Annotated in this window: 101 protein-coding genes, 1 tRNA gene, 5 pseudogenes and 1 riboswitch (2 of these 108 only partly in view); of the genes and pseudogenes, 54 read left to right on the plus strand and 53 right to left on the minus strand. The window is 69.4% G+C overall.

Annotation, left to right across the window (positions count from 1 at the left end; genetic code table 11):
- Together OVA21_RS17010 and OVA21_RS17015 are read left to right on the plus strand one after the other, a co-directional pair.
- Positions 1–1,778 carry the 3' portion of an MMPL family transporter gene (locus OVA21_RS17010; protein ID WP_069390448.1) on the plus strand. The gene continues 601 nt to the left of window position 1, outside the view, so only the last 1,778 of its 2,379 coding nucleotides appear in the window; its start codon lies off the left edge, out of view; its stop codon occupies positions 1,776–1,778.
- Complete coding sequence (locus OVA21_RS17015; RefSeq protein ID WP_067717435.1) at positions 1,771–2,376, plus strand: TetR/AcrR family transcriptional regulator; 606 nt, start codon at positions 1,771–1,773, stop codon at positions 2,374–2,376. Before OVA21_RS17010 ends, OVA21_RS17015 begins: the two co-directional genes overlap by 8 nt.
- Positions 2,377–2,403: 27 nt before the next feature.
- Here OVA21_RS17015 and OVA21_RS17020 read toward each other — a convergent pair whose 3' ends face one another.
- From OVA21_RS17020 to OVA21_RS17035, 4 genes are read right to left on the minus strand one after another with little or no spacing between them, the layout of a single operon-like run.
- Positions 2,404–3,225, minus strand: coding sequence for an MBL fold metallo-hydrolase (locus OVA21_RS17020; protein WP_067717439.1), 822 nt, complete (start codon positions 3,223–3,225; stop codon positions 2,404–2,406).
- Complete coding sequence (locus OVA21_RS17025) at positions 3,225–4,100, minus strand: ABC transporter ATP-binding protein (RefSeq protein WP_096906534.1); 876 nt, start codon at positions 4,098–4,100, stop codon at positions 3,225–3,227. The genes OVA21_RS17020 and OVA21_RS17025 overlap by 1 nt, the downstream gene beginning before the upstream one ends.
- Positions 4,097–5,125, minus strand: a complete 1,029-nt coding sequence (locus OVA21_RS17030) for a FecCD family ABC transporter permease (protein WP_069389191.1) — start codon at positions 5,123–5,125, stop codon at positions 4,097–4,099. Before OVA21_RS17030 ends, OVA21_RS17025 begins: the two co-directional genes overlap by 4 nt.
- Positions 5,122–6,060 carry an ABC transporter substrate-binding protein gene (locus OVA21_RS17035; RefSeq protein WP_096906536.1) on the minus strand — a complete coding sequence of 313 codons (939 nt, stop codon included), beginning with the start codon at positions 6,058–6,060 and terminating at the stop codon, positions 5,122–5,124. The genes OVA21_RS17030 and OVA21_RS17035 overlap by 4 nt, the downstream gene beginning before the upstream one ends.
- Positions 6,061–6,149: 89 nt before the next feature.
- Positions 6,150–6,288: riboswitch (cobalamin riboswitch) on the minus strand.
- Positions 6,289–6,448: 160 nt separating this feature from the next.
- On the opposite strand from OVA21_RS17035, the gene OVA21_RS17040 reads away from it, so the two are divergent.
- Together OVA21_RS17040 and OVA21_RS17045 are read left to right on the plus strand one after the other, a co-directional pair.
- Positions 6,449–6,865, plus strand: coding sequence for a carboxymuconolactone decarboxylase family protein (locus OVA21_RS17040; RefSeq protein WP_063972530.1), 417 nt, complete (start codon positions 6,449–6,451; stop codon positions 6,863–6,865).
- A gap of 87 nt (positions 6,866–6,952) precedes the next feature.
- A complete protein-coding gene (locus tag OVA21_RS17045) occupies positions 6,953–8,587 on the plus strand; it encodes a long-chain fatty acid--CoA ligase (RefSeq protein WP_007631572.1) in 1,635 nt (544 codons plus the stop codon).
- A 314-nt stretch (positions 8,588–8,901) separates the two neighbouring features.
- On the opposite strand, the gene OVA21_RS17050 is transcribed toward OVA21_RS17045, so the two are convergent.
- The 3 genes from OVA21_RS17050 to OVA21_RS17060 form a co-directional block, all read right to left on the minus strand.
- Positions 8,902–10,269 (minus strand): cytochrome P450, encoded by a 1,368-nt coding sequence (locus OVA21_RS17050; RefSeq protein ID WP_063972481.1) that lies wholly within the window; start codon positions 10,267–10,269, stop codon positions 8,902–8,904.
- A 150-nt stretch (positions 10,270–10,419) separates the two neighbouring features.
- Complete coding sequence (locus OVA21_RS17055) at positions 10,420–12,057, minus strand: acyl-CoA dehydrogenase family protein (protein WP_096906537.1); 1,638 nt, start codon at positions 12,055–12,057, stop codon at positions 10,420–10,422.
- Between the two features lie 44 nt (positions 12,058–12,101).
- A complete protein-coding gene (locus OVA21_RS17060) occupies positions 12,102–12,926 on the minus strand; it encodes an acyl-CoA thioesterase (RefSeq protein ID WP_069390058.1) in 825 nt (274 codons plus the stop codon).
- Positions 12,927–13,176: 250 nt separating this feature from the next.
- Here OVA21_RS17060 and OVA21_RS17065 point away from each other — a divergent pair, with 250 nt between their 5' ends.
- The 3 genes and pseudogenes from OVA21_RS17065 to OVA21_RS17075 form a co-directional block, all read left to right on the plus strand.
- On the plus strand, positions 13,177–13,932 hold the full coding sequence (locus tag OVA21_RS17065) for a hypothetical protein (RefSeq protein WP_268092930.1): 756 nt from the start codon (positions 13,177–13,179) through the stop codon (positions 13,930–13,932).
- A gap of 50 nt (positions 13,933–13,982) precedes the next feature.
- Positions 13,983–15,335 carry an alpha/beta hydrolase domain-containing protein gene (locus OVA21_RS17070; protein ID WP_069390056.1) on the plus strand — a complete coding sequence of 451 codons (1,353 nt, stop codon included), beginning with the start codon at positions 13,983–13,985 and terminating at the stop codon, positions 15,333–15,335.
- A 167-nt stretch (positions 15,336–15,502) separates the two neighbouring features.
- A pseudogene (locus OVA21_RS17075) lies at positions 15,503–15,979 on the plus strand (recombinase family protein); the annotation flags it as partial.
- A gap of 44 nt (positions 15,980–16,023) precedes the next feature.
- On the opposite strand, the gene OVA21_RS17080 reads toward OVA21_RS17075, so the two are convergent.
- Entirely contained in the window at positions 16,024–17,379 is a 1,356-nt protein-coding gene (locus OVA21_RS17080) for an IS256 family transposase (protein WP_069388925.1), read from the minus strand.
- Positions 17,380–17,782: 403 nt separating this feature from the next.
- Here OVA21_RS17080 and OVA21_RS17085 point away from each other — a divergent pair, with 403 nt between their 5' ends.
- From OVA21_RS17085 to OVA21_RS17095, 3 genes are all read left to right on the plus strand, one after another.
- Complete coding sequence (locus OVA21_RS17085; protein ID WP_069390049.1) at positions 17,783–18,109, plus strand: hypothetical protein; 327 nt, start codon at positions 17,783–17,785, stop codon at positions 18,107–18,109.
- 238 nt (positions 18,110–18,347) lie between these two features.
- Positions 18,348–19,502: an ATP-binding protein gene (locus OVA21_RS17090; protein ID WP_069390048.1), complete on the plus strand. Its 1,155-nt coding sequence runs from the start codon at positions 18,348–18,350 to the stop codon at positions 19,500–19,502.
- Positions 19,503–20,034: 532 nt separating this feature from the next.
- Positions 20,035–20,304 carry a hypothetical protein gene (locus tag OVA21_RS17095; RefSeq protein WP_069390047.1) on the plus strand — a complete coding sequence of 90 codons (270 nt, stop codon included), beginning with the start codon at positions 20,035–20,037 and terminating at the stop codon, positions 20,302–20,304.
- 224 nt (positions 20,305–20,528) lie between these two features.
- Here the strand turns inward: OVA21_RS17095 and OVA21_RS17100 are convergent.
- Positions 20,529–21,227, minus strand: a pseudogene (locus OVA21_RS17100) (IS3 family transposase); the annotation flags it as partial.
- Positions 21,228–21,276: 49 nt separating this feature from the next.
- On the opposite strand from OVA21_RS17100, the gene OVA21_RS17105 reads away from it, so the two are divergent.
- Complete coding sequence (locus tag OVA21_RS17105; protein WP_216824170.1) at positions 21,277–22,632, plus strand: IS256 family transposase; 1,356 nt, start codon at positions 21,277–21,279, stop codon at positions 22,630–22,632.
- Between the two features lie 20 nt (positions 22,633–22,652).
- Here the strand turns inward: OVA21_RS17105 and OVA21_RS17110 are convergent, their stop codons facing one another.
- The 9 genes from OVA21_RS17110 to OVA21_RS17150 form a co-directional block, all read right to left on the minus strand.
- A complete protein-coding gene (locus OVA21_RS17110) occupies positions 22,653–22,958 on the minus strand; it encodes a hypothetical protein (protein ID WP_254050569.1) in 306 nt (101 codons plus the stop codon).
- Positions 22,955–23,245 carry a transposase gene (locus tag OVA21_RS17115; protein WP_007631225.1) on the minus strand — a complete coding sequence of 97 codons (291 nt, stop codon included), beginning with the start codon at positions 23,243–23,245 and terminating at the stop codon, positions 22,955–22,957. The genes OVA21_RS17110 and OVA21_RS17115 overlap by 4 nt, the downstream gene beginning before the upstream one ends.
- A gap of 406 nt (positions 23,246–23,651) precedes the next feature.
- Entirely contained in the window at positions 23,652–23,996 is a 345-nt protein-coding gene (locus tag OVA21_RS17120) for a MaoC/PaaZ C-terminal domain-containing protein (RefSeq protein ID WP_227022447.1), read from the minus strand.
- Complete coding sequence (locus OVA21_RS17125; protein WP_227022446.1) at positions 23,993–24,136, minus strand: hypothetical protein; 144 nt, start codon at positions 24,134–24,136, stop codon at positions 23,993–23,995. The genes OVA21_RS17120 and OVA21_RS17125 overlap by 4 nt, the downstream gene beginning before the upstream one ends.
- Positions 24,133–25,296: an acyl-CoA dehydrogenase family protein gene (locus tag OVA21_RS17130; RefSeq protein WP_069388662.1), complete on the minus strand. Its 1,164-nt coding sequence runs from the start codon at positions 25,294–25,296 to the stop codon at positions 24,133–24,135. The genes OVA21_RS17125 and OVA21_RS17130 overlap by 4 nt, the downstream gene beginning before the upstream one ends.
- A gap of 23 nt (positions 25,297–25,319) precedes the next feature.
- Positions 25,320–26,117 (minus strand): enoyl-CoA hydratase/isomerase family protein, encoded by a 798-nt coding sequence (locus OVA21_RS17135; protein WP_096906540.1) that lies wholly within the window; start codon positions 26,115–26,117, stop codon positions 25,320–25,322.
- Positions 26,114–27,787, minus strand: coding sequence for a long-chain-fatty-acid--CoA ligase (locus OVA21_RS17140; protein ID WP_096906541.1), 1,674 nt, complete (start codon positions 27,785–27,787; stop codon positions 26,114–26,116). Before OVA21_RS17140 ends, OVA21_RS17135 begins: the two co-directional genes overlap by 4 nt.
- Before the next feature lie 51 nt (positions 27,788–27,838).
- Positions 27,839–29,044 carry a thiolase family protein gene (locus OVA21_RS17145; protein ID WP_096906542.1) on the minus strand — a complete coding sequence of 402 codons (1,206 nt, stop codon included), beginning with the start codon at positions 29,042–29,044 and terminating at the stop codon, positions 27,839–27,841.
- Positions 29,041–29,955: a CoA transferase gene (locus tag OVA21_RS17150; protein ID WP_096906543.1), complete on the minus strand. Its 915-nt coding sequence runs from the start codon at positions 29,953–29,955 to the stop codon at positions 29,041–29,043. Before OVA21_RS17150 ends, OVA21_RS17145 begins: the two co-directional genes overlap by 4 nt.
- A 98-nt stretch (positions 29,956–30,053) precedes the next feature.
- Here OVA21_RS17150 and OVA21_RS17155 point away from each other — a divergent pair, with 98 nt between their 5' ends.
- Together OVA21_RS17155 and OVA21_RS17160 are read left to right on the plus strand one after the other, a co-directional pair.
- Entirely contained in the window at positions 30,054–30,692 is a 639-nt protein-coding gene (locus OVA21_RS17155; RefSeq protein WP_069388657.1) for a TetR/AcrR family transcriptional regulator, read from the plus strand.
- A 116-nt stretch (positions 30,693–30,808) separates the two neighbouring features.
- Positions 30,809–32,344 (plus strand): class I adenylate-forming enzyme family protein, encoded by a 1,536-nt coding sequence (locus OVA21_RS17160; protein WP_069388656.1) that lies wholly within the window; start codon positions 30,809–30,811, stop codon positions 32,342–32,344.
- Positions 32,345–32,631: 287 nt separating this feature from the next.
- Here OVA21_RS17160 and OVA21_RS17165 read toward each other — a convergent pair whose 3' ends face one another.
- The gene (locus OVA21_RS17165; protein WP_096906545.1) at positions 32,632–33,351 is read right to left on the minus strand and encodes a haloacid dehalogenase type II; all 720 of its coding nucleotides are present in this window, start codon (positions 33,349–33,351) and stop codon (positions 32,632–32,634) included.
- Between the two features lie 83 nt (positions 33,352–33,434).
- Between OVA21_RS17165 and OVA21_RS17170 the strand changes: the two genes are divergently transcribed.
- A complete protein-coding gene (locus tag OVA21_RS17170) occupies positions 33,435–34,172 on the plus strand; it encodes a mycothiol-dependent nitroreductase Rv2466c family protein (protein ID WP_096906546.1) in 738 nt (245 codons plus the stop codon).
- 49 nt (positions 34,173–34,221) lie between these two features.
- Positions 34,222–34,587 (plus strand): DUF1330 domain-containing protein, encoded by a 366-nt coding sequence (locus tag OVA21_RS17175; RefSeq protein ID WP_007633060.1) that lies wholly within the window; start codon positions 34,222–34,224, stop codon positions 34,585–34,587.
- Between the two features lie 75 nt (positions 34,588–34,662).
- Here the strand turns inward: OVA21_RS17175 and OVA21_RS17180 are convergent, their stop codons facing one another.
- The 3 genes from OVA21_RS17180 to OVA21_RS17190 all read right to left on the minus strand — a co-directional run bounded on the left by OVA21_RS17180 (position 34,663) and on the right by OVA21_RS17190 (position 37,946).
- The gene (locus OVA21_RS17180) at positions 34,663–36,066 is read right to left on the minus strand and encodes an MFS transporter (protein ID WP_268092933.1); all 1,404 of its coding nucleotides are present in this window, start codon (positions 36,064–36,066) and stop codon (positions 34,663–34,665) included.
- Entirely contained in the window at positions 36,063–36,542 is a 480-nt protein-coding gene (locus OVA21_RS17185) for a MarR family winged helix-turn-helix transcriptional regulator (protein ID WP_326493475.1), read from the minus strand. Before OVA21_RS17185 ends, OVA21_RS17180 begins: the two co-directional genes overlap by 4 nt.
- Before the next feature lie 78 nt (positions 36,543–36,620).
- Positions 36,621–37,946 (minus strand): lipase family protein, encoded by a 1,326-nt coding sequence (locus tag OVA21_RS17190; protein ID WP_268092934.1) that lies wholly within the window; start codon positions 37,944–37,946, stop codon positions 36,621–36,623.
- A gap of 137 nt (positions 37,947–38,083) precedes the next feature.
- Between OVA21_RS17190 and OVA21_RS19435 the strand changes: the two are divergent.
- A pseudogene (locus tag OVA21_RS19435) lies at positions 38,084–38,499 on the plus strand (IS1634 family transposase); the annotation flags it as partial.
- A gap of 486 nt (positions 38,500–38,985) precedes the next feature.
- Here OVA21_RS19435 and OVA21_RS17200 read toward each other — a convergent pair.
- From OVA21_RS17200 to OVA21_RS17215, 4 genes are all read right to left on the minus strand, one after another.
- Positions 38,986–39,414: a ChaB family protein gene (locus OVA21_RS17200; protein ID WP_268092936.1), complete on the minus strand. Its 429-nt coding sequence runs from the start codon at positions 39,412–39,414 to the stop codon at positions 38,986–38,988.
- Between the two features lie 18 nt (positions 39,415–39,432).
- A complete protein-coding gene (locus OVA21_RS17205; protein ID WP_268092937.1) occupies positions 39,433–39,915 on the minus strand; it encodes a hypothetical protein in 483 nt (160 codons plus the stop codon).
- Positions 39,912–42,323, minus strand: coding sequence for a molybdopterin oxidoreductase family protein (locus tag OVA21_RS17210; protein ID WP_268092938.1), 2,412 nt, complete (start codon positions 42,321–42,323; stop codon positions 39,912–39,914). Before OVA21_RS17210 ends, OVA21_RS17205 begins: the two co-directional genes overlap by 4 nt.
- A gap of 146 nt (positions 42,324–42,469) precedes the next feature.
- On the minus strand, positions 42,470–42,787 hold the full coding sequence (locus tag OVA21_RS17215; RefSeq protein WP_119193348.1) for a YrhK family protein: 318 nt from the start codon (positions 42,785–42,787) through the stop codon (positions 42,470–42,472).
- 141 nt (positions 42,788–42,928) lie between these two features.
- Here OVA21_RS17215 and OVA21_RS17220 point away from each other — a divergent pair, with 141 nt between their 5' ends.
- The 3 genes and pseudogenes from OVA21_RS17220 to OVA21_RS17225 all read left to right on the plus strand — a co-directional run bounded on the left by OVA21_RS17220 (position 42,929) and on the right by OVA21_RS17225 (position 46,078).
- Complete coding sequence (locus OVA21_RS17220; protein ID WP_069389547.1) at positions 42,929–44,338, plus strand: IS1380 family transposase; 1,410 nt, start codon at positions 42,929–42,931, stop codon at positions 44,336–44,338.
- Positions 44,339–44,473: 135 nt separating this feature from the next.
- A pseudogene (locus tag OVA21_RS19440) lies at positions 44,474–44,671 on the plus strand (IS1634 family transposase); the annotation flags it as partial.
- 51 nt (positions 44,672–44,722) lie between these two features.
- The gene (locus tag OVA21_RS17225; protein ID WP_217354165.1) at positions 44,723–46,078 is read left to right on the plus strand and encodes an IS256 family transposase; all 1,356 of its coding nucleotides are present in this window, start codon (positions 44,723–44,725) and stop codon (positions 46,076–46,078) included.
- Between the two features lie 28 nt (positions 46,079–46,106).
- On the opposite strand, the gene OVA21_RS17230 is transcribed toward OVA21_RS17225, so the two are convergent.
- Positions 46,107–46,502 carry a hypothetical protein gene (locus OVA21_RS17230; protein ID WP_143337722.1) on the minus strand — a complete coding sequence of 132 codons (396 nt, stop codon included), beginning with the start codon at positions 46,500–46,502 and terminating at the stop codon, positions 46,107–46,109.
- Positions 46,503–46,843: 341 nt separating this feature from the next.
- Between OVA21_RS17230 and OVA21_RS17235 the strand changes: the two genes are divergently transcribed.
- The 3 genes from OVA21_RS17235 to OVA21_RS17245 all read left to right on the plus strand — a co-directional run bounded on the left by OVA21_RS17235 (position 46,844) and on the right by OVA21_RS17245 (position 49,811).
- Positions 46,844–47,980 (plus strand): tyrosine-type recombinase/integrase, encoded by a 1,137-nt coding sequence (locus tag OVA21_RS17235; RefSeq protein ID WP_268091518.1) that lies wholly within the window; start codon positions 46,844–46,846, stop codon positions 47,978–47,980.
- Complete coding sequence (locus tag OVA21_RS17240) at positions 47,973–48,326, plus strand: helix-turn-helix domain-containing protein (protein ID WP_168547789.1); 354 nt, start codon at positions 47,973–47,975, stop codon at positions 48,324–48,326. The genes OVA21_RS17235 and OVA21_RS17240 overlap by 8 nt, the downstream gene beginning before the upstream one ends.
- Positions 48,327–48,401: 75 nt before the next feature.
- On the plus strand, positions 48,402–49,811 hold the full coding sequence (locus OVA21_RS17245; RefSeq protein ID WP_326493455.1) for a Fis family transcriptional regulator: 1,410 nt from the start codon (positions 48,402–48,404) through the stop codon (positions 49,809–49,811).
- 273 nt (positions 49,812–50,084) lie between these two features.
- On the opposite strand, the gene OVA21_RS17250 is transcribed toward OVA21_RS17245, so the two are convergent.
- Positions 50,085–50,612 (minus strand): hypothetical protein, encoded by a 528-nt coding sequence (locus OVA21_RS17250; RefSeq protein ID WP_268092939.1) that lies wholly within the window; start codon positions 50,610–50,612, stop codon positions 50,085–50,087.
- Positions 50,613–50,784: 172 nt separating this feature from the next.
- Between OVA21_RS17250 and OVA21_RS17255 the strand changes: the two genes are divergently transcribed.
- Positions 50,785–52,239, plus strand: coding sequence for an MFS transporter (locus OVA21_RS17255; RefSeq protein WP_132062326.1), 1,455 nt, complete (start codon positions 50,785–50,787; stop codon positions 52,237–52,239).
- 9 nt (positions 52,240–52,248) lie between these two features.
- Here the strand turns inward: OVA21_RS17255 and OVA21_RS17260 are convergent, their stop codons facing one another.
- From OVA21_RS17260 to OVA21_RS17285, 6 genes and pseudogenes are all read right to left on the minus strand, one after another.
- Positions 52,249–52,488, minus strand: a complete 240-nt coding sequence (locus tag OVA21_RS17260) for a zinc-ribbon domain-containing protein (RefSeq protein ID WP_063973118.1) — start codon at positions 52,486–52,488, stop codon at positions 52,249–52,251.
- A 50-nt stretch (positions 52,489–52,538) separates the two neighbouring features.
- The gene (locus tag OVA21_RS17265; RefSeq protein WP_007626536.1) at positions 52,539–53,426 is read right to left on the minus strand and encodes an alpha/beta fold hydrolase; all 888 of its coding nucleotides are present in this window, start codon (positions 53,424–53,426) and stop codon (positions 52,539–52,541) included.
- Complete coding sequence (locus tag OVA21_RS17270; RefSeq protein WP_268092940.1) at positions 53,413–53,973, minus strand: polyketide cyclase; 561 nt, start codon at positions 53,971–53,973, stop codon at positions 53,413–53,415. The genes OVA21_RS17265 and OVA21_RS17270 overlap by 14 nt, the downstream gene beginning before the upstream one ends.
- A gap of 88 nt (positions 53,974–54,061) precedes the next feature.
- Complete coding sequence (locus OVA21_RS17275) at positions 54,062–56,326, minus strand: catalase (protein WP_007626538.1); 2,265 nt, start codon at positions 56,324–56,326, stop codon at positions 54,062–54,064.
- A 168-nt stretch (positions 56,327–56,494) separates the two neighbouring features.
- Positions 56,495–56,896 carry a hypothetical protein gene (locus tag OVA21_RS17280; RefSeq protein WP_007626539.1) on the minus strand — a complete coding sequence of 134 codons (402 nt, stop codon included), beginning with the start codon at positions 56,894–56,896 and terminating at the stop codon, positions 56,495–56,497.
- A 24-nt stretch (positions 56,897–56,920) separates the two neighbouring features.
- A pseudogene (locus tag OVA21_RS17285) lies at positions 56,921–57,049 on the minus strand (helix-turn-helix domain-containing protein); the annotation flags it as partial.
- A 188-nt stretch (positions 57,050–57,237) separates the two neighbouring features.
- Here OVA21_RS17285 and OVA21_RS17290 point away from each other — a divergent pair.
- The 5 genes from OVA21_RS17290 to OVA21_RS17310 all read left to right on the plus strand — a co-directional run bounded on the left by OVA21_RS17290 (position 57,238) and on the right by OVA21_RS17310 (position 62,217).
- Positions 57,238–58,203 carry a phosphotransferase family protein gene (locus OVA21_RS17290; RefSeq protein ID WP_253701989.1) on the plus strand — a complete coding sequence of 322 codons (966 nt, stop codon included), beginning with the start codon at positions 57,238–57,240 and terminating at the stop codon, positions 58,201–58,203.
- A gap of 52 nt (positions 58,204–58,255) precedes the next feature.
- Positions 58,256–59,362, plus strand: coding sequence for a DUF7064 domain-containing protein (locus OVA21_RS17295; RefSeq protein WP_268092942.1), 1,107 nt, complete (start codon positions 58,256–58,258; stop codon positions 59,360–59,362).
- 41 nt (positions 59,363–59,403) lie between these two features.
- On the plus strand, positions 59,404–60,699 hold the full coding sequence (locus OVA21_RS17300) for an AI-2E family transporter (RefSeq protein ID WP_096906326.1): 1,296 nt from the start codon (positions 59,404–59,406) through the stop codon (positions 60,697–60,699).
- Complete coding sequence (locus OVA21_RS17305) at positions 60,686–61,189, plus strand: hypothetical protein (protein WP_082923862.1); 504 nt, start codon at positions 60,686–60,688, stop codon at positions 61,187–61,189. The genes OVA21_RS17300 and OVA21_RS17305 overlap by 14 nt, the downstream gene beginning before the upstream one ends.
- Positions 61,190–61,290: 101 nt before the next feature.
- On the plus strand, positions 61,291–62,217 hold the full coding sequence (locus OVA21_RS17310) for an alpha/beta fold hydrolase (RefSeq protein WP_268092943.1): 927 nt from the start codon (positions 61,291–61,293) through the stop codon (positions 62,215–62,217).
- 109 nt (positions 62,218–62,326) lie between these two features.
- Here the strand turns inward: OVA21_RS17310 and OVA21_RS17315 are convergent, their stop codons facing one another.
- Positions 62,327–62,809 (minus strand): hypothetical protein, encoded by a 483-nt coding sequence (locus OVA21_RS17315; RefSeq protein ID WP_206473872.1) that lies wholly within the window; start codon positions 62,807–62,809, stop codon positions 62,327–62,329.
- A gap of 230 nt (positions 62,810–63,039) precedes the next feature.
- On the opposite strand from OVA21_RS17315, the gene OVA21_RS17320 reads away from it, so the two are divergent.
- A complete protein-coding gene (locus OVA21_RS17320; protein WP_067715466.1) occupies positions 63,040–63,636 on the plus strand; it encodes a maltokinase N-terminal cap-like domain-containing protein in 597 nt (198 codons plus the stop codon).
- Positions 63,637–63,773: 137 nt separating this feature from the next.
- Here the strand turns inward: OVA21_RS17320 and OVA21_RS17325 are convergent, their stop codons facing one another.
- The 4 genes from OVA21_RS17325 to OVA21_RS17340 form a co-directional block, all read right to left on the minus strand.
- A complete protein-coding gene (locus tag OVA21_RS17325; RefSeq protein WP_067715464.1) occupies positions 63,774–64,325 on the minus strand; it encodes a YceI family protein in 552 nt (183 codons plus the stop codon).
- A gap of 156 nt (positions 64,326–64,481) precedes the next feature.
- Entirely contained in the window at positions 64,482–65,405 is a 924-nt protein-coding gene (locus OVA21_RS17330; RefSeq protein ID WP_268092945.1) for an alpha/beta hydrolase, read from the minus strand.
- Positions 65,402–66,055, minus strand: a complete 654-nt coding sequence (locus tag OVA21_RS17335; RefSeq protein WP_268092946.1) for a TetR/AcrR family transcriptional regulator — start codon at positions 66,053–66,055, stop codon at positions 65,402–65,404. The genes OVA21_RS17330 and OVA21_RS17335 overlap by 4 nt, the downstream gene beginning before the upstream one ends.
- On the minus strand, positions 66,052–67,458 hold the full coding sequence (locus tag OVA21_RS17340; protein WP_268092947.1) for a flavin-containing monooxygenase: 1,407 nt from the start codon (positions 67,456–67,458) through the stop codon (positions 66,052–66,054). The genes OVA21_RS17335 and OVA21_RS17340 overlap by 4 nt, the downstream gene beginning before the upstream one ends.
- A gap of 220 nt (positions 67,459–67,678) precedes the next feature.
- Between OVA21_RS17340 and OVA21_RS17345 the strand changes: the two genes are divergently transcribed.
- The 5 genes from OVA21_RS17345 (at position 67,679) to OVA21_RS17365 (ending at position 71,395) form a co-directional block, all read left to right on the plus strand.
- On the plus strand, positions 67,679–68,434 hold the full coding sequence (locus OVA21_RS17345; RefSeq protein WP_268093184.1) for an SDR family NAD(P)-dependent oxidoreductase: 756 nt from the start codon (positions 67,679–67,681) through the stop codon (positions 68,432–68,434).
- A complete protein-coding gene (locus OVA21_RS17350) occupies positions 68,431–69,327 on the plus strand; it encodes an SDR family NAD(P)-dependent oxidoreductase (protein WP_268092948.1) in 897 nt (298 codons plus the stop codon). The genes OVA21_RS17345 and OVA21_RS17350 overlap by 4 nt, the downstream gene beginning before the upstream one ends.
- A 25-nt stretch (positions 69,328–69,352) precedes the next feature.
- Complete coding sequence (locus OVA21_RS17355; RefSeq protein ID WP_268092949.1) at positions 69,353–70,546, plus strand: LLM class flavin-dependent oxidoreductase; 1,194 nt, start codon at positions 69,353–69,355, stop codon at positions 70,544–70,546.
- An 88-nt stretch (positions 70,547–70,634) separates the two neighbouring features.
- A complete protein-coding gene (locus OVA21_RS17360) occupies positions 70,635–70,970 on the plus strand; it encodes an MTH1187 family thiamine-binding protein (protein WP_163375204.1) in 336 nt (111 codons plus the stop codon).
- Entirely contained in the window at positions 70,967–71,395 is a 429-nt protein-coding gene (locus OVA21_RS17365) for a hypothetical protein (protein ID WP_163375205.1), read from the plus strand. Before OVA21_RS17360 ends, OVA21_RS17365 begins: the two co-directional genes overlap by 4 nt.
- A gap of 43 nt (positions 71,396–71,438) precedes the next feature.
- Here the strand turns inward: OVA21_RS17365 and OVA21_RS17370 are convergent, their stop codons facing one another.
- Positions 71,439–72,485, minus strand: a complete 1,047-nt coding sequence (locus OVA21_RS17370) for an esterase/lipase family protein (RefSeq protein WP_167492357.1) — start codon at positions 72,483–72,485, stop codon at positions 71,439–71,441.
- Between the two features lie 189 nt (positions 72,486–72,674).
- Here OVA21_RS17370 and OVA21_RS17375 point away from each other — a divergent pair, with 189 nt between their 5' ends.
- The 4 genes from OVA21_RS17375 to OVA21_RS17390 are packed head-to-tail and all read left to right on the plus strand — an operon-like array spanning position 72,675 to position 75,914.
- Positions 72,675–73,286: an RNA polymerase sigma factor gene (locus tag OVA21_RS17375; RefSeq protein WP_082923859.1), complete on the plus strand. Its 612-nt coding sequence runs from the start codon at positions 72,675–72,677 to the stop codon at positions 73,284–73,286.
- Entirely contained in the window at positions 73,283–73,978 is a 696-nt protein-coding gene (locus OVA21_RS17380; protein WP_082923858.1) for a methylated-DNA--[protein]-cysteine S-methyltransferase, read from the plus strand. Before OVA21_RS17375 ends, OVA21_RS17380 begins: the two co-directional genes overlap by 4 nt.
- Entirely contained in the window at positions 73,975–74,706 is a 732-nt protein-coding gene (locus OVA21_RS17385) for a LysE family translocator (RefSeq protein ID WP_268092952.1), read from the plus strand. Before OVA21_RS17380 ends, OVA21_RS17385 begins: the two co-directional genes overlap by 4 nt.
- A gap of 26 nt (positions 74,707–74,732) precedes the next feature.
- On the plus strand, positions 74,733–75,914 hold the full coding sequence (locus OVA21_RS17390; protein WP_096906315.1) for an MFS transporter: 1,182 nt from the start codon (positions 74,733–74,735) through the stop codon (positions 75,912–75,914).
- Positions 75,915–75,929: 15 nt separating this feature from the next.
- On the opposite strand, the gene ppc is transcribed toward OVA21_RS17390, so the two are convergent.
- On the minus strand, positions 75,930–78,791 hold the full coding sequence (gene ppc / locus OVA21_RS17395) for a phosphoenolpyruvate carboxylase (RefSeq protein WP_254050542.1): 2,862 nt from the start codon (positions 78,789–78,791) through the stop codon (positions 75,930–75,932).
- Between the two features lie 126 nt (positions 78,792–78,917).
- On the opposite strand from ppc, the gene OVA21_RS17400 reads away from it, so the two are divergent.
- Entirely contained in the window at positions 78,918–79,367 is a 450-nt protein-coding gene (locus tag OVA21_RS17400) for a DUF4870 domain-containing protein (RefSeq protein WP_096906314.1), read from the plus strand.
- Positions 79,368–79,409: 42 nt separating this feature from the next.
- On the opposite strand, the gene OVA21_RS17405 is transcribed toward OVA21_RS17400, so the two are convergent.
- Positions 79,410–81,137 (minus strand): AMP-binding protein, encoded by a 1,728-nt coding sequence (locus tag OVA21_RS17405; RefSeq protein WP_254050541.1) that lies wholly within the window; start codon positions 81,135–81,137, stop codon positions 79,410–79,412.
- A 175-nt stretch (positions 81,138–81,312) separates the two neighbouring features.
- Between OVA21_RS17405 and OVA21_RS17410 the strand changes: the two genes are divergently transcribed.
- Positions 81,313–82,167 (plus strand): tyrosine-protein phosphatase, encoded by an 855-nt coding sequence (locus OVA21_RS17410; RefSeq protein WP_096906313.1) that lies wholly within the window; start codon positions 81,313–81,315, stop codon positions 82,165–82,167.
- 31 nt (positions 82,168–82,198) lie between these two features.
- On the opposite strand, the gene OVA21_RS17415 is transcribed toward OVA21_RS17410, so the two are convergent.
- A complete protein-coding gene (locus OVA21_RS17415) occupies positions 82,199–82,582 on the minus strand; it encodes a hypothetical protein (protein ID WP_096906312.1) in 384 nt (127 codons plus the stop codon).
- A 286-nt stretch (positions 82,583–82,868) separates the two neighbouring features.
- On the opposite strand from OVA21_RS17415, the gene OVA21_RS17420 reads away from it, so the two are divergent.
- Complete coding sequence (locus OVA21_RS17420) at positions 82,869–84,011, plus strand: DNA gyrase subunit A (RefSeq protein ID WP_096906311.1); 1,143 nt, start codon at positions 82,869–82,871, stop codon at positions 84,009–84,011.
- Positions 84,012–84,061: 50 nt separating this feature from the next.
- Here OVA21_RS17420 and OVA21_RS17425 read toward each other — a convergent pair whose 3' ends face one another.
- Together OVA21_RS17425 and OVA21_RS17430 are read right to left on the minus strand one after the other, a co-directional pair.
- Positions 84,062–87,502, minus strand: coding sequence for a UvrD-helicase domain-containing protein (locus OVA21_RS17425; protein WP_096906310.1), 3,441 nt, complete (start codon positions 87,500–87,502; stop codon positions 84,062–84,064).
- Positions 87,499–90,423, minus strand: a complete 2,925-nt coding sequence (locus OVA21_RS17430; RefSeq protein ID WP_254050540.1) for a PD-(D/E)XK nuclease family protein — start codon at positions 90,421–90,423, stop codon at positions 87,499–87,501. Before OVA21_RS17430 ends, OVA21_RS17425 begins: the two co-directional genes overlap by 4 nt.
- A gap of 235 nt (positions 90,424–90,658) precedes the next feature.
- On the opposite strand from OVA21_RS17430, the gene OVA21_RS17435 reads away from it, so the two are divergent.
- Both OVA21_RS17435 and OVA21_RS17440 read left to right on the plus strand, forming a co-directional pair.
- Positions 90,659–91,231, plus strand: coding sequence for a hypothetical protein (locus tag OVA21_RS17435; RefSeq protein ID WP_240341205.1), 573 nt, complete (start codon positions 90,659–90,661; stop codon positions 91,229–91,231).
- Positions 91,232–91,291: 60 nt separating this feature from the next.
- Positions 91,292–91,365: transfer RNA gene (locus OVA21_RS17440), tRNA-Asp, on the plus strand.
- Between the two features lie 57 nt (positions 91,366–91,422).
- On the opposite strand, the gene OVA21_RS17445 is transcribed toward OVA21_RS17440, so the two are convergent.
- The gene (locus OVA21_RS17445; RefSeq protein ID WP_096906308.1) at positions 91,423–92,280 is read right to left on the minus strand and encodes a T3SS (YopN, CesT) and YbjN peptide-binding chaperone 1; all 858 of its coding nucleotides are present in this window, start codon (positions 92,278–92,280) and stop codon (positions 91,423–91,425) included.
- 4 nt (positions 92,281–92,284) lie between these two features.
- On the minus strand, positions 92,285–92,875 hold the full coding sequence (locus OVA21_RS17450) for an HD domain-containing protein (RefSeq protein WP_096906307.1): 591 nt from the start codon (positions 92,873–92,875) through the stop codon (positions 92,285–92,287).
- Positions 92,876–93,085: 210 nt separating this feature from the next.
- On the opposite strand from OVA21_RS17450, the gene OVA21_RS17455 reads away from it, so the two are divergent.
- Genes OVA21_RS17455 through OVA21_RS17465 form a run of 3 tightly spaced genes read left to right on the plus strand, consistent with a single transcriptional unit; the run spans position 93,086 to position 94,603 of the window.
- On the plus strand, positions 93,086–93,394 hold the full coding sequence (locus OVA21_RS17455) for a hypothetical protein (protein ID WP_096906306.1): 309 nt from the start codon (positions 93,086–93,088) through the stop codon (positions 93,392–93,394).
- The gene (locus tag OVA21_RS17460; protein ID WP_254050539.1) at positions 93,391–94,368 is read left to right on the plus strand and encodes a WXG100 family type VII secretion target; all 978 of its coding nucleotides are present in this window, start codon (positions 93,391–93,393) and stop codon (positions 94,366–94,368) included. Before OVA21_RS17455 ends, OVA21_RS17460 begins: the two co-directional genes overlap by 4 nt.
- A gap of 7 nt (positions 94,369–94,375) precedes the next feature.
- Positions 94,376–94,603, plus strand: coding sequence for a hypothetical protein (locus tag OVA21_RS17465; RefSeq protein WP_096906304.1), 228 nt, complete (start codon positions 94,376–94,378; stop codon positions 94,601–94,603).
- Positions 94,604–94,797: 194 nt separating this feature from the next.
- On the opposite strand, the gene OVA21_RS17470 is transcribed toward OVA21_RS17465, so the two are convergent.
- The 4 genes from OVA21_RS17470 to OVA21_RS17485 form a co-directional block, all read right to left on the minus strand.
- The gene (locus OVA21_RS17470; protein WP_096905213.1) at positions 94,798–96,387 is read right to left on the minus strand and encodes an IS1182 family transposase; all 1,590 of its coding nucleotides are present in this window, start codon (positions 96,385–96,387) and stop codon (positions 94,798–94,800) included.
- 65 nt (positions 96,388–96,452) lie between these two features.
- A complete protein-coding gene (locus tag OVA21_RS17475; protein ID WP_096906303.1) occupies positions 96,453–97,511 on the minus strand; it encodes an NAD(P)-dependent alcohol dehydrogenase in 1,059 nt (352 codons plus the stop codon).
- 244 nt (positions 97,512–97,755) lie between these two features.
- Positions 97,756–98,373 (minus strand): hypothetical protein, encoded by a 618-nt coding sequence (locus tag OVA21_RS17480; protein ID WP_096906302.1) that lies wholly within the window; start codon positions 98,371–98,373, stop codon positions 97,756–97,758.
- Entirely contained in the window at positions 98,331–99,020 is a 690-nt protein-coding gene (locus OVA21_RS17485) for a hypothetical protein (RefSeq protein WP_143337721.1), read from the minus strand. Before OVA21_RS17485 ends, OVA21_RS17480 begins: the two co-directional genes overlap by 43 nt.
- A gap of 180 nt (positions 99,021–99,200) precedes the next feature.
- On the opposite strand from OVA21_RS17485, the gene OVA21_RS17490 reads away from it, so the two are divergent.
- The 8 genes from OVA21_RS17490 to OVA21_RS17525 all read left to right on the plus strand — a co-directional run bounded on the left by OVA21_RS17490 (position 99,201) and on the right by OVA21_RS17525 (position 112,530).
- The gene (locus tag OVA21_RS17490) at positions 99,201–101,174 is read left to right on the plus strand and encodes a DNA-binding protein (RefSeq protein ID WP_096906301.1); all 1,974 of its coding nucleotides are present in this window, start codon (positions 99,201–99,203) and stop codon (positions 101,172–101,174) included.
- Complete coding sequence (locus OVA21_RS17495) at positions 101,174–102,781, plus strand: class I SAM-dependent DNA methyltransferase (protein ID WP_096906300.1); 1,608 nt, start codon at positions 101,174–101,176, stop codon at positions 102,779–102,781. Before OVA21_RS17490 ends, OVA21_RS17495 begins: the two co-directional genes overlap by 1 nt.
- Entirely contained in the window at positions 102,778–104,007 is a 1,230-nt protein-coding gene (locus OVA21_RS17500; RefSeq protein WP_096906299.1) for a restriction endonuclease subunit S, read from the plus strand. The genes OVA21_RS17495 and OVA21_RS17500 overlap by 4 nt, the downstream gene beginning before the upstream one ends.
- 89 nt (positions 104,008–104,096) lie before the next feature.
- The gene (locus OVA21_RS17505; RefSeq protein ID WP_268092956.1) at positions 104,097–105,746 is read left to right on the plus strand and encodes an RNA-binding domain-containing protein; all 1,650 of its coding nucleotides are present in this window, start codon (positions 104,097–104,099) and stop codon (positions 105,744–105,746) included.
- A 425-nt stretch (positions 105,747–106,171) separates the two neighbouring features.
- Entirely contained in the window at positions 106,172–109,387 is a 3,216-nt protein-coding gene (locus OVA21_RS17510) for a type I restriction endonuclease subunit R (protein WP_096906297.1), read from the plus strand.
- 60 nt (positions 109,388–109,447) lie between these two features.
- Positions 109,448–111,106, plus strand: coding sequence for an AMP-binding protein (locus tag OVA21_RS17515; RefSeq protein ID WP_268092958.1), 1,659 nt, complete (start codon positions 109,448–109,450; stop codon positions 111,104–111,106).
- Positions 111,106–112,116: an LLM class flavin-dependent oxidoreductase gene (locus OVA21_RS17520; RefSeq protein WP_268092959.1), complete on the plus strand. Its 1,011-nt coding sequence runs from the start codon at positions 111,106–111,108 to the stop codon at positions 112,114–112,116. Before OVA21_RS17515 ends, OVA21_RS17520 begins: the two co-directional genes overlap by 1 nt.
- Positions 112,117–112,146: 30 nt before the next feature.
- Positions 112,147–112,530, plus strand: coding sequence for a DoxX family protein (locus OVA21_RS17525; RefSeq protein ID WP_208636670.1), 384 nt, complete (start codon positions 112,147–112,149; stop codon positions 112,528–112,530).
- Positions 112,531–112,573: 43 nt separating this feature from the next.
- Here the strand turns inward: OVA21_RS17525 and add are convergent, their stop codons facing one another.
- Together add and OVA21_RS17535 are read right to left on the minus strand one after the other, a co-directional pair.
- A complete protein-coding gene (gene add / locus OVA21_RS17530) occupies positions 112,574–113,566 on the minus strand; it encodes an adenosine deaminase (protein ID WP_096906295.1) in 993 nt (330 codons plus the stop codon).
- A protein-coding gene (locus tag OVA21_RS17535; RefSeq protein WP_096906294.1) for an alanine/glycine:cation symporter family protein crosses the window boundary here: on the minus strand, positions 113,563–113,585 show its final stretch. It continues 1,447 nt past the right edge of the window; the window shows 23 of its 1,470 coding nt (coding positions 1,448–1,470); the start codon falls outside the window, past its right edge — the gene reads right to left on this strand; it ends in the stop codon at positions 113,563–113,565. The genes add and OVA21_RS17535 overlap by 4 nt, the downstream gene beginning before the upstream one ends.

Here is a 113,585-nt window from a genome sequence, read left to right on the forward strand (position 1 = left end):
CCTTCCAGATGTCCGAGATCAGCGCCGTCGGCGAGATCATCGGCATCGCGGTCGCCGCCGTGATCCTCCTGGTCACCTTCGGTTCGCTCATCGCCGCCGGCATGCCGCTGCTCACGGGCGTCATCGGCGTCGGGATCGGCATCGGCGGCATCTTCGCCGCCACCGCCTTCACCGACACGATCAACACCATGACGCCGACCCTGGCGTCCATGATCGGCCTGGCCGTGGGTATCGACTACGCGCTGTTCATCGTGTCGCGCTTCCGCACCGAGCTGGTCAAACACATCGGCGGCAACGATCTCGAGCCCGCCGAACTCGCGGAGAAACTCAAGGCGATCGACGCCCACAAGCGTGCACACCTCGCCGGGCTCGCGGTCGGCAAGGCCGGATCCGCGGTCGTCTTCGCAGGACTGACCGTGCTCATCGCCCTCGCGGCGCTGTCGATCATCAACATCCCGTTCCTCACCGCGATGGCGATGTCCGCCGCCGCGACGGTGGCGATCGCCGTGCTGGTCGCGATCACGCTGCTGCCGGCCATCCTCGGCGCGGTCGGCACCAAGCTCTTCGCCGCCCGCATCAAGGGCGTCAAGGCGCCCGACCCGGAGGACGAGAAGCCGACGATGGGCCTGGCGTGGGTCCGCCGGATCCGTGCCCGTCCCGTGCTCTTCGCGGGCGCCGGTGTCCTGCTGCTCCTCCTGCTGGCCATCCCGGCCGCGCAGCTGCGGCTGGCCATGCCGTCCGGCGGCACGATGGCCCCGGACACCCCGAACCGTATGGCGTACGACATGACGGAGGAAGCGTTCGGCCCGGGCCGCAACGCCCCGATGATCGCGCTCGTCGACACCCTGCAGGTGCCGGAGGAGGAGCGTCCGGCGGCGTGGGCCGCCGCGGTGGATCAGATCCAGGCGTTCGACGGGGTGGAGAACGCGCAGATCATCGAAACCAACGAGGCCGGTGACGCCGCCCAGGTGCTCATCACCCCCGAGTACGGTGCCACCGACGAGCGCGCCGCGAGCGTCCTCGAGGAGATCCGGTCCGGAGCCGAGGGCTTCGAGCAGGAGACCGGGGGGACCTACTCCGTCACCGGCGTCACCCCGATCTACGAGGACATCTCCGAGCGTCTGACCGAGGTGCTGCTGCCGTATGTCGGCATCGTCCTCGCGCTCGCGTTCGTCCTGCTCATGCTGGTGTTCCGGTCGATCTGGGTGCCGCTGATCGCCGCCCTGGGCTTCGGCCTGTCGGTGGCGGCGACCTTCGGCATCACGGTCGCGATCTGGCAGGAGGGCTGGCTGGGCATCATCTCCGATCCGCAGCCGGTCATCAGCTTCCTGCCCATCATGCTCATCGGCATCGTGTTCGGCCTCGCCATGGACTACCAGGTATTCCTGGTCTCGCGCATGCGTGAGGGTTGGGTCCACGGCAAGACCGCCCACAACGCGGTGGCCAACGGCTTCAAGCACGGCGCCCGCGTGGTCACCGCGGCGGCCCTGATCATGATCAGCGTCTTCGCCGCGTTCATGCTGATCGACGAGCAGTTCATCAAGGTGATGGGCTTCGCCCTGGCGGTCGCCGTGCTGTTCGACGCCTTCGTCGTCCGCATGACGATCATCCCCGCGGTGATGTTCCTCCTCGGCGAGCGCGCCTGGGGCCTGCCGCGGTGGTTGGACAAGATCCTCCCCACCGTCGACGTGGAGGGCTCCGCCCTGGAGACCGGGCAGCAGGAGAGCTCCGCTGTGGCATCCGCCGACGGTGGTGAGAAGGCCCGCGTCGATGCCTAGCCTGCGTGAGCGCAAGAAGGCCGACACCCGCACCCGCCTCTCGGCGGCCGCAGTGGAACTGCTGGTCGCCGAGGGGGCGGAGCGGGCGACGGTCTCGGCCATCGCCGGGAGGGCGGGTGTCTCGACCCGGACGTTCCACAACTACTTCGCCCACCGCGAGGACGCGTTCGTGCACTTCCTGCGCGAACAGATCGCCGAATGGGTGCGGCAGGTGGAGCAGGCGCCGGCAGACCTGTCGCCACTGGATGTCCTGCGCTCGACCTTCCACGAGCTCTACGGGCGCTCGGCGGACGATATCGACGCCGCCGAGAACCTGCTGGTGGCCGGGGAGCAGATCGGCCTCATGCTGGGCCCGGACGCCTGGACCAGCATCGCCGAGAACATCCTGGATCCGCTCTACGAGGCGGTCGGCCGCCGCGCACCGCAGCTCAACTGGTTCCGGGTCCGCGTCATGGTCGACCTGAGCCTCGCCGCCGGGGCGTCGGTGCTCAGGCACCGACCGGGTGGGGCCGGGCCCGCCGACTCCGCCGAGTCCTACCTGGACGACGCGTTCGATCTCCTCCAACACGGCGCCGCGAGGTTCCTCGAGCGCGACTGAGCAGCACGACCGAACAGCGCGACTGGGTCAGTACAGCCGGGGAGCCTCCCCGCAGCGGACGAGTTCGCCGTCGACACCGGCCCGCGCGCCGTGCTCCCGCAGGCGCGCGGCCAGCTCGTCGGGCGGCGGGTTGTGGTGGCCCAGGTGCACGGCCACCACGTCGGTCCGCTCGTCGACCGCCCCGATGTCCCGGAGTCTCCGGAGCATCGCCCCGAACCGGTCCAGGCCCAGGTGGGCGGGGGAGATCTCCTCGCGGTCGCCCAGCGTCTCCTCGAGGAAGACCGCGTCGTAGCGGGCGCCGCGCACCGCGGTGAACCACTCGTCGTCCCACGGCCCGGTGTCGCTCGCCCACAGCAGGCGGGCGCCGCCGGGCCCGGTCACGTCGTAGAGCACCGCGTCGCCGTCGCGGAACACGCGGTGCCGGGCGGGCAACACGCGTACGTCGTAGGCGCCCACCCTGAGCCGGTCGCCGGCGGTGACGGGGACGAAGCGCACCGGGTCGTCGGGGCCCACCCAGGGCCGACACGCATCGAGCGCGTCCGGGGGGCCGACCACCTCCAGCTCGCCGGCGTCGGGGACCCACGAGCGGAAGAGCAGGACCTGGGGTCCGAGATGGTCGGCGTGGGCATGCGTGACGAGCAGATGTCCCACCGCCGCCAGAGACCGTCCGAGCCGCACGGCCGAGCCGGGCGCCTCCGGTCCGCAGTCGATCAGCAGCTCGTCGTCGACAAGCGCGGAGGTCTGGCCGCGCACCACGCCGAGCCGGCGTGCCTCGTCGCATGACGGGCACCGACAGAACGGGTTGGGCCAGCCGTCCGCGGCGCCGGTCCCCAGCAGGACGACCTCCATCAGACGCCCGCCCCCGGCGCCGCGCCGGGCGCCGACCCGGGCGCGGGATCCGGGCCCGCCTCGCGCAGCGGCAACACGGCGCGGCCGTCGCGGCGGTCGAGGACCTCCACGCGCGCGTCGTAGACCTGCGCCACCCGCTCGACGGTGAGGACCTCCTCGGGCCGGCCGTCGGCCACCACACGGCCCCGGTCGAGCAACACCAGCCGCTGCCCGTAGTGGGCGGCGGAGGTGAGGTCGTGCATCGCCGCCACGACGGTCAGGCCGGTCTCGCGGCGCATGGAGTCCACCAGGTCGAGCACCTGCTGCTGGTGGCCGATGTCCAGCGCGCTGGTGGGCTCGTCGAGCAGCAGGACCCGCGGTTCCTGGGCCAGCGAGCGGCCCAACACCACCCGCTGCAGCTCACCGCCGGACAGCGTCGTGGCGGTGCGCGAGGCCAGGTCGTGCAGGTCCAGGCGATTGATGACGCGGTCGACGACCTCGTGGTCGTCGGCGCTCTCGGTGCCGAACCGGCCGATGTGCGGGGTGCGGCCGAGCCCGATGAGTTCGCGCGCCGTGACCCCCTCGGGGACGACCGGGCGCTGCGGCATCATCGCCACGGTCCGTGCCACCCTGCGGCGACCCGCGCGGCGCGGGGTCAGCCCATCGACCTCGATGTGACCGGCGGCGGGGATGAGCCCGGCGAGCGCGAACAGCAGGGTCGTCTTGCCGGAGCCGTTGGGGCCCACCAGGGACACCCACGAGCCGGCGTCCACGGCGAGGTCGACGCCGTGGAGGATGGCCGTGCGGTCCCGGGTGACGCGCAGGTCGCGGCAGGCCAGGGCGACCGGCGCGGGTGACGCGGCCGCCGCGGGTGACGCCGGTGGTGTGGCGGTCATATGTGCCCCCGGCTGCGGCGCAGGACGATGAGGAAGAACGGGGCGCCGATCGCGGCGGTGACCACTCCGATGGGCAGCTCGGCCGGGCTCATCGCGGTGCGGGCGACGACGTCGGCCAGGATGAGGAACGCCGCGCCTACCAGCAGCGACACCGGCAGCAGCAGGCGGTGCCCCGGCCCGATGAGCATCCGCACGGCGTGCGGGATGACGATGCCCACGAACCCGATCAGGCCCGACACGGACACCACCGCCGCCGTGCCGAGGGTGGCCACGCTGATGAGGACCAGGCGCACCCGCGCCGGGGCGATCCCCAGCGTCGCGGCCTCGGCGTCCCCGACCGCCATCACGTCGAGGGTGCGGCGGAACAGGGCGATCACGGCCACCGCCACGAGCACGTACGGCAGCACCGTCCGCACGTCGGTCCAGCCGCTGGTCGTGAGGCGGCCGAGCGTCCACGAGTACACCTGCCGCAGGGTCTCGTCGTGGCGCTGCATGAAGAACGTCTGGATGGCGCTGGCGAACGCCGCCACGGCGACGCCGGCGAGGATGATGACCACCTCGCTGCGTCCACCGCCGACACTGCGGCCCAGCGTGTAGGTGGCCAGCACCGCGATCATGCCGCCGGCGAACGCGGCGGGCGGCACCATCGCCGAGCCCATCGCGCCGCCCACGACGATCGCCAGGGTGGCGCCCAGCCCCGCCCCGCTGGACACCCCGAGCAGGTACGGGTCGGCGAGCGGGTTGCGGAACACGCCCTGGTAGGTGGCCCCGGCGATCGCGAGCATCGCGCCGACGATCGCGCCCAGCACCACGCGTGGGATGCGGATCTCCCAGAGGATGACCTGCTGACGTTCGGTGAACCCCGAGTTGATGTCGACGAGCGGCAGCCGGCCCACCAGTTCGAGCACCACGCCGCCCGGGGTGAGGCCGGCCGGGCCGATGAGGGTGCCGAGCAGGACCGCCGCGGCCAGCAACAGCGTCGCCCCGCCCAGCACGAGGGCGCGGCGGGGCGACGGGCGGGTCACGAGGCGGGCTGGTTCGCGGGGCTCTCCGCGGTCTCCGGCGCGGCGTCGGGCACCGCGGTGACGATCGCGGCGACCTCGCGCATGAAGTCGACCACGCGCGGGCCCCACCGGCTGGACAGGTCCTCGTCGACCACGTGGACGCGCCCGTCGCGCACGGCGGTGAGTCCGTCCCAACCCGGCCGCTCGGCCACGACCTCCGGGGTGATGCCGCAGCACTGGCCGTCGGCGAGGAACACGAGGTCCGGGTCGGCCTCGAGGATGAGTTCCTCGGACAGCTGCGGGTAGGGGTCGTCGCCGGTGGCGATCGAGGTTAGGCCGAACAGGGAGTAGATCTCCCCGACGTAGGTGTCGTCGGTGACGGTGTAGTAGGTGTCGTCGAGCTCGTGGAAGTACGTCAGCGGGGTCTCGCGCTCCGGCACCGAGGCGACGATCTCGTCGATCTCGCTCTGCATCCGCGACACGAGTTCGGCGGCCTCGCCGATGTGCCCGGTGGCCGCCCCGACCTGCTCGAGCTGGGTGTAGGTGTCGTCGAGGGTCTGCGCGGCGGGCAGCTGCAGCACCTCGACGCCGGAGCGTTCGAGGCCGGCCACGATGTCCCCGGTGTCGTCGGTGAGCACGACGAGGTCCGGCGCGTATCCCAGGATCGCCTCGAGGTTGGGCGTGTAGCCGGACAGGTCGGTGACCGGGGCGTCGGAGGGGAAGTCGGACCGCTCGTCGACCGCCACGACGCTGTCCCCGGCGCCGACGGCGTAGAGCATCTCGGTGGTGGTGGGGGCCAGCGACACGATCGCCTGCGGTTCCTCCGCCGCGGCGGAGGTCTGGTCGGCCGGGGCCGGCTCGTCGCCGCCGGTGCCGCTGCCGCTGCACGCGGAGGCGACCAGCGCCAGGGCGGCCAGGGGGGCGAGCAGCAGCGAGCGGGCTCGTGGATGGTGCATGGCATCCTCCGTGATTCGGAGGAAGAAAACAGCTCGGGCCGCGGCCTGGGCCGCTGCACGCGACCGTCCTTCGTCCGAGGTCAGTACGTACGGCTGCCGCGGAACCGGCCGACCTGGCTCGCCCGTCCTGAGACGGGATCACAGTTGCGGGACAGCGTCGGATTCGCACCGACTTCCGCCGAGTTGCCGCGGGGTCCGACGCTGGTGGCCGGACCCGTCGAGGGTATCCCACCCGTCGTCGCGTCCGCCCATCCCATACATCCGCTGTCGCCCCTGTCCGAGCCGTCCCCGCGCCTGGCCGGGGCGGGGCGAGGTCACGCGGAGCTGGTGACGACGGTCGGGGAGGATGGATCGCGATACCTGTCGGCAGTGGGAGAGGACCGTGGAGATGACGACGACGACGAGTTCTGCAGGCGAGGGGCCTTCGGCCGCGGATCTGCGCGAGCAGGGTTTCGCGACCAGGCGCGAGGTGATGAGCGACGACTTCGTCGACCGGGCCATGGACCGGGCTGTCGGGACGGAGTCGGAGGCGATCCAGCACGTGGTCGCAGAGAACGTGTGGGGCAACATCTGGAACCGGCCCGGGTTGGACCGACGGGATCGCAGCCTGCTTAATATCGGGATGCTCGTGGCACTGCGCGCGGACGCCGAGCCGGCGGGGCATGTACGCGGCGGGTTGACCAACGGGTTGACCCGCGAGGAGATCACCGAGGCGGTCATCCACGCCTCGGAGTACTGCGGCGCGCCGGCGGCCCTCGCGGCGACGAGGACCGTCCAGACCGTCTTCGACGACCTCGACGGGTGATCGCCCACACGGCCCAAGGACGTCATGGACGTCAGGTAGTCTCGACACGAGAGTGACAGACGCCACCCCTCGATCAAGGAGCCCCTCATGAAGAGCACGATGATGCCGGAGCAGTTGAACATCAGCACGATCCTGCAGTTCGGTGCGACCGTCCACTCCGATGCGGTCGTCACCACCTGGACCGATCAGGGACCACGGAAGATCACCTACGGCGATCTGGGCAAGCACGCCGCGCAGCTGGCCAACGCGCTGCGTTCCCTGGGGGTCGACGGTGACCAGCGGGTCGCCACATTCCAGTGGAACAACTCCGAGCACTTGGAGGCCTACCTCGCGATCCCGTCCATGGGCGCCGTGCTGCATCCGCTGAACATCCGGCTGTTCCCGGACCAGCTCGAGTTCGTGGCCAACCACGCAGAGGACAAGGTCGTGATCGTCGACCCGAGCCTCGTCCCGCTCCTGCAGCCGCTCCTGCCCCGGTTCTCGACGGTCGAGCACGTCATCGTCACCGGTGGGGGCGCCGCGAACCTCGAGGCTCCCGAGGGCATCCAGGTGCACGACTACGACGCGCTCCTCGCCGCCCAGCCCACCGAGTTCGATTGGCCGGAGGTCGACGAGAACTCCGGCGCCGCGATGGCCTACACCTCGGGCACCACCGGCGACCCGAAGGGCGTCGTCTACTCGCACCGGTCGATCTACCTCCACTCGATGCAGGTGTGCATGTCCGACGGCATGGACATCTCGCTCGACGACAACGTGCTGGCGATCGTGCCGATGTTCCACGCCATGTCGTGGGGCCTGCCGTACGCCGCGTTCATGGTGGGCGCCTCGCTGCTCATGCCGGAGCGTTTCCTACAGCCCGAGCCGCTGGCCGCGATGATCGCCTCCGAGCGTCCGACGCTGGCCGCCGCCGTCCCCACGATCTGGCAGGCAGTGGACGCGTACAGCGTGGACCACCCCATCGACATGTCGAGCTTCCGTGCGGTCGTCGTGGGCGGCAGCTCGTGCCCGCCGGAGCTGATCCGCAAGTTCCGGGACAAATACGGGATCAACATCGTCCACGCGTGGGGCATGACCGAGACCTCGCCCATCGGCACCCTGTCCCGCCCGAAGGCCTCCCTGCCGGAGGAGAAGCAGTTCGAGCTCCGCATGACGCAGGGCCGACTCATCGCCGGCGTGAAGGCCCGTATCGTCGACGATTCCGGCCAGGCCCTGCCATGGGACGGCGAGTCCGTCGGCGAGCTGGAGGTCCGCGGCCCGTGGATCACCGGCAGTTACTACAAGGTGGACGCCTCGGACTCCTTCGACGACGGCTGGCTGCGCACCGGCGACGTGGGGTATATCAAGCCCGAGGCGTTCCTGCAGCTCACCGACCGCGCGAAGGACATCATCAAGTCCGGTGGCGAGTGGATCTCGTCCGTCGAGGTGGAGAACTACCTCCTCGAGCACCCGTCCGTGGCGGAGGCCGCCGTGATCGGTGTCCCCGACCCCAAGTGGGACGAGCGGCCGCTGGCCACCATCGTCGTCAAGGACGGTGTGCCCGACCCGAGCGTCGAGGAGCTGCGCGATCACCTGGCCGAACGGATGGCCAAGTGGCAGGTGCCCGAGAAGTTCGCGTTCGTCCACGAGATCCCCAAGACCTCCGTCGGCAAGCTCGACAAGAAGCGCATCCGCGTCTCGCATTCCGACGGCGAACTCACCGTGGTGAACGCCCTGGAGAACTAGGCAGGCGGAAGGTCGAACGCGGGAACGCGTCGTCGGCCAGCGGAGGGCCCGGGATTGCGGTATGACCGCCCCCGGGCCCTGCTTCTGCGCTACTGGCTGCTCGGTGCCAACCGTCCCGCCGGCCGCCACGCCGGCCGCCACGCTGGCCGCCGCCACGCTGGCCGCCGCCACGCTGGCCGTCCCGCCGGCCGACACGCTGGCCGTCCCGCCCCCCCGCCGTCGCGGCATCATCGCCGAGCAGAGGATTTCGCTCAGACCCACTCGGGCGATACAGGCGAAATCCTCTGGACGGCGGAGGCGGGGCGGGCGGCGGGTCAGTTCGCGGCGACGCGTGCCAGCGGCCGGAGCGAGACGGGCAGTCCGTCCGCGGGGTAGGGCAGCGAGTCGTTCTTCATGGGCGGCACGTAGGCCAGCGGGACCGACCACTCGAAGTGGCGTAGCAGCGCGCTGAGCACCAGCTTGGACTCGAGGTTGGCGAAGATTATGCCGAGGCACTTGTGCACCCCGCCGCCGAACGGCTCCCACGCGAAGCGGTGCGACTTGTCCTCCCGCCGCTCGTCGGAGAAGCGTTCGGGGTCGAAGATCTCCGGGTCCGTCCAGTACTCGGGCATGTGGTGCGAGTACAGCGGCATGATCGAGGTGAGTCGTCCGACCGGGATCTCCACGCCCAGGATCTCGGTGTCCTTGACCGCCTTGCGCGCCATCACCGGCACCGGCGGGTGCAGGCGTAGCGACTCCTTCATCACCAACGCCAGATCGGGCAGCTCCTCCAGCTCGGCCATGGTGGGGTTCGGACCCAGGTCCTGGCACTGGCGGCGGAGCCGCTCCTGCCACTGGACGTCGCGGCCGAGCTCGTAGACCATCGACGTCACCGTGCTCGTGGTGGTGTCGTGCGCGGCCATGAGCAGGAAGATCATCTGGTTGATGATGTCGTCGTCGTCGATCCCGCCGGAGGCGTCCGCCACCTGGCACAGGGCGGAGAACAGGTCCTCTCCCGGGTTGGCGCGCCGGGCCGGCAGGTGGCGGCGCAGGAACTCCTCGAGCAGCCGGCGCCCCCGCGCCGCTCGGCCCCACTTGGTGAACGGCACCGCGGTGGAACGGACATAGCCGTTCGCGGCCTGGACGCAGTCGACGAACGCTGTGTTGACCTTGTCGAGCTCCCCGGGCGCGGCGTATTCGGCGCCACCCATGAACACCTCGGTCGCCAGGTCGAGGGTGTGCGTCTTGAGCGCGGGATAGATCTGGAACGCCCGGTCCGGGCCCCAGGCGCCGATGCCCTCGTCGACCAGCGGGGCGAGCCCGCGGGTGTAGCCCTCGAGCCGGGGACGGGTGAACGCCTCCTGCATGATGTGCCGGTAGTGGTGGTGCTCCTCGAAGTCGAGCAGCATCAGCCCGCGGTTGAAGAACGGCCCCACCAGGTATCCCCAACCGGGGCCGCTGGCGAACGCCTTGTCCGCGTTCTGCAGGGCGGCCTGGCAGGCGTCGGGGCCGATCAGGGCGGTCCACGTGGCGCCGAGGAAGTTCAGGTCGGAGACGGGGCCGTGATCGCGATAGCGGCGGGCCATGGTCGCCAGCGGGCTGTGGACGTATTCGAGCGTGCCGCCGAGGATCGGCAGCTTGGAGCGCAGTGGGGCCGGGCCGGGTCGGTAGACCCTCTCCCGCGGATCACCAGGGATGGACATCAGGCACCTCGTTGTCGGGTGACCCCAGTGTGTGACAGCCGTCACTAGTTGTCACTCGATTACCGAAACCGGCGGTGTCGTTTCTTTCACCCGGCCCGGCCAGCCGGCAGTCCCGCCGGCCGTGACACCGCCGGCCGGCCGCCCCCCGACTCAGGCTCGGGCGACCAGCGCGTCGATGTCCACGCCGTCGGGCAGAGCGCCGTACTCGGCCGAGCGGTCGTCGCCGAGCCGGGCCAGGCAGAACGCCTCCGCGACCGGGGCCGGTGCGTGGGCCAGCAGGACCGCGCCCTGCTGGGCCAGCGCCATCGCCTCCACCAGGCGGCGGGCGATCCCGGGGGCGGCGCCCGGGTCGGCGGCCGCGCGGCCGATCAGCGCGCGCACCCGCTCGACGTGCCGGTCGTACAGCTCGTGACCGCCCAGCTGCGCGGCCAGTTCGGCGTCGAACGCGGCCACGGACTCCGGTTCGCGGGCCATCGCGCGCAGCACGTCGAGCGCGATGACGTTGCCCGAGCCCTCCCACACCGCGAGGACCGGCTGCTCCCGGTAGCGGCGGGCGAGCGGGAACGACTCGGTGTACCCGTTGCCGCCGAGGCACTCCAGCGATTCGTAGGCGTGGTTCGGCCCGCGCTTGCAGATCCAGTACTTGGCGACCGCGGTGGCGAGCCGGCGGTAAGGGGCGAACTCCTCGTCGTCGTAGGCCGAGGCCAGACGCAGCGCGGTCCACGTCGCGGCCTCCGCCTCGAGCTGCAGGTCCGCCAGGACCGCGGCCATCGCGGGCTGGTCCACCAGCGTCGCGCCGAACGCGGCCCGGTGCCGGGCGTGCCACGCCGCCTCGGCCACGCCCTGGCGCATGCCCGCCGCCGCGCCGAGCACGCAGTCCAGGCGGGTCCGGCCGACCATCTCGATGATCGTGCGCACCCCGCGGCCGGGTTCGCCGACCATCCAGCCGAGCGTGCCGTCGAACTCCACCTCCGAGGACGCGTTGGACTTGTTGCCCAGCTTGTCCTTGAGACGCTGCACGAGGAACGGGTTCTGCTCGCCGCCGGGCAGGACCCGCGGGACGAGGAAGCAGCTCAGGCCGGCCGGCGCCTGCGCCAGGACGAGGAACGCGTCCGACTGCGGGGCCGAGCAGAACCACTTGTGCCCGCGCAGGACGTGGCAGTCACCGTCACCGACGGGCTCGGCGGTGGTGGTGTTGGCGCGGACGTCCGAGCCGCCTTGCTTCTCGGTCATGGCCATCCCGAACAGCACGCCCGACTTGGTGGCGGGGTCGCGCAGCTCAGGGTCGTACACCGTCGACAGCAGCGCCGGCTCCCACTCGGCGGCCAGCTCGGGGCTCAACCGCAGCGACGGGACCACCGCGTGCGTCATCGACAGCGGGCACCCGTGGCCGGCCTCGATCTGCGACACCAGCATGAACCCCACGGCCCGCTCGACGTTCGCCCCCGGCCCCGGGTCGGCCCACGCCGAGGTGTGCAGCCCGCGGGACACCGAGTACTCCATGATCCGGTGGTAGGCGGGGTGGAACTCGATCTCGTCGACCCGGTTGCCCCACCGGTCGTGCGCGCGGTGCACCGGCGTGAGGGTGTTGGCCAGCTCCGCGTCGTGTTGGTACTGCTCGGTGCCCACGTGGCGGCCGATCTCGTGGAACCTCTCGACGCGGGCGTGCGGCGAGAACACCGCGACGGCCTCCTGTAGTGCCGGGTTGAGGGCGTACTCGTCCACGTCCACGCGGGGCGGCGCCTGGTTGAGGACCACGTGGGTACTGCGGTGTCGGGTCGAGGACATGGGTGCTCCCCTCTAGTTCTTGAGATGCTCAGTTCTTGAAATACTCAGTTCTTGAAATACATAAGCTGCGTGCCCGTGGCGAGCAGCGTGCCGTCGCGGCTCCACAGGCGCGCGGCCTCGTCGTGGTAGTTGCCGTGGAACCGGTGCGAGTGCACGCTGCCGAGCAGGAAGTCCGTGCCCTGGGCGGCGATCTCGTCGGCGGTGGCCAGGAAGTGGATCGTCAACGTCACCGTGCCCGCCGGGACCGGCCGACCGAGCCGGAGGAACGACCTCGGGAAGAACGAATCACACAGGGACGCCAGTGCGAGATGGTCGAGTCCGCGGGGCTGGACGTCGCGGATCCACATCGTCGTCGTCGACTCCGGTTGCTCCTCACCGGAGGCCACGTCGTCCCACCCGCCGGTGACGAACCGCATGTCGTAGTTGTCGACCCACCGCACGCCGCGGTCCGACGCCGCGGCGGTGAGCTCCTCCGGCGCGGGGACGGCCGGCGGGGCGGTCTCGGTCTCCGACCACGTCTCGCGGCGCAGGCCGGTGATCGCGGTGGCGGTGGTGACGACCTCGTCGCCCTGGCGCATCTCCACCCACCAGTGCTGGTTGGAGCGGTTGGTGCGGGCGGGGCGGGCCTCGATCTGGAACTCGCCCTCGGCGACGGGCCCGGCGTAGTTGAGGGTCAGCGCGAGCGGGTCGCCGTGCTTGTCGGGGTGCTGCAGGATCGCGCCCAGCATGGTGGCCGCGGTGATGCCGCCGAACGGCCCCACCATGTTGGCCCACGCGGCGTGGGTGCGGCCGCGGAAGCGGTTCTCGCCGATCGGTTCCAGCGCGACGGCCTCGTCGAACACGTGGGTGGGGGCGTCCTGACCGGTCACGGGACCTCCTGTGGGGCGAGGGGATGGGCGCGGGGGTGGGCGCGAGGATGGGCGCGGGCTCACCGTACCGAGGAGAGGGGCGACGACGACGAGGAACGCCCGCCACCGGGGATCGTCCGGCTTTTCTCGGGGTTACGAGGCAGCGGCCGCGCAGGTGGGGCGGGTGAAACCCGTTGACGCCCTTGACGACGTTTATATAGTAAAGATGACCTCACAATGGGTGTGGCTCCGAGCGTGCAGGAGACGCGCGATGACCGGACTGCCCAAGTTCGCCGCCTCGAGAACGCTGATCGCTGCCGTGGCGGCGCTCGCCGCCGTGCTCGTGGTGGCGTTCGGCGTGGTGGCGCTGGTCCGTCCCGGAGGCGACCGCTCGGAACCGGTGGCCACCGACGCCACGACGTCCTCCCCCGAGACCTCTCCCTCGTCGCCCCGCATGTCGCGGCTGGCACCGCGCTCGTCGGCGCCCGAGGTCACCGGAATGCTCGAGGTGTCGGGCCCCGCGTGCGACGCCCCGGTGATCAACTCCGACCTGTTGTACCCGAACAGTGCCGCGCGGATCATCGACTGCGAGTCCGGGTGGGCGGTCATGGCCAGCGCGGTGTCGGGCGACCCCTACTGGGTCGCGTACTCGGACGGCAGGTGGCGCAGGGTCGGGAGGATATCGATCTACGCGGGAACCTGCTCGGACGAGGCGATCGCCCGGGGCGCCCCGGCGTGGATGGCGAGCAAGCACCTGGGGGACTGCTCGTCACGGGGCCGGAGCGGCCCGCCGGCGCTGGGGGCGGCGACGGTCGCGTCCACGCCCACGCCTCGCGCGACGACCGTGTCCCCGGCCGCGACCTCCCCGACTCGCACGAGTACGCGGACCGCGTCGCCGTCGGAGGAGTCGACGTCATCTCCGGCCAGCACCACGCGGACCACTGCCACCACGCCGGCGTCCTCCACGCCCACCCAGGTGCCGACATCCACCTCGCCGGGCAATGACGCGGCCGCGGACGGCGGGTAGCGACGCGAAAGGGATCCGGATCGGGCGTCGGTCGGGAGAGAATCTGGATCATGCAGCCAGTCCAGACGCCGACGTTCGCCGAACTCACCGAGGGGCGGATCGCCCCGCCCATGGCCGCCCGCCCGGGCCCGGACCTCGCGGCGGCGGGGTTCACGGAGTCGGAGTGGGCGGCGGCCGGTGAGGCGGTGTCCTACTCGGTCGGCGAACTGCCCACCGACGGGCGCATCCAGCTGGCTCAGGCCGATTCGGAGCCGTTCGCCACCCGGGTGCTGGTCCGCCGCCCCGACGCCGCCCGGTTCAGCGGCGTGGTGCTGGTGGAGTGGCTCAATGTCAGCGGCGGCCAGGACGCCGCGCCGGAGTACACCTACCTCGCCGACGAGATCGTCCGCGCCGGCCACGCGTGGGTCGGGGTGTCGGCGCAGTTCATCGGCGTGGAGGGTGGCGACGCCGCCGTAGGGATGGGCGGGCAGACCGTCGGCCTGCGGGCGCAGCGGGCCGAGCGCTACGGCGAGCTCCGCCACCCGGGGGACGCGTACTCGTACGACATCGTGACCCAGGTGGGCCGGTTCTGCCGCGAGGCGCGCGACGACGGCCCGCTGGCCGGGCTGGTGCCGGATACGGTGCTCGCGATCGGGGAGTCGCAGTCGGCGATCGCCCTGACCTCCTACATCGACGGTGTGCACCCGCTGGTCGGCGTGTTCGACGGGTTCCTGCTGCACAGCCGTGGTGGGGGCGCGCTGCCGTTCGACGACCGGGGCTGCGCGGCCGGCATCGCCACCGCCGTCCGCTCGTCCACCATGCTCCTGCGCGACGATCTCGACACCCCCGTGCTGGTCGTCCAGGCCGAAGGTGACCTGGGCGGGTTGCTCGACTCGGCCCGCTCGCGCCAGCCCGATTCGGAGAACGTGGTGACCTGGGAGATCGCAGGCCAGGCGCACGCGGACGCCTACCAGTTGGGCGAGCTGGCGGGCCTGGTCGACTGCGGGGGCGCCATCAACAGTGGCCAGCAGGTGTTCGTGGTGCGGGCCGCGTTGCGTCACCTGGTGTCGTGGGTGGCTGGCGGGGCGCGCCCGCCTGCCGCGCCGCCGGTCGAGCTCGACGACGAGGAGGTGGTCCCCGGCGATCTGGGCATCGGCCGGGGTGGCGTGCGGACCCCGGCCGTGGAGGCGCCGGTCGAGAGATTGGTCGGTGCGCCGTACCCGCAGTCCGCGCCGTTCTGCATGCTCCTCGGTCGCACGGAGGAGGTGGCCGAGGAGCAGTTGCGTCAGCGGTGGTCGGGCCGCGAGGAGTACCTGCGCGCCTATGAGGAGGCCACGGACCGGCTCATCGCGGAGGGCTTCCTGCTGGCCGACGACCGCGCGGAGATTCTCGCCGACGCCCGCCCGGAGCGCATCAGCTGGTGAGCGCGGGCTGGCTGGGGGCGCATCTGTTCCGATGAAGTACACCCGTGCGGGACGACGGGCGATCCGACATCGCCGCTGTGTCGCAGGGTCGGATTTGTCAGTTATGAATCGTCGTCCCGTGGGGTCTGGTATCTATTGATACAGATTCCGGGCGAAAGGGTCTTCCGATGGCTGAACGGATCGGGACGTTGCTCAACCGTTCTGGTGACGGTGGCCAGGAGGTGCTCATCGTCAGCCGCGGGAGCGTGCGGACTCGGTTCCGTCGCCGGGACGAGTTGGGTTGGAACTTTCGGGTGGAGTCGACGGACTCGGAGAACGTCATCGAGCGGAACCCGAAGCGAAAGCCAAGGACGGACCCGAAGTCGGATCCGGTTCGCCGGGTGTCGCGTCCGCGTGGGCAGCGGGTGGCGTATGTGCGGGTGTCGGCCGCTGATCAGAATGAGGCGCGTCAGCTCGAGTCGGTGGGGGAGTGCGACCGGGTTTACGTCGAGAAACAGTCGGCTCGATCGCGAGCGGATCGCGTGAAGCTCGAAGAGTGCATCAGGTACCTACGAGATGGTGACGAGCTGGTTGTCGCGTCGATGGACAGGCTTGCCCGTTCCCTGGTGGATCTCAAGCAGATCGTTGGTGAAATCACCGCGAAGGAGCTTGTCAAGATAATTGTGTGAGTTTTGGTTAGTGATGTCTGTCACATGTGGGGGTCGAAGCGTTCCGGGTAGGCCAGTGCGAGTTCGGCCAGTGCGGCTCGCCAACCGTGGATGGTGGCGCCTTCGACGAGTCTGGGGATCGATTTCCGGGGGCCTGCGTGGCCGTCTGCTCGGCGTTGAGCGTCCTTGGCGCGTTCTCGGTCTCGTCGGTCCTCGATGTTGCGTATGGCTAGCCATAGCAGCTTGATCGCGGCGGCATCGCTGGGGAAGTGCCCGCGGTTCTTGGTGATCTTGCGCAGCTGGTAGTTCAGCGACTCGATCGAGTTCGTGGTGTAGATCAGCTTGCGTGTGGCTGGGCCGAAGGCCAGGAACGGGATGAACCGCTCCCAGGCGGCCTCCCACGACCTGACGGCGGTGGGGTACTTGGCGCCCAGCGGCGATTCGGCGAAGGCCTCCAGTGCGGCTCTGGCGGCCTCGGCGTTGGCGGCGGTGTAGATCGGCTTGAGTGCCTTGGCCACGTTCTTGCGGTCGCTGTAGGACACGAACCGCATCGAGGCCCGGATCAGGTGCACCACGCAGGTCTGCACCTCGGCGAAAGGCCAGGTCGCGGCAATCGCCTCGGACAGTCCGGTCAGCCCGTCGCAGGCCACGATCAGGACGTCTTTGACGCCGCGATTGGCCAGTTCGGCGCACACGCTGGCCCAGAACGCCGCGCCTTCCTTGGCCTGCACCCAGATGCCGAGCACGTGCTTGACGCCCTCAAGATCGACCCCGACCGCGATGTGGGCAGCGCGGGTCTTCACGTGGGCTCCATCGCGGATCTTGATGTGGATCGCGTCCAGGAACACCACCGGGTAGAACGCCTCCAACGGGCGGTGCTGCCAGGCGGCGACTTCGTCCAGGACCGCGTCGGTGACGTTGGCGATGGACTCGTGCGACAGCTCCACCCCCAGCGTCCGCGCGAGGTGGTGCTCGATCTCCCGGACGGTCATCCCGCCGGCGTACAGCGAGATGATCTGGTCCTCCAGCCCGCCGAGCCGGCGGGCGCCCTTCGGGACGAGCTGGGAGGCGAACGAGCCCTGCCGATCGCGGGGCTGATCCAGCTCCACCGGGCCGACCTCGGTGGCCACGGTCTTGCGCGAAGTGCCGTTGCGGTGGTTTCCGTCCCCGCCACGGGCGTGGGCATCGCGGCCCAGATGCTCGGTCAGCTCGGCGCCCATGCCCCGCTCAAGGACGGCCTTGAGCATCTCGTTCAAAAAGCCGTCCTTGCCAGTCAACTCCAACCCTCGCGAACGGGTCTCGGCGAGTACGTGATCAATCAGCGCATCCGAGAACACCTCCCGGCGAAGCCCAGCAGCATCTGATACATCCGTAGCGTCGTGGTCGTCAACAGCCATAGCGTTCATGATTCCTCCTCCGGCTCAACTCACACAGACCATCTGACACGCCCGCCGACCCTTATCAAGGCCTGGCGCCAGCCAGACTCGGAGAACATCCTCTTCTACGTCCTCGTCGCTGTCGGAGCAACAATCACGCTCCTGACCATCTCGGTATGGACTCTCCAAGCGTGGGCATTCGCTGTCTATCAACTCAGCATCTGTGTGGTAATCGTTGCCGTCATCGCAGCAAAACGAACCACATGGCGATCTCCTCCGCTTGGCACGAAATGATGTAGGCCTCCGGAGTCCCGCTATCGCCGCGTGGTGAGGGGAAGCACTACTTGCCATAAGGTCCGGACGTCGGCGGGCGGAGGGGCCGCAAGGGTCCTGCACCAATAGCGGTGCGCTTGGATGAGGTGGCATGGAAGAGGAACTGGAATCGATATACGGATCGGGTGACTACAGGCGGGTGATCCGGTTTTTCCCTGACTATGGTCGCGACCACCCGTTGTGGGAGAGCGGAACCGACAAGTACGGAATGGACCCGGAGGATTACGGCCTGTCGAAGTCGCTGGGTCAGCGCTTGGCGCTGTGGATGGCGCACTGGGAGGCCAACTTCGTTCCCGAAACGGGGTGGAAGTCGGAGCAGGCAGCCGAGGACTCGAGACGTGTGGGCGACTCGCTGTTGGCAGAGCTGCGTGTGGAAGTCTCCGACTTCGCCGACGTGCGTGACGAACGGTGGTGTTGACGGCTCCGGTAGTGACAGGTGCGGGGGAGTTGCCTCGGTGAACGAGACTGCCTCGTCCAAGTGCGCTCAGAGTCGCTACCTGTCATGGTCAGCAGTGCTCGGCGCTCGAGACATGCTGGTGTGGGTTCTGGCGCGGCTGAGTGCTGGGTCCGGGGTTCTGCGGGTCGGACTTCAATCGAAACCTAGGTGGTTATAGCGATTTCTGTATATGTAGCTAGATTTCGGTATAGTTCGTCTCATGGATCCTGCTCGTAACCCGTATACGCCTGGTTCCGGTCGTCGGCCTCACTCGTTGCAGGGCCGGGACCGGGAGGTTGAGGCGTTCGACTTGTTGGTGGCGCGGGCGAAGGCGCGGCGTTACGACCGCGGCATGATTCTCAGCGGGCTCCGGGGCGTAGGTAAGACGGCGCTGCTGAACCATCTGCGGGCGCATGCTGAGCACCATGGTTGGTTCACCGTCCGGTTGGAGGCGCAGAACTCAGAATCGGGTGCACGAGTCAATCACAAGCAGTTGGCGACGGGGCTGCGTCACGGACTGCGCAAGTTCAGCACCAAGCACGCACTGAAGCAGGCGGCTGAAGGCGTGATGGGCCTGATCGAGGGCTCGTCACTGTCGGTGGGCGGTGTCTCGGTCGGGGCACCGACGCCGCGATCGGCCGAGGACACGCTGTTCGACGTCGAGGAAATCGTCGAGGCCGCCAGCGAGATGGTCCGGTCCAAGGGTGTGGCATTGGCGGTGTTCGTCGACGAGATGCAAGACCTCGAGGCAGACCTGACCGCGGCGTTGATCGTGACGCAACATCGGGCAAGCCAGGAAGGGTGGCCGTTCTATGTTATCGGCGCGGGGCTGCCCAACCTGCCGGCGTTCCTGGCGGACTCACGCTCGTATGCAGAGCGCTTGTTCCTCTACTGCAAGATCGGCCCCCTCGATGATGCCGCGGCGCGGCAGGCTTTGGTCGATCCAGCGGAGTCAGTCGGGGGCCGGTACAGCCCCGAGGCTCTGGATGAGCTCGCTGCCGCCGCTGAGGGCTATCCGTACTTTCTTCAAGAGTTCGGGTCGGCGATGTGGGAGGTGGCCGCCGGAACGCCGTTCCAGCTCGAAGACGCCGAGCTGGCCATCGAGGCTGGGACCGCACTGTTGGACCGGGGGTTCTTTCCCTCCCGCTGGGATCGGGCGACGCCGGCGGAACGAAAGTATCTGCGGGCTATCGCCGCCACGGGTGAGACCGCGCCCAAGACGTCGTCGTTGTCGATCGCCCAGACCACAGCCGGACCGTTGCGCGCCGCGGCGATCCGCAAGGGCATCGTCTACTCGCCTGAGCATGGGCGGATCAGCTTCACGGTGCCGGGCATGGCGGCGTTCATCGCCAGGCAGATCGACACCGACGAGTAAGCCGGCCCGGCGAAGCTGGTTCCAGTGCAGAGTGTCGGGCCCGCCGGCGACACCAAGGTCGTAAAGACATGGAACAGTTCATCGACGCGCTTGTTGGGGGCGAGATCAAGCTTCCGCCACACTTCGATCGCAGAAGACCTCCACATCTCGATGCGAGCACCTCTTAGACCATCCAGTTCCGAGGTCGCATCAGACCGTCCCACAACCAAGGAACTGGGACGGTCGGTTGTGTGCGGAAAGTGTTCTGTCGATCAGCGGGGCAGGCGGTGACCTAAGCCGACATGCTGAGACTGCAACGTGAGGTATGACAACATCGGCTCGTAGCCCATGATTAGGGGATGGGATAGCGATGTTCACGCGGTATGGCGTAGGCGTTTGCGCTTGCTTTGCAGGAGTTGCACTCCTGGCAGGGTGTGGCCGCGACGGTTCGTCCGGCCCGTCGTCGACAGAGGCGACGCCGGTCGAGAGCGCGCCCTTTTCAACGGCCCGGGAACTCGCGATCCCTGAGGCGGTGATCGTTTGTCAGCCGGGGATGGTTGACACCACCGCGACTGTCGCCGATGTTCCCGAATGGCCGGGGCCATTGCCGTCGGAGTTTATGGAGCCGAGCTTTCCGTCGGGGTCGTGCGGAACGCTGACCGGACAGGAGGCGAGGTTCGCCTACGAGGCGGCCGTCGAGCATCCGGCCGCTCTTTTGGAGGAAGGGCGACTGGATGAGGGCGGGGATCTGGTCGACACCGCGGATGCGTTATGGGCGCTCGAGGGTGTTGTCGCCTGGCTTGCTGTCGAACCCCAATGGTGAGACTTGACTCCGCCGCTTGCTGCTCGCTTGCAGAATCTCCCCGGCGGTCTGGCGCCGATTCCCGTCGCTGATTGCCATATGCCTTGGCGGGATACTCTCGACTGATGCGTGTCTCGCCGGATGGAACCTTCCATGGCCTGTGTGCGTCGCACCTGTGCCGTGCGGCGTGCCGGGTTCCGGCGGACCCGGGCCTGTGTGGTTCCCCCCGAATCGTGGAGGGTTTCCTAGGCGGCTTCCGGTTCGGTCGCCGCGGCGGTCTCGTAGCTGATCGGGCTCACCATTCCGATCGTGCTGTGTCGTCGGTCGTGGTTGTAGAACCCGTAGCACCAGTCCAACACAGCGGCCCGGGCGGCGCGGGTGTTTTCGAAGGTGTGTTGCGACAAAACTTCCCATTCCAGCGAGCTGAAAAATGCTTCGGCGGCAGCATTGTCGAAGCACGATCCGACCCGCCCCATCGATTGGCGAATACCGAGGTCTTGGCATAGTTTCGTGAACGCGTGAGCGGTATAGGTGCTGCCCCGATCGGTGTGAAATATGGCTCGTTTCGACGGGTCCTCACGCCACCCAGACTGGTGGACCTCCTCGATACCGCCGCGGGTCGCCACGGCCATGTTGATCGCCGCGCAGGCGAGTTCGGCGTCCGGGTGCAGACCGGTGGCAGCACCAAGCAATCTACGACTGTAGAGGTCGATCACAGTGGCCAGATATAGCTTCTCACCGGGCCGACCGTTGGCGTCAACGGTGGGGATCTCGGTCATGTCGCCGACCCACCGGGCGTTCGGCCTGTCGGCGGTGAAGTCCCGCTTGAGCAGGTCGGGGAACTTCGGGGCCGTCTTGTCCTGCCTGGTCAGACCGTTGCGGCGTCTGATGCGGCGTGCGACGAGGCCCTGGCGGCGCATCGAGTCGGCCACGGTCTTCTGGGCGTGTCAGATGGTCTGTGTGAGTTGATCCGGAGGAGGAATCATGAACGCTATGGCTGTTGACGACCACGACGCTACGGATGTATCAGATGCTGCTGGGCTTCGCCGGGAGGTGTTCTCGGATGCGCTGATTGATCACGTACTCGCCGAGACCCGTTCGCGAGGGTTGGAGTTGACTGGCAAGGACGGCTTTTTGAACGAGATGCTCAAGGCCGTCCTTGAGCGGGGCATGGGCGCCGAGCTGACCGAGCATCTGGGCCGCGATGCCCACGCCCGTGGCGGGGACGGAAACCACCGCAACGGCACTTCGCGCAAGACCGTGGCCACCGAGGTCGGCCCGGTGGAGCTGGATCAGCCCCGCGATCGGCAGGGCTCGTTCGCCTCCCAGCTCGTCCCGAAGGGCGCCCGCCGGCTCGGCGGGCTGGAGGACCAGATCATCTCGCTGTACGCCGGCGGAATGACCGTCCGGGAGATCGAGCACCACCTCGCGCGGACCCTGGGGGTGGAGCTGTCGCACGAGTCCATCGCCAACGTCACCGACGCGGTCCTGGACGAAGTCGCCGCCTGGCAGCACCGCCCGTTGGAGGCGTTCTACCCGGTGGTGTTCCTGGACGCGATCCACATCAAGATCCGCGATGGAGCCCACGTGAAGACCCGCGCTGCCCACATCGCGGTCGGGGTCGATCTTGAGGGCGTCAAGCACGTGCTCGGCATCTGGGTGCAGGCCAAGGAAGGCGCGGCGTTCTGGGCCAGCGTGTGCGCCGAACTGGCCAATCGCGGCGTCAAAGACGTCCTGATCGTGGCCTGCGACGGGTTGACCGGACTGTCCGAGGCGATTGCCGCGACCTGGCCTTTCGCCGAGGTGCAGACCTGCGTGGTGCACCTGATCCGGGCCTCGATGCGGTTCGTGTCCTACAGCGACCGCAAGAACGTGGCCAAGGCACTCAAGCCGATCTACACCGCCGCCAACGCCGAGGCCGCCAGAGCCGCACTGGAGGCCTTCGCCGAATCGCCGCTGGGCGCCAAGTACCCCACCGCCGTCAGGTCGTGGGAGGCCGCCTGGGAGCGGTTCATCCCGTTCCTGGCCTTCGGCCCAGCCACACGCAAGCTGATCTACACCACGAACTCGATCGAGTCGCTGAACTACCAGCTGCGCAAGATCACCAAGAACCGCGGGCACTTCCCCAGCGATGCCGCCGCGATCAAGCTGCTATGGCTAGCCATACGCAACATCGAGGACCGACGAGACCGAGAACGCGCCAAGGACGCTCAACGCCGAGCAGACGGCCACGCAGGCCCCCGGAAATCGATCCCCAGACTCGTCGAAGGCGCCACCATCCACGGTTGGCGAGCCGCACTGGCCGAACTCGCACTGGCCTACCCGGAACGCTTCGACCCCCACATATGACAGACATCACTAACCAAAACTCACACAATTATCTTGACAGGCTCGGTCTTCTCGCTGACCTGCCAGCCCTCGTCACGAAGGTCGAAGTACAGGCGAGGGGATCCATGCCGGCCCTTTGCGGCGGTGAACGCCTTCGCGACCGCCTGGTCGACGACCTCGCGGCGGCGGTCACGCTCGGTGTGCAGACCGCTGGCCGCCTCCGGCCCGGTGGCCCGCTTGAGCCACTTGTAGAACCACGCCAGCGACACGCCCAGCAGGGCGCACACCAGAGTGTGTGGCACTCGGTAGTTGGTCCTCTGGTCGGCGATGAAACGTGCCACGCTCACTTCGTCGCCTCCTTGACCCACAGGACCACGGATCGCTTGAGGACATCACGCTCCATCTTCAGCTCCGCGTTCTCTGCTCGCAGCCGCTTGAGCTCCTCGATGTCGCCCCTGGACAGGCCTTCTGTGCCCTCCCGAGCTTCCTTAGCCTGATTGACCCAATTGCCCAGGGTGCCCGCGTTGACCCCAAGGTCTCGGGCGATCTGGGCGATCGGCTTCCCGGTCTCATCGACGATCCGGACCGCTCCCTCACGGAACTCCCGGTCGTACTTCTGGCGCTTCTCTGGCATCGCTTCCCCTTATAGCTGATCCCTCTACGGATCCGGGGGAACCTCACCCGTCGAGGACCCTTCGATAGTCTGACCCGCCACCCTGTCCGAAAGGAACGCCGGCAACCCTCGCCACAGGCACCGCCGCAAAGCGCCCGAAGATCCCCGCCAGTTACCGGTGGAAGTCACAGACAATTCGCGAATGCAACAACTGTCCCAAAATTGATCGTTAGCGGACGCGCCCGATCCGTCGAATAGGGGATGCCGCGCCGAAGGACGAGGTTTTAGGACGGGGGCCTGACTACTCTGCAGCCGCCGTCGTGAGGTGGGGTCGCCGCGTCCCAAACTGACTTGCGGATCCGAGATGAAGGTCGCTTCGTCGATGTAGGTGCGGGACCGTTCTTTTGGATGACGTCCTGGCCGTGTGTCAGTTGAAGCCTCCGGACGGTGTCGCGACCTGTTCTCTCCGCCAAATGACGATGGTCAGTTCGGCGTAGAGGACGGTGTGGTCGTCCTGATCGGTCAGCCGCATCTCCATCTTCACTCGTCCGCGTGTTCCGTCGAGAGTGATCTCGGCAATCCGGACGGTTCCAGTGAGAACGTTCCCGGGTCGGACGGGCGCCGGGAACCGGACCCGGTCGAATCCGAGCCCGGCGATCACTGCCCATTGGTTGAGCACTGTTTGTGTGAGCAGCCGTTGAGCGATGGCGATGGTGTGTACCCCGCTGGCGATGAGTCCGCGGAAGTGTCCCTTGGTTGGCGGCTTCCTCATCGATGAAACGATTGTGCGTCCCAGTGGGTGGCGAAATCGACCAGTTCGGCCTTGGAGACGGTGTGATCTCCCAGTTTGTGGATCTGGCCCGGGGTGAAGTCTTCGGCGTAGACGGACGGGCTCGGGGGCGTGGCGTTCACAGCGACCTGGCTACGAGCAGCTTCATGATCTCGTTGGTGCCGCCGTAGATCCGCTGCACGCGGGAGGCGGTGTACATCTGGGCGATGGGGTATTCCATCATGTAGCCGTAGCCACCGAACAGCTGTAGGCACTTGTCCACCACGCGGCACTGCATGTCGGTGGCCCACATCTTGATCATCGAGGCGCCGGCGGCGTCGAGGGTGCCGTCGATCTGGCGGCGGATGCCGTCGTCGATCATCGCCTTGCCGGCGTAGACGTCGGCCTTGCACTCGGCTAGTACGAACTGGGTGTTCTGGAAGTCCAGGAGTTTCTTGCCGAACGCATCGCGCTCTTTGACGTACCGGATGGTCTCGATCACTGCGGCCTCCGCCACTGCTACGCCGGCGACTCCGATGATGAGTCGCTCCCGCGGTAGCTGGGTCATGAGTTCGGCGAAGCCGGAGCCCTCCTCGCCGAGGATGTTCTCCACCGGTACCCGCATGTCGTCAAAGAAGAGTTCGCGGGTGTCCCATCCGTGCATGCCGATCTTCTCGAGGACGGCGCCGCGGGAGAAGCCCGCGACGTTATTGTCGACCTCGGCGACTAGTAGGGAGATGCCCTTGCCGCCGGCCGCTGGATCGGTCTTGGCCACGATGACAACCAAGTCGCAGTGGGTGCCGTTGGAGATGAAGGTCTTGGCGCCGTTGACCAGGTAGTGGTCGCCGTCGCGGATCGCTGTGGTCTTGACGTTCTGCAGGTCTGAGCCGGTACCGGGTTCGGTCATGGCGACGGCCACCACTTTCTCGCCGGAGGCGAGCCCGGGTAGCCAGCGGCGCTTTTGCTCCTCGGTCCCGTAGGCGTTGATGTAGTGGCTGACGATCGTGGAGTGCACGGTGAAGCCGAACGCGCTGTCGTGCGCGTACGCCAGTTCTTGGGCCACTACAGCCTCGTGGCCGAAGTCGCCTCCCCCGCCGCCGTCCTCGTCGGCGATGTCGGTGAGCAGTAGGCCTGCCGCCCCGGCTCTGTTCCAGAGTTCGCGGTCGACGTGGCCCTGCCGGGCCCAGTCCGCCTGGCGGGGGGTGACTTCTTGGGCGAAGAACGCGCGGGCGTGGTCCCGTAGCAACTCGTGGGACTCGGTTTGCCAGGTGGGGCGGTGGTCGGGGAACAGGGTGGTGGTCATGATCTTGTCCTTGTCGGGCCAGGTTAGCGGCCGGTGAAGTTCGGTGAACGCTTGGCCAGGAAGGCGGCCTGGCCCTCGTGGCTGTCGTCTGAGGCGAGCGCGTAGACGAAGTTGCGCTTTTCGTGCTCAAGCCCTGCGGTTATCGACCCGGTCTGCGCGGCCAGGGCGGCGTCTTTGGCCAGGGCCACGGCCAGCGGTGAGTTGGCCGAGATCCGCTGCGCCAGGGCGATCGCCTGTTCGACGACCTCGTCGTCGTCGACCACCTTTCCCACCAGGCCGAGGTTGGCGGCTTCGGTCCCGGTGGCAAGGTCACCGCTGAGTAGCAGTGCCATGGAGCGAGGTTTGCCTAGCGCCCGGATGAGTCGTTGGGTGCCGCCGCCGCCGGGGATGACGCCGAGCTTGACCTCGGGCAATCCCAGGCGGGCACCCTGGCCGGCGATGCTGGTGTCGCAGGCCAGGACGAGTTCGAGCCCGCCCCCCAGGGCCAGGCCCTCGACGGCTGCGATCACCGGTTTGGGGAAGTTTTCCAGGTCGGCCCATAGGGTCCCCCCGGAGGCCCGCCGGTGCCCGATCAACGGATCGGCGCGCAGGGCGTCGAACGCGGTGATGTCTGCTCCGGCGCAGAACACGCCGCCCGCGCCGGCCAGGACTATGGCGCGCACGGAGTCATCGGTCCGCAGCTCGGCGAGGTGCTTGTTCAAGGCGTCGAACACCGCGGCGTTCAGTGCATTCCGGGCCTCGGGTCGGTTGATGCGCAGGATCGCGACGGCGCCGCGTCGTTCGCTGAGGACCACGTCATCGTGTCCGTTCTGGCCGCTCATTCCTCGGCTCCCCGGTAGAGATCGGCGTGGTCGGTGCGCAGCGTCTTCTTGTCCAGCTTGCCGACGCTGGTGCGCGGCAGCGCGTCGGCGAAGATGACGATGTCGGGCAGTTGCCACTTGGCGAACTTGTCTTCCAACACGGCGTGGATGTCGTCGACGCCGAGATCGGCGCCGTCTTCCTGGACGACGATCGCAACCGGGCGCTCTTGCCACTTGGGGTGCTCGATCCCCACCACTGCGGCTTCGCGGACCTGTGGGTGGGCGACGATCGCATTTTCCATGTCGATCGAGGAGATCCATTCGCCGCCGCTCTTGACCACGTCCTTGATGCGGTCGGTCAGCTTGAGGTAACCGTCGGAGCGGATCGTGCCGGCATCGCCGCTGCGCCACCAACCGTCGGCGAACGCGTCGCCCTTGTCCTCCATCTTGTGGTACCGCTCGATGATCCACGGGCCACGCATGAGCACCTCGCCCTGGGAGACACCGTCGTGGGGTAGTTCGGTTCCGTCCGGTCCGACGACCTTAATGTCGATCCCGTTGACCAGCAGACCCTGGGCCCGCTTGAGATCCCACTTCTCGTCCTCGCTGAGCACGTCCCGCAGCGTGTGCTTCAGGCCTGCGTTGACGGTGACCAGCGGAGTGGTCTCCGTGGCGCCGTAGGCGTGGATGATGTCAGCACCGGTGAGGTCATGGAAGCCGCGCATGAGCGTCAGCGACGGTTCGGTCGCCCCGGACAGCAGACGGGCGCGGCTGAAGTCCGGGCGTGTCTTGAGTGTCCGGATGTAGTCGAGCATCGGCTCGAAGATGGCGGGGGCACCGTTGGCCACGGTGACGGACTCGGAGATCATCGCGTCAACCAGCGCAGAGGTGTCCTCGGCCGTATACCGCCCGGGCAGCACCACCTTCGCGGCCGAGTAGATGGCCGACTGCGGCAGTCCCCAGCCCTGGCCGTGGAACATCGGGGTGATGATCATGACGGTGTCGTCGTCACCCATCTTCAACTGCGCTGCCTCGGAGAGGGTGTGGAGGTAGATCCCGCGATGGGAGTAGTACACGCCCTTGGGGCGGCCGGTGGTGCCGGTGGTGTAGCACGCGCTGTACGCCGAGGTCTCGTCGATCATTGGCCAGTCGAAGCCCGGTTCCGCGGCCGTCAGCGCGTCTTCCCAGTGGACGACCCCGGGCAGGGTGGTGGAGATCTCCGAGAGTGGTTTGTCCGTCATGACCACCCACGTCTTCACCCCGACACCCTGCTCGACCAGCGCCTCAGCCACGGGCAGTAGGGACTCGTCGACCAGCACGATCGAGGCTTCGGCGTGGTCGGTGACATATGCCAGGTCCACCGGGGCGAGGCGCAGGTTCATCTGCAGCATCACCGATGCGATACCGGGAATCGCCCAGTACAGCTCCATATGGCGTTTAGAGTTCCAATCCAGGATTCCCACCACCGTTCCGGGCCCGGCACCCAGCCCGGTCAGCGCGTGGGCTGACTTCCCGACCCGCTCGAACATGTCGGCGTAGGTGTAGCGGTCCCAGCCCCCGTCGACGGTGCGAAATACGATCTCCTGCTCGGGGTAGGTCCGGGTGGAGTGCCGCAGCAGGGTCGTGGTGTTGAGCTGATAACTGTCACCGTGTGTCGACGGCAGACCGGTGACGATGGGGTGGGACGTCATGGTGGTGCTCCTCAGTGGGGCTGGGACGGTGGCTGGGACGGACGGGACTCGTCAGAGGCGTTCGATGATGGTGGTGTTAGCGGTGCCGTGGGCTTCGCAGATGGTCTGTAGTCCGTATCGGCTGCCGGTGCGTTCGAGCTCGGTCAGCAGGTCGGTCATCATGCGGGCGCCGGTGGATCCGAGGGGGTGGCCCACGGCCACCGAGCCGCCGTTGACGTTGAGTTTGTCGTCGGGGACGCCGAACTCTCTTTGGAACATCAGCGGCACGCCGGCGAACGCTTCGTTGACCTCGAACAGGTCGATGTCGTCCACCGTGAGCCCCGACCGGTGAAGGGCCTTGCGGGTGGACTCGAGGATTGCGGTGAACTGGATGATCGGATCGGCCGCCGCGACCGCGTGGACCACGAAGCGGGCGCGGGGGGTGAGCCCGTTGGCCTCGGCGAACTCGCGGTCGGCGATGAGCAGTGCGGCGGCGCCGTCGCTGAGCTGGGAGGAGTTGGCTGCGGTGGTCTTGCCGTCCTCGGCGAACACTGTCCGCAGGGACGCCATCTTCTCCGGGTCGAGCTCGGCCCGGATCCCCTCATCCGCGGTAACGGGCTCGCTGGAGTCATCGAGCGGGTCGCGGCGCAGCGGAACCAGCTGGGTCTCGAAGCGGCCGTCGCGGGTGGCGGCCAGCGCCCGCTCGTGGCTCCGGCGGCTGAACGCGTCGAGTTCCTCTCGGCTGAGGTCGAAGCGGGTGTTCATCAGCTCACTGGACGGGCCTTGCACCAGCAGTCCGCCGTCGTAGCGGGCCAGTTCCCGGGGGGAGTACTGCGTGCCGAGCGGGGCTCCGGGCTGTAGGGACGACGGCAGTGCCACCTGCGACATCGACTCCACGCCGCATGCGATGGCGAGGTCGTAGGACCCCGCCTCCACACCGTGGGCGGCAAATGCCACAGCTTGTTGCCCCGAGCCGCACTGTCGGTCCACGGTCACTGCCGGCACCGAATCGGGCAGGCCGGAGGAGAGCACTGCATGGCGGGCGATGTTGGAGCTCTGCTGGTCGTGCGTCATCACACATCCGGCGATCACGTCGTCGATCTTCTCCGGCGCCACATCACTGCGGCGAACCAGTTCCTTGAGGGTGGCCCCCAGCAGATCGGCGGGATGCCAGGCGGCCAGCGCCCCGCCGCGCTTGCCGACCGGTGTCCGGACGGCATCGATGATCACGGCCTCGCGGGTGGCGCGGAAGCTACGGGGCTGGGGGGAGTCGGTCATGACTGGGTCCTTCCTCGGGGTGGTCGGGTGGTGGTCGCCGTGAGCGCGTGGGTGGTCTGCGCTGTGGCCGGCCGGGCATGGCGAACGGCGCTGAGCGGGATGTCGTGGCGCGCGGCCAGATCCTCCCAGTGGGCCGTGGGGTGCGCGCTGAAGGCGCGGGCGTAGGCGGCGTATGTGCCGTCACAATCGAGTACCTCTCTGATGTGGACCTCGAAGTGCGGCTCGAGTGCCCCCAGAGCGATATGGCCGTCGACGGTGGCATAGATGTTGTAGGAGGGCAGAGCCCCGCCCAGTGGTGCTCCATCGCCGAACAGTCCGTGTCGGAGGGCGGCCGCGGAGTCGTACGCGGCCGCGTCGAGAGTGATGCGTTGATGTCCACCGGAGTCGTGCTGTCCCCGCGCCAGCAGCAGGGCCAGGGCGGCCGAGATGGCCCGCTCCCCACCGATGGTGTCGGCGACCGGGACCAGCGGCAGGTGTGGCGGTCGGATGGTGCCGTATCTTGCCTGATATGTCAGGTCGTGGCCCGCGACTTCCTCGTCGGCGCCGTCGTAGCCCACGATCTCCACATGACACAACCGCGGGAAGCGGTCGCCGAGGTTGCCGAGGCCGAGACGGCGAAGCGCTGACGGGCGCATGGCGGTCACCAACACGTCCGCCGTATCGAGCAGCCTGGTCAGCTCCTCCGGGCCGCTACCACTCTTGAGGTCGACCCGACGGACCTCCACCCCCTGTGTCAGTTCTGCGTACCAGGAGGGCGCGGCCACGGCCAAGGCGTCACCCGCCGGCGGCTCCACTTTGATCACCGCGGCGCCGAGGTCACTAAGGCCTGCTACGGCTAGCGGACCGGGCAGGTTGGTAGCCAATGAGACGACCTGTATGCCGGCTAGGGGTCGGAGCGATCGAAGACTCATTTCGGTGACTATACAAGCGGTCAGTAAACTTAGTCATCGTATAGCGCTAACGGTTGGCGCGTCCCCGTAGACTCGTTTATCAACGGAAGGGAGGCCGCGTGGACCGCCCCGCCCAGCATTTCGACGACCAAGACCTCACCGCCAAAGCGCGAATCCGCAACGCCGCTCTCGAGCTTTACGCGGCCAACGGCGAGGACCGCACACCGATGCGGGCAGTCGCGGCCGCCGCCGGGGTGACCGTCGGGCTGGTGGTTCATCACTACGGGTCCAAAGACGGCCTCCGCGAGGCTGTGGAGCAGATCGTCGTGGAACGTTTCGCGTCGGCCCTTGCTTCTGCCCCGACCGATGGGGCCGGCGAACAAATCGCTCGCGTCCGGAACGAGTCCGTCGCGGAAATGCTGGTCAGAAACCCAGAGGTGGTCAACTACCTCCGACAGGCGCTACTTGAACCCGGTGGCCGGCGGGGGCAACTGCTGGAGCGACTTACCGAACTCACCCACCGGGAGGTCGTTGCGATGCGCGAGACTGGCGCGGCCTCGCGAGGTCGCGCCGATTCCGTCCAGGTGGTCGACGTGATGATCAACCAGATGGGCCGGCTGTTCCTGCAGCCGCTGGTCGATGCCGTCTGGACTCACCTCGGGACCTTCACTCACACCGAGGGGCACAGCAAGCCCGAACTCGGCGTGAGCGTGTCCGAGGGTGGAGCTGTCGATCGTTTCCCCGGGCCCGCCACCTGAGCCGCGTTTCCGGCTTCACTGAACATTTGTACAAGCACCGCGCTGGCGGTTACAGTTTCGGCTGTGTCCGGGGTCACATGTCCGATCCCGGAGTCTTCAACACCTCAGGAGTCACCATGGCCACTCTCGGAGGCGCCCTCGCGCTCAATGCCCGTCGGCACCCGGACAAAACTGCACTGATCTTCGGCGAGAGCATCTACTCGTATGAGCAGCTTGCGGCCCGGACCGATCAGTACGCGCATGCGTTGGCGTCGCTCGGAGTCGGTAAGGGCGACAGGGTGGCGCTGCTGAGCCCGAACTCCGATGCGTACGTCCTGGGCTTGTACGGAGCGTTCCGACTGGGGGCCATCGCTGTGCCTCTCAACCCTCGCGTGCCGGCCCGCGAACTTCGCTACCTGCTCGAGGACTCCGGTGCGACGGTGCTGCTGTATTCCGAGGAGCTCGCGGTGGTGGTGGCCGGTCTCGACGAGCTCGATCCGCTGCCGTCCGCGCCGCAAAGCCTGGTGCTGGACGAGGCCGCAGCGCAGGGCATCGCGCGGCTCGCAGACACCATGCCGACCACCGCGCCGGAGGCGGAGGTCATCGAGGACGACGACTGCATCATCCTCTACACCTCAGGCACGACCGGGCGCCCCAAGGGAGCGTTGTTCGACCACCACCGCATGCTGTGGGTGGGGAACTCGGTTTCCGCACTCGGCATGAATAGCTTCGACCGGAATCTGCACGTCGCGCCGATGTACCACTGCGCGGAGTTGGTCCTGTTCGTGATGTCAGGGTTCAGCCTGGGCACCACTCACGTGGTGCTGCCAGCGTTCGAGCCCAAGGCGGTCCTGGATGCGCTGGAGAAGCACCGCATCACCGTGTTCCTGGGCGTGCCCACCATGTACCAGATGCTGCTGCAGTACCCCGAACTCGGCACGCGCGATCTGTCCGCATGGCGGCTGGGCTTCTTTGGCGCCGCACCAATGCCGCCGAACGCGGCGACCAGCTTGCTCGCCACCTTGCCGCACGTGCAGTTCTTCCAGCTGTGCGGCCAGACCGAGGGCGGCCCGACCGGAATCTTCCTCACCCCGGACGAAGTACGCGCCCGCCCGGATGCCACCGGACGGATGTCCATCACCAATGCCGAGACGCGGATCGTCGATGACGAGGGCAACGACACCGCGGTCGGCGAGCCCGGGGAGATCATTTACCGAGGCGAGACCATCATGAAGGGCTACTGGAACAAACCCGAGGCCACCATGGATGCGCTCCGCAACGGCTGGCTGCACAGCGGCGACGTGGCGGTCCGGGACGCTGACGGGTTTATCACAATCGTTGATCGGATGAAAGACATGATCATCACGGGCGGGCGCAACGTCTACTCGGTGGAGGTCGAACAGGCCCTCGCCAGCCACCCGGACGTGGCCGATGTGGCGGTCGTCGGGCGGCCGGACGAGATGTTCGGGGAGAGCATCATCGCCGTCGTCACCCCGGTTGAGGGCCGCGACGTCGCCTTGGAGTCACTCCGCGAGTACGGATCCCAGTACATTGCGGGTTATAAGCTTCCGCGCGAGCTCATCACCCGGCCCATTCCGCGTAACCCCTCGGGGAAGATTCTCAAGCACGTGCTGCGCGATGCAATCACGGAAGGCGCAGTCGCCACCAACTAGCAATCGGATAGCTCGTTAGGTTCCTCTGCTGATCCACCTGCCATTTGGCCCGCTCGGGGAGGGGTCGAGTTCGCGGGATACTCGGCATCGTCTACTTGTCATAACGTCTGGTTATCGGTGCCGGCACGAGTGGCGCTTCGGCTTCGGCTTTCAGCAGGTGCGCGGGAACTGTTGGACCCCTCTATGGCATTGCATGGCGATAGGAACTCTCGCCCGCAGTGTGTTCTGAAGCCTCGCGCCGAGGGTTGCCCGAGACCCGCAGCCCAAGGGAATGGTCAACCGCTTTCTCAACTGAGGCGGCGGGCCAACTGCGTGATGTCCGTGACCTCGAGGTCCGGGTTGCTGAAGTGCTTCGGGTACACACCGTTGGTGCGGTTGATCCACGCCGTTGTCATGCCGAACCGGTGGGCGCCGTCGATGTCCCAGGGATGGACGGCCACGAGCATGGCGTCCGAGGGGGCAACAGCACACTGTTCGAGTGCGAACTCGTAGGCAGGGGCGGCTGGTTTCCACGCGCCGGCGGAGTCGACCGACAGCAGCAAGTCGAAGTCGCGTCGTACACCGGCTGACGTGAGGAGCTTCTCGGCGACGTGTGTCGAACCGTTGCTGAGGGTGACCAACCGGATCCCCAGCTCCGTCAACGCCGTGACGCCGTCGGCGACATCGGGATGGGGGTCGAGTCCGACGAACCCGCTCATAATGTGCTCGATCGCCTCGTCGAGAGGTCGGTTGAGCTCCACCTCCGACAGCATGACCTGCAGGAGCCCGGTACCGATGTCAGCGAACGGGCGAGCGGCGCCTGCGGCGGTGAGGGCGAAGCCGTCGCGCAGGAGGTCGGCGAACCACAGGGGATACATCGAGCCGGGTGCCCCGACGTCGGAGAACCGGGCCGCCATCGCCGTGGTGTCGGACAGGGTTTCGTTGACGTCGAACACGATCACCCGCGGGCGGCGAAGCCCAAGCCCGTCGCCCCGGTTCTGTTCGCGATCGGCTGGTGTGTCGGTCACGCGGAGTCCTCCTGGCCACCGGTTGTGCACCATGCTATTCGCCAGCGGGCTGCGCGGCCGGAACACCTGGCTAGGGTGGGCGCATGGACGCCGACATCAACTTCTACTTCGACCCGGTCTGCCCCTTCGCCTGGATGACCAGCAAATGGGTGCGCCAAGTACAAGCGCAGCGCGACTACACCGTCGACTGGCGGTTCATCTCGTTGCGCCTGGTCAACGCCGAGGTCGACTACGACGCGCACTTCCCCCCTGAGTACGAAGCCGGCCACACCGCCGGGCTGCGGCTCCTGAGAGTGGCGGCTCGGGCGCGAGCCGAGCACGGCCGGGAGGCGATGGCGCCGCTGTACGCCGCCTTCGGGGCGCGCATCTTCGACACCGCTCCGGACGCCGGCGACGACCGCAGCGAAGGCGACGAGCGTGAGCGGCGCGGCACGAGCGAGTTCGCCAGGCTGGTCCTCGCCGACGCTGGCCTGCCGCTCGAACTGGCGGACGCCGTCGACGACGAGTCGTGGGACGCCGAGATCCGCCGGGAGACCGACGAGGCGCTCTCGCTGACGGGCAAGGATGTGGGCACGCCCATCATCCACTTCGAACCACCGACCGGTGTCGCCTTCTTCGGACCCGTGATCAGCCGGCTGCCACACGAGGACTCGGCGGCCGAGCTCTGGGACCACGTGGTGGGGCTCGCCCGCTTCCCGGGTTTCGCCGAGCTCAAGCGCAGCCTGCGCGAGAAGCCGCAGCTCGCCGCGTTCGGAGTCGACGCGGACACGGTCGGCACGCAGGAGGACTGGCACGGCGGAAGCCGTCGGCAGAAGAAGTGAGGATGGCCGTTCGCGCCACAGCGGCGGAACTGGCGGAGATACTCGCCTGATGGCTATCGATCCCCGCGGAAGAGACCTCAAGCGCTACCTCGCCGACGACCCCGGCGGCCCGGTGGTGATGCTGAACCTGCTCCGGTTCGCCGATGGCGGGCGTGAGGACTACGCGAAGTACGCCGCGGCGCTGAACGAGACCTTCCTTCCCCGCTATGGCGCCGAGGTGCTCTACGCCGGTGACGGTTCCACAGCCCTGGTCGCCGAGACCGGCCAGGACTGGGATGCCGTTCTGCTGGTCCGGTACCCCAGCCGCGCCGCGTTCAGCGAGATGGTCGCCGACCCCGAATATCAGACCGTCACGGCACTGCGTACCAGCGCGTTGCAGGAAGCGGTGCTTCAGGCCACGACCCCCTGGGCCTGACTCCGACCCCGTAGGCACGTCGAATCCGACGCGCATGCCCGAGTGCGATCGCGCGCAGAATGCGGGACGCCGGGGCTACTGCTGGGCTCGTCGTCGTCGACCTGCGATGGCGTGAAGCACCAACGCGAGCATCACCGTCGCGCAGCAGATCACACCCACGCCGAACGCCATGGTGATGCCCTCGTCGGTCGAGTACGCGGAGTCGGAGGGGTGCGCGGCGAGGACGGCGGCCGACAGGGCCGCGCCGACCGCGCCGCCGACCGTGCGCAGCACCTGGTTGAAGCTCACCGCGCTGCCGAGCTGGTCCACCGCCACGCTGCGGGCGATGAGCGCGGGCATCGCGGCGTAACCCGAGCCGATCCCGGCGCCGAAGAGGAACATGCCGATCGCCAGCGTCCAGAAGTCGCCGTGCCGCAACCACAACAGCACCGACGCCACCGTCATCACGGCCGCGCCGACGGGGAGGAACACCGCCATGTCGTAGCGGCGGGACAGGGCACGGACCGTGCGGTTGGCCACGAGACTGCCCGCCGACAGCGGCGCCATCATGAAGCCCGCCCACATCAGCGGCACCGCCAGGCCGAAGCCGGTGTCGGCGGGTGCCTGCGCCACGAGGCTCGCGATGGACAACCCGATGTACATCGCGGTGCCCAGGCCGATCGCGGTGGCGTTGGCCAGCAGGACTTCCGGCCGGCGGACCGCGCGGAGGTTGACCAGGGGATGCAGGGTGCGGATGCTGTGCACGATCCAGAAGAGCAGCGTGTTCAGCGCGACCACGAGGACGACGAGCGCCGTCGCGGACCCCCAGCCCCAGATCTGCCCCTCGGAGATCCACAGCAGCAGCGCGGCCAGACCGCCGCCCAACAGCAGGGCCCCGCCGATGTCGAACGGCGTGCGGGGCGCGAGCGGATCGGGGCCCGCGGGGATGAATCGCCACACGCCGAACGCCGCGGTGGCCACGAACAGCGCCGCGAAGGCGAACGCGGCCCGCAGGTCGAACGTCGCCGCGAGGATGCCGGTGAGCGGGTAACCCAGCCCCATCCCCACCGACACCGTGACCGAGAGGGTCGAGATGGTGGGCTGCGATTCGGTGAAGGTGAGGTGCCGGCGGGCCAGGGCGATGGTGATGGGCACCGTGCCGTAGAGGAGCCCCTGCATCGCGCGGCCGATGAGGAAGACGGTGAAGTTCGGCGCGACGGTGGCGATGATGGACCCGAGGAAGATCACGCCGAGGCTGGTCAGGAGCAGCCTCCGGGTATGGGGACCATCGGCGAGGCGGCCCATGATCGGGGTCGCGACCGCGCCGACGAGCAGGTTGGCCGTGAGCATCCACTGCGCCGTGCTCACCGGGATGCCGAACTCTGCGGAGACCGACGGGACCAGCAGCATGCCGAGGGAACTGACGATGGAGCTGGTCAACGCGGCGTAGACGAGGGCCTGCACGAACCAGCGGGGCGCCGGGCGCCGGTGCGGGATCATCGGACGTCCTCGGAGTCGAGGCGGCGGAGCAGGGGGACCGCGGCCGCGAGACGGGCGCGCTCGGCCCTGTCGAGGTGGTCGGCGATCGCGTGGGCCAGCCAGTCCTGGCCCGCGGCGCGCTCGGTGCGGAGCTGCTCGCGCCCGCCCGCGGTGATGGTGACGAGGGCGCGGCGGCCGTCGGCTGGGTCCGGGCTGCGCGTGACCAGGCCCAGGTCCCGGAGTTCGCGGACCGCGTTGGCGACGGCCTGATGGCTGATCCGCTCAAGGCCTGCCAGGTCGGTCGCAGTCAGGGACCCGCGCTGCTCCAGGTGGGACAGGATCCCGACCTTGCCCATCGACAACGTCCGGTGGGAGTTGAACCGTCGCCACAGGGGGCGCAGCGCGTGGCGGAGATCGTCCGCCAGGGCGGCGATGTCGGGCGGCGGGGCAGCGGTCGGGTCTGCGGGTTGCCCGGCGGGCTGGTCGGTGGGTGTCACTCCGGCGAGTCTACAACCAGATTGCGCAATCTGCTTGCATAAGGGCGGCGGGTCCGGCGCCGGAGCCGCCGCCCGGCCTCAGTAGGTTCCGCAGTTGCTCGGCGCCGGGACTCCGTTGACGCGGTCGTCGAGGTACCGGAGGTTGCCCTCCAGACCGGTGAGCATGGGCACGGCGTGGCCGATCGCCAGACCGGGTGCGACGGGAGGCATCGGGTCGATGACCATGTCGACGGCGGCGCCCTGCGCGCACCAGTCTCGGCCGAGCTGCTGCGACTGGTGGCCGGGGACGACGTCGTCGTTGACGGGCGAGAGCACACGCACGGGCGTGGTCGGGGCAAGGCGGCCGATGCGCTGACGCTCGAGGAACGCCAGGATCTCGGGCTCGCTGCGCACGATGTCGCCGGCCGACAGGCCCGAGATCGTGAAGTCAGTGGTGCGCTGCTGGAAGAATTGGACCGCGGTCTCGCCGATGCACTGGTCAGAGGTGACGGCGAGCATGGCCCGGCCCCGGTCGTTGAAGTACGGGTTGATCAGGGGGCCCATCTCCGGGTAGGCGTCGATCAGGCTGTTGATCGCGTAGCCGATCGCCCCGGCGATGGCGGTGCCGTCGATCTGCTCGAGCGTGGCGAGCAGGTCGGCCGGCGGGGAGCCCGCGGCGGTACCCACCAAGTTGATCTCGGGCGCGTACTGCGGGTGGAGTTCGGCGGCCCCGGCCACCGCCCCGCCGCCCTGGGAGTAGCCGACGAACACGGTGCGGGCGTCCGGCTCGACGTCGGCGCCCGGCACCGACGACGCGGCGCGAGCGAGGTCGAGCACTGCGCGGGCCTGCGACTCGCGGTTGACGTACGAGTGCAGCCCAGGGGTGCCGAGCCCCTCGTAGTCGGTCATCGCGACGGCGTACCCGCGGGCGAGCAGCGCGTAGGTCTGGAACAGCTCGTAACCGAACCCGACTCCCGGCGGGTCGGTGCGGACGGTGGCCAGGTTCTGGAACGTCTTGGACGGCGCGCAGTGGTCGCCTTGCCCCTGGGTTCCGGGCGCCATCACGGCCAGGGGGCGGGTGCCCGGGCCGGTCCACGGTGCGCGCGGCTGCAGATAGGCGCCGGTCACGGCGATCGCCTGGTCGCGCGATCCGACGGAGGTGTACATGATGCGCTGCGCGTCGGTGGACAGCGGTCCGGCTGCATCGGAGATCGAGTCGGCGCCGGGGATCGGCGGGATCGCGGCGGCGAGGGGGAACGGCTCGGTCTTGATGAGCTCGCCGGAGGCTGCGGGCAGGTCCGCGGGCGGCTGGTAGAAGGCGGGCGCCGGGTCGTTGGACGATCCCTGCGCGCCGGCGGCGGGGGCGACCACGGCCCCTCCGGCGAATGCGGTGGCGATGGCGGTGGCGAATGCGGCTGCGCGCATTCCGGTTCGGCGAAGTTGCACGGTCCCCCCTGGGGCTGGTTGTGTTCTGTCTCACAAAATTGAGCTGAGTCTAACCTGAGTTCCGCAAGTTGACGTCGTTCCCGGCTGATTCGCTAGGTTTGCTGCAATTCATGAGGCTGAGCGTGTGGCGCGGGGGTCACCAATTGAGCGGGACCCGGGTTGGTGGGTCTGACAAGGCAGAGACCAAGACGTTGATCCCGGTCATCACCGCCTTCCGGGGGGCGGCACACGATCGCTGACATGGTAGTCGTGGCCGATGTGGGGATGCTCTCGGCGGCTAACTTGAATGCCCTCGAGGAGGCCGACCGGGCCGAACCACTGAAGAAGCAACGGTTCGTCGAGGTCATCGGACAGAACGTCACCTCGGACGAGGCACCGAGCGAGCGGTCGCGCCAGGCGGCCGGCCACAAGGGGTACGTCAGCAATATCTACCCGGCCGTGATGGACGGTCCACGACCTGTGGAAGGTCGATCAGTCCGTCCGGACGGCCAAGTCCGATCTTGAGGCCAGGCCGGAATCCATCGAGGCGCACCCCCTGACGCAGCGATCGGACGGGAACGAGCGGCGTCAGCACCAGTGGCGCCACGAGCGTGGTCACGACCGTCTCCGGATCCAGGTCGGGGTCGAGGTCGCCGCGGTTCCTCCCGAGGAGGGACTCGGCGAGGATCATCGACACGTACATGAGAAGGGAGAACGAGCCGGCGATCACTGCGAGGCCGTACGCGGCCTCGAGCAGCATCGCGATACCACCGGACGACGGGGTGCTCGCCGAATTCCGGATGTACGAGTAGGCGCTGAAGTCCGCGACCACCGCCCCGGCGAACAACGCCCGTGGCATCAACCCGCCTGCCAGCTCGCCGACCTGGCCGCCCAGCGCGAGGATGCCGGCGCCGATCATGACCCCCGTGCCCAGCGCCACTGAACCGGTGAGTGAGAGTGATTTCCGGTCACTGGTGTGGTTCATCTGTGGTCTCATCCTCGGTGCGAGGGGGCCGGGGCGGGACCCGTCCTGTCGGGCTCACGAGTCGTCTCGGCTCTCCCTCGTCTTCCGGTCGTTGGCCTTGCGCAGCGCCTCCACGAGCTCGTCCTTCGTCATGTCGGAGCGGCCCTCGATGTCGAGCCGCTGCGCCTGCTCGTAGAGGTGGTCCTTGCTGGCGTTGGCGTCCACCCCGCCCTTCGACTCTCCGGAGGGGTTCGGGCCGCCGCTCTCCGAGCGTGAATCCGAGGGCCCCTTGCCGTCCTTGGGCTCCCAGTGGTCACCCACCTTCTCGTGCGTGTGCTTGACGGCGCTCCAGGCGGTTCGCGCGACGCGGGACTCGTCGCTGTACTCGTCCTCCGCCGAGTCGTAGGCCTTGGCGAAGGTGTCCTTGGCTTTCTGGTCGCTTCGCTGCAGCGTCGAGGGCAGCTCGCTGTCCTTGGCGTTCCCGTCGCTGTCTGTCTTCGGCATGGCGATTCCTCTCGTTTGTCAGCTCACCAGGATCTGGGTGGCGGTCTCTTTGAGCTTGGCCTGGGCCCATGTGGCTTGGCGCGTGGTCTGGGGTTGGCATTTCTCGGCGACTTCGAGAAGGTCGCGGTGCCGTAGGCCCTGCGCGGCCTGGGCGATGAGGAGCCAGTCCATGGCGACCGCGGAGGCCTCCATGTAGACGGTCCGTAGGTCCTCGAGCAGGAGCAGCTCTGGGGTGTGGTGTCTGCCGAGTAGTTCGCTGCCCTTCTCCCGCGCCCGTTCGGCCAGTCCGAGTTCGAGTCGGGGGGCGGGGTCGAGGTCCTGGCCGTAGTCGCCACCGATCCGGGCGATCCCGGCGAGGTGGCTGCGGGACCAGCCCACCAGGTCCCGTGCGACGTGGTAGATCTCATGATCGACCTTGTGGCGCTCGGAAACCTGCAGCAGTCTGTGGGCGAGCCCGACCTCGGAGCGGTGAAGTTCGCGGAGAACGGGTCCGAGTTTCATGTCAGCCCTCCCGTGGCCGTCGTCGCCGCTCCGGCTCGTCGGGTGGACTCATCGCGGTCGGCGATCCGGGCGATGCGTGCGGCGGCGGTCTTGAAGATCGGCTGTTTGGAGGCGGGGTCCCAGTCGGTGGGGGTGAGCTCGTTGGCCGCGGTCCCCACGGCGTCGCCCTCCGGTCCGGCGCTGTCGCCGGTGTCCCAGTAGCCGTAATGGAACGGCAGGAAGATCACTCCCGGTCGGATCCCGGTGATCCGGGCGGCCGCCCGCACCCGTCCGCGGGGGGTGGCGATCTCCGTGAGGTCTCCCTCGGTGATGCCGGCGGCCGCGGCGTCGGCGGCGCAGATCTCCACCCACACCTGCGGAGCGGCTGCCTGCAACTCGGGGGCTCTGCCGGTCTTGGTGCGGGTGTGGAAGTGGTAGATGGTCCGGCCCGTGATCAGCTGCAGGGGGAAGTGCTCGTCGGGCGGTTCGTGCGCGGGGAGGTATTCCGCGCCCTTGAGCATCGCCTTGCCCTCCGGATTCATCGCCGTGTATTCGGTGGCGTCCTTGGGGGCGCCGGTGACCAGGTCGCGACCGTAGTTCTCGCAGTAATCCGGGTCCGCCCAGAACTTCCCGTCCGAATAGAGGCGCTCGGTGCCGTCGGGGTTGTCGTCGTTGCACGGCCACTGGATACCGGAGCCGCCGCGCAGTCTGTCGTAGGTCAGCCCGGTGTAGTCGCACGGCCGGCCGGCGGTGCAGTCCTTCCACGCCTCGAACGCCGATTCGGGGTCGTGCCACTTGACCAGCGGCTCGCCGTCCTTGTCCTTGAGCCCCAGGCGGTGGGCGAAGTCGATGAAGATGTCCAGGTCGGCCCTGGCCTGGCCGGGCGGATCGACGGCCTTCTCCGACAGGTGCACGGTCCGGTCGGTGTTGGTGAACGTGCCGGTCTTCTCGCCCCATGTGGCGGCCGGCAGGACGACATCGGCGAGCCTGGCGGTCTCGGTGAGGAAGATGTCCTGCACCACCAGTGTCAGTCGCTCCTGGGACAGGATCGAGCGGATGCGTGTGAGTTCCGGCAGGGAGACGGCCGGGTTGGTGCCGCTGACCCACAACAGCCGGATCGAACCGTCCTCCACATACCGCATAATCTGCATGGCGTGGGTGGGTGCCGAGTAATGTGGGATGTCCATCGGGTCGACGTTCCACACCCGGGCCAGGTCCTGCACGTGCGAGGTGTTGGACCAGTTCCGGAAGGCCGCCAGGTCGCCGTCGGCGCCACACTCACGGGTGTTCTGGGCGGTGGGCTGGCCGTTCAACTGCAGCACGCCGCACCCGGGCCGGCCGAGCATCCCGCGCAGCAGGTGGATGTTGTTGACCTGCACAGCGGCCGCGGTGGCCTGGTTGGACTGGTAGAAGCCCTGCAGCACCGTGGACATCAGCCGCTCGGCGCCCCCGATGAGCCGGGCGGCCCGGCGGATCTGCTCGGCCGGCACGTCACAGATCTCGGCCACCCGCTCCGGCGGGTAGTCGGCGACCTGCTCGGCCAGTGACGAGTATCCGACCGTGTGCTGGTCGATGTAGTCGCGGTCGATGTGGCCGGCGTCGAGCAGTTCGTGGATCAGACCATTCATCAGCGCCAGGTTGGTGCCCGGCCTCGGTGTCAGATGGAGGGTGGCGTGCTCGGCGACCGGGGTGGGGCGCGGGTCCACGCACAGGATCGCGGGCGGGTCGTCCCCGGCCAGACGATCCAGGATCCGCATCCAGGTCACGCTCTGCGTCTCGGCCATGTTGTGTCCGTAGAGGCAGATGACGTCGGCGTGGTCGATGTCGGCGTACGAGCCGGGCTGACCGTCACATCCGAAGGACGCCTTGAGCGCCGCGGCGGCCGTCGCGGTGCACAGCCGGGTGTTGCCGTCGACGTGGTTGGTGCCGATGCCACCGTGGGCGATCACACCGAGGGTGTAGTACTCCTCGGCGAACAGTTGCCCGGTGGTGTAGAAACCGATCGCGCTGGGTCCCTGCTCGTCCAGCAACTCGGTGGTCCGGCCGACGACCCGGTCCATCGCCGTGTCCCAGTCGGTCTCCACCAATACGCCGTTCTCGCGTACCAGCGGGCGGGTCAGCCGGTCCGGTGAGGAGTTCGCCTGCCAACCGTAGAGGTCCTTGACCCCCAGTCGTCCGCGATTGACCCGGTCGTCGGCACGTCCACGCACCCCGCAGATCCGGTCGTCCTTCACGGCGATGTCCAGTCCGTCGCCGTTGGAGTGCAGGATCGACGCCGTCTGTACCCAGCGGTCGACATCCGCCTCGGCCATTCCGTCGGCCAGGTAGGTGTCCACCCGGGCCGGCCACTGCTCGCTGGGGCCGTAGGGGGTGCGTTCGCCCCAGGGGCGTTCCACTCGATCGGGGGCTGGCTGATTCCTGTGTGACATTGACATTCCTCGCGACGAGGTCTGTGGGCTGCTTGCCGACCGTACGCGCGGCCCAGCGACCGGACCACCGGAACGGCGTGAAGAGCGCTAACCGGAGACACCATGGAGTGGCTCCTGGAGCAGTTCGCGGGCGGTGGCGTTTCGGCTCAGTAGTCGTAGTCGCTGCCGTGGTTCCCCGAGGTCGTGCCGATCCGCTTCAGGTGGACCCGACGGGCGAGACGGATGGCCGGTCGTGCGAGGAACTCCAGAGAGCCGAGCAGGAACAACCAGGTGCCGATGGTCTGTGTGGAGTCGAAGAAGAACAGGACGCTGCCCACGAGGAAGAACAGGGCTATCAGAACGTCATTGGCGATCGACAGCGTCTCGTAGCGGTCGTTGATGACCACTTCCTCGCGCCCGACGAGAAGCCGGAGCGATGAGGAACCGGGGGACGGTCCGCTGCTGGTGTGAGTGTTGGTGCTCATGAAAACGCAACCTCTTAAGCCTGGATCCACCGATGAGATGAACTTCTAGCGCGGTGTGGGAACGCGAGAATGCCCTTCTGAACTGGCAAGATACGACTTGCTTAAGGTCCGTATCGCCAATTCAAGAAGGGCATCCCGCAGATGCAACTATCTCACACTCTGCCCGTAAGCTTCGCGACGTTCGATGAGCCCAACCTCGTGTCGGGCGCCGGCCTCGTGCCGCTGATGAAACTCGCCGACCGGGCGGGCCTGCACCGGCTCGGTGACGAGCATCTGAGCGTGCCCACCGACAAGGGCTCCAACGGTGGAGTGAAACTGGCCTCGCTCGTGGCCGGGATGGCCGCAGGCGCGGATAGCATCGACGACATGGCCCTGCTGCGCCACGGGGCGATGGGCACACTCTTCGACCGCCCGTACGCCCCTTCGACGCTGGGATCGTTCCTGCGGCAGTTCACCTTCGGCCACGTCCGCCAAACCGATGCGATCGCCTCGCGGTTCGTGCGCGCACTGGCCGAACACACCGGACTGCTCGGTCATGAGTCGGACACCGGGACGGTGATGGTCGATATCGACGACACGATCGTGGAGGTCTACGGACACGCCAAGCAGGGCGCCTCGTTCGGCTACTCCGGGGTACGTGGCCTGAACGCGCTGCTGGCCACGGTCTCCACCGAGCAGGCTGCTCCGGTGATCGCCGCTCAACGGCTGCGCAAGGGCTCTGCCGGGTCCCCGCGAGGGGCTGCCCGGCTGGCCACCGACACGCTGGCACTGATCCGCCGCACCCACCTTCACGGCCGTGACGTGCTGGTCCGAGGCGATTCGGCGTTCTACTCCCACAGCATGGTCACCGCCTGCCTGGCCGCCGGAGCCGAGGTCTCGGTCACCGTACGCATGGACCCGGCGGTCAAACGTGCCATCGCCACCATCGACGACGACGCGTGGACCACGATCAACTACACCGACGCGATCTTCGACGAACACACCAACCGTTGGATCTCCCGCGCCGAAGTCGCCGAGGTCGACTTCACCGCATTCACCTCGAAGCCCAAGAACGACCAGGTGCCGGGTCGGCTCGTGGTGCGCCGTATCCCCGACCTGAATCCCAAGGCTGCAAGTGGGCAGGCGAGCCTGTTCGATACCTGGCGGTTCCATGCGTTCTTCACCACTACATCCGTAGAGCAGTACGACACAGTGGCGGCCGACAAGACCCACCGCGCACACGCGATCATCGAGAACGTCCACGCTGACCTGAAAGCCTCCGCGCTGGCGCACCTGCCCTCGGGCGTGTTCAACGCCAACGCCGCCTGGCTGACCTGCGCCGTCATGGCGTTCAACCTCACCCGCGCCGCCGCCACCCTGACCACAAGCTCGAGCCTGGCACGCGCGACGACCGCGACGATCCGCCGCAAACTCATCAACATCCCGGCCCGGATCGCCTCCTCAGCCCGGCGGCTCCGACTCCATCTACCCGAAAGCTGGCCATGGCAAACAGCCTGGCAGGCGCTCTACGACACCGTCTTCTCCCCGCGCCGGCCCAACGTGCCGATCTGACTCCCAACTCCAGCACCTACGACCAGGAACCAAAGTGGAAAGCCGGGCAGACCGGCGGACCTCACACGCCCTCCATACGGTCACGACCCACGACCATGCCAGCGACCGCCCCGGCTACTTCATCGGTGAATTGAGGCTAAGGCGCCCAAGGAGCTCGAGGACCATTTCGGTCGCCGCGGCAACCTGATTGCCGACGACGGCGTCGTGGAGCTGATCCGCCCAATGGGACAGGGCCGGGACCGGCGAGACCGGCGGGTGGTGTGGCACTACAAATGGGAGCGAGCCAAGCGAGACCGGCGGACGCTGAACGCGCAGATCGACCGCGCCCAACGGGCGTGTCAGATGGTCTGTGTGAGTTGATCCGGAGGAGGAATCATGAACGCTATGGCTGTTGACGACCACGACGCTACGGATGTATCAGATGCTGCTGGGCTTCGCCGGGAGGTGTTCTCGGATGCGCTGATTGATCACGTACTCGCCGAGACCCGTTCGCGAGGGTTGGAGTTGACTGGCAAGGACGGCTTTTTGAACGAGATGCTCAAGGCCGTCCTTGAGCGGGGCATGGGCGCCGAGCTGACCGAGCATCTGGGCCGCGATGCCCACGCCCGTGGCGGGGACGGAAACCACCGCAACGGCACTTCGCGCAAGACCGTGGCCACCGAGGTCGGCCCGGTGGAACTGGATCAGCCCCGCGATCGGCAGGGCTCGTTCGCCTCCCAGCTCGTCCCGAAGGGCGCCCGCCGGCTCGGCGGGCTGGAGGACCAGATCATCTCGCTGTACGCCGGCGGGATGACCGTCCGGGAGATCGAGCACCACCTCGCGCGGACCCTGGGGGTGGAGCTGTCGCACGAGTCCATCGCCAACGTCACCGACGCGGTCCTGGACGAAGTCGCCGCCTGGCAGCACCGCCCGTTGGAGGCGTTCTACCCGGTGGTGTTCCTGGACGCGATCCACATCAAGATCCGCGATGGAGCCCACGTGAAGACCCGCGCTGCCCACATCGCGGTCGGGGTCGATCTTGAGGGCGTCAAGCACGTGCTCGGCATCTGGGTGCAGGCCAAGGAAGGCGCGGCGTTCTGGGCCAGCGTGTGCGCCGAACTGGCCAATCGCGGCGTCAAAGACGTCCTGATCGTGGCCTGCGACGGGCTGACCGGACTGTCCGAGGCGATTGCCGCGACCTGGCCTTTCGCAGAGGTGCAGACCTGCGTGGTGCACCTGATCCGGGCCTCGATGCGGTTCGTGTCCTACAGCGACCGCAAGAACGTGGCCAAGGCACTCAAGCCGATCTACACCGCCGCCAACACCGAGGCCGCCAGAGCCGCACTGGAGGCCTTCGCCGAATCGCCGCTGGGCGCCAAGTACCCCACCGCCGTCAGGTCGTGGGAGGCCGCCTGGGAGCGGTTCATCCCGTTCCTGGCCTTCGGCCCAGCCACACGCAAGCTGATCTACACCACGAACTCGATCGAGTCGCTGAACTACCAGCTGCGCAAGATCACCAAGAACCGCGGGCACTTCCCCAGCGATGCCGCCGCGATCAAGCTGCTATGGCTAGCCATACGCAACATCGAGGACCGACGAGACCGAGAACGCGCCAAGGACGCTCAACGCCGAGCAGACGGCCACGCAGGCCCCCGGAAATCGATCCCCAGACTCGTCGAAGGCGCCACCATCCACGGTTGGCGAGCCGCACTGGCCGAACTCGCACTGGCCTACCCGGAACGCTTCGACCCCCACATGTGACAGACATCACTAACCAAAACTCACACAATTATCTTGACAGGCTCTGGATCCCGCGCAGTTCGGTGATCCAGTCATCGGCCATCGCGGGCGTCCAGGCCCACGGTCCCTCGACCTCACAGAAGCCCTGGAACCGCCGGATCGTTGCTACCTGCGCCGAGATCGTGCCGGCAGAGAGGTTCGGTGCCAGCTGCTGGTGAGACCAGCCGGTGACCATCGCCTCGAACACCGAGGCTTCCGGACGTAGAACAGCGATACCGTCGGCCAGCTGCAACCGCGCCGACCCTGGAGGAAGATCCTGCTGCGACATCTCGCACCGCCCAAAAATGGCTCGCGTGTTGTGCGAAAGTGTCGCATGAAATGCGAATCGCGACAAGAGGCCGCAGGTAGCAGCGCCACCACCATCCAGCCATCGGCTGGCGGTCACGGTCCAACAAGGGCGGAAGCGCTGGCCCGGCACCTGTTCACGCGCAGGTCACGCGGCCTGTCGGGCACTACGGGCGAGGGGCAGTTCGGGGAGGGGCCGAGTTCGCACAATCTACAACTCGGCATCGTTCACTTTACATAACGATACTTATCGGCGCTCAACTCTCGGGGGTTCCGGTAGGTGCGGTTACTGCCGTCTACCTGCGATGATTGGGTTTGTGCTGGTGGGTGCCGGGTTTGGCTGGTGCAGTGTCGACGCCGCGGATGTGATGCTTGTGCGTCGGTCCAGCGTCCCGTAGGTTTCTTGCATTAGATGCAGGTTTCCACGGGTCGGAGGTCGGCGTGGACGGTGTTCCTGGGTTCGTTCCGCGGCTGTTGCGCGACGGTGAGGTTGGCCTGTTCCGCGCCGAGGACCGCGTGTTTGAAGCAATGGTCGAGGGTTGGCGGGCGCAGATGCTGGCGCGTGGGCTGACGAGAGCGACGATCGACGGGCGCTGCGGGGTGCTGCGCCGGTTCCAGGAGTTTGCGGGGACGTTCCCGTGGTCGTGGCGACCGGTCGATCTGGATGACTACATGGCTGGGCGGCGCTCGGGTGAGAAGCCGGTGAGCTGGACGACGCTGCGTTCGGACAGCAATGCCATCGCGATGTTCTGTGCCTACGTCTCGAGCTCGAGCTACGGGTGGGGTGCGCTGTGCCAACGGGTCTTCGACGATGTTCCGGCCCAGATCGCGTTCGAGTGGAACACCCCGCGGCACACCTGCGAGGATGCTGTTCCGGCCGGGCGCCGGGCCTTTACGGCCACGGAGCTGCAGAGACTGTTTGATGACGTGGACGACCGGGTCGATCGTGAGTTCGCTGCTGGGAGTAAGCGCTGGCTGCCCCTGTTGCGGGACTCGATCGCGTTCAAGGTCTGCTACGCCTATGGGCTTCGGCGTCGCGAGGTGGCGATGTTGGACGTGCAGGATTTCGGCCCCAACCCGCATGTGCCTGCGTACGGCGACTTCGGCGCGGTGACCGTCCGGTGGGCCAAAGGCACCGCCGGGTCGGGGCCGCGACGACGAACCGTGTTGACGGTCCCGGAGTTCGACTGGGTGGTTGACCTGCTCCGATTCTGGATCACCGAGCGTGGTCGAGCGCATTTCGCTACTGCTGACCGCTCGGCGGCGCTATGGCCGAGCGAGCGCGCCGAGCGGATAAGAGTGGGTAGCTTGAGTGATGCCTTCGCCGCCGCCCGCGAGGGTGCCGGCTTGCCGAAAGAGCTCGGACTGCACTGCCTGCGACATTCCTACGTCACGCACTTGATCGAGGCCGGCTACGACCCGGCGTTCGTGCAGACTCAAGTCGGTCATGCCTATGCGTCGGTCACCGGGCTGTACACCTCGGTCGGCGACGATTTCAAACAGAAGACCATTCAGCGCATGATCGCTTCGCGGCTGGACGGCCGCGGCAGGAAGCAGGACGGAGACGCTGATGGCTGAGCAACGACGCATCGGGTATCGCTGGAATCTGCGGACGATGATGGCGCAGCGCAACCTGTGGAAGAGCACCGAACTGGTGCCGTTGTTGAGGTCTCGGGGCATCAACCTGTCCGAGAGTCAGGTCTACCGGCTGGTGACCGGCACACCAGAGCGGATCCCGGCACGCACGTTCGCCGCGCTCTGCGACATCCTCGACTGCGAACCGGGTGAGCTGTTCGAACCGTTCGTGGAGATGCGGGCAGCAGCCACCGCGCAGGCGCCGGCCCGGCCGGAAGACCTGGGGGTGGCACCCGGCCAGCCGATCGCCCGCCGGGTGAGACTCGTCCGGGGCGACAACGAGGATTGACCGGTACCGATGGCCAGGCCCCGCAAACCCGACGATCCGGACCTACGTCGCGTGTGTCCGTGTGATCGCTGCGGCTTGGGCTACCCCCTTGTGGTCACCTGGGGCCCGGAGGACCAGATCTGCGGCTACTGCTACCAGCAGGCCAAACGCACCCGCGGCACCTGCGACTGCGGCCACATCGGCGTCTTACCGGGCCGAGTCCATGGGCGCCCGGCCTGCCGGGCGTGCGCCCAGATCACCCTCAACATCGATTGCGTGCGCTGCGGCGCCGAGGACGAGATCTACCGCGCCGGCCTGTGCTGGCCATGCGCACTGAGCGAGACCGTCGACGGACTGCTGACCAACCCGGACACCGGCACCATCGCCGAGAGGCTAATCCCCCTGGCGGAGGCATTGAAATCGATGAAACGCGCCAACAGTGGAATGACCTGGATCCGCCAGCGGCACGTCACCGAATTCCTGAACCAGCTGGCCTCCCTCCCGGAGCTCACGCACGAGGCGATCGATGCGCTCCCACGCTCGCGCACCCGCGACTACGTGCGCGGGCTCCTTGTCGAGCACGGTGTCCTGCCCCGACGCGACGAGCTGCTTGTCCGCTACCAAGACTGGGCGGACACAGCACTGGAGAGGCTGACCGAGGACACCCACCGGGCCGTCATTGACCGCTATGTCCACTGGCACCATCTGCGGCGCATGAACCAGATGAACCCCGTCCCCCACGGCACCTTCCTGCGCAGCAAGCAGACCGTCACCGTCGCGATCAACTTCCTCAACTGGCTCGGCGAGCGCGACATCACGCTCGCCGACGTCGGCCAGGGCGAGGTCGACGCCTGGATCGCCGGCGGGCCAACCACGCGACTGCTCATCGACCGGTTCCTCGGCTGGGCCATGGACACCAAAAACGCCCCACCAGGGCTCACCGTGCCCCGCCATCGCCGCGGTAACAGCACCAAACTCAGCGCCACCGAGCAAGGCGCCGCCCTAGATCGAATAGTGGACGGCGACACCCTGACCACACGCGACAAAGCCGCGGCGATTCTAGTCCTAGTCTTCGGCCAACAGATCCAGGATATTGCCGCCCTGACCTGGGACGACATCACCGTGACCGAAGATCTGACGACCATTACGCTCGGCAGCGGCCCGATCGCGTTGCCCACCCCGCTCGACGGGCCGTGGCGTGAACTCCTGGCCAACCCCGGCCACGACCAGACCGCCGCTCACCCGAGAAGCAACTGGGTCTTCAGAGGGCATTCCCCCGGCCGGCACATCGACCCGATGCACCTACGCCTCCGGCTACGAGACCACCTCGTCAGCGCCCGCGCCGCCCGGCTCGGCACACTGCATGAACTCAGCAAAACCGCCCCGGCCGCCATCATCGCCGACGTCCTGGGCTATCACCCATCGACCATTGAGCGCCACGCCGTTGACGCGGCAGGTACGTACGCCGAATACATCGCCGCCGTACGTGAGCACTGCCAGAGGTGATTCTCCGAAAATCACCGAGCAATCGGTAACAGCGGAAACAGGTAACACGAAACAATTCCTGTTACCGGCGTGGAGAGTGCCACAGAGTAATTCGCCGCTCGAGAAACCGCGATCAGACCGCCTACTCCCGACTTACGAACACCCGTTCCTGCCAGCACTGGTGAGAGCACATCCTGGGATGCTCACGTCCCCTACTGGAACCGGTTTGGCAACCAACAAAATGCTCGGCCCGGAACGCCCGCCCGGTCCGGGTGCTGCGCGCCCCCGGCGTCGTCAGCCGTCGTAGGCGACCGTCTCCACGACGATCGGCCCGGCGACGGCCCCGCCGGTGGTGGTGAGTCGGTATTCGACCCGGCCCGGGCCGGTGGAGATCTGCGCCTCGTAGGGGTGGGAGATCGGATCGGGGATGCCCGTCGAGATCCGCGGGAACGGGACCTGTGCGACCTTCTCCCCGGTGGCGCCGGTGTCGAGGTTGCGCCACGAGAGGGTGGCCGTGAGGGTGCACGGGCCCACCCCGACGACGGCGAAGGCCCAGGAGACGGATGCCGTGTCCGGGTACCCGTCGCCGTCGAGCGTGGTGGAGATCGCGCCTGCGCACAACCCGGAGGGTGAGCCGCCCACGGCGATCATGCGGTCAGGAGCAGGGAACAGGAGCGGGATGGCCTCGGAGGAGTCCTGGGCGTTCGCGGTGGCCGGGGCCGTGACGGCGGCGGTCAGTGCGACGGCCGTGGCGGCGAGGAACGCCCCCACGGCGACGGTGGGCCGGCGGGTGATCCGCCGGGTCGAGCCGGTGGTGTCCACCCGCTCATCGTCGCACCGCGGACAGCGGTAGACAATAGTGAGCGAGGATTCCGCCATCACGGACCGTCATGTCGAACGACGTGGTCGTGCCCGGAACGAGAACCCGTTCGACACCTGTCTGTAATGTCCGACGAGAGGCTCCGGACGTGAGCCTCGGTCGGAAGGACACGGGATGATGGCACGAACGCGCGGTGGGGGCGCCGACACCGTCCGGTCGGACGAGAACGGCCTCATCGCGGTCCTCGCCTTCGGCGGCGTCGTCATGTCCCTCAGCCAGACGCTGGTCATCCCGCTGCTGGGCATGCTGCCGGCGATTCTCAACACCTCCGCGGTCAACGCCTCCTGGGTCGTCACCATCACGCTGCTCGCCGGAGCGGTGGCCGGTCCGCTCATGGGACGACTGGGAGACCTCTATCCGAAGAAGTACGTGCTCATCGGTTGCACGGCGGTCATGGTCGTCGGCTCGGTGCTGTGCGCACTGGCCACCTCGCTGTGGCCGATGCTCATCGGGCGCGCCCTGCAGGGCGTGGGAATCGGTGTGATCCCGATCGGCATCGCCACGATGCGCGAGATCCTCCCGGCGCGTCGACTCGCACCGGCGATCAGTCTGATGAGCTCCTCGCTCGGAGTGGGAGGGGCGCTCGGGCTCCCGGCGGCGGCCGCCCTGGCGCAATACGGTTCGTGGCAGTGGATGTTCTGGGGGTCCGGGGCCCTGGGCGTGGCGATCATCGTGATGATGACGGTGCGTCTCCGGACGCTGCCGGCCGCCAAACCGGACGGCACGCTCGACGTCGTCGGCGCGGTGGGGCTCGCGATCGCTCTCATCTCGCTGCTGCTCGCGGTGTCCAAGGGCGCCGACTGGGGCTGGGGCTCCCCGTTGACCCTCGGCCTGCTGGCGCTCACCGCGGTCTCGCTGCCCGGATGGGCGCTGTGGGTCCCCCGGCACCCGTCACCGATCGTGGACCTGCGGGTTGCCGCCCGTCGCCCCGTCCTGATGACCAACATCGCCTCGGTGACCATCGGCATGGGCCTCTATGCGCAGCTGCTGATCATGCCCCAGATTCTTCAGCTCCCGGTCGAGACCGGACACGGGTTGGGGCAGTCGATGGTGGCCATGGGGTTGTGGAGTGCGCCCGGCGGGCTGGCGATGATGGCGGTCTCCCCACTCAGCGGGCGCCTCATCGGCACCCGCGGTCCCAAGACCACGCTCATCCTGGGAGCGCTGGTGGTCGCGGTCGGCTATGCATCCGGGTTGTTCCTCATGGGATCGACCTGGGGTGTGATGACCGTCGGCATCGTGGTGAGCGGCGGTGTGGGGCTGGCCTACGGTGCGATGCCCGCGCTGATCATGGCCTCGGTGCCCACCTCCGAGATGGGCTCGGCCAACAGCGTCAACACACTCATGCGCTCCATCGGCACCACGACCTCTGCCGCGGTGCTCGGCGTGCTGCTCACCCAGATGTCCATGGACTTCGAGGGGCTGTTCGTCCCCACCGAGGCCGGATTCCGGGTCGGTCTGATGTTCGGCTGCGGCGCGACCCTCCTGGCCGCGTCGGTCGCCGCCACGATCCCGCCTCCGTGGGAGGACAGGGCCACGGCCCCAGCGGTGCCAGCGCGCGAGAGCTGAGCGGCCGGATCAGTACGCGCCGGACAGGATCCCGTCGGCCCGCGACCGGTCGATCTTGGTGGTGATGCCGCACGCCGTGCACGTGGCCGTGTACGACGACCCCAGCGGGATGATGGGGACGAAGAACAGAGAGAACGCCCGCTTGCGACGGTCGACCCGCTGTGCGGCGACGTTGCCGCAGTTCGGGCACGTGGCCCGGGCCAGCCCGAGGTTCCGGGACGAGTTCGTGAAGCCGAAGATGAAGAACATCGGCCCAGCCTGACACCGCACCGGGCCGCGCGCACCCGGTGCGGTGGAGTTCAGGCCCCGGGACCCGAGCCGTCCGCGGTCGACCGGGCGCGGGCCACGATTGCATCGGCCAGCTCTGCCGGCCGCTCGTCGGGGATCCAGTGACTGACCCCGCTCATCTCGACGAACCGGTAGTCGGCGTCCACGTGGTGGCGGGTCCGCTCGGCGCCCCCGCGGCCCAGGGCCGGGTCGCGGTCACTCCACACGAACGTGGTGGGCACACGGACCGGCGCGGTCGAGCGGGACGGTGAGGCGAAGGGCAGGGCCCGGTACCAGCCGAGTCCCCCGGGGATCGCGCCGGCGGCGACCATCTCACGCCGGTAGCGCTCGATCATCTCGGGCGTCATACCCATCCCGGCCAGGGCCTTCTCGGGCAGCGGACCGGCCGAGGTGAGCAGTCGCTCCGGCAGGAACGGCAGCTGGAAGAGCCCGATGTACCAGGATCGCAGTAGCTGGTCGGAGGCGAACATGGCCTTGAGGAAGGCGGCGGGGTGGGGCACCGACACGGCGGTGAGGCTGCGGATGCGGTCGGGGTGCGCCCCGGCGACACCCCACGCCACGGCGGCGCCCCAGTCGTGACCCACCACGTGGGCGTCGGGCAGGCCGGCGGCGTCGAGCAGGGCGAGGACGTCCCCCACCAGTTCCGACAGCCGGTACGCGCGTCGACCACGGGGGCGGGCGGACTCGCAGTACCCGCGCTGGTCCAGCGCCAGGGTGCGGTACCCGGCCGCGTGCAGGAGCGGAGACACGAGGTCCCAGCTGGAGGTGCGCTGCGGGAACCCGTGGAGCAGGACGATCGCCTCGCCGTCGGCGGGCCCGGAGTCCACCGCGCGCAGCTCCATGCCGTCGCGGGAGAACCACAGGTCCGGCCGGTGGGCATTCGGATCAGCCGCGGACATATCCCCTCCTGACCGCCCGGTCGAGAATTCCGAGCGTCGCCTTGAGCGCCGATGCGTCCAGCACCGGCAGTACTCCCGAGTCGCGCCACTTCGGGTGCGCATCGGACCAGTCGTAATAGCTGACGACCTCGGTACGCGCCCCCTCGGCGCCGTCGCCATCGCCGTTATCGCCATTGCCCAGCGGGATGAGGCGGTAGCCGTAGGTGTGGCCGATCGGGGACGTGATGGCCCCGTCGATGGTCCAGGCGATCTCGGCGTCCGGCTCGAACCGGGTGATGATCACCGTGACGTCGTACTCGCCCATGTCGTAGTCGCCGAGGGACTCGCGGTCCATGTGGATGACGAACCGGTCGCCCTCGGCGGTGACCACCGATCCTTCGGCCGCCTGGAGCATCCCCGAGGAGTCGATCGCCACGTGGCCGTCCGGATCGCACAGTACGGCGAACACGCGGTCCGCCGGAGCCGTGATCACCCGCCGCGCCTCGAGGCGGAGACCGGCAGGACTCTCGCGGGCGGCGGCCTCACGGGTGGCGGGGTGGTCGCTCATGGCCGAGACGCTACCCGCGCACGCCGTGGGTCGGGGACCTCTCGCGATCCCCGACCCACGGTGTCCGTCTACTGCTCCGTGCCCTGCGTCAGATGCGGGCCGGGTCGGGCCGCTCCCACGCCCGGTGGGTGGCCAGCAGCGGCTTGAGTGCGGGCAGCACGCCGGCCGCTGCGTCGACCGCGACCACGCCCGGGGTGTCCGAGGTCAGTCCGAAGTCGACGTACCGGTCGATGGGCGCCAGGGTGGCGATGGCCTTCTTGTGCCGGTACATCTCGCTGATGAGCACGTCGGTCCGCGGGTGGGCGGGGAGGTCGACGACGACGAGGGCATCGAACTCGATGGACCGCTGCGTCTGATAGGTCCGCGAGATCGCGACCGTCGCATCGGGCTCGCCCTCGCCGAGCCTGCCGCCGACCGGGCCGATCACGAGCGGGACCATGTCGTCGCCGAACACGGCCTGCTCGAGTTCCTTGACCGCGCCGACGTCGGAGTTCTCCGTGACGAGGATGCCGATCTGGCGCCCGTCGGACGGCCACTCCTTGCCGATCTGGGACAGGGCCGGGCTGGTGACGACCTCGGCCACGGGCACCTTCGCGGGCGCGGGCAGTCCCAGCCCCGACGCGACGGTGACGGCCAGGTCATGGTCGATGTGCGCGAGCTGCTCGACCTGCCGGATCTTGATGGCCTCCTCGTAGCACTTGCCCAGCTCGAAGGTGTACGCCTCGGCGACGTGCGCCTTCTCCACCTCGGTGAGGCTGGTGTAGAACAGCGTCGCCTGCGAGTAGTGATCGTCGAACGTCGCCGGGGCGTCGCGGACGACCTGCGCGTCGGCGATCTGCTGCGCCACCTCCACCAGCGCACCGTCGGTGGTGCCCGCCATGAACGGGCATCCCCCGTCGAGGCTGTTGGGCTGGTACGGCGCCACGCCCACGTGGTCCGCGGACTGGTGGAACCCGTCGCGGAGCATGTCGTTGACGGGCGCGTGCGGCCGGTTGATGGGGATCTGGCCGAAGTTCGGACCGCCCAGACGCGTGAGCTGGGTGTCGAGGTAGGAGAACAGTCGGCCCTGCAGTAGCGGGTCGTTGGTGACGTCGATGCCCGGCACGAGGTGGCCCGGGTGGAACGCGACCTGCTCGGTCTCCGCGAAGAAGTTCTTGACGTTGGCGTTGAGCGTCATCGTGCCGATCACCTGCACCGGTGCGAGCTCCTCGGGGACGATCTTGGTCGGGTCGAGCAGGTCGATGCCGTGGAACATCTCGCTGACGCCGTTCTCGTCGACCGTGTCCGGGAAGACCTGGATGCCCAGGTCCCAGCTCGGGAACGCGCCGGACTCGATCGCGTCGGCAAGGTCGCGGCGGTGGAAGTCCGGGTCCATGCCGGCGGTGATCTGGGCTTCCTCCCACACCTGCGAGTGGACGCCCAGGTGGGGCTTCCAGTGGAACTTCACCAGGCTCGTCTCGCCGGCGTCATTGATGAGCCGGAACGTGTGGACGCCGAAGCCCTCCATCATCCGGTACGAGCGCGGGATTCCGCGGTCGGACATGTTCCACAGGGTGTGGTGCTGCGCCTCGGTGTGCAGGGAGACGAAGTCCCAGAAGGTGTCGTGCGCGCTCTGGGCCTGCGGGATCTCGCGGTCCGGGTGCGGCTTGGCGGCGTGGACGACGTCGGGGAACTTGATGGCGTCCTGGATGAAGAACACCGGGATGTTGTTGCCGACCAGGTCCCAGGTGCCCTCGTCGGTGTAGAACTTGGTCGCGAATCCGCGGGTGTCGCGGACGGTGTCGGCGGAGCCGCGGTTACCGAGCACGGTGGAGAAGCGGACGAAGACCTCGGTCTCCTTGCCCTCGGCGAAGACCCCGGCCTTGCAGACGCTCGCTGCGGCGCCGTTGGCCACGAACGTCCCGTGCGCACCGGCCCCGCGGGCGTGGACCGCGCGCTCCGGGATGCGCTCGTGGTCGAAGTGCATGATCTTCTCGCGTAGGTGGTGGTCCTGAAGCAGGACCGGGCCGCGACGACCGGCCTTCTGCGAGTGATCGGTGTCGGACAGGCGCGCGCCCTGGGCGGTGGTGAGGAACTGGCCCTGCTGACGCATGACCTCCTCGCGAGCGGTGACCGAGCCGGGCGGCTCCGCGCCGGTCGGGCCGTGCGGGGTCGCGCCCTTCTGGTCGGCCTTCGGCGGCAGCGGGCTGGTGGGCTCGGTGGGCTCGGCGACGGTCGGCGGTCGCGATCCCGGCGTACCGGGGACGACGTCGGCGCTGCCGGCCAGGTCGTCGGCGAACTGTTCGGCCTTGTCGACGAGCTTCTCGGCCGCGGATCGGGCGGCAGACTTGGAGTCGGACTTCTTGTCGGGCATCGGCACTCCTTCGGGATGAGAATCGTTCTGGGTGCACTGGCTTTTCCAGCCGTGCCGGCGATTCTGCTCCTCTGGCGGAGGTCCGCAACCTGTCGCGCGACCACGCGGGGCGACGTAAACTTCGCGCCTCCGGGGCCGGCGGCCGTCGTGGTTCCGGTGACCGTCGGGTCAGCCCGTCCCTGGTGCGAGGGCGCCGGTCAGGAAATGCGACGCCCGGGCACTGTTGAGCGTGATGTCGTAGTCCGGCGACTCACGCCAGTAGCGGATCACCGAGATGTAGGTGGAGCCGACCATCTGGGCGAGGAAGCGCAGTGGCAGGTCCTCGCGCACCTCCCCGGCGGCCACTCCCGGGGTCAGAAGTCGCACCAGGGTAGAGGTCAGCTGCTCGGTGCGGGCGGCGCTGACGGCGGGGACGGCGAGTTCACGCTCGAGCTCGCCGGTCAGCGACGCGAAGTAGACCGGCGCGGCGGCGGCGGTGGCGGCGACGTCCGCGAACAAGCGATCGAGCCGACCGGCGGTGGTCAGCGGCTCGGACAGCAGGTCGTCGACAAGGAGTCCGAGTATGGCCACGTGGGCGTCGTGGAGAGCGATGACGATGCCGTGCTTGTTCCGGAAGTAGTTGAAGAACGTCGCGCGGGAGACGCCGGCCGCCTCGGCGATCTCCTCCGCCGTGGTCTCGGCGACCCCGCGTTCGGCGAAGAGCTGACGGGCGGCCTGCAGCAGGCTCGTGCGGACCGCGTGCTTGTTGTGCGCGCGCCGAGAGGAGTCGGGCGGCGGTTCGGACCGACAGCATCACCTCGACCACCGACCTCGACGAGGTCCGGGCCCGACTGGAGACGTGGCTGGCCGAGCGGGTGGGCAGCACGGGACCGGTCCGCGTGACGTCGATCCGGCGCCCCGAGAGCTCGGGCATGTCGAGCATCTCCGTGCTGCTCGACGCCGAGTGGACCGCGGACGGGCGTGACGAGCGCGCGGCGTTGGTGGCCCGACTCGCGCCGGAGGCCTCCTCGTTCCCGGTGTTCCCCGACTACGACCTGGCCGGGCAGGCCGCCGTGATGCGCGCCGTCCGCGAGCGGACCGACCTGCCGGTGCCCGACGTCCGCTGGGTCGAGGACTCGCCCGAGATCCTGGGCGTGCCCTTCCTGGTGATGGACCGTGTCTCCGGCCGGGTCCCCGTCGACAACCCGCCGTACGTGTTCGGCGGCTGGGTGGTGGAGGAGCTGGGCGAGACCGGCCGGGCGCGGGTGCGCGAGGTGAGCGTGGACGTCCTGGCCCGGGTTCACGGCACACCGGACCCACGGACCGCGCTCGGGGATGCCGCGCCGGCCGCCGGCGTCGACAGTCTTCGGGCACACGTGGAGAACGAGCGCGCCTACTACGAGTGGACCCAGTGGGAGGACGGTCTCCGGATCCCGGTCCCGGAGAGGGCGTTCGACTGGATCGAGGAGAACTGGCCCACCGAGCTGTCGCCGGACGTGCTCTGCTGGGGCGACGCCAGGATCGGCAACATCATGTTCGACGGGGTCGAGCCCGCCGCCGTGCTCGACTGGGAGTCGGCCACGCTCGCGACGCCGGAGCTCGACCTGGGGTGGTTCCTGTTCTTCCCCGACATGTTCCAGGAGATCGCCGAGCAGTGGGACTTCCCCGGCCTAACTGATCTGTTCCCCCACGGGGCCGTGGTCGCCCGATACGAGGAGCTCACCGGGTCACCGGTTCGCGAGTTGGAGTTCTTCCGCACCTACGCCGCCCTGCGCCACGGCATCGTGATGTCGCAGATCGAGCGCCGACGCGTCCACTTCGGCGAGGTCGAGGCGCACGAGAACCCGGACGAGGACGTCCTGCACCACGCCATGCTCGCGCGGATGATCGCCGACTGACACCCGGTACGAACCGCCCCACTCCACCGCCCCAGAAACCTAAGGAGAGTCCATGACGATCAAGCCCGCGCCCCTCGACGAGTACCCGGTCCACCAGTCCCCGCTGTCGATGGCGCAGGTCGCCACGAGTGACCGCAATTTCTACGACCGCTACTACTTCAACGCCCATGACCGGACCGGGGACGTCTATCTCGTCACCGGCCTGGGCGTGTACCCGAATCTCGGCGTGATCGACGCCTTCGCCACCGTCCGGCAGGGCGATCGACAGCGCTCGGTCCGCTTCTCCGATGCCAGCGACGAGCGGTCCCTCGACTCGATCGTGGGTGGGTACCGGGTCGAGGTGATCGAGCCGCTGCGAACCGTCCGCCTGCTCTGCGAGCACGAGGACTTCTCGTTCGACCTCTCCTGGCACGGCTCGTTCGAGGCGGTCCTCGAGGAGCGGCACATGCTGCTCGACGGGCCCCGACCGATTCTCGATGCCACGCGCTTCGCCCAGGTGGGCAGCTGGTCCGGCACGCTCACCGTCGAGGGCACCGACTATTCGGTGGACCCGGACGTGTGGATGGGTACCCGGGACCGCTCGTGGGGCATTCGTCCCAGCGGCGACCCGGAGCCCAAGGGTCGCTCGGCCGACGAGCCGCGTGAGGGCCACTGGTGGACGTACGTCCCGCTGCGGTTCGACGACTACGCGCTCATGATCATCATGCAGGAGAGCCCGGACGGGTACCGCACCCTCAACCACGCCACCCGCACCTTTGCCGACGGCCGGATCGAACAGCTGGGCTGGCCGCGCATGGAGGTGTCCTACCGCAGCGGGACCCGGCACCCGGAGTCGGCGCGGATCCACCTCACCACGCCCAGCGGTGAACCCCTGGTGGTGGAGGTGGAGACCCTCGGCTACATCCCGCTGAGCATGGGATCCGGATACGTGGGCGACCCGGACTGGCAGCACGGCCAGTGGAAGGGGCGCGGCTGGAGCCTGTCCACGGCGTACGACTTCACGGACCCCGAGCTCCCGGCGTTCATGCCGTACCAGACCATCGATCACATCGCCCGGGCCACGTGTGACGGCGCGGAGGGCTGGGGCATGTTCGAGCACGGCGTGCTGGGCCGCCACGATCCGAGTGGCTTCGTGGGCTGGACCGACCTCGCCCCGTGATGTGACCTGAGAAGTCTTGAAAAGGCTTTAACATCGAGGTCATGACCCAGGGCTCGCCGACCGCCGCTCCCTTCGACCGGGCGCACCTGCCGTACCCGGTCGTGCTGGCGGCGGGCTGGTCGGCGTGCCTGCTGCTCATCGCGGGCGGCGGGTGGCTCGTCGGGCAGGCGGTCGGTCGGCTGTCGGTGATCATCGCGCCCCTGGCGATCGCGGTCCTGCTCGCGGCCATGCTCCGCCCGATGGTGGACCGCATCCCGGAGCGGGTCCCTCGGGCGGCCGCGGCCCTCGTCGTCGTCGTCGGGGTCCTCGCGGTCATCCTCGCCGCGCTCGCGGCGGTCACCACCCAGCTCGCGACCGGCGTACCCCGGATGCGCGACCAGATCTCGTCGGGCACCGACGCCGCCCTGCGGTGGCTCGAGGACGGCCCGCTGCACCTCACCGCGGACCGACTGCAGGAGGCCGTCGCCCAGGCCCGCACCTGGATCGAGTCGAACTCCGAGGCGGTCGCGGCCGGCGCGGTCCAGTTCGGACACACGGCCGTGGACGCCGTGGCGGGCGTGCTCATCTGCCTGGTGTCGCTGTTCTTCTTCCTCTACCACGGCGAGAAACTCTGGGAGTTCTTCGTCCGGTGGCTGCCGCGGGCGAGCCGCGAGCACGTCGACACCGCGTTCCGCCGTGGCTGGGGCAGCCTCGGCGCCTACACCCGCACGCAGCTCACCGTGGCCGCGATCAACGCCGCCGGGGTCGGCCTGGGCGCGCTGCTGCTGCGCGTGCCGTTCGTGATCCCCATCGTCGTGGTGGTGTTCCTCGCGTCGTTCGTGCCCATCGTCGGCACCCTCGTCGCCGGGGTGATCCCCACGGTCCTGGCGCTGGTCGAGCGGGGGCCGGCGATCGCGGTCGCGATGCTGGCGATCGTCGTGGTCGTCCACCAGGTCGAGTCGCACGTGCTCCAGCCACTGCTGATGGGCCACGCCGTGGCGCTGCACCCGCTGGCGGTGATCCTCGTGGTCACGGCCGGGACGTACCTGTTCGGTGTCGTGGGCGCGCTGTTCGCGGTGCCGGTCACGGCGATGGCCAACACCGTCGTGCGCCACCTCGCGGCCCGGGGCGGCGCGGACGGCGGCAGCGCGGCCCGGGGCGGCCCGGACGGCGGCGGTTCTGCCGGCGGCGGTGAGGACCTCGGGCCGGGCCTGGTGCCCGGGCGCGACGAGGTGTCCGGACCCGACAGCGCGGCTCACCCCGCCGGGGACGACGACGAGGTGCGCCTCCACGACCACGACGGCGAGACCGTTCCCGCCGAACCGGCCGCGAGGACCGGCGGCCATGCGCCGCGGTGACGGGCGGGCCGCTGTTCGGACCCCCGGCGTGGTGGTCGTGCGCTCGAGCGTCGTGCCCGCGCCCCGGGACCAGGTGTGGGCGCGGGTCGTCACGGCCGAGGGCGTCGCGGACGAGTTCGGCCCGTTGCTGACGATGCGGTTCCCCAGGTCGCTGCGGGGGGCGTCGATCGCGGACCTCCCGCTCGGTCGCCCGGCGGGGCGGGCGTGGATCCTGCTGGCGGGGATCGTCCCGGTCGAGTTCGACGACCTGGTGATCACCGGGATGGAGGCGCCGCGCTACTTCCAGGAGCGCTCGAGCCTGGGGTCGTGCCGCGTGTGGGAGCACCGCCGGGAGCTCGACGCCCTGCCCGACGGCTCGACCCGGGTGACCGACACCCTGCGGGCCGAACCCCGGACGGTGCTGCCGGGACCGGTGGTGCGGATGGTGGTCGGTGCGCTGTTCCGGCATCGTCACCGGCGGCTGATCCGGAAGTTCTCGGCCCAGATGTGACACGGGGAACTGCGTGAACGTCCCCGCGGGGCGCACAATGACGGTAGGTGCTCCCTGCGACGAGATACGGCGCGGGAGGCCGTCCCCGAGGGGGAATCACTATGCAGACCGCGACACTTCACGGACGAGAGCTGGCCTACCGCGAGGCGGGTGCCGGCGAGGGCAAGCCGACGATCCTGCTCATCCACGGCATGGCCGGCAGCTCGACCACCTGGCGCGAACTCATCCCGCGCCTGGACGCCCACTTCCACGTCATCGCCCCGGACCTGCCCGGTCACGGGGAGAGTTCACTCGACTTCGACGACTACTCGCTCGGCGCGATGGCCTCCGCCCTGCGCGACCTGCTGGTGGTCAAGGGCATCAAGCGATGCACGGTCATCGGGCAATCGCTCGGCGGCGGCGTCGCCATGCAGTTCGTCTACCAGTACCCCGAGTACTGCGAGCGGATCGTCCTCATCGGCAGCGGCGGCCTGGGCAAGGAGGTCAACTGGATCCTCCGGATGCTGGCCGTCCCCGGCGCCGAACTCCTGCTGACGATCGGCGCGGCCCCGGTCTTCGTGAACGCCGGGAACTCGGTGGGGCGCTTCTTCTCCGGCCTGGGCATCCGGGCCGACGCGATCACCGAGTCCTGGATGTCGTACGACTCACTCAGTAGGCCCGGTCACCGCAGGACGTTCTTCAAGACGCTGCGCGCGGTCGTGGACAACAAGGGGCAGGCGGTGTCGGCGGCCAACCGGCTGCACCTGGCCGGGCAGTTGCCGTTCCAGTTGATCTGGGGCGACCGCGACCCGATCATCCCCATGTCCCACGGGCACGCCACCCACGAGGCGATTCCCGGTAGTCGCCTGGCGATCGTCGAGCGGACCGGCCACTACCCGCATGTCGAGGACCCGGCGGCCGTCGAGCGGATCATCGTGGAGTTCATGACCGAGACGCAGCCGGGGCACATCGACCCCGAGACGCTGGGAGACCTCGTGGCGGCGGGGGCCCATCCGCCGGAGCCCCAGCCGCCGGAGCCCCGCAGCTGACGGCCCGGGCGGGCAGACAGGACTCGGCCCCGGCTCCGTCGAGGGGGCCGGGGCCGAGTCGGATGACCACGCGGTCAGCGGCTGGTCGCCGCCGCCGCGCGAGTCGCTATCAGGAGCCGAACGCGGGCAGCTCGGTGTCGTCGGCGGGCGCGTCGCCCTCGGCGTCACCGCCGGCCAGCGAGCCGAGGAGCTCGGCCGAGCCGGCGTCCGCGGTCTCGTCGTCATCGCCCGGGATCTCGGCGTCGATGCCGCGGAGGATGTCGATGGCGCCGGAGATGTCGCCGGAGAACGCGGCCGCGACGGCGGCGGTGGCGTTGGCCTCGCACGCCTCGCCGCTCAGGCCGGGCACCACGCCCTCGGCGGAGCCGAGGAAGTCGTAGGCGGAGATGGTGCCGCACAGCTGCGCGGCGATGTCGGAGACCTCGGCGGGGGTCTCGACCTCGTCGAGCTCGCCCCCGGTCGTGTCGTCGGTCTCCGTCTGGGTGGCGTCGGCGCCCTGCGTCGGGTCGGTGGCCTCCTCGGCGGCGGCGAGGCCAGCACCGGCGAAGGACAGGGCGGCAGCGGAACCGATCACGGCGATGGTCTTCTTCATGGGGGTCACACCTTTCCATCGGGATCCGGGGGATCTCCCCGGCGATACGGCGGTAACCGTAACGGCCACCCCCACGGACTGGCTGTGATCCGCATCACAGTACGGTCGGCGCGGGCGGGTGGTCTGCCCACTTACGCAGCGGGAACGACGCTCCCACGAATTCTTCTTCATACACCCATCAGCCCCGGTTCGCGTTTGCCGGACCGGGCGAAGTCGGGGAGTCTTAGCGCATGAGTGGAACCGCCGAGATCTATGACGCCGTCCTCGACCCGGGCAAGCTGGACCTGCTCCGGGCCTGGGTCCGCCACCAGGAGTGGTTCGACGGCGACCCGGATGGCCTCGAGCAGGTGACCGCCTACCGGTTCGTCGATCCCGCCGGCGAGGTCGGGATGGAGTCGTTCCTCCTCACCGACGGTGCCCGCACCTTCCACGTGCCCGTGACCTACCGCGGGTCCGAGCTCGACGACTCCGGTGACGCGCTGGTCGGCGAGATGGAGCACTCGGTGCTCGGCCGTCGCTGGGTCTATGACGCATCGGCGGATCCGGTCTACGTCGCGGAGGTCCGCCGGGTGATCAGCCACCGCGACGCCGCGGCCGATCATCTGCAGGTCGAGGACGGCACGATCACGCCGTCGCCGGTCAACATCCGCGGCGGTGGCGACGGGATCCGCCAGGGCTCCGACTCGGTTCTGCACGTCATCCGGATCGTGTCCGAGGAGAACGACGCGGAGGCCGACCGCCCGCTCATCGGCTCGCCGGGCACGCTCAGCGCGACCTGGCAGGACGCGGACGGTTCTCACACCGCGGTCCTCGCCGTCGTCTCCTAGGGGCTTCGGCCCCGCCCCGCCCGCCCAGGCCCCGCCCCAGAAACGGAACGCTCGCCCCGGCGATTGCCGGGGCGAGCGTGCACTATGTGGGGCGGGGCCGGTCGGTGGCGGACCCGCCAGCCGTGGCGGGCGAGTGGTCAGGCGCTCTTGATCGCCGAGACCTCGATCTCCAGGGTGACCTTCTCGGAGACCAGCACGCCGCCGGTCTCGAGCGCCGCGTTCCAGGTGAGGTCGAAGTCGCTGCGGTTGATCACCGTGGTGCCCTCGAAGCCCGCGCGCTGGTTGCCGAACGGGTCGGTGGCGGTGCCCTCGTACTCGAACGGGATGGTCACGGACTTGGTGGTGCCCTTGATGGTGAGGTCGCCGGTCACGTCCACGCCGCCCGAGCCGTTGGCGGCGATCTTCGTGGAGGTGAACGTGATCTCCGGGTACGTCTCCATGTCGAAGAAGTCGTTGGACTTCAGGTGGCCGTCGCGATCGGCGTTGCGGGTGTCGATCGAGGAGGCGTTGATGGTGACCTGGGCGGTGGCGCCCTCGATGCCCTCGGCGGGCACGGTGACGGTGCCCGTGAAGTCGTTGAACGAGCCGCGGACCTTGGTGATCATCGCGTGGCGGGTGACGAAGCCCAGGCGGGTGTGGGTGTCGTCGAGGGTCCAGGTGCCGGTCAGGTCGGTGAGGTTGGCGGTCATGGTGACTCCTTCGGGTGGGGTTGCCCGGCCGGCGGGGCCGAGCACTCAACTGTTGTGTCACCCAATATAGGCCGACCTCTATGACATGTCAACAACCATGGGGAAGTCGCCCGTGGGACCGTGCGCCGACACCGCCGACGCACGTGTCGCCGCAGGTCAGCCCACGTGCCTCTCGAGGAAGTGCAGCGCGTGCTCGACGGCCCGGTCGTGACACGGCCGGCCGGCGAAGAGGTCGAAGTGGTCGCCCGGGTAGTGCCGGACCTCGGCGCGCGCGGCGAAGGCGGCCGTCGCGGCGGCGTGCGGTGGGGCGCTGCGGTCGAGGTCGGCGATCTGGACCAGCACGGGGACGACGACGAGGTCTTCCGCGTGCCGGCCGGGCCGGAACGAGCCCAGCTCGGTGCCGATGGAGGCGCCCACCTCGTTGCGCCAGGTCGGCCCGGCGACGGAGGTGTAGGCCTCCTCGTAGCCGTCCAGGGAGAGCAGCGCACTCGAGCCGGGCGGGCCGACGAGGGGGAGCAGCGGTTCGGGGCGTCCCGTCGCCGCCACGGCCTTGGCGGCGATCGCGGATCCCGTCGCCCGCAGGAGCGAGGCGGGCGTGTGCTGCCGGGCCGCGGCCAGTGCGGCGGCCCGCCCGTCTACCAGGGGGATCATGGAGATGACGGCCGCGATGTCGTCGCGGCCCCGGGCCACCTCCAGGACGTGACCGCCCGCGAGGGAGCAGCCCCACAGCACGATGCGCCCCGGGTCGACGCCGGGTTGGGCGGCCGCGGCGGCGATGGCGGCCCGGTAGTCGTCCTGCTGGCGGGCGGGGGAGACGACCTGGCGGGGCTGACCGTCGGAGCGCCCGAAGCCGCGGTAGTCGAAGGCGAGCGCGGCGTACCCGGCGGCCGCGAACGCCTCCGCGAACGACATGAGGCCGGAGTCCGCGGTACCGCCCAGCCCGTGGGCCAGCACCACGCAGGGGCTGCCCGCCTCACCGGCACGGGCGGAGTCGCCGGCGGCGGGCAGGAGCCAGCCGCGACACTCGGCGGCGTCCGGCCCCGATCCGGACCGGAAGACGATGTCGACGGGGCTGGTCATGCGGTTCTCCCTGGGTCTGCCGCGGCATCCACCGTGGGGTCGGGTCGGCCGTACACCGAGCGGACCCACATGTCGGTGGCGACGGTGAGCAGTGGCTCGCGGGGGCCGTCGGTGTCGTAGGCCAGCTGCTCGAGCACGGTCTCGTTGATGTGGATCAGCCCCACCGCGAGTGCCTCGGGATTCACGCCGTCCGGCGCCCGACCGGCCGTGCGCTCGGTGCGCAGGAACTCGGCGATCGGGGCGGCCAGCGTCCGGCGGCCGTCGTTCCACAGCGCCCGGGTCTGTTCGTGCTTGCTGCGGGCGGTGAGCAGGGCCCGGTAGATGTGGGCGTTCTCCAACACGCGGTCGGTCAGCTTCTCGAGGGCCCCGGCCACGCGCGTGCGGAAGTCTCCCTCGCCGCCCACGATCGTCTCGACCGCCGCGCGGGCCTCGTCCTGCACGGCGGCGAGCAGGACGCCCACGGCGGCGGCCTTGGAGTCGAAGTAGAAGTAGAACGCGGACCTGGTGATCCCCGCGGAGACGGTGAGGTCGGCCACCGAGATGTCGTCCAGTGCCGTGGTGCGCAGCCGGTCGTCGAGCGCGGCGAGCAGGGCCTCGCGGCGACGGTCGCCGCGCGGGGAGGTGGTCGCCGAGGGGGCGGCCGGCGTCATGCCGTCACCCGGGCACGGAGGGCGGCGCCGCGCTCGCGGGCGCGCTCGAGGCCGTGGGGGATCTCCCGGGTGCGCAGGTCGCGTTCGTAGAGGAAGTAGTCGACCTGCTGCTGGTGGCGGGGTGTGTCGAGCATGTGGCCGATGTACTTCTTCTCGTCCTCCACGATCACCCGCTCCATCTCCGCCACCGGCGGGGTGCGGTACAGCCCGGCCGCCCACGCCGCCACCAGGCGGGCCTGCGCCTCGACGAACGGGAACAGGGTCGGGGTGGACTGGGCGAAGCCGACAAAGGCGAGGTCCTCGATGCCCGGGGTGAACATCCGCTTGTAGAGCGGGACGTGGTTGTGGGCGTCGGCGCTGAGGAACTCCCGGTCGAAGAACGGGAACGTGGTGTTGTACCCGGTGGCCTGGATGATCACGTCGAACTCGCCGCTGGTCCCGTCCTCGAAGTGCACGATCCGGCCGTCCAGTCGGGCGATGTCCCCCTTGGCGACGACGTCCCCGGACCCCAGCCGCAGCGGCAGTTCGACGGACTGCGTGGGGTGGGCCTCGAAGAACTTGTGGTTGGGGGTCGGCAGGCCGTACTCCTCCGGCCGGCCGGCCGACATCGGCTGCATCGCCTGGATGGCCTTGCGCTGCCACGAGTACGGGATGTACGGGAAGGTCGCGAAGTACTTGTCGGCCGGCTTGCCGGCGATGTACTTGGGCACGATCCACGCACCCGACCGGGTCGACAGCGTCACCTCGTTGCGCATGACCTTGGACGACAGTTCCACCACGATGTCCGCGGCGCTGTTGCCGAGGCCCACCACGAGGATCTTCTTGTCCATGAGGTGCAGCGGATCCCACGGGTCGACGTAGGCGTGGGAGTGGATCATCTCCCCGGTGAACTCGCCGGGGAAGTCGGCGAAGCGCGGGTCCCAGTGGTGCCCGTTGCCCACCACGAGCCCGTCGAAGCGGAGCGTCTCGGTCTCGCCGGCCCCGCCCGTGCCGCCGGCCCCGGCCTGTGCGGCCGACCCGGTGCGCGACGTGGTCAGTTCCCACCCGCCGTCCGGCAGGCGCTCGGCATGGTCGACCCGCGTCTCGAACTCGATGGCCGGCAGCAGGCCGAACGCCTCGGCGTAGTCGTCCAGGTACTGCTTGATCTGGCTGTGGTGGGGGAAGTCCGGGAACTCCTCCGGCATCGGGAAGTCCCGGAAGCTCAGCTGGTGCTTGGACGTGTCGATGTGCAGCGAGCGGTAGGCACTCGAGCTGCCGTTGGGGTTGTCGAACGCCCAGTTCCCGCCGATCCGGTCCGACGCCTCGAAGCACACCGCGTCAATCCCGTAGTCGCGGAGCATCTTCAGCGTCGTCAGTCCGCTGATGCCCGCGCCGATCACGGCGATTGTGCAGGTCGATGTCATGCGAACCCCTTCGGCGGATCCCTCGGCGAGGCAGACTCGCCGACAAGAAAGCTATGGCGCGGATCACACTATGGCCCGTGTTGACGGTCGTCAACAGCTTCCTCCGGCCCGGCGGACCACCCCGTCGAGGCCGGCCGTCAACCCTACTGGAGGCCCCGTGGACCCGGATCGCACACACGTCCCCACCCCTGACCGCGACAGTTCCTCGGACGGTTCCGATGTGGCTGCGCGCGGCCGCTCCGCCGTCGTGGTGGGCGGGGCGTCGGGGATCGGGTGGGCCACCGCCCGTGCTCGCGCCGCCGGGGGGTGGCAGGTCACGATCGGGGACCTCGACGCCGAGGCGGCCGCCGCCCGCGCCGCCGAGCTCGGCCCGGCGCACCGGGCGTGCGCCGTCGACGTGGCCGACGAGGCGTCGGTCGAGGCGCTGTTCGCCGGGACCGCCCCGGACCTGGTGGTCACGACCGCCGGCGTCAGCACGCTGGGCCTGGTGACGGACCACGACGCCGCGGAGTTCCGCCGGGTCGTCGACGTGTGTCTGACCGGCGCGTTCCTGGTGTTCAAGCACGGCGGCCGGGCGGTCCGCGACGGCGGGTCCATGGTCGCGATCGCCTCCCTCAACGCACGGCAACCGGGCCGGGGGATGGCGGCCTACTGCGCCGCCAAGGCGGGCCTGGTGATGCTCGCCCAGGTCGCGGCCCTCGAGCTGGGCGAGCGCGGCGTGCGGGTCAACACCGTCTCGCCGGGCTTCCTCGTCACCCCGCTCACCGAGCCCGTCCTGCAGATCCCCGGCCTGGCCGAGGAGTACGCCGAGAACTCCGCGATCGCCCACCGGGGGACCGCCGAGGACGTCGCCCGCGCCGTGCTCCACCTCGCCGCAGCGGACTGGATGACGGGGGAGGACCTGGCGATCGACGGTGGCGCCCAGCTGCGCCGCTACCCGGACGTGCTCGGGCTGGCGACCAGGGCTTTCTCGTGACCGCGCCCAGGTCGGTGACCGCCCTCCGCGGCCCGCGGCTGGCCGGGGCGTCGGCCGTCGTCACCGGCGGCGGGTCCGGGATCGGCGCGGCCCTCTGCCGCGCCCTCGTGGCGGCCGGTGCGCACGTGGTGGTGGCGGACATCGACCTCGCCGCCGCGCGTCGGGTCGCCGAGGAGGTGACGACGACGAGGTCCGGCCCCGGCGCCGGGTCGGCAGGGGCCGGGAGTGCCGAACCGGCGCACCTCGACGTCACCGATGCCGCCGCGGTGGCCGCCCTCGTCGAGGAGGTGGTCTCCACCCGGGGCGGGCTGGACCTGATGTTCGCCAACGCCGGCATCACCTGGGGTGGCGACACCGACAAGCTCACCCTGAAGCAGTGGAACGCGATCATCGACGTCAACGTCCGTGGGGTGGTCCACTGCGTGCACGCCGCGTACCCGCACATGATCGACCGCGGGGCCGGGGCGATCGTGCTCACCGCGTCGATGGGCGGGTTGTGCCCGGCGGGGCTCATCACCAGCTACGCGATGACCAAGCACGCGGTCGTCGGGCTCGGGCTGTCCCTGCGCGCCGAGGCCGCCGGTCACGGGGTCGGCGTGACCGTGGTGTGCCCGGCGGCGGTGGACACCGCGATCCTCGACAAGGGTGAACTCGACGGCTTCGACGGTCGGCATTTCTACCTCGACGGCCAGGGGGTGCGCCGGCCGCTGGACCCCGACCGGCTGGCGGCGAGCGTGCTCGACGGTGTCGCCCGAAACCGTGCTCTCGTGATCGAGCCCGCCCGCGCCCGGGCCACGTGGCGACTGCAGCGACTCGCGCCCGGGGTGATGGACCGGATGATCGCCCGGTACGTCCGCGCCTCCCGCGCCCGGGCGGCACACCCCGCCATGTAGGTGACGGATCAACTATGCTGATCGCATGAACTCGTCAGCCTCCGCACACGACCCCGCGACGCCCACCTCGTCGTCGTCGCCCTCCACCCACGGTGACCCCTCCACCCAGGATGTCGCCTTCGGCCTCGACACCTTCGGCGACGTCACCGTCGACCGCGGCGGTCGGCCCGTCCACCACGCGCAGGTCCTGCGTGATGTCGTGGAGCAGGCCGTCCTGGCCGACCAGGTGGGGGTCGACGCGTTCGGCATCGGCGAGCACCACCGCCCCGACTTCGCCGTCTCCGCTCCGGACGTCCTGCTGGCCGGCATCGCCACCCGCACCGAGCGCATCACGCTGGGTTCGGCGGTCACGGTCCTCTCGAGCGATGACCCCATCCGCGTCTTCCAGCGCTTCGCCACCATCGACGCCCTGTCGAACGGGCGGGCCGAGGTCGTGCTGGGCCGTGGGTCGTTCACCGAGTCGTTCCCGCTGTTCGGCCTCGATCTCGCCCGGTACGAGCAGCTGTTCAGCGAGAAGCTCGACCTGTTCGCCGCGCTGCTGCCCGAGGGGCCGGTGACGTGGTCCGGTGAGCTGCGTCCGCCGCTGGTCGACCAGCACGTCTACCCCAAGACCGAGCACGGGCTGAACGCGTGGATCGCCGTCGGCGGCAGCCCGGAATCCGTGGTGCGCGCGGCCCGCTACCGGATGCCGCTCATGCTCGCGATCATCGGCGGCCCCGCCGGCCGGTTCGCGCCCTTCGCCGACCTGTATCGCGAGGCCAATGCCCAGTTCGCGGGCGCCGGGTCGGCCGGTGGGGGAACGGCCGGTGGGGGAGCGGCCGCGCCGCGCCTGCCGATCGCCGTGCACTCGCCCGGGTTCGTCGCCGAGACCGACGCCCGGGCCGCCGAGCTGTCCGCGCGCCACTGGCTGGTCAACCGCAACCAGATCGGCCGCGAGCGCGGCTGGGGCGACGCGACCGAGGCCGACTTCCACCGCGAGGTCCGATCGGGCGCCATGTACGTCGGGTCCCCCGAGACGGTCGCGCAGAAGATCGCCACCACCGTCCGCATGCTGGGCCTGGACCGCTTCGACCTCAAGTACGCCAGCGGCCCGACCCCGCACGACGACCTCATGACCTCCATCGACCTCTACGGCAGCAAGGTCATCCCGCGCGTGCGGGAGTTGCTCGCCGAGGCCGGGTACACCGCGGGTGTGCCGCAGACGGTCTCGAGGGTGTGACGGTGGCGTGTGACGTGGGTCTGTGACCCAGGTATCGCCGGGGCCCGCCGATCTGCACGACGGGGCCCGGCGGGATTACGGTGATGCCATGCTGTTCGCGTTCTCCGTCGCCCCCACGTCCACCGCGGACGACTCGGCATCCATGAGTCGCGCGGTCGCGGAAGCCGTCCGCGTGGTCCGCGACTCCGGCCTGCCGTACGAGACCACCTCGATGTTCACCACCATCGAGGGCGAGTGGGACGAGGTCATGCCCGTCATCCGCGCCGCCACGGACGCCGTGCTGGCCGTGGCGCCGCGCGTGAGCCTGGTGCTCAAGGCGGACCTGCGGCCCGGCCGGTCGGGGGAGCTGCGCGGCAAGGTGGAACGGGTCGAGCGCCACCTCGCGGGTGGCCGGGAGTCCGACGACGAGGAGGGTCGCGCGTGACCTCTCCCCACCCGTCGAACTGGATCGCGGACCGGGCGGAGTCGGCCATCGACCACGTGGCGCGGTCACGCAGCCGGACCGCGGTGGCGTACGTCGCGGCCACCGTGCTCGGCGGGCTCGGTGCGCTCGTGGTGGTAGTTGTGCAGGTGCTCTCCGGCCGGGCCGCGATGTTGGACGTGCTGTTGTGGCTCGCGATGGCGGTCATGCTGTTCGGCGCTGCGGCGCACCGCTGGTGGCTCGGCGGGCGCAACGAGGAACGCTCCCGCCGGATCGCGGCGTCGATCCGCCCCGAGCAGATCGCCGCGGCGATGCGCGGTTCCTCCGGGGAGATCGACGCGGTGCGCCGCCTGCGGGTCGCCCACCCCGGCCTCGGGCTGCGTGACGCCTACGAGCTCTACCAGCACCACTCCCGCGAGCTGCGCTGACGCCCCCAGGGCGACCGCCGGCCCCGCCGCCGGGCCCGTCCGCTCAGCACCCCCCGGCGCCGCCGAGTGCCCCGGCGACGATCGCGTGCGTGCGCGCGTCGACGGCCATCCCTCCGTGCGAGTTCGGTCGGCCCCCGCACGCGTCCTCGGGAACGACCCACCGCACGCCCGGACCGGGGACGAAGCTGCGCTCGGGAGGGAGCAGGTGGTCGCCGCGCGTGGCGATGAGCGTGTAGCCGACGCCGGGCAGGAACGGGGTGCGGTCGAGCCCGTACCAGGCGGCGATCAGCGGGCTGCCCGGGGACAGTTCGGCCAGTCCCCGCAGGTTCGCGGCCCACAGGCCCAGAGCCGCGACCTCGCGCGGCAGCTGGTTCGGGATGAGGCCGCTGTTGTCGGCGCCCCAGTACCCGCCCACGGAGACCACGCGGTTCACCGCGCCCGGCCGCAGCACCTTGGTGGTGTACCCGGCGATCGCGGCGCCCTGCGAGTAACCGACCAGGTCCACCTGCTCGGCCCCGGTCACCGCGCGTACGTGGTCGATCACCCCGGCCAGTTGCGGTCCCGATGTGGCGACGATCGAGTCGAGCCCGCCGCGCGCCGGGTTGCCCGCGTAGGCGCCGAGGGTCGGGGCGATCACGCAGAAGCCCTGACGGCGTAGCGGATCGCCGAGGCGCGGCATCGTGTCGGCCCCGTTGTCGAAGGTCCCGTGGACGAGGATCACCGGCCGCGGATGCGCCACGGTGGGTCGGCAGGTCACGGGCGCGGCCGCGGCGGCGGGCGGACCGGGATCGCCGATCGGCCCGTTGATCCCGTTCAGGGCCTCGGTGACGTACGGCCCCAGCTCGCCGGTGGGGTCGAGGTCGCGCAGGTAGTCGCCGAGCGGGCCGAGCTGGACCTGCGCCCGGGCCGCCGGCGTGACCCGGTCCGCGACCCGGTCCGGCACCGGGCCCACCCCGGTGGCGACGGGGATCGACAGCGCGAGGGCGGCGAGCGCACCGGCCAGTCCGGTGCGGCGCGCTCGGCTTCTGCGGCTCGTGCGGTGCGCCGGGCGACGGCCGGCCGGGCGTGAGGGTGTGCGGGAACCGAGCATTTCAGACCCCCCGGGGCGTGACGGTCAGACCAGTATGCGTCCCGGACTCAGCGAGGGGAACCGCAGCGCCTCACGAAACCGGCGCGCCTCACGAAACCGGCGCGCCGCGCGACTACCCGGTGACCATCGCATGCCCCGTCTGCGGGGCGCCCGCACCCGGCAGCGACCACGAGGGCAGGATCGACACACATGAGGGCAGCGTTCGACGCCGCGGTGGACCGCCACGGTCCCACCGTGCTGCGGGTGTGCCGCGCGGTGCTCGGCCCGGGCCCCGACGCCGACGACGCCTGGTCCGAGACGTTCCTCTCCGCACTCCGCGCCTGGCCCAGGCTGCCCGACGACACCGACGTCGAGGCCTGGCTCGTCCGGGTCGCGCACCGCCGGGCGGTGGACGTGGTGCGGCGTTCGGTCCGGGAGGCCGCACCGAGCGGGGCCGCCGACGACGTCGCCGTTCTCGACGCCCGCACACCACGTCCCGGGGGCGCGCGGGGAGCGACGGGGGTCGACGACGACGAGGTCGGCGATCCGCGGGTCTGGGATGCGGTCGCCGCCCTGCCCACCCGGCAGCGCATCTGTGTGGCCTACCGGTATCTGGGCGGGCTCCGCTATGCCGAGATCGCCGGACTCGCCGGCGGCACCGAGGCGGCGGCCCGGCGCGCGGCCGCGGACGGGATCGCCCGCCTGCGCACCACACTTGGACCGCACGGTCACCTCGACCAGCACAGTCCCCTCGAACCGCACAGTCACCTCGAACCGCGCCGTGCTCTCGAACCGCACCGTCCCACGGAGGAGATGTCATGACCGACCCGATCCACGATCCGGCGGCGCACGACCCGGCGGCGCCCGAACCGGCGGCGCCCGATCCGGCAGCGGACGACCCTGCGATCTCCGAGGCCGGCGCGGCGTCGATCCTGCGGTCCGCCCCCGCCGACACGACCCGACTGCGGGATCGCCTGGCCCGCGACGCCGAGCGCGAGGGCCTGGTCGACGTGGCCTACCGCAGCGTCGACACCCCGATCGGTGGGCTGCTGTTGGCCGCGTCCCCGGCCGGGTTGGTGTACGTAGCGTTCGAGGTGGAGGATTCCGGGGTGGTCCTTGAGATGTTGGCCGACCGGGTCGGACCCCGGATCCTCGGCGCGCCTTCGGGGTCGCCGGTGCTCGACGCGGCCGCGGCCCAGATCGACCAGTACCTCGACGGCCGCCGCCGCGAGTTCGACCTGCCCCTCGACACCCGCCTCGCCCGCGGGTTCCGTGGTGAGGTCCAACAGCATCTGGCCCGGGTCGGGTACGGGCGGACCGCGACCTACCGCGAGATCGCCGTCGAACTCGACCGGCCCGGCGCCGTCCGCGCGGTGGGGTCGGCCTGCGCGACCAATCCGCTGCCGCTGGTGTGGCCGTGTCACCGGATCCTGCGCTCGGACGGCGGACTGGGCGGCTACCGGGGCGGGCTCGCGGCCAAGCAGCGGCTCCTCGAGATGGAATCGGCGGCGTGACCGCGGCGCAGCTCCTCGGCCTGTTCGGTGTCTGGGCGATCGCGGTGGTCTCGCCGGGGCCCGACGTCGTCGTCGTCCTCCAACGTGCCCTCGCCGGACGGCGTCAGGGTCTCGCCACCGCGCTGGGGATCGTCACCGGCCTGACGGTGTGGCTCGCGGCCGCGTTCGCCGGAGTCGCGACCCTCGTGCGCGAGTACCCGCAGGTCATGACGGGTCTCCAGGTCGCCGGCGGACTGCTACTGGCGACCCTGGGCGTGCTCGGCCTGCGCGGCTGGTGGCGCTCGCGCCGTGCGACCCCACCGCCGGCCACCGCCGCACCCACCACCGCCGCACCCGCCACCACCGCCCCGCCCTCGGATCCGCTACTCGGAATCGGGATCCGCTACCCGGATTCGGATAGCGGATCCCGAATCGGCGTAGCGGATCTGGTGCCACGGGCGGACTTCACCCGCGGTCTGGTCACCAACCTCGCCAACCCCAAGGCCCTGGTGTTCTTCGGCGCGGTGCTCACCCCGTTCCTCCGCGAGGAGGTCTCGCCCGCGTGGTCGGTGGCCCTGGTCGCCGGGATGATCGCGGTCGCGCTCGCCTGGTTCGGCGGTCTCGCGCTGCTGGCCTCGCACCGGGTGGTCAACGAGCGGGTCGGACGGCTGCTGCCCGGGGTCGACGTCGTGGCCAGCACACTGTTCGTGGTGGTGGGGGTGGCGTTCGTGGTCACCGCGCTCGCGTAAGGCGCGCGCGGGCTAGGTTCTGCTCCATGGATTCTCAGGTCGACCGTCGCAGCTGGGTGCGCGTGGCCCTCGCGGTGTTCGCGGTGGGCTGGGGCGCCAACCAGTTCGCCCCGCTGCTGCATCTGTACCGCGCCGAGCTGGGACTGTCGCAGTCCAGCGTCACCGCGATCTTCAGCGTCTACATCGTCGGTCTGCTGCCCACCCTGCTGGTCGCCGGCCGGTGGTCCGACCGCAACGGCCGCCGTGTGCTCATGCGGCCCGTCCTGGTCCTGTCGCTGCTGGCGACCCTGTTCATGCTGCTGGGGCCGCAGGATTCTCTGTGGCTGTACCTGGGTCGGTTCCTCGCCGGGCTGGCGTCCGGGGCGGCGTTCGGGGCCGGCAGTGCCTGGGTGCGTGAGCTCTCCGCCGGCGGGCCGCCCGGCACCGGTGCGCGGCGCGCGGCCATCGCGCTGACCGGCGGGTTCGGGCTCAGCGGCCTGGCGGCGGGCATGGTCGGGGAGTTCGCCCCCGCCCCGCTCTTCTCGGCGTACCTTCCGCATCTGATCCTCGGCACGATCGCGCTGGTCGCGGCGTGGGGCGCCGCGGACCCGTACCAGCCGCACGACGGGCCGGAGGCCGCCCCGCTCATCCCCGCCACGGCCGGCACCCGCCGGTTCCTCCTCGGGGTCGCGCCGTGGGCCCCGCTGGTGTTCGGCTGCGCCAGCATGTCGTTCGCGGTGCTCGCCGACCTGCTGGGCGGGGACGCCTTCGGCCGGCCCACCCTGTACGCGGGCGTCATGGTGGGCGTCACGCTGGGCGCCGGGGTGCTGGTCCAACCCGCCGTCCGCAGGATCGCGGCCGCGTCACCGCCGTCCCGGCCGCCGGTCATGGGACTCGCCGCCGCCTCGCTCGGGATGGCCGCCGGAGCGCTGCTGGCCGCCTCGCCCGCACTCCCCGGCCGCGCCCTGTGGCTGCTGCCCGTCGCGGTCCTGCTCGGCGTGGGATACGCCACGCTCCTGGTGGCGGGGCTGGTCGAGGTCGAGCTGCAGTCCGGGCCGCGGGACCACGCCGGGCTCGTGGCCGTGTTCTACGTCCTGGCCTACCTCGGGATGGCCACGCCGTACGTGCTCGCCGAGCTCTCGCGCGCCGGCGGTCCGGTCCCGTGGATCGCCGGGCTGGCGGTGGTGTGCGCGCTGCTCATCCCGCTCACCCAGCGACAGCTACGCTAGCCGGCACGTCGAGGATCACCCCGAGTTGCGCAGGGCCGTGGCCAGGCCGTTCATGGTCAGCTGGATGCCGGTTCGCACCGCCGGGTCGGAGTCCCCGGCGCGGTAGCGGCGCAGCAGCTCGACCTGCAGCACGTTGAGCGGTTCGAGGTAGGGGAAGCGGTTGCGCACCGAGCGGGCCAGCGCCGGGTTGTCGTCCAACAGCGTCTCCTGCCCCGTGATCTCCAGCAGCATCTCGCGGGTCAGCTCGAACTCGTCGGTGAGCACCCCGTGGATCCGCCGACCCACCTCGGCGTCCGGGACGAGTTCGGCGTAGCGACCGGCCAGCCCCATGTCCGCCTTGGCCATCACCTGCGCCATGTTGGACAGGGTCGTGCGCAGGAAGGGCCAGTCGTCGTTCAGCCGCCGGAGCGTGGCCAGTCTCTCCCCGGCCGCCGCCTCGCCCTCGGCGTCGACCCACTGCCGCAGTGCGGTGCCCACGCCGAACCAGCCGGGCAGCATCACCCGCGACTGCGACCACGACAGCACCCACGGGATCGCCCGCAGATCCTCGACGCTCGACGTCTGCTTGCGGGAGGACGGCCTGGACCCGATGTTGAGTTCCCCGATCTCGGCGACCGGGGTGGAGGTGGTGAAGTACTCGATGAACCCCGGGTCGTCGTGCACCAGGGACGCGTACGCCGCCCGCCCGAGCCGCGCGAGCTCGGCCATCACCCCGTACGCCTCCCCGGCCCGGTCGCCCAGACCCTCGACGTCGAGCAGCGAGGCCTCGAGCGTCGCCGCCACGAGCGCCTCGAGGTTCCGGCGGGCCCGCCGCGGCTCGGAGTACTTGGCCGAGATGACCTCGCCTTGCTCGGTGATCCGCAGCGCGCCCTGCACCGCGCCCGGCGGCTGGGCCAGGATCGCCTCGTAGGAGTTGCCGCCACCCCGGCCGACGGCCCCGCCGCGCCCGTGGAAGTAGCGCAGGTGCACACCCGCCCGGGTCGCGGCCTCGGCGAGGTCGCGTTCGGCCTGGTAGAGGGCCCAGTTGGCGGCCAGGTACCCGCCGTCCTTGTTGGAGTCCGAGTAGCCGAGCATCACCTCCAGCACATCGCCCTGCGCCCGGATGAGCGCCCGGAACTGCGGGATCGCGAGCGCCGCGTCGAGGATGTCCGGCCCCGCCGCCAGGTCGTCGATAGTCTCCAGCAGCGGGATCAGCCGAACGCTCGAGCGGGGCTCCGCCGGGTCACCGGAGAACAATCCGACCTCGCGCAGCAACACCGCCGGCTCGAGCAGGTCGGAGACCGTCCCGCACATGGACACGATGTAGTGCGGCACCACCTCCGGGCCGAGCAGGTCCACCGCCGCGGCGGCCGCCCGCATCACCCCGAGTTCTTTGGCCGCCAGCTCTGACAGCTCCGCGCGCGGGCCGAGCAGCGGCCGGTCGTGCGAGAGCTCGCGCAGCAGCAGCTCCACCCGGGCGTCCTCGTCCAGCGCCGAGTAGTCCTCGCCCACCCCGGCCAGGGCGAACAGCTCGGTGAGCACCTCCTCGTGCGACTCCGAGTTCTGCCGCATGTCGAGTGCCTGCAGGTGGAACCCGAACGTCCGTACCGCCCACCGCAGGTCCCGCAGACGCGGCGACCGCGCCAGCTCGCCACCGCAGGCCCCGAGCGCGGCGTCGATGACATCCAGATCGGTCAGCATCTCCGCCGGGGAGGTGTAGGCCTCGTCGTCGTCGTGACCGATCGCGTCCGGCGACGATCCGGGTGACGACGACGAGGACCTCACCCGCGCGGCGAGCCGACGGCGGACCACCCGCACCGCGCGGCGGAACGGCACGTCCTCGCGCGCGGCGGCGAGCTCCCCGTCCGTCTCCACCAGCGAGTCCGCGAGGTCGCTGAGCCCGGTGGGCACGTCCACGACCCGCCGCGAGAGGGGCAGCTCCCGCTCGAGCAGCCGGAGTTCCTCCGTGTAGTGGCGGTGCAGTAGCGCGGCGGCCTGCTCGGTGGCGAAGCGCACCACGTCGCCGGTGACGTACGGGTTGCCGTCGCGGTCCCCGCCGATCCACGAGCCGGGGCGCACGACGGGGCGGTCGCCGGAGCCGAGACGGTCGGCGATCTCCGCGTTGAGCGGCGGGATCACGTCGATGAGCGTGGCCTCGTGGTACTGCAGGCCGCCCAGGACCTCGTCTTCGATCCGGGGGCGCTGGCTGCGGATGATCGCCGTCTGCCACAGCGTGAGCACCTGCCGGCGGATGTCCTGCTCCACCTGCTCGAGCTCGGCATCGGTGACGCGGTCCCGGTGCCCCGCCTCGTCCGACCCCGTGCGCAGGGCGTCGCGGCGGCGCATGAGGTCCAGCACCCGTCGGGTGATCTCGAAGACCGAGCGCCGGCGGGTCTCGGTGGGGTGCGCCGTGAGTACGGGCGCCACCCGGGCCGTCGCGCGCACCGCCTCCAGCCTCGCGGGCTCTGGTTCGTTCTCGGCCAGTCGCGCCCAGGTCGCCTCGAGATCCCCGTCCGGCGGCGGCTCGCCCGCAGCGGTGTGGATGCGGCGACGGCGCTCCTGGTGGAGGTCCTCGGCGACGTTGGCCAGCAGCGCGAACAGGGAGAACGCCCGGATGACGGGGATCATCTCGGTGGCGGGCACATCGGTGAACAGGGCCGCCACCTCGTCGCGGTCGGCCTCCGAGCGGCGGACGGCGAACGCGGTGCGCCGGGCGGTCTCCACCAGGTCGAAGACCGTCCCGCCCGCCTGGTCGCGCACCGTGTCGCCGAGCACGGCTCCGAGGAAACGCACGTCGTCGCGCAGGGGCCGCACGGCGTCGTCGAGCCGCTCGGAATCGTCCGGCTCGGGCACGTCCGAGGCGGTGGCGGGCGCGTCGGATCTGGTGGGATCGGCCATGGCTGCCACAGTAGGCGCGCCGTATGACATCCGCGTGAATCCCGCCGCCGAACCCCCGCCCCGCCGTCGATAGATCCCCGGGACATCCCCGATGCGCGGATCCCGCCCGGCGAGGACACTGGAGGCATGACCCAGCAGCCCGGCTACCACCAGTACGGCGACCACCAGTTCGGACAGGGTGGGTACGGCGATCCCCGGTACGGGAACCAGCCCCCGGCCGTCGGCCCGGACGACCGCACCCCCGCGGCACTGGCGCACGCGTCAAGCCTCATCGCGATGGCGCTCTCGGCCGGGTGGCTCTCGTTCGTCGGCCCGCTCGTGATGTGGCTGATCTACAAGGACCGCAGCCCGTTCGTCCGCCAGGCCGCCGCCGGGTCGTTCAACTTCAACCTCGGCCTGTGGATCATGAGCATCGTGGGCTGGATCTTCATCCTCACGGTGATCGGCCTGCCCATCGGCCTCATCCTGCTCGCGGTGTCCTTCCTCGCGCAGATCATCGGCCACGTCATCGGTACCGTTCGTGCGACCCAGGGCCGGACGATCAACTACCCGTTCCAGCTGCGCGTCCTGCGCTGAGCGCGCTCCCCGGCCAGCGGCCGAGCCCTCACGCCCCCCTCGTCACACCCCCACGGGCCGGCGCCCGTGGAGCTCGTACTCGGCGAGCAGGGCCGCGCGGTCGGCGTCAGTGAGCGGCCGGTAGACGTCGTCGTCGCCCGCCGCACCGCCACGCAGGTAGACCTCGCCGGGCTCGATCCAGGACTCGCGTCGCAGGCTGGGCTTGGAGATCTTCCGCGTGGCGGTGACCGGCATCTCGGTCATGACGCGCACGAACCGCGGCGCCCACTTGGTGCCCATGTCGGGCTGGGTGCGGCAGAATTCGGAGAACGCGTCGGCGTCGAACTCCACGCCGGGTTCGAGCTGGATGGCGGCCATGACCTGGTCGCCGGTGCGCGGGTCCGGGACCGGGTAGACGGCCACGACGAGCACGCCGGGGAACCGGTCGAGGATGCGCTCGACGGGCCCGGCGGAGAAGTTCTCGCTGTCCACGCGGATCCTGTCACCGGAGCGGCCGGCGAAGTAGAAGTACCCGTCCGCGTCGCGGTAGCCCAGGTCACCGGTGTGGAAGACCTCGCCGACGTTGCGTTCGGCGGTGGCCTCGGGGTTGCGGTAGTAGCCCTCGAACAGCTTCGCGCCGGTGACGTTGCAGATCTCGCCGATCGCCTCGCCGGCGTTGACCAGGCCGCCGTTGGCATCGAACTCGGCCCGGGGGCATTCGTTCTCCTCCGCGTCGAGGATCGCGACGTGCATGTAGGCGCCGGCCACGCCGAGCGCGCCGGGCGGGGTGTCCTCGGTGTGGCTGATCACCACACCGCCCTCGCTGCTGCCGTACGACTCGAGCGGGGTCACGCCGAAACGGCGCTCGAACTCGGTCCGGTCGTGGACGGAGGCCTCGGTGCCGAAGACGACCCGCAGGCGCGTCTGCTTCTCCTCGGGCACCTCGGGCTGGGCGAGGATGTACGACAGTGACCGGCCGACGTAGTTGAAGTAGCTGGCGTTAAACCGCAGCACGTCGGGCAGGAACCCCGAGGCGGAGAACTTGCGGCGCATCGCGAAGGTGCAGCCGACGTACGCGGACGGGGCGAACGCGGCGAAGAGGGCGTTGCCGTGGAACAGGGGCATCGCGCTGTAGGCCACGTCGTCGCGGACGAGGCCCCGGTAGTTGATGGTGCCCATCATGGCCATGCGGCCGGTCGAGCACATGACGGCCTTGGGGGCGCCGGTCGAGCCGGAGGTGAACAGCAGGGCCAGCAGGGTGTGGGGGTCGCGGGCGCTCTCCGGGTGCAGTCGGGGCTCGGCGCCGGCGTGATCGGCGAGCAGGCCGCGCCACGTGTCGGAGTCGATGTCGAACTGCGCGGCGACGCCGGTGTCGAGGCCCTCGAGCAGGGCGGTGCCGTCCGAGTCGGTGACGATCACGTCGCAGTCCACGCCCCGTATGTCGGAGGCGAGTTCGGCGCCGCGCCGGGTGGGGTTGATGCCGACGATGGTCACGCCCGCGAGCGCGGCACCGCACAGGGTGAACAGGTACTCGGGCACGTTCTCCAGGAGGATGCCCACGTGGAGGTGCTTGTAGGGGTCGGGTCGGTCCGCGTACGAGTCGGAGTGCTCCTCCGCCCAGCCGCGCAGGATCTCCGCGCGGACGGCGGCCTCGGCGACGAACTCGCGCCAGGTCCACGCGGAGTCTTCGAACAGCAGTCCCGGGTGGTCGTCGGTGGAACGCTCGATGAGGATGTCGCCGAACGTGGCGTGCTGCATGTCGTGCCCGGGATTGAAGTCTGCTGTGGTCATGAGATCGGACACTAGGCGACCGGGCCCCGTCGCACAGGCGAAACGGCCAGCAACATTGACAGGTGTCAGCCTCGGTGGTCACCGGCCCACTCGGTGGGCGTGTCCGGCCGGCATCGGGTAGGAACGAGGCGACGGCGCGCCACGTGGGCGCGCGGGGATCGAACAGGGGCGTGGGATGGTCGGCGAACACGGCGGGAACGTCGACGTGGACGAGGGTGTCGTCCGGGGATCCGACGACGACGAGGTCGGCCTCGACCGGGACGGATTCGTCGTCAGCGATGTCCGACTCACCAGCGTCCACAATTTCCGGGACGTGGCCGGCCCGGGCTACGCACTCCGTCCGTCCGGGTCGATGGCCCGCGGTCTCGTCTACCGGTCCACGACTCTCGCGGTGGGCGACCACGACCTCGCGGTGCTCGAGAAACTGGGCGTCTCGACCGTCGTCGACCTGCGCACCGGCGCCGAGATCGACAAGCAGCCCGACGTCGTCCCCGCCGGGGCCGAGTACCTGCCGATCGACGTGCTGGGCGGGCACACCTCGGCGGCGACCCTCAGTGCGTCCGGCCTGGCCGGGGCCGAGGAGGCGCGGCGCGAGATGGCCGCGACATACGAGCGGTTCGTGGTGGGTGATCACGAGCGGCGGGCGTTCGGTCGGGCCGTCCACGCCCTGGCCGTGTCGTCCGGCCCGGCGATCGTGCACTGCACGGCGGGCAAGGACCGCACCGGGTGGGTCTCGGCGCTGGTGCAGTTGGTCGCCGGTGTCCGGGAGGAGGATGTGATCGCGGATTACCTGCTCACGCAGGAGATGTCCGCGGACTTCGTCTCCTCCATCCGTACCTACGTGCAGGCGGAGATGCCCGACAAGCTCGAGGCGATAGAGGTGCTCATCGGCGTCGAGGAGGCCAACCTCCGCCGCTCCCTGGATGCGTTGGCCCGCGAGTTCGGTGACGCGCGGCGATACCTCGTGGAGGGCGCGGGGGTGGAGGAGGCGGCTGTCGACGAGTTGTCCGCGCGGTTCAGGCGGGGCTGACCAGGATAGGGATGGCTCAGTCGGCGATGGTTCAGGCGGCGATGACCAGCGCGCCGACGACGCCGCCGAACCCGATCGCCTGGAGCGTGACCGCGATCGTCCGCCCGAGTTCGGTGCGGGCCGCCGCGTGGACCCGGGGGCCGGCCAGCGTGATCGCGAAGACCATGACGATGGCCGCGACCGCGGTGAGCGAGCCGGCCAGTCTGGACGCCACCCCGTAGACCGCGGCGATGCCGATCAGGCCGCCCGCCAGCGCGGCGATGATCGTCGTCAGTGGCGCCGGGAGGACGGTGGCGTGGGTGGTGGGGTGGGTGAGTGTCCCGGTGCCGGGGCGGGTGCCGCCGTCGACGCCCGGGGTCGCCGTGGTCTCCGATCCGCCCCGCCGACGCTCCTCAACCATCTGGGTGTTGCTCATGATCCGGACCCTACGCAGCGATCCTCTCCGGAACCTCGGCCTTTCCTGAGGGTTCGATTCGCACGCCATCGACGCTGGTCAGCGCACCTTTGAGCGGTGGAGAGATCGGTCACATCCGGTCGGATGCGCGCCCCTGTGACCGCCGACGCGGGAGCCGCGGCCGTGACGCTGTGCCGGAGGCGCCGTGGCGCCATCCTGGAACCGCCACGGGAGCGCGGGCGGGCGTAGGATTCCCGCGGATCTGAGGGGGCGAATGTGTGGTTCGTCGACGAGAAGGGGGGTTGTCGTGGGCGCTGCGCGTACCGTCGGAGGATGGTTCGAACCCGGTGACGACATCGGGAGGTCCTGGGACGAGGCGGAGGCGATCCTCCGGGCCTGCGAGGACCTCGACGGGGTGATGGCGGCCATCCGCGACGCGGAGTCGCCGGTCGAGGCGCGCCGGGCGCTCAAGCTGGGCTTCGGTTTCACCGGCCGTCAGGCCGCGCTGCTCCTCACCCTGCCGGTCATGGCGTTCACCCGCTCGGAGCGCTCGCGGATGGACGAGGGCCGACGCGCCCGGATGGACCTGTTGGCCGACGTCACCGGCTTCCTGCCCGCCATCCCCGACGAGCCGTCCCCGCCCCCACCGGCCCCGCTGCGGACCGTGCCTCCGGCCGCCGAGGAGGACTGGGTCGCCGGTGGCGGGTGGAGCGAGGAGTTCGACGGCGCTCTCGCGCGCATCAGTTCCGCAATGGGGGAGTCCCGGACCGCCCCCGATTCCGAGCCTCACCCGGACCCGCCGGCGTCGGGTACCGGCGGCCGGTCGGCTGGTGGTCGCCGGTCGATGGTGGGGCAGGACGACGCCTCGGCGGTGCTCGACGAGCAGATCGGCGAACTGGCCGACGCCCTCGCGGAGCTCCTTCGGGTGGCCCCGGTCGTCGCCAGCGACGGCGCACCGTGTACAGACGATCCCCGGTGGTCCGCGAGTTCGTCGGGCGCTCTACTGGACAGGTGCGGCGTCGACGACGCCACCGGGATCCGCACCATGTTGTGGCACCTGCGCAGGACGGGCCTCGATGCGGTAGAGGGGCTGTTCCCGTTCGCGGAGCCACTCACGGCGGCGCAGGGGTTCGACGTGCAGGCGGCGAGGTTCGAGCAGGCGATGGGGGCCGGCACCCTCGGGTCTGAGCCGGGTGGTGACGCGACGTGGGCGGGTCGGTTGTGGCCGTTCGCCGAGCGCAGCGGGTTCGGCTACGCGGTGTCGTACCGCGCCGGTCGCGACGCCGGCTCGGTGTGGGCGTACGGCGGGGGCCAGCCCCTTCACCGGATGTGGGATTCGGTCGTGGATCTGCTGGTCGAGCTCTACCAGGCCTTCACGGTGGGCGCCCCGTGCGACTCGGCACTCGCCGCGGTCGCGGACGGCCGCGTGGTGTGGAGCAACCTGGGCTGACCTTGTCTGGGCTCCGCCCCCGCGGGGCCCCGCCCCGCAGGGCCGTGTCGTCAGCCCAGGTCGCGGGCCACCACCGTCGGGCGGGCCCCGCGGCAGAAGACCAGCTCGATCCTCCCCACCGTCTTTCCGGTGGTGCCACCGAGCAGCTCGGCGTAGGCGCACAACTGGAGCAGGTACTCGTCAACGGTGTCCACCGTGACGGCGACGTCGGTCTTGTAGTCGACGATCGTCAACGAGCCGTCGGCTTCCTCCATCACGAGATCGACGACCCCGTCCACCGCGACCGTCGTCCCATCCGCGGTGCTCAGCGGCCCCGCCACGGGTAGCTCGGCCCAGTGGGTGCGAGTCGCCGCCCGCCGGACGGGCTCGGAGGTCAGTGCGGTTCGCGCGACGGAAACCATCTCCGCGACGGCCTCCGGGTTCCGGCTCCCGCGCAGGGCGCCCCCCAACCCGAGGGCGACTAGTTGGTCCGCCGCCCATCGCTCCCAGTCCGCGATCGAGGAGTCGCGGTCGGCGGTCGGCCCGAGCAGGCGGCTCAGGTCCGTGTACTCGGCCAGGTAGTGCACGGCGGTACCGACGTCCGGCCCGGAGGCGAGCGGGGTGCCCCGCGGTGCGGGCGGCAACTCGTCCGGTCGCGTCGGGGCCGGGCTGAACCGGTCGCGCAACGCGGCAGCCAGCCGTTCGGGAAGTGGGCGCGGTTCTCGGGCCTCGTCGTCGCGTGCGTCGTCGCCGGTGCCGTCGGAGGCACTCTCGGCTTCCGGGTGCACGATCCGGGTCGCCGACCAGCCCGCGCGCTCGGCGGACCTGGCAGAGATCCGCCGGCTGCGTTCCACCCATTCCGCTTCGTCGGGCACGTCCACGGCGGGCGCGGCGGCAACCTCGAGCAGGTTCTCGCCGTACTCGACCAGATCGGGCGCATCGGCGTCTTCGATGACGGAGCCGAGGAGTGTCCCCCACAGGCCGGCCTTGGGTTTTCCGTCGGTGTTGAGGGCGTGGCCATGGCCGGAGACCGCGAGGCGGCTCTGCGCGCGGGTCGTGGCTACGTAGAGAAGCCGGATCCGTTCGGCGCGGGCGTGCTGTTTCTCCAGATCGGCGGCTGGTGTGTACCCGGGATCGCGGACGGCAGCGGAGAACGACACGGCCGGCCGGGGAGTCTCGTCGTCGGTCCACAGGAGCCGGCCCTGACCGTTCGGCCAGCCCCGACTCATCCCGGCCACGATGACCATCGGGTACTCCAGGCCTTTTGAGGCGTGGATGGTGTTGATGCGTACGGCGTCCACCCCGATCTCGGGGATGGCGGCTTCGGGGACGCGGGCGTCCTCCGCGGTCAGCGTCAATGCCCAGTCGGCGTAATCCCGCAGGTCGGCACGCGCGGGGTCGGTGGCGGACTCCTCCCATTGCCATGCGTGCTCGATCACGAACCGGATCCGCCGCCACAGGTCGCGCCGGCGCGGAGATTCGGCGACGGACTCGAAGACCATGCGGTCGTGAACGAGCCTCTCCAACAGCTCGCCGGGGCGCCGGGTGTCGCGGGACAGGGCCGAGAGGTAGCCCATCGCCTCGGCGACGGGCGACGCCTCGAAATCCGTGGGTGCCGGTGCGCCGGGAGCCCAGGTGCCACCGGCGGCGCGCCAACGCAGGAGGTCGTCGTCACCGCAGCCGAACAGCGGTGACCTCAGCGCGCCCACGAGGGAGGCCTCGTCGGCGGTGTTGGCCACGGCGCGAACGGCCAGGAGAAGGTCGCGGATCTCAGGTGTCCCGTAGACGATCGACGAGGCCTCGGTGCGGTAGTCGATCCCGGCGTGGTCGAGGCAGGTCTCGAGCATGGGCAGGGACCCGCGTGACGGCAGGAGGATCGCGATGTCGGCCAGTCGCAGCGGGGTCTGCCCACCTTCTTTGGACTCGTGGGTCCAGCTCTCCCGGATGGCGGTGGCGATCACCCTCGCCACATCGGAGGCCTCGGTCCAGTGGCGTTCGGTGGCTTCCTTCGAGTCGGGTGGGCAGTGCTCGGGAACGTCCTCCGTGCGGAAGATGAACGGTCGCGGCCCGTGGGCGGGGTCGTGCTCGGGCCGGCTCGGTGCGGGTTCGAGATCCCGGTACTCGGGTTGGATGCCGTCGGAGGCGGTGAGTACCTCTGAGAACACCTCGTTGACCCAGTTGAGGACCGGACGTGAACAACGGAAGTTCGTGCTGAGTCGCTCGATCTCGACCCCGCCCACGTTGTCGGCGCCACCCCGGGCGCGGAGATAGGTGGCGATGTCGGCACGCCGGAACCGGTAGATGGACTGCTTGGGGTCGCCGACGGTGAAGAGCCGGCCGGGTTCGGGTCCGGAGCCGTCGGTTGCGGTGGTCAGCAGTTCGGCGATGTCCAGCTGTATGGGGTCGGTGTCCTGGAACTCGTCGATGAGGATCCGTTGGTAGCGTGCCCGGACCCGCTCGCGGACCGTCGGGTTCTGCAGTAGTTCGCGCGCGAGGACGAGCTGATCGTGGAACTGCAGGGTGCCGTGGCGGCGGCGGTCGGCGGCGTGTCGTCGGACCACGGGGATGAGGGCGTCGAGCACCACCGCGATGCGTGGACGCCAGTGCTCGACGAGGATCGCCTCGCATACGGAGGAGAGCTGCTTGATCTCCTCTTTGATCTCCTTGACCACGTCGGTCCCGCCCCAGCTCGCGCCCTTGCCGCCGCGACCTGCCTTGACCGGATCTCCCAGGAGTTCCATCCAGGAGGGTGACGCGGTCGGGTCCGTGGCGGCGTCCTGCAGGTTCGCCAGCCAGGTCTCGTGGTCGTCGAGGACGGCGTAGAGCTTGTCCGTCTCGTCCTGGCAGGAGTCCCGCCACCCGACGATCGATCCGACGGCAGCGACCACCTCGGCCAGATCCGGCGACACGGGCAGGTCCGCGACGTCCGGGTACAGGGGATCGGTGGGCAGGCGGTCCCAGTCACGGTGCAGTGCCTCGACCACCTCGCGGAACGCGTGGGCATTCACGCCGGCGTCGAGCATGTCGTCGACTGCCTGCGCCAGATTGCCTGATCGAGTGGCGGTCGGGCCGCTGCCGAACAGGAGGGTGGCGGACTCCTGCCACAGGGCTTCGACGGCGGTGGCCTCTGCGGTGTCCTGTTGGACGGTGACCCTCGGCGGGATCCCCGCCTCGAGGGGATTCTCCGAGAGCAGCCGCAGGGCGAAGGAATGCAGCGTGCCGATCGCGGCGGTGTCGAGGCCCGCCAGTGCGGCATCAGCCCGGTGGTCGCCCTTGGCGCGCAGGTCGACCAGTGTCACGCGGAGCCGGTCGCGTAGCTCGGCGGCCGCCTTCTCGGTGAAGGTGATCGCTGCGATTCGGTCGACGGGCACGGCGTCGTCCAACAGGAGCGTGCTGAGCCGGCTGACCAGGGCATGGGTCTTTCCGGTCCCGGCGCCGGCCTCCACGAAGAGCGTGGCGGAGGTGTCTGTTTCCACGCGGAGACGGGCGGCCCGGTCGGGGAGGTGGCTCATGTGGTCGTCTCCGATTCGTTCTCGGTCGGGTCGGCGGCGACGAGGCCGGCGAATGCGGGATGGGACGCGATCGGTACCTGCTGGGACAGCTGCTCCCAGGCGCGGTCGAGCTCCGTGCCCCCGATGAGCTTGGCCAGGTCACGGGACGACCCTCGCCCGCCCTTGAGCGGGAACCAGCCCCGCTGGAGGGCGTCCACCAGATTGCCCACGTCCTCACGGACCTTGGCCATGACGTCGACGGTGATGTCGAGGGAGATCTGCTCGAACTCCCCGCGCTCGGTGCAGTACCAGTACCGCACCTCGCGAACCGGGAGGTCGTGGGATGCCTCGGCGGCCGCGGCGTAGAGCGGCAACTGGAATCGCGTGCCGGAGATGGTGGGATCATCCTCGGTCGGCCGGTCTTCTGACTCCGGTGGCTTCCCGGTCTTGTAGTCGGTGACCCGCTGGGCGTCTCCGCGCTCATCGAGCCGGTCGATGGACCCGGCGAGGAGGACCGATGTCGCGCCGCGGGAGGTGGTCACCTCGAACGGGATCTGGACCACCGAGCCGTCGGGGGCCTGTCGGCCGAACCCGAGCTCGGTAGCGGCTGGGGCCCACCCCGCCTCGAAGTCCACCTCATCCTCCGAGAACCACCGGTCCAGCTCGGCTCCGAGCAGGATCTCCCTTCGGCGCCACAACGAGGCCACGAGGCCCGGCGAGGTCGCGATGGCGGCCTCGCATTCGCTGCGAAGCGCTCTCATGAGCAGGTCGCGGTCCGGGCCGGACCCGGTCTCCAGCCGATCGGAGATGTAGCGCTGGAGGATCGAATGGACCAGGTCGCCGTAGTCGCGCAGGTCCATTTCGATATCTGCAGCCGGGTCGTCGAGCGTTCGGACCCGCAACACCGTGGAGAGGAAGAACAGGTAGGGACTCTGTGCCCAATCCTCCAGCCTCGTGGGCGAGAGCGGATGGTCGAGGAAGGTGAGCAGGTCGGCAGCCGACGAGACGTCGCCGGTGAACCGCGTGAACCGGCCACGCCGACGGTCCTGACGCATCTCGTGGGCGCGGACCAGCAGATCAGGGGCATCCGCCCGAGCCAGCCACCCGTGGGCGGAGAGGTCCCGGATCCGCAGTTCGGCGAGGGTGGCCGGGTCCGAACCGAGGGCGGTCGGCGGGGTGAGCACGCCGTCGACGAACGAGGGCACTGCGGTGACGGCCGGGCATCCGTCGACGTCCTGCTGCCACTTGGTGGCGCGAACGGACTTCCGGGCGAGTCGGGACAGGGTGGGCAGCAGCCAGCGGGACGGGATCCGGTCGCCGCCGCCTCGCATCGACCCACGGGGGAACGAACACATGCGGTGCTCGGAGCCGGCGGTCAGCGCCAGCTGGAGAACCCGGTACCGCTCGTCGAGTCGTTCGGAGGAGGGGGGCTCGACCGCGCCCTCGGGGACGAGCGGGTCGGGCTTGTGCAGGACCGGGAGCAATCCCTCCGCCATTCCCACGACGCAGACGGTGTCCAGATCGCGACCCACGGCGTCGTCGATCGGCCCCAGGGCGACCCCGGCGCCCTCCTCGCCGACACGGTCACCGATCGCGTCCAGTCGCGTGGCGACCGCACCCACGACGCGATCCCGGGTGATCGCCGGCGCGATCGTATCCAGATCGCCTAGGGAACCGAGCACCGCGAGCACGGCGGCCCGGTCGGGGGCCTGACGGAACAGTGAGGCGACGAGACCTGTCACAGCCCGTGTGGCCTCCGTCCAGGTACGCGCGGCGTCGACGGCAGTGAGTCCGGAACGGATGTTTCGGATCAGGCGCAGCAGCGCGGCAGCGGCGGCCCGTTCGGACTCGGCGAGGGCCTCAGGCTCGGCCTGCAGATACTCGGCCAGTCGCTCCCAGTCGCCGGCACCGATGACGGGGAAGCGCGTCCGGGTGAGGATCTCGAGCCGCCGGGACGAGACGGCGGCGCCGTCGTCGTCGAACGGGGCGATCGCACCTTCGGCGATGATCGAGAGGAGATCGGCGCGGGGCATCCGGTCGGCATCCAGGCCCAGCAGCCGCACGATCGTACGGCCGGCGGGGGAGCGGCCGAGTGCCGCGTCGGAGGGGCCGTAGACGGTGATCCCGGCTTCCGCGAAGGCTCGGTGGAGAAGCCGCAAGTAGGGGTCCGGTGAGGGGTAGTAGACACCGATTTGGTAGCCGGGGACCCCGTCTGCGAGACGCGAGCGGACGAATCGGACCACTGCGCGCACCTCGTCATCGGAATCCGACGCGTGGAGCACGTGGGTGCCGGTGACCGCCTTCCCGGTGCCGGGCTCGGCGGCGGAGGCGAGATGGTCCGATCCGGTGCCGGGAAGAGGGGAGATACCGCGCTGATCCAGCGCGGCCCGCAGCCTGCGCTCGGCCTGAGTCCCGCGCAACGGTGCGGCGAGCACGATCCGGCCCAGCTCGTCCAGACGCTTCAGCGCGATGCCCACGGCCTCGAACTGCGTGTAGTACGCGGCACCTGTCATCGCGTGGACCTCGTCGGCCAGCCGGAGGACCTCCGAGTGCAAGCGGGTCTGCGCGCCGACCGACCCCGGCTCGACGGTCCCGAGCCGCAGGCAGGCCTGGGCCACAGCCTGCCCCGTGACGGGCTCGGCGGCGACCGACTCGAGGTACCCCGGGTCGGCGTCCAACGCCTTCTCGACGGCGGCGGCTAGGAGCGGGAACGGGAGTGCGGCCCTCGGTGCCAGTGCGGGAGCCGAGAGCTCGCTGATCACCTGGGAGGCGGTCCGCACCGCCACGTTGACCGAGCCACCACTGAGCGCCAACGCCCGGACGAGGTCCCGGACCGCACCGAACGAGGGCACGAGGACGGTGATGCGGCCGAGGGGGTCGGTACCGCGGAGGCGGTGCACCTCGGCGGCGAGGGCGGTGGGATGAGCCTGGGATCCGGTCACACCGCCATGGTGCCCCACGGGTCCGACAACCCCGGGGTGGACGGTCTCTCATCACCGCTGACGGCGTCGGACCCTGCTGCTACCGTCCGGTCAGACCGGCCCACCCGGGGCAGCGGAAAGCGAGGGGGCACCGCCGATGTCGTACGGCTGGGACAATGGGGCGGCAGGATCGCGGACACCGCAGGGATGGCAGGGGTCCGGGTATCAGTCCGAACCACAGCGCGGGGGCTCCGGCGTGGCCATCGCCCTCATCGCGCTCCTGGCGATCCTGGCGCTGGCGCTGATCGGCGCGATCGCTTATCTCTTCCTGCGCCCGGGCGGCGTCTCCGGCGACGGGTCGGGTCAGGTGGTCGCTGTCTCCTCGTCGTCGTCCCCCACGGCTCCCTCACAGCCCCCGGTCACGGAGACCGCCTACACAACCGCGCCGGAGCGCGAGACCGTCACGGTCACCCGCGAGGCGCCCGCGACCCGCTCGTCGCCGACCGTCGGGTATCCCGCCGGCGCGGATTCCTCCGGCTGGGTCGACAACCGTCAGGCACGGTGCAATGCCGGTGATCCGGCGGCGATGATCGGCCGCACCACCCAGGCCTCGTTCTCCATCTGCGTCAATCCGGACAACGGCCGGTACTACTACCGCGGCTACGCCGACGGGGCCGGGGTGGAGATCGACGATCCCGCGGTCTCCGGTGGCTCGGCGATGGTCGCCAACAACGACGTCCTCTACTCGATCGACTCGTCGGGAATGTGGATCTACCAGGGTGGGGAGCTGATCTCGAGCCAGCCGATGGTGTCCTTCTGGGCGGAGTGACGGGGTGGTCGAGGGCGCGGTCGGGGGTTCCGCTAATGTCCTACCCCGTGCCACGAGCACGGCCCTGTGGCGCAGTTGGTTAGCGCGCCGCCCTGTCACGGCGGAGGTCGCGGGTTCGAGTCCCGTCAGGGTCGCCGCAGAGAGCCGGTGCATTCGGTCCACGCCGAACGCACCGGCTTTCGTCTGTGCGGCTACCGGGGCCCCAGCCTCGCGGCGATCGCGTCCCGCGTCGAGGAGAACGTGAACAGGAAGTGTTCGAGCGCTACCTGGGCGTGGCGGGGGAGCAGCGGGGCGACCGGCACGGTGGTCCGCTGCAGGACGTGCCGGCCGTCGAGGATCCACGACGTGCGGTCGTCGTCGAGATTGAGTCGAGCCAGCTCGAGCGCCGCGTCGGACCTGGAGCGCACTCCCCGCACGACCCACGCCCAGATGCGCGCGTACGGCTCGTCCTCGGCGAATGAGACGTGCATCCGGTGGCCGACGTGGTCGAAGACGATGGCCCCGTGGTCGTCGACCACGCAGGCCCGTCCCGTGACTCTCTCGACGATCGCCTCGAACCGTTCCCGGGCGTCCTCGTGGTCGGCCACCTCCACCGCCATGTCGATGGGGTTCGGGTGGTCGGCGGGGTCGTTGCCGATGGGGATCGAGTCGGTGCGGAGCAGACGCAGCGGTCCGGTGTGCCGCCCGACCGTGCCCTGGCAGCGCAGAGTCAGCAGTTGGGGGTGCGGTACCCCGAGCCGGTCGCGGCAGGCATCGACGACCGCCCGGGCGATGGTGCCGGGCGCGGTGGGGGCGGTGTGGGCGATCATCTCCTCCACGAGGGGGTGACCGGCGAGGCGCACGGTCACCCAGGTGCGCTCACCGCCGGGCGCGAGGTGGACGACGCACCGCCCCCGCGTTCCGGACGCCTCGGACGGGGCGGTGAACTCCATCGCGCCGACCGCCCCCGGCCTGCGGAGATGGCCGGCCAGGGTTGACTCGAAACCGTCCCAGGGGTCCTCCGCCGGACGCAGCGGCGCGCTGCCCGGGCCGGAGAGCTGGTCACGCACGGCCTCATCCCACCGGGGCGAGGGCGGCCACGTCGTCGACCGCCCGGCGGAGTTCGCGCGAGGCGGTGCAGTCACCGAGCCGTTCGGCGACGGCGTCGGCGATCGCGCGGTAGAACCACAGTTTCTCCTCCGGCCCGGCGTTGAACAGGCCCCACATGTCACCGCCCAGCCGCTCGTGCGCGGTGACCATCGAGCGCAGGTTGTGGATCTTGTCGGCGGCCGAGATGAGCAGGCACTCGTGGGAGTCCTCGGCCAGTCGCGCGAGGTAGCCCTCCTTGCGCACCCGCCACGGCGGGGTCTCCTCGCCGGCGGTCTTCTCCTCCGACACGCCGCGAACGAGCTCCGTGACCCGCTCGCCGAACTCGGCGGTCATGTCGTCGGCCGAGTACACCGATGGCGGCACGTCCTCCAGGACGTCGTGCAGCAGCGCTGCGACCGCCACGTCCTCGTCGGCGGTGAAGTCCGAGACGATCAGCGCCACCGCGACCGGGTGGGCGATGTAGGGCGTCGGGTCGTCCTTGCGGGTCTGGCCGGCGTGGCAACGGGCGGCGACCGCGAGCGCGCGGTCGAGGGTGGGGGTCCAGGTGAGCGACATGGTGCACTCCTCGAGGGAGAGGTCCCGACGCCGGGCGACGCCGCCGGGTCGTGGGTGGAACCGGTCGTGACCGGTGTCCCTTCCACACTCCCGAGTACACACCACGGGTACGACACGGGGGAACCGATCGGCGTGGGGCGCGCGTCGTACATGGTGAGGACGCCACGGGGGCGTCCCGGTAGTAGACCGGAACGACGACGAGGAGGGCTCGTGCCCGACGGGACGATCAGGGCGGATGCCGGGAGGATCGCGAGCGCGGTCTCGGTGTTCCGCGACTGCGGGGAGGCGGCCGCGGAGGTGACGTTTCCCGAGGTCACGGCACGTCTGGGCGGCGGTCTTCCGGGCGGGTCGGCGATCGAGCAGGCGGTGGACCGGGCGTGCGGTGCGGCAGCGGTGTGCGCCGAGAGAATCGCGGGTCGGCTCGGGGGCCTGGCCGACTTCGCGGCCGAGGCGCACCGGTTCCTCGAGGCCGAGGATGAGGACTTCGCGGCTCTCCTCGCAGCGGTGGCCCGGCGGTGAGCTGGACAGTCGCGGACATTCGTCGTTGGGACGTGTCCGCATTGGCGGGGGCCGGCGGCGAGGTCGGCCGGCAGCACTCGGTGGCGCAGGGCATCCGGAGGGACCTGGTCGACGGTGCGATGGAGCTGGATGATGGCTGGGACGGGGCGGCCGCTGACGCCGTCCTCGACACCGTGGAACGTGAGAAGTCGCACGTCAGCACGCTGGCTGACGGACTCGAGGATCTGGCTGATGCTCTCCGGAGCTCGCACGCTGCTCTGGGGCCGGCAGTTCAGACGGTTCGAGATCGGATCGCCGATGCCGGGGCAGCCGGACTCGAGGTGAGCGAATCGTCGGTGCGTCCGTTGTCGGGTCGCGACGACATCGATCAATCGACGGTCGATGAGCATGCGGAGGCGATCAGCTCCGCGGTCGACACCGTTCGCTCCCTCGATGAGCACTACGGGCGCGAGATCGACCAGATCGCCGCTCGGCTGCACGCCGCGATCCCACCCGAGGTCGATCGGTCGCCGATCCCGGGCCCGGACGACCCGTGGCCGGGTCGCGGTGTGGACGCGATGACGGGGGCCGCGTCACGGGGTTACCCGGACGTCGCCGATGAACTCGATCCACTGACGCGGGGGAAGCACATGCTCAACCCGGCCCCGGACGACTTCGGCAGAGCCGCGGCAACGGGGTTGCGGGGACTCGGTAGGGTCGCCGGTCCGGTCGGTGGCGGGCTTACGGTGTACGACGGCGTGAAGGCCCACGTCCAGGGGAAGACGTCGACCGGCGAGGCCGTCGCGGAGACCCTCGGGGCTCTGGGTGGCGGCGCGCTCGGAGGCGCCGCAGCCGGCGCCGTCGCAGGAACGATGTTCGGTCCCCTCGGCACGTTCATCGGCGCCGGCATCGGTGCGGCCGTCGGGACGTACCTGGGACAGCAGGCGGGCGATATGGCTCACGACCGGTACCGGGCCCACACGGCAGAGAGGTGACACGACCATGAGGTATGGGCAGAGACGGGACGACCCGTCGGAACGCGACCCGCACCCCTACGAACACCCCGCCCTGGAACCGGAACCCGGTTTCTGGGACGGCAAGTGGGAAGAGTTCAAGCGGCGATTCATCCAGATGGCCTGGGAGGATCACTACAGCCGGACCGTCCTTATCCTCTCCACGGTGGGATTCGTGGGGACTTTCATCTGGATGTGGTTCACCGGTGAAACCTGATGGTCTCCCCTAGGAGACTGCTGAACAAGCTGCGATCCTGGCACGGCCGGTGTGCGTGAGGGCCGGTTGGCCGTCGCGCGAGGTGCGGTGTTGGAGATTTCTGGGTTCGGCGAGAAGGGCGAGAGGTTCGCGGCGCCCACCGCGGGTTGTTCGAGCCTGTGCTGGGGCGGGAATGCCTGGCCCCGGCCCGCTGATCAGGCCAGGGCCCAGGTTCCGTTCTGGCTCGTTAGTCCCATCGCGACTAGCCGGCGCAGGTTCAGGGCGGCAACGCGGTGGTGGAGCCAGTCGTTGTTCTTCTCGACCCCGCGGTACGGCACGCGGCGGGCACCTCGGGTCAGCCAGGCGATCGAGCGTTCCACCATCGGTCGGTTCTGGCGGTAGACGGTCTTGAAGTCCTCATCGCCGGCCCGCTGGCGGTGCTGGCGTTGCAGCAGGTGATGCTCGCCGAGCACGACTTTGCGCCCCGTGGCTGAGGTGGTGCACCGCTGACGCAGCGGGCAGCCACGACACGCCGCCCCGAAGGTGGCATTGCCCTTGGCAGACAGGCCACGGGTGATGTTGGCGGGGCAGGTCAGGGTGCCCGCCACGGCGTCGAAGGTGAAGTCATCCAGGGTGAACCCGCCCTCGACTGCGGGCCGTAGCGGCCACGGCTTGACCAGGGGCAGCCACTGCTTGCCGGCCAGGGTGTGCAGCATGTCGCCGCTGGCATAGGCGGAATCGCCGAGCACTTCGACCGGCTCGCCGGCGTCGATGGTGGGATCGGCGGTGACCAGCTGCGCGCCGACCGCGGCATCGGAGTTGGTCGGCCCGTTGGGCTTGGTCAGGGAGCACATGGTGGTCAGGCCGGTGTCGGGCTCGACCACGATGTGGGCCTTGAACCCGTCTTGGCGGCGCTGGCGGGTCTTGTGGGCGTGGCGGGCATCGGGGTCCACGGTGGAGATCACCCGATCCGGGGCGGTGCGGCGGGCGATGCGCCACCGCCCGTCGGTACCGTCTGAATCCTCGGCCGGTTCGACATCCTGCCCTGCTACCAGCGCCAACAGGGCGACCGCTTCGGCCGGCTTGCCGCCGGCGGCGGTGATCGCCTGAACATCGAGTGCCGCCAACAGCGCCAGAGCATCGGCCACCAGGGCGGAGACCAACTCATCACGGGCGGCCTGGTCATCCCAGGCGATGCGCGGCTTACCGGCCTCGGTGTAGTCCTGCCCGCACACCGCCGCCAGCCGGGTGCACTCGGTGGCGATCAGCTCCTTCGCCCCGGGCACCTCGCGGCCGACCCGGCGGATCTGGGCGATGAGCTGGGTGATCGTGTCTTGACGGGCCACTGCGTCGTCCAAGACCGTTGAATCCAGCGCCCGGCGGGTCTTGGCCTTGACCGCACCGGTCTCGGCGATGACCTGGCGCACCACCTCGAAGATCCGCTGCGGTCGGTCACTGGCCGCCAGGCGGCGTCGCCAATAGGTCAACGTCGACGAGTTGAAACCCTTCGCATCGACCGGATACCCGCAGGCGGCCTTCCACCGCAGGTCGAACGTCAGCGCGTCGACCGCTTCCCGGTCTGAGTGACCGAACAGTGCCTGGAGCACGATGACCGAGGCGATCACCTCACCGGGAATCGACGGCCGGCCCCGGCCCGAGGGAAACAGGTCGGCGAACAACTCGTCCGGGAACAGCCGGTCCCGGTGCTCGGCGAGCAACGCGAACACGCTGCCCTCCTCGAGCAGATGCCCCGCCACCGACTCCACATCCAGCAACTCGCGCTGCCGATCCGACTCACCCTGCATGACCCACATCATTTCAGGGCCACCCCAACCCCGCAGGCCGGACACGCACTTTGTTCAGCAGTCTCCTAGAACGTCTTGGCGTCGATCACGAACCGGTACCGGACGTCCGAGCTCACGACGCGGTCGTACGCCTCGTTGATCTTGTCCGCAGAGATGAGCTCGATGTCGGCCGTGATCCCGTGCTCGGCGCAGAAGTCGAGCATCTCCTGGGTCTCGGGGATCCCCCCGATCATGGACCCGGTGAGGATCCTGCGCCCGGCGGCGACGGACCCGGCCCGCACCGACATCGGCTCGGTCGGGATGCCGATGTTGACCAGCGCCCCCCGCGGCTTGAGCGTGGCGAGGAACCGGTCCATCGGCAGGCTCGCGGAGACGGTGTTGAGGATGACGTCGAAGGTGCCGCGGAGTTCGCGGAGCGTGGCCTTGCCCTCGTCGCCGGCGGTCGCATAGTGCTCCACGGCGCCGTATTTCAGCGAGTCGTCCCGCTTGGAGGTGGTCTGCGACAGGACCGTCACCTCGGCGCCCATCGCCACCGCGAGCTTCACGCCGACGTGGCCGAGTCCGCCCATGCCGATCACCGCGACCTTGGTGCCCGGGCCGACGTTCCATTGCTTCAGCGGCGAGAACATCGTGATCCCCGCGCACAGCAGCGGCGCCGCCGCGGCCGGGTCGAGCCCCTCCGGTACGGACACCACCATCGGCTCCTCGACCACGATGTGGGTCGAGTAGCCGCCGTTCGTCACCGGGCCCTCGGGGTCGCCCTCGGGCAGCGGGGAGCCGTAGGTCGCGACCGACCCGCGCTCACACTCCTGTTCCTGGCCGGCCTGGCAGGAGGCGCACTCGTGGCAGGCGCCGACCAGGCACCCGACGCCCACGCGGTCGCCCACCGCGTGCCGGGTGACCTCGGAACCGACCTCGCGGACGATGCCGATGATCTCGTGCCCGGGCGCCACGGGATAGGTGGTCTGCCCCCACTCGCCGCGCACGTGATGGATGTCGGAGTGACAGATGCCGGCGTACTCGATCTCGATGAGCACGTCGTCCGGGCCGGTGTCCCGACGTCGGATCGTGGTCTTCTCCAGGGGTGCGTCCGGTGCGGTGGCGGCGACGGCGGCGACGTCCATGTGTGGTCTCCCTCGGGTCGAGTCAGGTGTGCACGCCACAGTAGAGAAAGTTCGGCATCCGCCGCCGCCACGACATCTGCGGCCGCGACGGCGAAGGAATACGACAATGCCCTCCCGATCAGGCCGGGCACGACTCCCGAAGGATGCGTACCGCCATGTCAGAAGGGCAATGCGTCGATTAGCAGCGGGCCGGGATACCCGGCTACGTCAGTTGAGCGACGAGCCGGGCCCCCGGTCCAGGTGGTCAGCTCCCGAGGCTGCCGAACACGTCGACGCTGCCCAGATTGACGCTCCCGGTAGTGGTCACCGAGAAGTTCCGGAAGTGAATCTCGACCGGGTACTGGACGTCCGCGAGAGTCGAGATCTCATCGGTTGCAGCGAGGGGCGCGATGCTGTCTTCGGTGACGCAGATCGACGTGGCGACGTAGTCCCCGTCGTCCAGGCCCGGCACGCTGACCTTGTGAGGACTCACGTAGGCCCCCTCCTCGTCCAGTAGGTCACTGGACTCGTTGACCACGACGCGCAGGTCGGATTCCTTCGTGGGCCAGACCGGATTCCTGAACAGGTCCTCGAAGAAGGTCTCGTTCCAGGTCTCGGGGTCGATGTCCTTCTCGCTGATCGCACCCTCGACCACCAGAGGCCCGACGCAGGCCATGTTCTCGGGGGCGGTGACCGTGAAGTTCGCCGTGGTGCCGTTGACGTTCACGGCGAGGTCAGGTGAGTCGATCTTGATGATGTCAGTGGGGTCGACGGGGTCGACCAACTGCGCCTGGGCGATGGCCGGCGCGAGGAACGAGCCGGCGCCCAGGAGGGCGGCAGTCACGGCAGCGGTGCCGTACGTACGGAGGGAGGTCGAGGACATGGGAAGTCTCCTTGGTGAAGTGAGTAGTCGGGAGCCGATGCGGCCCTGAGGCCTTCGGGTGTGAGTGCGTGCTGGTCTGCCGGAGGGGAGCGCGGCAGAACGTCCGTTGGGGCGTCGCCGGGCCGGCTCGGCTGGCCCCCTGCGGCGCTTCGTGTGGGTGAGTGCATACCGACACTCGCCGTGTCGACCACGGACGAGGTCGCTTCCCGGTAGAGGCCGTCATGGACGAGACTGAAGACTGCAGGTATTGCGGCGGCGAGGGCGACCACGGCGAGCCGGCGCCGTCTGGTTAGTCCCAGCTTGAGTGCCAGGACCACGGAGGCTGCGGCGACCAAGAGCGCGGTGCCGAGACCGGCCACGACAGCCCCGGTCGCGCTGGAGATATGCCGTAGCGATCCGTACAGCAAGTCGATGTGCCAGCTCAGGCCGAGGAACACGACCGCGAAGGCGCCGGAGATCAGGCCCACACCGACTGCTGCCTCGACCGGGTTCGGCAAACTCATGCGGACGAGCGCCCTACACGCTTCAAGTGCGGCCAGTACGAGGAAGACTGTCAGGACGGGTATGGCGATCGCCCCGAGGTAGTGAAGCCACCATTCGAGGAGGCTCCAATCCGTGAGGTGGTCGACCGTGAGGGCGTTGTTCACGAGTGACCTCCGAGGGATCGAGTGCGGTTGGCTTCCCCGGAGACCTTTCCTCGACATAGCGCGTGGGTGATAACGGCTAAGAGGAAAAGGGGACTTATCGGCAAGAGGGTATGGTCCGGTCGATATCGGCTGTAGCGTCGTCTACATCGCAGACCTGACGGACCGAACGGAGGTGACCCCGTGGAGACGCTGACCATGCAGCAGATCGCCGACCTCGCCGGTGTGAAACGCCCGGTCGTCTCGGTGTGGCGCTCCCGGTCAGCCGGATCGGAGCATCCCTTCCCTGCCCCGGTGGACCCGGCGCGGCTGGTGTTCTCCGCGAACGAGGTCGGCCGCTGGCTGCGCGTCACCGGCCGGGGGAACAATCCGGACGCGCACGAGGATGCGGCGCTGTTCTCGTCGCTGATGGACCGGGCGGCCTCGCAACTCGACGACGCCTCGGCGCTACTCCTGCTCCACGCGCTGTCCGGTGCGCCACTGGCTGACCAGAGCCGCGACGACCTTGCGACGCTTCCGGTGGGGCACGCAGTCGAGTCGGTTCTGTCCGTGGCGCAGGCGGATAGGGCACTGCGTGACAGCGACCTGGTCGCGTGCGTCGATCGCCTTGCCGAAGCCGGCATCACTGCGACACGGGTTCTCGAACGGTTGGCGCAGCGTCAGGAGGCCAAGGACGCGCCGCTCGCCTCGGAATCGCTCACCAGCACGGGCGACGCGCTGGCGTGTGAGGTGGTCGCGGCGCTGGCCGACGACTCCGAGAGGGCACTCGTGCCGTGGGGTCCGGGCGGGCTGCGTCTGCTCGCGAGCGTGGTGGCCAGGTCTTCGGAGTCGGATCGGCCGCGCGTCGTTGCGCCGGATGACCCGGCCGGGCCGGTGGATCGACTGCTCTGGCGGTACCTCGCCGCACTCGGCACTCGCCTGGAATCGGCGACGGCCGGTTCGGCCACCCTTCTCGTCGGGCAGTGGGCGGCAATTCCCCGGGACCGGACTGAGAGCTTCTTCGACACGATCGACAACGTGGTGCTGGGCCTGGAGCCGGGCAGCGCTGCGGTGGTGTTCGCTCCCGCCCCGCTGCTGGTCGACGAGTTGCCGGGGACGGACCATCGGCGGCGGATCCTGAGCGGGACAGGCGGCGACTATGTGGCGCCCCTGCGCTACGTCGCTCGCCTGCCGCGGGGATTGTGCCGGTTCGGTGGTCGTCGTCGGATGGCGCTGTGGGTGCTGGGGGAGTCAGGCGACACTGCCGGTGCGCGGAGTTTCACGACATTCGGGGAGCACTCGGCCCATGCGCTCGATATGCGGGAGAACCGTGCACTCGCCTCTGACGCTGTCGCGGCTCTCCGCGGAGGTGTCGCACGGCGGAGTCACGCGTTCCTGCGCAGCGAACACCGACTCACCGAGGCGGCGGTGGCCAGATCCGCGCTCGCGCTGCCGGTCACCACCGACGTCGCGGAGGACGGCGGTGATGCGCTGGCCCGCCTGTGGGAGAAGCGCGACGCGTCGGCGTCCGGGGTGCTCGACGGGGTCGAGGTGGTGGCGGCCGGATCTGCGGCTGATCACTCCCTGCCGTGGAGAGCGGCGACCACGGGTAAGCACCGGCCGGCCCGGGTGATCACGGGCGTGCGCATCCCCGCGGAGGTGTTCGCGGCGGGTCCGGGCGGCATCGGGGTGATCGGCCCGGACGAGGTGCGTGGACAGTGCGCGATCGGGTCGAGGTCGGTCGGTCTGGTGGAGTTGGTCCGGCGCGCGCCTCGGTTCCGGCTCTCGGAGCCGGGCGACGTGGTGTTTACGACGACGAGGGGGCCGGCCGCGATCATCGACACAGTCGGCGGCAATGCCGTTCAGGCGCCAGCCCGGATCCTGCGGTGTCTGGAACCGGTCGAGGGATCGCGACGTATTCTTCCCGAGCTCGCGGTTCGAGATATTTCGGCTGCGCGGGGATCGGATTGCCGTTCCTGGCGGCTGCGCACCGTCGTCGTCGACGCCTGTAGCCCTTGGCGCACGGTGGCGGCACGGGCCGCCGAGCATCGGGCACGACTCTTGGCCGAATTGAGTGCGCTCGACGCGCTCACCACAGAACTTTCCGACGGACTCGCGGCGGGCACGCTGCGCCTAGACCACGACTATTCAGATCAGAATTACGAGGAGAACGCCTGATGGCGAAAGTGTTGGTTCCGATGCCCATGGAGGCATCGACGCCCAAGGAGCTCAAGGACACGCTGTGGAAAGCGGCGGACAAGCTCCGCGGGTCCATGGATGCGTCGCAGTACAAGGACGTTGTGCTGGGGTTGGTGTTTCTCAAGTACGTCTCGGACGCGTTCTCCGAGCGGCGCGACGCGATCCGCGAGGAGCTCTCCGGTGAGGACGAGTCCTATGTCGCGGAAACGCTCGAGGACGGCGATGAGTACCTGGGTTCGGGCGTGTTCTGGGTGCCCGCCGAGGCCCGCTGGGAGTACCTCTCGCGGCATGCCAAGGGCATCCCGGCGTCGTCGACCAACGACGCGCAGTCGATCGGTGAGCTGATCGACGCCGCGATGCGCGCGTTGATGCAGGCCAACGAGTCGTTGGTGGGCACGCTGCCGGTGTTGTTCGGTCGCGACAATGTCGAGCAGCGTCGACTGGGTGAGCTGGTGGACCTGTTCAACGCGGCGCGCTTCACCGGCGGTGGCGCTTCCAAGGCGCGGGATCTGCTCGGGGAGGTCTACGAGTACTTTCTGGACAAGTTCGCCAAGGCAGAGGGCAAGCGCGGCGGCGAGTTCTACACCCCGCCCGTGGTGGTGCGGACGCTGGTGGAGATCCTCGAGCCGCACTCGGGGCGGGTGTACGACCCGTGCTGCGGGTCGGGCGGCATGTTCGTGCAGACGGAGAAGTTCCTCGAGGGGCACAAGGAGGATCCGACCAACGTCGCGGTGTACGGGCAGGAGCTCAACGAGCGCACGTGGCGGATGGCCAAGATGAACCTGGCGATCCACGGGATCGATTCACAGGGCCTCGGCTCGCGGTGGGGTGACACTTTCGCACGCGATATCCACCCGGATATGCAGGCCGACTACGTGATGGCCAACCCGCCGTTCAACATCAAGGACTGGGCACGTCGCGAGGACGATCCGCGCTGGGTCTACGGGGTGCCGCCCAAGCGCAACGCCAACTACGCGTGGATGCAGCACATCCTGTCCAAGCTGGCGCCGAACGGCGAGGCCGGCGTGGTGATGGCCAACGGGACCATGACCACCTCGACCAGCGGCGAGGGCGACATCCGCAAGGCGATGGTCGAGGGCGACGTGGTGCAGTGCATCGTCGCCCTGCCGGGGCAGTTGTTCCGGGCGACGGGCATCCCGGTGTGCGTGTGGTTCTTCGCGAAGAACAAGGCCGCCGGCAAGGGCGGTTCGGTGGATCGTCGGGGGCAGGTGCTGTTCATCGACGCCCGCGAGCTCGGCCACATGATCGACCGCGTGGAGCGCACGTTGAGCGAGGAGGATCTGCAGCGCATCGCCGAGACGTTCCGCTCCTGGCGAGGCCGCCCGTCGGCCGAGGGCGAGTACGAGGACGTGCCCGGCTTCTGCAAATCGGCCACGCTCGAGGAGATCAAGGCCGCCGGCTACGCGCTGACCCCGGGCCGCTACGTGGGCGTGCCCGAGGCGGAGGAGGACGACGAGCCGATCGACGAGAAGATCGCGCGGCTCACCGGCGAGCTGACCGCCGCGCTCGATGAGTCGGCCCGGCTCGATGCCGTGGTTCGAGAGCAGCTGGGGAGGCTCGCGTGAGGACGACGATTGGGGCCCTGGCCGACGACGGGGTGCTTGAATTTAGCGATGGCTACCGCACCCGCAAGGACCAACTCGCTGATGAGGGATATCGAATCCTCCGAGTGGCGGATGTACATGACGGCTGGGTTGGAAGCAATGGGAAAGACTTCGTTGCAACGGACAACGCAAAGAAGATCGGTCAGAAATTCGCTAGGCAAGGCGATCTGCTCCTGACGACCAAAGGGACGATCGGACGAATAGCTATAGTCCCAGAACTCCACGACGAACTACTCGTTTATAGCCCACAGCTGTGCTATTTCCGGGTAAGAGACTTGGGCACCGTTGACCCTCGGTACCTTCGCTACTGGTTTGCATCAACAAAGGCGAAACACCAGATTCATTCGATGTCTTCTAGCACGGACATGGCGCCGTACTTAAGCCTGAGAGACATTCGGTCACTCAGGGTGGATCTGCCGGGGGTCTGCCAGCAGCGAGCAATCGGCGAGGTTCTCGGCGCGATTGACGACAAGATCGCCGCAATCAACTCCGTGTCGATAAGAGCAGGTGACTATGCAGCTGGCCTGTTCGAAGGCTTTGCGCGCCTTGCAAACGGTGTTCCCGAGGCCCTGGGAAAGTACACGACCATGGTAAAGGGCGCCTCGTATAAGAGCGCGGACCTTGCGCCGTCGGACGCCGCTTTGCTTACCCTGAAGTGCTTCAGCAGGGACGGATCCTACAACCCAGCTGGTCTCAAGTCTTACGCAGGTCCTTACCGTGACGATCAGGTGGTGTCGTCTGGGGATGTGATTGTCGCACACACCGACTTAACGCAGGACGCAGTTGTTGTGGGGCAGGCTGTTGCTGCGCGTTCCGATTCGAGATTCAAGAAGCTGGTTGCCTCTTTGGACACCGCGATAGTGCGGGCGAATCCGGGGATCAATGCGGAGTATTTACTTTGGCTACTGAAAGACGATCGGTTCCGGCGTCACTGCAGAGGCTACTTGAACGGCACTACAGTCTTGCACTTGCATTCAAGCGCCGTCCCCTCTTATCAAGTGCTCTTGCCGGATCTTGCGGATCAAGAAAAGTTCGGTGCAATCGTGCGTCCGCTGCTTACGCTCCAGGAGGTTGCCCAGAGGGAGAACGACAGTTTGAAGCGCACTCGTGACGAGTTGCTACCGCTACTCATGAATGGCCGGATCTCAGTGAAGGACGCCGAGCGCTCTGTCGAGGACGTCCTCTGAGTGCCAGCCCAAAGGAGTTCAGAATTGCTAAATCGGCGAAGGCTGCGTCGCCCCTCGCAAGTGTCGGTATCGCCTGCGATGATCCACCTATGAACGCCAGCGACCTCACCCCGCTCCTCGATCGGCTGATCGCCGATTGGGAGAACGAGGTGGTCGAGTTCAAACGCGGTCGTGACGGCTTCAGCTCCAGCGACATCGGCAAGTATTTTTCGGCACTGGCCAACGAGGCGAACCTCCGCGATGACGACGCCGGGTGGCTGGTGTTCGGAGTCGATGACAAGCTCCGCGAAGTCGTGGGCACTACCTATGGTCAATACGCAGACCGCCTGAACGCACTCAAGCTGGAGATCAATCAGAACACCGACCCCCGAGTAGCGTTTCGCGATATTCACGAGCTCGACCATGTGGCCGGCCGCGTGGTGCTCTTCGAGATCCCGCCAGCGCCCCGAGGCCTGCCGATCGCTTGGAAAGGGCAATGCTGGGCGCGGGCCGGGGAAAGTCTCGTTCCCCTGGGCTTGGACAAGCTGGATCAGATTCGCAACCAGACCATCGGAGGCGACTGGACGGCCACGATCATCCCTCACGCAACACTCGAGGACCTGGATCCCGAAGCCGTTGCTCAGGCGCGAAAGGGGTTCACTGAAAGATATCCGCGACTGGCCGACGAAGTGGCGCGCTGGGACGATGCCACCTTCTTGGAGAAGGTTCGGTTGACGCTTGGGGGCAAGGTCACCCGCGCTGCCATCGTACTGCTCGGTAAGTTCACCTCGGCGCACCTGATCAGCCCGCACATGGCCGAGATCACGTGGAAATTGACCGGTGAACAACAGGCGTTCGAACACTTCAGTACGCCGTTCCTGCTTTCCGCTGACGATCTGATCAGTCGTGTCCGCAATGTCCAGATCCGGTTCAATGACCCGAACAGAGCCGTCTACCGCGAGATCTCGAAGTACGACGAGGGAAGTCTTCACGAGGCTCTGTACAACTGCATCGCGCACCAGGACTACCGCCAGCACTCACGAATCGTCCTCGTCGAACGTCCGGATCGGGTCGAGTTCCTCAGCGTCGGTGACTTTGTCGACCGCACCCCTGATGACTACATGTTGAGCGACACAGTGCCTCGTCGGTACCGCAACCCGCTCCTGGTGACCGCGATGACTGAACTCAACCTCGTTGACCACATGGGAAACGGGATTCACCGTATGGTCAGTCAGCAACGCAAGCGGTTCCTCCCGCTTCCCGACTACGATCTCACCGACCCCGGCGAGGTCAAGCTCACTGTCTATGGCGCGGTCATTGACGAGGCGTACACCAAGCTGCTCATGGCTCGCGAGGATTTGCCGCTCGAGGATGTGCTCGCTCTCGACCGGGTCCAGAAGGGTCTGCCGCTCTCGGCATCAGTAGCCCGCCGCCTCCGGAAGGCCGGACTGATCGAGGGACGACAACCTCACCTTCGTGTCGCACCGACCATTGCGCGAGTAACGGGAACGAAGGCTGCGTACATCCGAACCCGAGGCCAGGACGATGCGTTCTACTGCAAACAGATCAGCGACTACCTGGAGCAGTTCAGCTCGGCCAGTCGCTCCGACATCGACGAGTTGCTCATGAGCCAGCTCAGTGACGCGCTCAGTGACGAGCAGAAGCGAAACAAGATCGGCAACCTGCTCAGCAAACTGAGGAGGTCCGGCGAGATCCACAATGCAGGGAGCCGCACCCGGCCGCGCTGGGAGCTTTCATAAGTGAGGACCGACCCAATGAAGCTAGCCAAGAATCTAAGTAAGAAAGGTACGTCTCAGGACGTCGAAATAGCAGGTCAGCCCGGTTGCTCGCTTTCTTTAAGTCGTCCTCGGGTCGACGCTCCTAGCCAAGAAATCCGGTCCACATCGAGTGGGCACAGGCCGAGCGGTAGCAGCGTAGTAGCTGTTGCGAGGCGCGCCCCGTCACTGATCGTCACTGTAGGTCACTGTAGGTCACTGTGCAGTGACACCTACAGTGAGCGCAGTGACGCCTACAGTGATGGGCTCGTCGTAGGCCCATCTGCCCGACGTCCGTTGCTCAGCTGCAGCGCCGACGCTAACCTCGGGGCATACCACCTGCCCCCTCTGGGGGCAGGTTTTTTCGTGTCCGGCCACGCTTCCCGCCGCTCTGACGTGGAGGGGACACGATGACCACAGGCTGGTCCGAGGCCCAAGCCGAGCAGGGGATCCTCGACGCCCTCGCCGAGCGCGAATGGGAGCACCGCCCCGGGCCATCGCTCGCGCCCGGCTCGGGGGAGCGCGACTCGTGGCACGACATCGTCCTGCGGGGCACCCTCCTGCAGTCGCTGATCAACCTCAACCCGGACGTGCCCGAGGAATACCTCCAGCAGGCCATGGCCGAGGTGACCACTCCCAAGTCGCAGGACGCCGTCACTGAAAACCATCGGCTCCACCACATCCTGCTCGACGGCTACAAAGGTCTGACCTACATCGACGACGAGGGCCGCGAGGTCGCCCCGGTCATCCGCTTCCTGTCCGCTGACGCCTCGCGCAACCGGTACCACGCCGTGGATCAGGTCACGGTCCGCAGCCGCGAACACGAACGACGATTCGACGTGGTGGCCTACGTCAACGGACTGCCGCTCGCGATCTTTGAACTCAAGAAGCCGGGTGCCAAGAACGCCACCGCTGAGCTCGCGTACAACCAGCTGCGCACCTATCTCCACGAATTCCCCATGGCGTTCCGCTTCGCCGTTGTCGTCGTCGCCACCGACGACCTCTCCGCCCGCTACGGCACGCCGTTCACCCCGTGGAACCACTTCGCGCCCTGGAACGTCGATGACGACGGCCGCCGCATCGCCCCCTTCACCGCCCTCGAGGGCTCGGCCGAGCCCATCACCGAACTCGACCTCCTCATCGACGGCGTGTTCAACGTCGAACGATTCGGCCAACTCCACCGCGACTTCACCGCATTCGACGCCACCGAGTCCGGCCTGATCAAACGCATCGCCAAGCCCCACCAGTACTTCGCAGTGACCAAAGCCGTCGGTGCCACCGTGCGCGCCGTGGACTCCGACGGGCGGGCCGGCGTCGTGTGGCACACCCAGGGCTCCGGCAAGTCCATGGAGATGGAGCTCTACACCGCCAAGATCATGCGGCACCCGCGACTGGCCAACCCCACGGTCATCGTCATCACCGACCGCACCGAGCTGGACTCCCAGCTGTTCGACGGCTTCCAGATCTCCGACCTGCTCCCGGAGCAACCGGTGCAGGTCCGCACCCGCGACGATCTGCGGACGCAGCTGGCGGACCGCCGCTCGGGCGGCATCTACTTCACCACCCTGCAGAAGTTCGGTCTGAGCAGGGCGGAGCGCGATTCCGGAGCGACTCACCCGCTGCTCTCGGACCGGCGCAACATCGTCGTCATCGCCGATGAGGCCCATCGCAGTCACTACGACAACCTGGACGGCTACGCAGCGCACCTCAAGAGCGCGTTGCCGCACGCGACCCTCATCGCCTTCACCGGGACCCCCATCACCGAGGGCGAACGCGATACCCGCCGGGTCTTCGGCGCCGACATCGACGTCTACGACCTGCACCGGGCGGTGGAAGACGGCGCCACGGTCCCCGTGGTCTACGAACCAAGGCTGATCAGCCTGGCCCGCCTTCCCGGGGTGGACGACGAGTCGCTCGACGACGCCGCGGAGGAGGCACTGAGCGGCCTCGATGCCGCGGACGCCGAACGACTCCAGCGGGCGGTGGCCAAGCTCGACACCGTCTACGGCGCCCCCGAGCGCATCCGCACCCTGGCCGCCGATCTGGTGACCCACTGGGAAACCCGCCGCGACGCCATGCGGCCCTTCCTCGGTGTCCCGGGCAAGGCGATGATCGTCTGCGCCACCCGATCCATCGCCGCGAACCTGTACCAGGAGATCGTCGCCCTCCGCCCTGACTGGCACTCCGATGCCGACGACACGGGCAAGGTCAAGGTGGTCTACACCGCCGACCCGGGCGACGAGGAGCACGTCACCAGGCATCTCCGGCGTCCGAGTGCGATCGCCGCGGTGAAGCAGCGGGTGAAGAACCCCGACGACGAACTCGAGTTGATCATCGTCAAGGACATGATGCTCACCGGCTTCGACGCCCCGGCGCTGCACACGCTGTACGTGGACCGGCCGCTCAAGGGGGCGCTGCTCATGCAGACGCTCGCCCGCGTCAACCGCACCTTCCGCGGGAAGCAGGACGGACTGCTCGTGGGCTACGCGCCGCTCACCGACAACCTGTCCAAGGCATTGGAGGAGTTCACCCGCGAGGCCCCGGAGGGCGGCGACCGGCTCGTCGGCCGCACTTCCGAGGAGGCCGCGCAGATCGTGCTCGACCTGCTCGCAGGCGTGCGTGAGCTCATCGGCGACGAGTGGAAGGCGCAGTGGCACGCCAACGCCAAGACCGGCTGGCGTGATGCGCTCCTCACCGTGGTCACCCGCCTGCGGTCGCCGGGCACACCGGGAAACCGCGACGACGACGACCCGGACGCGCGCCCTCTCGCCGACCGCTTCCGCGACCTGTCATCCAAACTCGCGCGGGCGTGGGCCCTGGCGGCGGGTAACGACTCCCTCGAAACGGTCCGACCCGAGGTGCGGTTCGTCGAAGAGGTCCGCGTCTGGATGCTCAAGCTCGACGCGCAACAGAAGGTCGGCGCCGGAGAACTGGTCCCGGACGAGATCAAGCGCATTCTCGGTGAGCTGATCGTCGGCTCCGCCGCGAGCACGGGCGTCGTCGACATCTATCGCGAGGCCGGGCTGCCGCTTCCGCGCTTGGACACGCTCACCCCGCAGTGGGTCGAGGAGGCGCAGAAGCCGTCCAAGGCGCACCTGGCGATCGAGGCGCTCAAGGCGACGTTGCTGGAGGAGGCCGCGACGGTCACTCACGGCAACGAGGTGCGGCGCAGGCTGTTCTCCGAACGCGTCAACGAGCTCATGGTCAGGTACACCAACCAGCAGCTTACCGCCGCCGAGGTGATCGCCGAGCTCGTGGAGCTCGCCAAGGAGGTCAGCGCGGAGGCCGATCGCGGGCAGCGCTTCGAGCCGCCGCTGGAGAGCTATGAACTCGCGTTCTACGACGTGGTCGCGCTGAACGAGTCTGCCGTCGACGTCCTCGGCGACGACGTGCTGGCCGAGATCGCCCGCTCGATCGTCGCCACCATGCGTCGCGACATTCGCACCGACTGGACGGTTCGCGAAGACGTCAAAGCCAAGCTCCGCGCCTCGGTCAAGCGGACCCTGCGCAAGTACAAGTACCCACCGGACAAGCAGCCGGAGGCCATCCAGCAGGTCATGCAGCAGATGGAGGCGCTGGCGCCGCGCTACGCGGAGGAGTCGGAGGCAATCGCTGTGAGTTCCTGACGACCGTCAACCATGTGGCTATGATCCAGATCACACCGCCTCCCGTGAAGGAATTCCCACATGGCCGACACCGTCCGCGAACAACTCCGCCGCCACGCCGACTCGGATGTGGTCGCCATCCGCTACGAGGACACCTCGATCACCTGGCGTGACTACCTGGCGGGCGCGGACGCCCGGGCCGGTGCCGTCACGGGGATGCTGGATCCCGCGCGGCCGCTCCACGTGGCCACGCTGCTGGAGAACACCCCGGAGATGCTCTACGCGTTGGCGGCCGGCGCGGCGGGCGGGTACGTCATCGTCGGGCTCAACGCAACCCGCCGCGGGGAGGGGCTGGCCCGCGATATCCGCAAGGCGGAGTGCCAGGTCATCCTCACCGACTCCGAGCTGAAGCCGCTGCTCGACGGCCTCGACCTGGGTCAGGTGAGCGTGATCGACACCGACTCCGACGAGTGGGCGGCGCTGGTGGCGTCGTCATCCGCCCCCCAGGACCCGCCGCCGGTGGAGGCCATGGACCCGTTCATGCTCATCTTCACCTCGGGCACGTCGGGTGATCCGAAGGCGGTGCAGGTCGGCAACTTCACGGTGACGATGTCCGGGGAGAACCTCGCGCCGTCGTTCGGCCTGACCTCCGAGGACGTGCTGTACCTGTCCATGCCGTTGTTCCACTCCAACGCCATCATGAGCGGCTTCTCCCCGGCGATCGCGGCGGGCGCCACCATGGCGCTGGCCCGCCGGTTCAGTGCGACCCGGTTCGGGGACGACATCCGCCGCTACGGCGTGACGTACATGAACTACGTGGGCAAGCCGCTGGCCTACATCCTCGACACCCCGCCCCGCCCCGACGACGCCCAGACCACGCTCCGCGCCGCGTTCGGCAACGAGGCCGCGGCCAAGGACATCCCCGCCTTCGCGCAGCGGTTCGGGTGCGAGGTCCGCGACGCCTACGGCTCCACCGAGCTCGCGGTGATCATCGTGCGGACCGAGAACTCGCCGCTGGCGTCGATCGGGGAACCGTTCCCGGGGGTCGCCGTGTATGACCCCGCGACCGGTCAGGAGTGTCCCCGCGCGGTGTTCGACGACGACGGCGCCGTGACCAACCTCGACGAGTGTGTGGGCGAACTCGTCAACACCGAGGGGGCGGGGTTCTTCGCCGGCTACTACAACGACGACACGTCGACCTCCGACCGCATGAGGGACGGGATGTACTGGTCGGGCGATCTGGCCTACCGCGACGCGGACGGCTTCGTCTACCTGGCCGGGCGCAGCGGGGACTGGCTGCGCGTCGACGGCGAGAACATGGCCACCGGCATCGTCGAGGAGATCCTGCTGCGCAACCCGGCGGTCTCACGGGTCGCCGTCTACGGTCTGCCCGATCCACGCGGGGTGGGTGACCAGCTCGCCGCGGCGATCGTCCCCCGCCACGACTCGGAGCTGGAGCCGGCCGCGTTCGAGCAGTTCCTCGCCTCGCAGCCGGACCTGTCGCCCAAGGCGTGGCCGCGCTGGGTCCGGATCTCCGTGGACCTGCCCACCACGGCGACCAACAAGATCCTCAAGCGGGAGCTCATCAGGCAGGGCGTGGGGGCCGCCGGCGCGGGCGGCTCGAGGGCAGGCAGCACAGGGACAGGCGACACCGGGGCAGGCGGTGCGCCGGCGGACACCTGGTGGGAGCGCGACGAGCGGGGCACCGCGTACACCGAGCTGGCCGGGGCGCGGGTGTAGTGGTCTACGTCGTCACGCGGTTCGACTTCCGCGCGCCGGGCGCCGGGCCGGAGGAGCGCCGGGACCGCTACCGCGCGGCCCTCGACATGGCCCGCTACGCCGAGGAGACCGGCCACGACGCCGTCAACCTCTCCGAACACCACGCCTCGGAGGACGGCTATCTGCCGTCCCCGCTCATCGCGGCGTCGGCGGTCGCGGCCGTGACCAGCCGCGTCCCCATCACGGTGTGGGCGCTCATCGCGCCGCTGTACGACCCGGTCCGTCTCGCCGAGGACATCTCGGTCCTCGACCACCTCGCCTCGGGCCGGGTCAGCTTCACCTTCGGGCTCGGCTACCGCCCGGTCGAGTACGCGCTGCACTCACGCGACTGGAGAACCCGGGGCGCTCGTCTCGACGCCCAGCTGGAGACCATCCTGGCCGCCTGGCGAGGCGAGCCGGTCGGCGACGACCCGGCGGACGGCTCCCCGCCGTCCTCGCCCACCCCGCGGCCGTTCTCCGACCCCCACCCCCTCATCTTCCTCGGCGGTGGCGGGGCGGCCGCCCGGCGGGCCGGGCGACTCGGCATGCACTTCCAGCCGCAGGTCGACGATCCCGAGCTCACCGCGCTGTACCGGGCGGAATGCCTCGCCCACGGGCATCGGCCCGGCCTCGTCGTCGAACCCGTTCCCGGCCCCGCGACGGTGTTCTGCGCCGACGACCCCGACCGGTTCTGGGCGCGGTACGGCCACCACCTCCTCGCCGACGCCCTCGGGTACCGCGCCTGGCAGGCCGGCGCCGGCGACGCCGGCGGCACCCGCAACTCCTTCGTGCACTCCGACGCCCGCACCGTCGACGAACTGCGCGACGAGGGTGTCTACGTGGTGGCGACCCCCGACCAGCTGGTGCGACTCGTGCGTGACGGCGACCTGGGGCTCATCACCACCCACCCGCTGTGTGGCGGGATCCCGGTGGAGGCGGGCTGGGAGTCGCTCCGCCTGCTCGGCGAGCGGGTTCTGCCCGAGGTCCGGTGAGCGGCCCGCCGCCCCCGTAGTCTCGGGCGAATGAGCAACGCGACCACCCGCGGCACCGTCCGCTACTGGGCCATGCCCGCTGCCCTCGGCACGATGGGGGCGCTGCACTTCGTGGCGCCCCGGCCGTTCGACGGACTCATCCCGCCGGAGCTGCCGGGCAGTCGGCGCGCGTGGACCTACGGCTCGGGCGTCGTGGAGGTGGCGGTCGCCGGACTGCTGGCCGCGCCCGCCACCCGGAAGGTGGGCGGCGCGGTCGCGACCGCACTGTTCATCGGCGTCTTCCCGGGAAACCTGCAGATGGTCCGCGCCTGGCGTCGCAAGCCCGTGTGGCCGTACCAGGTGATCGCGTGGGGCCGGCTCCCGCTCCAGGTGCCGATGATCCTCGCCGCCGACAGCATCCGCCGCGGCGCCTGACCCCAAGGTGGGTGCCTGACCCCACCCGGAGTCCGCCCCGCGCTCAGTCGAGGCGCCAGGCCTCGATCCGGGCGAGCGCGTCCCGCTTGACGTCGTCCGGCGCGAACGACGACTCGATCGACGCCCGCGCCACCCCGACCAGCCGCGCCACCGACACGCCCATCCGCTCGTGGGCGGCCACGTACTCGTCCACGACGTCCACACCGAAAAGCAGTGGGTCGTCGGCGCCCAGAGAGCAGCGCACCCCGGCCTCGAGCAGCCGCGGCAGCGGGTGCTCCTCCAGCGAGGGGTACACGTCCAGCACGACGTTCGAGGTGGGGCACACGTCGAGGCAGGTCCCGCGCTCGGCCAGCAGCTCCAGCACCCGGGGGTCCTCCACCGCGCGGACGCCGTGCTGGATCCGGTCCACGCCCAGCTCGATCGCGGACCGCACCTCGTCCGGGCCGGCCAGTTCGCCGGCATGGGGCACCACCCCGAGCCCGGCGTCGCGGGCGATCGCGAACGCCCCGGCCGCGTCGGCCACGGGGTTGCCGCGCTCGTCCGCGACCAGACCCACCGCGACCACGCCGCGGTCGGCGAACCGCGCGGCGAGCCGGGCGGCCTCCAGTGCGTGCTCGGGCCCGGCGCCGCGGTCGATGCTCACGATGGACCCGGTCCACACGCCGTGACGGCGCCCGGCGTCGGCCGCGGCCGGGAGGATGAACTCGAGCGCCTCCTCCGCGGAGCCGAACGCCACCGCCTTCTCGGGGATCGACGCGAACTCCAGCGCCACGACGCCCTGCGCGGCGGCGTCGGCGACCACCTCGTCCAGTAGCCGTCCGACCCGCTCCGGGGTGTGCAGCAGGTCGATGAGCAGGCCGTACGCGCCGAGGAACGCGGTGAAGTCCGCATACTCCACGAGGGGCGGCACCTCGATGCCGTCCTCCGCGCACCACTGCCTCAGGGTGGCCTCTCGCATCGCTGCCTCGAGGTGCACGTGCAGGTGCGCCTTGGGCAGCGCGGTGAAGCGGTCGCGGGCGCTCGTGCGGGGGGTCATTCCTCGGCCTTGACCTCGC

Origin of the sequence: Dietzia sp. SL131 (genome assembly GCF_026672565.1) — a bacterium.
In the GTDB taxonomy this organism is placed as follows: domain Bacteria; phylum Actinomycetota; class Actinomycetes; order Mycobacteriales; family Mycobacteriaceae; genus Dietzia; species Dietzia kunjamensis.

Excerpts from the sequence above, each read along its gene's own strand:
- OVA21_RS17065 (WP_268092930.1), top strand. The coding sequence starts at position 13,177 with ATGACCGGACTGCCCAAGTTCGCCGCCTCGAGAACGCTGATCGCTGCC.
- OVA21_RS17150 (WP_096906543.1), bottom strand. The coding sequence starts at position 29,955 with ATGAGTCTTCGATCGCTCCGACCCCTAGCCGGCATACAGGTCGTCTCA.
- OVA21_RS17160 (WP_069388656.1), top strand. The coding sequence starts at position 30,809 with ATGGCCACTCTCGGAGGCGCCCTCGCGCTCAATGCCCGTCGGCACCCG.
- OVA21_RS17340 (WP_268092947.1), bottom strand. The coding sequence starts at position 67,458 with ATGACATCGACCTGCACAATCGCCGTGATCGGCGCGGGCATCAGCGGA.
- OVA21_RS17425 (WP_096906310.1), bottom strand. The coding sequence starts at position 87,502 with ATGAGCCACCTCCCCGACCGGGCCGCCCGTCTCCGCGTGGAAACAGAC.
- OVA21_RS17040 (WP_063972530.1), top strand. The coding sequence starts at position 6,449 with ATGACGACGACGACGAGTTCTGCAGGCGAGGGGCCTTCGGCCGCGGAT.
- OVA21_RS17305 (WP_082923862.1), top strand. The coding sequence starts at position 60,686 with ATGCGCCGCGGTGACGGGCGGGCCGCTGTTCGGACCCCCGGCGTGGTG.
- OVA21_RS17080 (WP_069388925.1), bottom strand. The coding sequence starts at position 17,379 with ATGGCTGTTGACGACCACGACGCTACGGATGTATCAGATGCTGCTGGG.
- OVA21_RS17405 (WP_254050541.1), bottom strand. The coding sequence starts at position 81,137 with ATGACCACAGCAGACTTCAATCCCGGGCACGACATGCAGCACGCCACG.
- OVA21_RS17400 (WP_096906314.1), top strand. The coding sequence starts at position 78,918 with ATGACCCAGCAGCCCGGCTACCACCAGTACGGCGACCACCAGTTCGGA.
- OVA21_RS17335 (WP_268092946.1), bottom strand. The coding sequence starts at position 66,055 with ATGACGCCGGCCGCCCCCTCGGCGACCACCTCCCCGCGCGGCGACCGT.
- OVA21_RS17295 (WP_268092942.1), top strand. The coding sequence starts at position 58,256 with ATGACGATCAAGCCCGCGCCCCTCGACGAGTACCCGGTCCACCAGTCC.
- OVA21_RS17470 (WP_096905213.1), bottom strand. The coding sequence starts at position 96,387 with ATGCAGGGTGAGTCGGATCGGCAGCGCGAGTTGCTGGATGTGGAGTCG.
- OVA21_RS17415 (WP_096906312.1), bottom strand. The coding sequence starts at position 82,582 with ATGAGCAACACCCAGATGGTTGAGGAGCGTCGGCGGGGCGGATCGGAG.
- OVA21_RS17035 (WP_096906536.1), bottom strand. The coding sequence starts at position 6,060 with ATGCACCATCCACGAGCCCGCTCGCTGCTGCTCGCCCCCCTGGCCGCC.
- OVA21_RS17275 (WP_007626538.1), bottom strand. The coding sequence starts at position 56,326 with ATGCCCGACAAGAAGTCCGACTCCAAGTCTGCCGCCCGATCCGCGGCC.
- OVA21_RS17480 (WP_096906302.1), bottom strand. The coding sequence starts at position 98,373 with ATGTCCTCGACCTCCCTCCGTACGTACGGCACCGCTGCCGTGACTGCC.
- OVA21_RS17085 (WP_069390049.1), top strand. The coding sequence starts at position 17,783 with ATGGAAGAGGAACTGGAATCGATATACGGATCGGGTGACTACAGGCGG.
- OVA21_RS17390 (WP_096906315.1), top strand. The coding sequence starts at position 74,733 with ATGGATTCTCAGGTCGACCGTCGCAGCTGGGTGCGCGTGGCCCTCGCG.
- OVA21_RS17045 (WP_007631572.1), top strand. The coding sequence starts at position 6,953 with ATGAAGAGCACGATGATGCCGGAGCAGTTGAACATCAGCACGATCCTG.
- OVA21_RS17525 (WP_208636670.1), top strand. The coding sequence starts at position 112,147 with ATGAGCAACGCGACCACCCGCGGCACCGTCCGCTACTGGGCCATGCCC.
- OVA21_RS17170 (WP_096906546.1), top strand. The coding sequence starts at position 33,435 with ATGGACGCCGACATCAACTTCTACTTCGACCCGGTCTGCCCCTTCGCC.
- OVA21_RS17255 (WP_132062326.1), top strand. The coding sequence starts at position 50,785 with ATGATGGCACGAACGCGCGGTGGGGGCGCCGACACCGTCCGGTCGGAC.
- OVA21_RS17205 (WP_268092937.1), bottom strand. The coding sequence starts at position 39,915 with ATGAAACTCGGACCCGTTCTCCGCGAACTTCACCGCTCCGAGGTCGGG.
- OVA21_RS17025 (WP_096906534.1), bottom strand. The coding sequence starts at position 4,100 with ATGACCGCCACACCACCGGCGTCACCCGCGGCGGCCGCGTCACCCGCG.
- OVA21_RS17225 (WP_217354165.1), top strand. The coding sequence starts at position 44,723 with ATGGCTGTTGACGACCACGACGCTACGGATGTATCAGATGCTGCTGGG.
- OVA21_RS17380 (WP_082923858.1), top strand. The coding sequence starts at position 73,283 with ATGACCGACCCGATCCACGATCCGGCGGCGCACGACCCGGCGGCGCCC.
- OVA21_RS17320 (WP_067715466.1), top strand. The coding sequence starts at position 63,040 with ATGAGTGGAACCGCCGAGATCTATGACGCCGTCCTCGACCCGGGCAAG.
- OVA21_RS17450 (WP_096906307.1), bottom strand. The coding sequence starts at position 92,875 with ATGTCGCTCACCTGGACCCCCACCCTCGACCGCGCGCTCGCGGTCGCC.
- OVA21_RS17355 (WP_268092949.1), top strand. The coding sequence starts at position 69,353 with ATGAACTCGTCAGCCTCCGCACACGACCCCGCGACGCCCACCTCGTCG.
- OVA21_RS17300 (WP_096906326.1), top strand. The coding sequence starts at position 59,404 with ATGACCCAGGGCTCGCCGACCGCCGCTCCCTTCGACCGGGCGCACCTG.
- OVA21_RS17265 (WP_007626536.1), bottom strand. The coding sequence starts at position 53,426 with ATGTCCGCGGCTGATCCGAATGCCCACCGGCCGGACCTGTGGTTCTCC.
- OVA21_RS17095 (WP_069390047.1), top strand. The coding sequence starts at position 20,035 with ATGGTTGACACCACCGCGACTGTCGCCGATGTTCCCGAATGGCCGGGG.
- OVA21_RS17130 (WP_069388662.1), bottom strand. The coding sequence starts at position 25,296 with ATGACCACCACCCTGTTCCCCGACCACCGCCCCACCTGGCAAACCGAG.
- OVA21_RS17510 (WP_096906297.1), top strand. The coding sequence starts at position 106,172 with ATGACCACAGGCTGGTCCGAGGCCCAAGCCGAGCAGGGGATCCTCGAC.
- add (WP_096906295.1), bottom strand. The coding sequence starts at position 113,566 with ATGACCCCCCGCACGAGCGCCCGCGACCGCTTCACCGCGCTGCCCAAG.
- ppc (WP_254050542.1), bottom strand. The coding sequence starts at position 78,791 with ATGGCCGATCCCACCAGATCCGACGCGCCCGCCACCGCCTCGGACGTG.
- OVA21_RS17495 (WP_096906300.1), top strand. The coding sequence starts at position 101,174 with ATGGCGAAAGTGTTGGTTCCGATGCCCATGGAGGCATCGACGCCCAAG.
- OVA21_RS17325 (WP_067715464.1), bottom strand. The coding sequence starts at position 64,325 with ATGACCGCCAACCTCACCGACCTGACCGGCACCTGGACCCTCGACGAC.
- OVA21_RS17070 (WP_069390056.1), top strand. The coding sequence starts at position 13,983 with ATGCAGCCAGTCCAGACGCCGACGTTCGCCGAACTCACCGAGGGGCGG.
- OVA21_RS17475 (WP_096906303.1), bottom strand. The coding sequence starts at position 97,511 with ATGGACGTCGCCGCCGTCGCCGCCACCGCACCGGACGCACCCCTGGAG.
- OVA21_RS17105 (WP_216824170.1), top strand. The coding sequence starts at position 21,277 with ATGGCTGTTGACGACCACGACGCTACGGATGTATCAGATGCTGCTGGG.
- OVA21_RS17370 (WP_167492357.1), bottom strand. The coding sequence starts at position 72,485 with ATGCTCGGTTCCCGCACACCCTCACGCCCGGCCGGCCGTCGCCCGGCG.
- OVA21_RS17175 (WP_007633060.1), top strand. The coding sequence starts at position 34,222 with ATGGCTATCGATCCCCGCGGAAGAGACCTCAAGCGCTACCTCGCCGAC.
- OVA21_RS17090 (WP_069390048.1), top strand. The coding sequence starts at position 18,348 with ATGGATCCTGCTCGTAACCCGTATACGCCTGGTTCCGGTCGTCGGCCT.
- OVA21_RS17215 (WP_119193348.1), bottom strand. The coding sequence starts at position 42,787 with ATGAGCACCAACACTCACACCAGCAGCGGACCGTCCCCCGGTTCCTCA.
- OVA21_RS17330 (WP_268092945.1), bottom strand. The coding sequence starts at position 65,405 with ATGACCAGCCCCGTCGACATCGTCTTCCGGTCCGGATCGGGGCCGGAC.
- OVA21_RS17120 (WP_227022447.1), bottom strand. The coding sequence starts at position 23,996 with ATGAGGAAGCCGCCAACCAAGGGACACTTCCGCGGACTCATCGCCAGC.
- OVA21_RS17115 (WP_007631225.1), bottom strand. The coding sequence starts at position 23,245 with ATGCCAGAGAAGCGCCAGAAGTACGACCGGGAGTTCCGTGAGGGAGCG.
- OVA21_RS17190 (WP_268092934.1), bottom strand. The coding sequence starts at position 37,946 with ATGCGCGCAGCCGCATTCGCCACCGCCATCGCCACCGCATTCGCCGGA.
- OVA21_RS17020 (WP_067717439.1), bottom strand. The coding sequence starts at position 3,225 with ATGGAGGTCGTCCTGCTGGGGACCGGCGCCGCGGACGGCTGGCCCAAC.
- OVA21_RS17465 (WP_096906304.1), top strand. The coding sequence starts at position 94,376 with ATGAGGTATGGGCAGAGACGGGACGACCCGTCGGAACGCGACCCGCAC.
- OVA21_RS17270 (WP_268092940.1), bottom strand. The coding sequence starts at position 53,973 with ATGAGCGACCACCCCGCCACCCGTGAGGCCGCCGCCCGCGAGAGTCCT.
- OVA21_RS17210 (WP_268092938.1), bottom strand. The coding sequence starts at position 42,323 with ATGTCACACAGGAATCAGCCAGCCCCCGATCGAGTGGAACGCCCCTGG.
- OVA21_RS17140 (WP_096906541.1), bottom strand. The coding sequence starts at position 27,787 with ATGACGTCCCACCCCATCGTCACCGGTCTGCCGTCGACACACGGTGAC.
- OVA21_RS17055 (WP_096906537.1), bottom strand. The coding sequence starts at position 12,057 with ATGTCCTCGACCCGACACCGCAGTACCCACGTGGTCCTCAACCAGGCG.
- OVA21_RS17135 (WP_096906540.1), bottom strand. The coding sequence starts at position 26,117 with ATGAGCGGCCAGAACGGACACGATGACGTGGTCCTCAGCGAACGACGC.
- OVA21_RS17240 (WP_168547789.1), top strand. The coding sequence starts at position 47,973 with ATGGCTGAGCAACGACGCATCGGGTATCGCTGGAATCTGCGGACGATG.
- OVA21_RS17260 (WP_063973118.1), bottom strand. The coding sequence starts at position 52,488 with ATGTTCTTCATCTTCGGCTTCACGAACTCGTCCCGGAACCTCGGGCTG.
- OVA21_RS17360 (WP_163375204.1), top strand. The coding sequence starts at position 70,635 with ATGCTGTTCGCGTTCTCCGTCGCCCCCACGTCCACCGCGGACGACTCG.
- OVA21_RS17315 (WP_206473872.1), bottom strand. The coding sequence starts at position 62,809 with ATGAAGAAGACCATCGCCGTGATCGGTTCCGCTGCCGCCCTGTCCTTC.
- OVA21_RS17505 (WP_268092956.1), top strand. The coding sequence starts at position 104,097 with ATGAACGCCAGCGACCTCACCCCGCTCCTCGATCGGCTGATCGCCGAT.
- OVA21_RS17410 (WP_096906313.1), top strand. The coding sequence starts at position 81,313 with ATGGTCGGCGAACACGGCGGGAACGTCGACGTGGACGAGGGTGTCGTC.
- OVA21_RS17515 (WP_268092958.1), top strand. The coding sequence starts at position 109,448 with ATGGCCGACACCGTCCGCGAACAACTCCGCCGCCACGCCGACTCGGAT.
- OVA21_RS17050 (WP_063972481.1), bottom strand. The coding sequence starts at position 10,269 with ATGTCCATCCCTGGTGATCCGCGGGAGAGGGTCTACCGACCCGGCCCG.
- OVA21_RS17180 (WP_268092933.1), bottom strand. The coding sequence starts at position 36,066 with ATGATCCCGCACCGGCGCCCGGCGCCCCGCTGGTTCGTGCAGGCCCTC.
- OVA21_RS17310 (WP_268092943.1), top strand. The coding sequence starts at position 61,291 with ATGCAGACCGCGACACTTCACGGACGAGAGCTGGCCTACCGCGAGGCG.
- OVA21_RS17015 (WP_067717435.1), top strand. The coding sequence starts at position 1,771 with ATGCCTAGCCTGCGTGAGCGCAAGAAGGCCGACACCCGCACCCGCCTC.
- OVA21_RS17145 (WP_096906542.1), bottom strand. The coding sequence starts at position 29,044 with ATGACCGACTCCCCCCAGCCCCGTAGCTTCCGCGCCACCCGCGAGGCC.
- OVA21_RS17375 (WP_082923859.1), top strand. The coding sequence starts at position 72,675 with ATGAGGGCAGCGTTCGACGCCGCGGTGGACCGCCACGGTCCCACCGTG.
- OVA21_RS17220 (WP_069389547.1), top strand. The coding sequence starts at position 42,929 with ATGCAACTATCTCACACTCTGCCCGTAAGCTTCGCGACGTTCGATGAG.
- OVA21_RS17200 (WP_268092936.1), bottom strand. The coding sequence starts at position 39,414 with ATGCCGAAGACAGACAGCGACGGGAACGCCAAGGACAGCGAGCTGCCC.
- OVA21_RS17290 (WP_253701989.1), top strand. The coding sequence starts at position 57,238 with ATGTCGAGCATCTCCGTGCTGCTCGACGCCGAGTGGACCGCGGACGGG.